General features: G+C 44.6%; 98 protein-coding genes and 4 tRNA genes (2 of these 102 cut by a window edge). 39 read left to right on the top strand and 63 right to left on the bottom strand.

The genetic code is table 11. The annotated features are described in order from the left end of the window. Nucleotides 1-794, bottom strand: partial view of a biotin synthase BioB gene (gene bioB, locus MHM87_RS11360; RefSeq protein ID WP_239259125.1) — the 5' portion only. Its footprint begins 328 nt before the window's first position; the window shows 794 of its 1,122 coding nt (coding positions 1-794); it begins with the start codon at nucleotides 792-794; its stop codon lies off the left edge, out of view. Nucleotides 795-832: 38 nt separating this feature from the next. Between bioB and bioA the strand changes: the two genes are divergently transcribed. From bioA to MHM87_RS11345, 3 genes are all read left to right on the top strand, one after another. Further along, complete coding sequence (gene bioA, locus MHM87_RS11355; RefSeq protein ID WP_239259123.1) at nucleotides 833-2,158, top strand: adenosylmethionine--8-amino-7-oxononanoate transaminase; 1,326 nt, start codon at nucleotides 833-835, stop codon at nucleotides 2,156-2,158. A gap of 172 nt (nucleotides 2,159-2,330) precedes the next feature. Further along, nucleotides 2,331-2,852, top strand: a complete 522-nt coding sequence (locus MHM87_RS11350; RefSeq protein ID WP_049585901.1) for a DUF2937 family protein — start codon at nucleotides 2,331-2,333, stop codon at nucleotides 2,850-2,852. Nucleotides 2,853-3,320: 468 nt separating this feature from the next. After that, nucleotides 3,321-3,602, top strand: a complete 282-nt coding sequence (locus MHM87_RS11345; RefSeq protein ID WP_196494329.1) for a hypothetical protein — start codon at nucleotides 3,321-3,323, stop codon at nucleotides 3,600-3,602. Between the two features lie 125 nt (nucleotides 3,603-3,727). On the opposite strand, the gene MHM87_RS11340 is transcribed toward MHM87_RS11345, so the two are convergent. Further along, nucleotides 3,728-5,002 carry a GNAT family N-acetyltransferase/peptidase C39 family protein gene (locus tag MHM87_RS11340; RefSeq protein ID WP_239259121.1) on the bottom strand — a complete coding sequence of 425 codons (1,275 nt, stop codon included), beginning with the start codon at nucleotides 5,000-5,002 and terminating at the stop codon, nucleotides 3,728-3,730. Further along, nucleotides 4,999-6,486: a RimK family protein gene (locus MHM87_RS11335; protein WP_239259119.1), complete on the bottom strand. Its 1,488-nt coding sequence runs from the start codon at nucleotides 6,484-6,486 to the stop codon at nucleotides 4,999-5,001. Before MHM87_RS11335 ends, MHM87_RS11340 begins: the two co-directional genes overlap by 4 nt. Nucleotides 6,487-6,738: 252 nt before the next feature. Between MHM87_RS11335 and MHM87_RS11330 the strand changes: the two genes are divergently transcribed. Then, entirely contained in the window at nucleotides 6,739-7,707 is a 969-nt protein-coding gene (locus MHM87_RS11330; protein WP_239259117.1) for a calcium/sodium antiporter, read from the top strand. 183 nt (nucleotides 7,708-7,890) lie between these two features. Here MHM87_RS11330 and MHM87_RS11325 read toward each other — a convergent pair whose 3' ends face one another. Next, complete coding sequence (locus MHM87_RS11325; protein ID WP_239259115.1) at nucleotides 7,891-8,379, bottom strand: hypothetical protein; 489 nt, start codon at nucleotides 8,377-8,379, stop codon at nucleotides 7,891-7,893. 325 nt (nucleotides 8,380-8,704) lie between these two features. On the opposite strand from MHM87_RS11325, the gene asnS reads away from it, so the two are divergent. Continuing rightward, nucleotides 8,705-10,102: an asparagine--tRNA ligase gene (gene asnS, locus MHM87_RS11320; protein ID WP_239259113.1), complete on the top strand. Its 1,398-nt coding sequence runs from the start codon at nucleotides 8,705-8,707 to the stop codon at nucleotides 10,100-10,102. 17 nt (nucleotides 10,103-10,119) lie between these two features. On the opposite strand, the gene MHM87_RS11315 is transcribed toward asnS, so the two are convergent. Beyond that, nucleotides 10,120-10,500: a hypothetical protein gene (locus MHM87_RS11315; protein WP_053103808.1), complete on the bottom strand. Its 381-nt coding sequence runs from the start codon at nucleotides 10,498-10,500 to the stop codon at nucleotides 10,120-10,122. Nucleotides 10,501-10,824: 324 nt separating this feature from the next. Here MHM87_RS11315 and MHM87_RS11310 point away from each other — a divergent pair, with 324 nt between their 5' ends. From MHM87_RS11310 to MHM87_RS11280, 7 genes are all read left to right on the top strand, one after another. After that, the gene (locus MHM87_RS11310; RefSeq protein ID WP_239247232.1) at nucleotides 10,825-11,967 is read left to right on the top strand and encodes a paraquat-inducible protein A; all 1,143 of its coding nucleotides are present in this window, start codon (nucleotides 10,825-10,827) and stop codon (nucleotides 11,965-11,967) included. Next, on the top strand, nucleotides 11,964-13,616 hold the full coding sequence (gene pqiB / locus MHM87_RS11305) for an intermembrane transport protein PqiB (protein WP_202940857.1): 1,653 nt from the start codon (nucleotides 11,964-11,966) through the stop codon (nucleotides 13,614-13,616). Before MHM87_RS11310 ends, pqiB begins: the two co-directional genes overlap by 4 nt. A gap of 177 nt (nucleotides 13,617-13,793) precedes the next feature. Beyond that, a complete protein-coding gene (locus MHM87_RS11300; RefSeq protein ID WP_239259111.1) occupies nucleotides 13,794-14,405 on the top strand; it encodes an ABC-type transport auxiliary lipoprotein family protein in 612 nt (203 codons plus the stop codon). Nucleotides 14,406-14,407: 2 nt separating this feature from the next. Next, nucleotides 14,408-15,523 (top strand): GGDEF domain-containing protein, encoded by a 1,116-nt coding sequence (locus MHM87_RS11295; RefSeq protein ID WP_239259109.1) that lies wholly within the window; start codon nucleotides 14,408-14,410, stop codon nucleotides 15,521-15,523. 139 nt (nucleotides 15,524-15,662) lie between these two features. Next, a complete protein-coding gene (locus tag MHM87_RS11290) occupies nucleotides 15,663-16,811 on the top strand; it encodes an efflux RND transporter periplasmic adaptor subunit (protein WP_014948891.1) in 1,149 nt (382 codons plus the stop codon). A gap of 9 nt (nucleotides 16,812-16,820) precedes the next feature. Next, on the top strand, nucleotides 16,821-20,000 hold the full coding sequence (locus tag MHM87_RS11285; protein ID WP_239259107.1) for an efflux RND transporter permease subunit: 3,180 nt from the start codon (nucleotides 16,821-16,823) through the stop codon (nucleotides 19,998-20,000). A 93-nt stretch (nucleotides 20,001-20,093) separates the two neighbouring features. After that, the gene (locus MHM87_RS11280; protein WP_239247238.1) at nucleotides 20,094-20,585 is read left to right on the top strand and encodes a GNAT family N-acetyltransferase; all 492 of its coding nucleotides are present in this window, start codon (nucleotides 20,094-20,096) and stop codon (nucleotides 20,583-20,585) included. An 87-nt stretch (nucleotides 20,586-20,672) separates the two neighbouring features. Here the strand turns inward: MHM87_RS11280 and MHM87_RS11275 are convergent, their stop codons facing one another. After that, nucleotides 20,673-22,754 carry a TonB-dependent siderophore receptor gene (locus tag MHM87_RS11275; protein WP_239259104.1) on the bottom strand — a complete coding sequence of 694 codons (2,082 nt, stop codon included), beginning with the start codon at nucleotides 22,752-22,754 and terminating at the stop codon, nucleotides 20,673-20,675. A 509-nt stretch (nucleotides 22,755-23,263) separates the two neighbouring features. Beyond that, nucleotides 23,264-23,878: a TetR/AcrR family transcriptional regulator gene (locus MHM87_RS11270; protein WP_014976048.1), complete on the bottom strand. Its 615-nt coding sequence runs from the start codon at nucleotides 23,876-23,878 to the stop codon at nucleotides 23,264-23,266. Nucleotides 23,879-24,087: 209 nt separating this feature from the next. Here MHM87_RS11270 and MHM87_RS11265 point away from each other — a divergent pair, with 209 nt between their 5' ends. Together MHM87_RS11265 and MHM87_RS11260 are read left to right on the top strand one after the other, a co-directional pair. Then, nucleotides 24,088-25,170 (top strand): efflux RND transporter periplasmic adaptor subunit, encoded by a 1,083-nt coding sequence (locus MHM87_RS11265; protein WP_168532711.1) that lies wholly within the window; start codon nucleotides 24,088-24,090, stop codon nucleotides 25,168-25,170. Nucleotides 25,171-25,173: 3 nt separating this feature from the next. Beyond that, nucleotides 25,174-28,215 (top strand): efflux RND transporter permease subunit, encoded by a 3,042-nt coding sequence (locus MHM87_RS11260; protein ID WP_239259101.1) that lies wholly within the window; start codon nucleotides 25,174-25,176, stop codon nucleotides 28,213-28,215. Nucleotides 28,216-28,318: 103 nt separating this feature from the next. Here the strand turns inward: MHM87_RS11260 and MHM87_RS11255 are convergent, their stop codons facing one another. Together MHM87_RS11255 and MHM87_RS11250 are read right to left on the bottom strand one after the other, a co-directional pair. Beyond that, the gene (locus tag MHM87_RS11255; protein ID WP_239259098.1) at nucleotides 28,319-28,738 is read right to left on the bottom strand and encodes a CBS domain-containing protein; all 420 of its coding nucleotides are present in this window, start codon (nucleotides 28,736-28,738) and stop codon (nucleotides 28,319-28,321) included. 112 nt (nucleotides 28,739-28,850) lie between these two features. Next, nucleotides 28,851-29,348: a YgjP-like metallopeptidase domain-containing protein gene (locus MHM87_RS11250; RefSeq protein ID WP_239259094.1), complete on the bottom strand. Its 498-nt coding sequence runs from the start codon at nucleotides 29,346-29,348 to the stop codon at nucleotides 28,851-28,853. Nucleotides 29,349-29,420: 72 nt separating this feature from the next. Between MHM87_RS11250 and MHM87_RS11245 the strand changes: the two genes are divergently transcribed. Next, on the top strand, nucleotides 29,421-29,582 hold the full coding sequence (locus tag MHM87_RS11245) for a diguanylate cyclase (RefSeq protein WP_343213323.1): 162 nt from the start codon (nucleotides 29,421-29,423) through the stop codon (nucleotides 29,580-29,582). Here MHM87_RS11245 and MHM87_RS11240 read toward each other — a convergent pair. Next, entirely contained in the window at nucleotides 29,559-30,125 is a 567-nt protein-coding gene (locus MHM87_RS11240; RefSeq protein ID WP_014948879.1) for a cytochrome b, read from the bottom strand. The genes MHM87_RS11245 and MHM87_RS11240 overlap by 24 nt on opposite strands. A gap of 480 nt (nucleotides 30,126-30,605) precedes the next feature. Between MHM87_RS11240 and asd the strand changes: the two genes are divergently transcribed. Beyond that, the gene (gene asd, locus MHM87_RS11235) at nucleotides 30,606-31,730 is read left to right on the top strand and encodes an aspartate-semialdehyde dehydrogenase (RefSeq protein ID WP_014948878.1); all 1,125 of its coding nucleotides are present in this window, start codon (nucleotides 30,606-30,608) and stop codon (nucleotides 31,728-31,730) included. A 118-nt stretch (nucleotides 31,731-31,848) separates the two neighbouring features. On the opposite strand, the gene MHM87_RS11230 is transcribed toward asd, so the two are convergent. Next, nucleotides 31,849-32,208, bottom strand: a complete 360-nt coding sequence (locus MHM87_RS11230) for a VOC family protein (protein WP_049585881.1) — start codon at nucleotides 32,206-32,208, stop codon at nucleotides 31,849-31,851. 125 nt (nucleotides 32,209-32,333) lie between these two features. On the opposite strand from MHM87_RS11230, the gene MHM87_RS11225 reads away from it, so the two are divergent. Further along, nucleotides 32,334-33,581, top strand: a complete 1,248-nt coding sequence (locus tag MHM87_RS11225) for a tetratricopeptide repeat protein (protein WP_239259088.1) — start codon at nucleotides 32,334-32,336, stop codon at nucleotides 33,579-33,581. Next, a complete protein-coding gene (locus MHM87_RS11220; protein WP_239259086.1) occupies nucleotides 33,575-34,858 on the top strand; it encodes an ATP-binding protein in 1,284 nt (427 codons plus the stop codon). Before MHM87_RS11225 ends, MHM87_RS11220 begins: the two co-directional genes overlap by 7 nt. Before the next feature lie 4 nt (nucleotides 34,859-34,862). Here the strand turns inward: MHM87_RS11220 and MHM87_RS11215 are convergent, their stop codons facing one another. Continuing rightward, complete coding sequence (locus tag MHM87_RS11215) at nucleotides 34,863-36,053, bottom strand: porin (RefSeq protein WP_231514262.1); 1,191 nt, start codon at nucleotides 36,051-36,053, stop codon at nucleotides 34,863-34,865. 163 nt (nucleotides 36,054-36,216) lie between these two features. After that, nucleotides 36,217-37,233, bottom strand: a complete 1,017-nt coding sequence (locus tag MHM87_RS11210) for a 2-dehydropantoate 2-reductase (protein WP_239259084.1) — start codon at nucleotides 37,231-37,233, stop codon at nucleotides 36,217-36,219. Nucleotides 37,234-37,453: 220 nt separating this feature from the next. Between MHM87_RS11210 and MHM87_RS11205 the strand changes: the two genes are divergently transcribed. Together MHM87_RS11205 and MHM87_RS11200 are read left to right on the top strand one after the other, a co-directional pair. Beyond that, a complete protein-coding gene (locus MHM87_RS11205) occupies nucleotides 37,454-38,623 on the top strand; it encodes a patatin family protein (protein WP_239259082.1) in 1,170 nt (389 codons plus the stop codon). Nucleotides 38,624-38,859: 236 nt separating this feature from the next. After that, entirely contained in the window at nucleotides 38,860-39,294 is a 435-nt protein-coding gene (locus MHM87_RS11200) for a hypothetical protein (RefSeq protein WP_239219059.1), read from the top strand. 187 nt (nucleotides 39,295-39,481) lie between these two features. On the opposite strand, the gene MHM87_RS11195 is transcribed toward MHM87_RS11200, so the two are convergent. From MHM87_RS11195 to aspS, 17 genes are all read right to left on the bottom strand, one after another. Further along, nucleotides 39,482-39,572 (bottom strand) — tRNA-Ser (locus MHM87_RS11195). A gap of 122 nt (nucleotides 39,573-39,694) precedes the next feature. Then, complete coding sequence (gene nadA / locus MHM87_RS11190) at nucleotides 39,695-40,750, bottom strand: quinolinate synthase NadA (protein ID WP_039227298.1); 1,056 nt, start codon at nucleotides 40,748-40,750, stop codon at nucleotides 39,695-39,697. A gap of 244 nt (nucleotides 40,751-40,994) precedes the next feature. After that, a tRNA-Lys gene (locus MHM87_RS11185) sits at nucleotides 40,995-41,070 on the bottom strand. A 38-nt stretch (nucleotides 41,071-41,108) separates the two neighbouring features. Beyond that, nucleotides 41,109-41,184, bottom strand: a tRNA-Lys gene (locus MHM87_RS11180). A gap of 24 nt (nucleotides 41,185-41,208) precedes the next feature. Next, a tRNA-Lys gene (locus MHM87_RS11175) sits at nucleotides 41,209-41,284 on the bottom strand. Nucleotides 41,285-41,576: 292 nt separating this feature from the next. After that, nucleotides 41,577-42,371, bottom strand: coding sequence for a tol-pal system protein YbgF (gene ybgF / locus MHM87_RS11170; protein ID WP_239259080.1), 795 nt, complete (start codon nucleotides 42,369-42,371; stop codon nucleotides 41,577-41,579). Continuing rightward, complete coding sequence (gene pal, locus MHM87_RS11165) at nucleotides 42,371-42,937, bottom strand: peptidoglycan-associated lipoprotein Pal (protein WP_014948870.1); 567 nt, start codon at nucleotides 42,935-42,937, stop codon at nucleotides 42,371-42,373. The genes ybgF and pal overlap by 1 nt, the downstream gene beginning before the upstream one ends. A 40-nt stretch (nucleotides 42,938-42,977) precedes the next feature. Further along, nucleotides 42,978-44,333, bottom strand: a complete 1,356-nt coding sequence (gene tolB, locus MHM87_RS11160) for a Tol-Pal system beta propeller repeat protein TolB (protein ID WP_014948869.1) — start codon at nucleotides 44,331-44,333, stop codon at nucleotides 42,978-42,980. A gap of 4 nt (nucleotides 44,334-44,337) precedes the next feature. Next, nucleotides 44,338-45,231, bottom strand: coding sequence for a cell envelope integrity protein TolA (tolA, locus tag MHM87_RS11155; protein ID WP_014978756.1), 894 nt, complete (start codon nucleotides 45,229-45,231; stop codon nucleotides 44,338-44,340). A gap of 7 nt (nucleotides 45,232-45,238) precedes the next feature. Further along, nucleotides 45,239-45,658: a protein TolR gene (gene tolR / locus MHM87_RS11150; RefSeq protein ID WP_014948867.1), complete on the bottom strand. Its 420-nt coding sequence runs from the start codon at nucleotides 45,656-45,658 to the stop codon at nucleotides 45,239-45,241. A 29-nt stretch (nucleotides 45,659-45,687) separates the two neighbouring features. Continuing rightward, on the bottom strand, nucleotides 45,688-46,377 hold the full coding sequence (tolQ, locus tag MHM87_RS11145; protein ID WP_014948866.1) for a protein TolQ: 690 nt from the start codon (nucleotides 46,375-46,377) through the stop codon (nucleotides 45,688-45,690). After that, on the bottom strand, nucleotides 46,367-46,765 hold the full coding sequence (ybgC, locus tag MHM87_RS11140; RefSeq protein WP_014948865.1) for a tol-pal system-associated acyl-CoA thioesterase: 399 nt from the start codon (nucleotides 46,763-46,765) through the stop codon (nucleotides 46,367-46,369). Before ybgC ends, tolQ begins: the two co-directional genes overlap by 11 nt. A gap of 586 nt (nucleotides 46,766-47,351) precedes the next feature. Beyond that, nucleotides 47,352-48,356, bottom strand: a complete 1,005-nt coding sequence (gene ruvB, locus MHM87_RS11135) for a Holliday junction branch migration DNA helicase RuvB (RefSeq protein WP_156078106.1) — start codon at nucleotides 48,354-48,356, stop codon at nucleotides 47,352-47,354. A gap of 68 nt (nucleotides 48,357-48,424) precedes the next feature. Further along, the gene (ruvA, locus tag MHM87_RS11130; RefSeq protein ID WP_014948863.1) at nucleotides 48,425-49,045 is read right to left on the bottom strand and encodes a Holliday junction branch migration protein RuvA; all 621 of its coding nucleotides are present in this window, start codon (nucleotides 49,043-49,045) and stop codon (nucleotides 48,425-48,427) included. Nucleotides 49,046-49,081: 36 nt separating this feature from the next. After that, complete coding sequence (ruvC, locus tag MHM87_RS11125) at nucleotides 49,082-49,600, bottom strand: crossover junction endodeoxyribonuclease RuvC (protein WP_014948862.1); 519 nt, start codon at nucleotides 49,598-49,600, stop codon at nucleotides 49,082-49,084. Beyond that, on the bottom strand, nucleotides 49,600-50,040 hold the full coding sequence (gene nudB, locus MHM87_RS11120; protein WP_014978753.1) for a dihydroneopterin triphosphate diphosphatase: 441 nt from the start codon (nucleotides 50,038-50,040) through the stop codon (nucleotides 49,600-49,602). Before nudB ends, ruvC begins: the two co-directional genes overlap by 1 nt. A 3-nt stretch (nucleotides 50,041-50,043) precedes the next feature. Continuing rightward, on the bottom strand, nucleotides 50,044-51,804 hold the full coding sequence (aspS, locus tag MHM87_RS11115) for an aspartate--tRNA ligase (protein ID WP_239259078.1): 1,761 nt from the start codon (nucleotides 51,802-51,804) through the stop codon (nucleotides 50,044-50,046). Between the two features lie 247 nt (nucleotides 51,805-52,051). On the opposite strand from aspS, the gene MHM87_RS11110 reads away from it, so the two are divergent. Together MHM87_RS11110 and MHM87_RS11105 are read left to right on the top strand one after the other, a co-directional pair. Beyond that, nucleotides 52,052-52,903 (top strand): DUF72 domain-containing protein, encoded by an 852-nt coding sequence (locus MHM87_RS11110; RefSeq protein WP_239259076.1) that lies wholly within the window; start codon nucleotides 52,052-52,054, stop codon nucleotides 52,901-52,903. Nucleotides 52,904-53,027: 124 nt separating this feature from the next. Continuing rightward, the gene (locus tag MHM87_RS11105) at nucleotides 53,028-53,513 is read left to right on the top strand and encodes a GAF domain-containing protein (RefSeq protein WP_239259074.1); all 486 of its coding nucleotides are present in this window, start codon (nucleotides 53,028-53,030) and stop codon (nucleotides 53,511-53,513) included. Between the two features lie 86 nt (nucleotides 53,514-53,599). Here MHM87_RS11105 and MHM87_RS11100 read toward each other — a convergent pair whose 3' ends face one another. The 8 genes from MHM87_RS11100 to MHM87_RS11065 all read right to left on the bottom strand — a co-directional run bounded on the left by MHM87_RS11100 (nucleotide 53,600) and on the right by MHM87_RS11065 (nucleotide 62,532). Beyond that, complete coding sequence (locus tag MHM87_RS11100; RefSeq protein ID WP_014948857.1) at nucleotides 53,600-54,940, bottom strand: sigma 54-interacting transcriptional regulator; 1,341 nt, start codon at nucleotides 54,938-54,940, stop codon at nucleotides 53,600-53,602. Beyond that, complete coding sequence (locus tag MHM87_RS11095; protein ID WP_014948856.1) at nucleotides 54,937-55,521, bottom strand: hypothetical protein; 585 nt, start codon at nucleotides 55,519-55,521, stop codon at nucleotides 54,937-54,939. The genes MHM87_RS11100 and MHM87_RS11095 overlap by 4 nt, the downstream gene beginning before the upstream one ends. 1 nt (nucleotide 55,522) lies before the next feature. Beyond that, complete coding sequence (locus MHM87_RS11090; RefSeq protein WP_014948855.1) at nucleotides 55,523-56,920, bottom strand: HAMP domain-containing sensor histidine kinase; 1,398 nt, start codon at nucleotides 56,918-56,920, stop codon at nucleotides 55,523-55,525. Nucleotides 56,921-56,980: 60 nt separating this feature from the next. Next, a complete protein-coding gene (locus MHM87_RS11085) occupies nucleotides 56,981-57,262 on the bottom strand; it encodes a calcium-binding protein (RefSeq protein ID WP_223866688.1) in 282 nt (93 codons plus the stop codon). 298 nt (nucleotides 57,263-57,560) lie between these two features. Continuing rightward, a complete protein-coding gene (locus MHM87_RS11080) occupies nucleotides 57,561-59,633 on the bottom strand; it encodes an EAL domain-containing protein (RefSeq protein WP_168532668.1) in 2,073 nt (690 codons plus the stop codon). Nucleotides 59,634-59,814: 181 nt separating this feature from the next. Next, nucleotides 59,815-60,255 carry a TerB family tellurite resistance protein gene (locus tag MHM87_RS11075; protein WP_014948851.1) on the bottom strand — a complete coding sequence of 147 codons (441 nt, stop codon included), beginning with the start codon at nucleotides 60,253-60,255 and terminating at the stop codon, nucleotides 59,815-59,817. Nucleotides 60,256-60,506: 251 nt separating this feature from the next. Then, nucleotides 60,507-62,183 carry a fused response regulator/phosphatase gene (locus MHM87_RS11070; protein ID WP_049585867.1) on the bottom strand — a complete coding sequence of 559 codons (1,677 nt, stop codon included), beginning with the start codon at nucleotides 62,181-62,183 and terminating at the stop codon, nucleotides 60,507-60,509. 43 nt (nucleotides 62,184-62,226) lie between these two features. Continuing rightward, nucleotides 62,227-62,532 (bottom strand): STAS domain-containing protein, encoded by a 306-nt coding sequence (locus MHM87_RS11065; protein ID WP_014948848.1) that lies wholly within the window; start codon nucleotides 62,530-62,532, stop codon nucleotides 62,227-62,229. A gap of 171 nt (nucleotides 62,533-62,703) precedes the next feature. Between MHM87_RS11065 and yciH the strand changes: the two genes are divergently transcribed. From yciH to pheA, 3 genes are all read left to right on the top strand, one after another. Beyond that, nucleotides 62,704-63,036 (top strand): stress response translation initiation inhibitor YciH, encoded by a 333-nt coding sequence (yciH, locus tag MHM87_RS11060; RefSeq protein ID WP_014948847.1) that lies wholly within the window; start codon nucleotides 62,704-62,706, stop codon nucleotides 63,034-63,036. A 63-nt stretch (nucleotides 63,037-63,099) separates the two neighbouring features. After that, nucleotides 63,100-63,900, top strand: coding sequence for a response regulator (locus MHM87_RS11055; RefSeq protein WP_014948846.1), 801 nt, complete (start codon nucleotides 63,100-63,102; stop codon nucleotides 63,898-63,900). 355 nt (nucleotides 63,901-64,255) lie between these two features. After that, the gene (pheA, locus tag MHM87_RS11050; protein ID WP_039227282.1) at nucleotides 64,256-65,437 is read left to right on the top strand and encodes a prephenate dehydratase; all 1,182 of its coding nucleotides are present in this window, start codon (nucleotides 64,256-64,258) and stop codon (nucleotides 65,435-65,437) included. Nucleotides 65,438-65,479: 42 nt separating this feature from the next. Here the strand turns inward: pheA and MHM87_RS19990 are convergent, their stop codons facing one another. The 7 genes from MHM87_RS19990 to MHM87_RS11015 form a co-directional block, all read right to left on the bottom strand. Next, complete coding sequence (locus tag MHM87_RS19990) at nucleotides 65,480-67,240, bottom strand: GGDEF domain-containing protein (RefSeq protein ID WP_239259072.1); 1,761 nt, start codon at nucleotides 67,238-67,240, stop codon at nucleotides 65,480-65,482. Between the two features lie 17 nt (nucleotides 67,241-67,257). Further along, complete coding sequence (locus MHM87_RS11040; RefSeq protein WP_239259070.1) at nucleotides 67,258-67,470, bottom strand: hypothetical protein; 213 nt, start codon at nucleotides 67,468-67,470, stop codon at nucleotides 67,258-67,260. Nucleotides 67,471-67,641: 171 nt separating this feature from the next. Then, on the bottom strand, nucleotides 67,642-68,145 hold the full coding sequence (locus tag MHM87_RS11035; protein WP_239259068.1) for a GNAT family N-acetyltransferase: 504 nt from the start codon (nucleotides 68,143-68,145) through the stop codon (nucleotides 67,642-67,644). Then, nucleotides 68,145-68,915, bottom strand: a complete 771-nt coding sequence (locus tag MHM87_RS11030; RefSeq protein WP_014948841.1) for an SAM-dependent methyltransferase — start codon at nucleotides 68,913-68,915, stop codon at nucleotides 68,145-68,147. Before MHM87_RS11030 ends, MHM87_RS11035 begins: the two co-directional genes overlap by 1 nt. 28 nt (nucleotides 68,916-68,943) lie before the next feature. Beyond that, the gene (locus MHM87_RS11025) at nucleotides 68,944-70,236 is read right to left on the bottom strand and encodes a pepsin-like aspartic protease (protein WP_239259066.1); all 1,293 of its coding nucleotides are present in this window, start codon (nucleotides 70,234-70,236) and stop codon (nucleotides 68,944-68,946) included. A gap of 45 nt (nucleotides 70,237-70,281) precedes the next feature. Continuing rightward, nucleotides 70,282-71,436 carry a bifunctional chorismate mutase/prephenate dehydrogenase gene (gene tyrA, locus MHM87_RS11020; RefSeq protein WP_239259064.1) on the bottom strand — a complete coding sequence of 385 codons (1,155 nt, stop codon included), beginning with the start codon at nucleotides 71,434-71,436 and terminating at the stop codon, nucleotides 70,282-70,284. 75 nt (nucleotides 71,437-71,511) lie between these two features. Then, nucleotides 71,512-72,600, bottom strand: a complete 1,089-nt coding sequence (locus MHM87_RS11015) for a 3-deoxy-7-phosphoheptulonate synthase (RefSeq protein WP_061094609.1) — start codon at nucleotides 72,598-72,600, stop codon at nucleotides 71,512-71,514. 429 nt (nucleotides 72,601-73,029) lie between these two features. Here MHM87_RS11015 and MHM87_RS11010 point away from each other — a divergent pair, with 429 nt between their 5' ends. Then, nucleotides 73,030-73,746, top strand: coding sequence for an enoyl-CoA hydratase/isomerase family protein (locus MHM87_RS11010; protein WP_168532676.1), 717 nt, complete (start codon nucleotides 73,030-73,032; stop codon nucleotides 73,744-73,746). Between the two features lie 97 nt (nucleotides 73,747-73,843). Here MHM87_RS11010 and MHM87_RS11005 read toward each other — a convergent pair whose 3' ends face one another. From MHM87_RS11005 to rpsP, 5 genes are all read right to left on the bottom strand, one after another. Beyond that, complete coding sequence (locus MHM87_RS11005; protein WP_014948836.1) at nucleotides 73,844-74,473, bottom strand: trimeric intracellular cation channel family protein; 630 nt, start codon at nucleotides 74,471-74,473, stop codon at nucleotides 73,844-73,846. 129 nt (nucleotides 74,474-74,602) lie between these two features. Next, entirely contained in the window at nucleotides 74,603-74,962 is a 360-nt protein-coding gene (rplS, locus tag MHM87_RS11000) for a 50S ribosomal protein L19 (RefSeq protein ID WP_024015986.1), read from the bottom strand. Between the two features lie 18 nt (nucleotides 74,963-74,980). Continuing rightward, nucleotides 74,981-75,742, bottom strand: a complete 762-nt coding sequence (trmD, locus tag MHM87_RS10995) for a tRNA (guanosine(37)-N1)-methyltransferase TrmD (RefSeq protein WP_080986369.1) — start codon at nucleotides 75,740-75,742, stop codon at nucleotides 74,981-74,983. Continuing rightward, nucleotides 75,743-76,264 carry a ribosome maturation factor RimM gene (gene rimM / locus MHM87_RS10990; RefSeq protein WP_049585864.1) on the bottom strand — a complete coding sequence of 174 codons (522 nt, stop codon included), beginning with the start codon at nucleotides 76,262-76,264 and terminating at the stop codon, nucleotides 75,743-75,745. It lies immediately after the preceding gene. A gap of 23 nt (nucleotides 76,265-76,287) precedes the next feature. Beyond that, nucleotides 76,288-76,539, bottom strand: coding sequence for a 30S ribosomal protein S16 (gene rpsP / locus MHM87_RS10985; RefSeq protein WP_014948832.1), 252 nt, complete (start codon nucleotides 76,537-76,539; stop codon nucleotides 76,288-76,290). Between the two features lie 388 nt (nucleotides 76,540-76,927). Between rpsP and MHM87_RS10980 the strand changes: the two genes are divergently transcribed. After that, on the top strand, nucleotides 76,928-77,422 hold the full coding sequence (locus MHM87_RS10980) for a hypothetical protein (RefSeq protein WP_039227272.1): 495 nt from the start codon (nucleotides 76,928-76,930) through the stop codon (nucleotides 77,420-77,422). Nucleotides 77,423-77,447: 25 nt separating this feature from the next. Here MHM87_RS10980 and MHM87_RS10975 read toward each other — a convergent pair whose 3' ends face one another. Beyond that, nucleotides 77,448-78,122: a DsbA family protein gene (locus tag MHM87_RS10975; RefSeq protein WP_168532678.1), complete on the bottom strand. Its 675-nt coding sequence runs from the start codon at nucleotides 78,120-78,122 to the stop codon at nucleotides 77,448-77,450. 191 nt (nucleotides 78,123-78,313) lie between these two features. Between MHM87_RS10975 and MHM87_RS10970 the strand changes: the two genes are divergently transcribed. From MHM87_RS10970 to MHM87_RS10960, 3 genes are all read left to right on the top strand, one after another. Continuing rightward, on the top strand, nucleotides 78,314-80,122 hold the full coding sequence (locus tag MHM87_RS10970; protein WP_131137018.1) for an ABC transporter transmembrane domain-containing protein: 1,809 nt from the start codon (nucleotides 78,314-78,316) through the stop codon (nucleotides 80,120-80,122). A gap of 131 nt (nucleotides 80,123-80,253) precedes the next feature. Next, complete coding sequence (locus tag MHM87_RS10965; RefSeq protein ID WP_014948828.1) at nucleotides 80,254-81,312, top strand: efflux RND transporter periplasmic adaptor subunit; 1,059 nt, start codon at nucleotides 80,254-80,256, stop codon at nucleotides 81,310-81,312. Then, entirely contained in the window at nucleotides 81,305-84,421 is a 3,117-nt protein-coding gene (locus tag MHM87_RS10960) for an efflux RND transporter permease subunit (protein WP_049585860.1), read from the top strand. Before MHM87_RS10965 ends, MHM87_RS10960 begins: the two co-directional genes overlap by 8 nt. A gap of 206 nt (nucleotides 84,422-84,627) precedes the next feature. Here the strand turns inward: MHM87_RS10960 and MHM87_RS10955 are convergent, their stop codons facing one another. From MHM87_RS10955 to ffh, 7 genes are all read right to left on the bottom strand, one after another. Next, entirely contained in the window at nucleotides 84,628-85,884 is a 1,257-nt protein-coding gene (locus MHM87_RS10955; protein WP_239259062.1) for an alpha/beta fold hydrolase, read from the bottom strand. 34 nt (nucleotides 85,885-85,918) lie between these two features. After that, nucleotides 85,919-86,311: a TerB family tellurite resistance protein gene (locus MHM87_RS10950; protein ID WP_039227263.1), complete on the bottom strand. Its 393-nt coding sequence runs from the start codon at nucleotides 86,309-86,311 to the stop codon at nucleotides 85,919-85,921. 468 nt (nucleotides 86,312-86,779) lie between these two features. Next, the gene (locus MHM87_RS10945) at nucleotides 86,780-87,997 is read right to left on the bottom strand and encodes a hypothetical protein (RefSeq protein ID WP_061485205.1); all 1,218 of its coding nucleotides are present in this window, start codon (nucleotides 87,995-87,997) and stop codon (nucleotides 86,780-86,782) included. Next, the gene (locus tag MHM87_RS10940; RefSeq protein ID WP_239259060.1) at nucleotides 87,994-88,629 is read right to left on the bottom strand and encodes a hypothetical protein; all 636 of its coding nucleotides are present in this window, start codon (nucleotides 88,627-88,629) and stop codon (nucleotides 87,994-87,996) included. The genes MHM87_RS10945 and MHM87_RS10940 overlap by 4 nt, the downstream gene beginning before the upstream one ends. Further along, the gene (locus MHM87_RS10935) at nucleotides 88,626-92,348 is read right to left on the bottom strand and encodes an ATP-binding protein (protein WP_239259058.1); all 3,723 of its coding nucleotides are present in this window, start codon (nucleotides 92,346-92,348) and stop codon (nucleotides 88,626-88,628) included. Before MHM87_RS10935 ends, MHM87_RS10940 begins: the two co-directional genes overlap by 4 nt. A gap of 357 nt (nucleotides 92,349-92,705) precedes the next feature. Then, a complete protein-coding gene (locus MHM87_RS10930; RefSeq protein ID WP_239259055.1) occupies nucleotides 92,706-94,772 on the bottom strand; it encodes a collagen-like protein in 2,067 nt (688 codons plus the stop codon). Between the two features lie 185 nt (nucleotides 94,773-94,957). After that, entirely contained in the window at nucleotides 94,958-96,397 is a 1,440-nt protein-coding gene (ffh, locus tag MHM87_RS10925) for a signal recognition particle protein (RefSeq protein ID WP_239259053.1), read from the bottom strand. Between the two features lie 298 nt (nucleotides 96,398-96,695). On the opposite strand from ffh, the gene ccsA reads away from it, so the two are divergent. Continuing rightward, complete coding sequence (ccsA, locus tag MHM87_RS10920; RefSeq protein ID WP_014948818.1) at nucleotides 96,696-97,487, top strand: cytochrome c biogenesis protein CcsA; 792 nt, start codon at nucleotides 96,696-96,698, stop codon at nucleotides 97,485-97,487. Between the two features lie 175 nt (nucleotides 97,488-97,662). Then, complete coding sequence (locus tag MHM87_RS10915) at nucleotides 97,663-98,958, top strand: HlyC/CorC family transporter (RefSeq protein WP_014948817.1); 1,296 nt, start codon at nucleotides 97,663-97,665, stop codon at nucleotides 98,956-98,958. Nucleotides 98,959-98,995: 37 nt separating this feature from the next. Here MHM87_RS10915 and MHM87_RS10910 read toward each other — a convergent pair whose 3' ends face one another. Both MHM87_RS10910 and sixA read right to left on the bottom strand, forming a co-directional pair. Next, on the bottom strand, nucleotides 98,996-99,190 hold the full coding sequence (locus MHM87_RS10910) for a hypothetical protein (RefSeq protein ID WP_014978722.1): 195 nt from the start codon (nucleotides 99,188-99,190) through the stop codon (nucleotides 98,996-98,998). Nucleotides 99,191-99,311: 121 nt separating this feature from the next. After that, a complete protein-coding gene (gene sixA, locus MHM87_RS10905; protein WP_014976012.1) occupies nucleotides 99,312-99,827 on the bottom strand; it encodes a phosphohistidine phosphatase SixA in 516 nt (171 codons plus the stop codon). A gap of 171 nt (nucleotides 99,828-99,998) precedes the next feature. Here sixA and MHM87_RS10900 point away from each other — a divergent pair, with 171 nt between their 5' ends. The 3 genes from MHM87_RS10900 to MHM87_RS10890 all read left to right on the top strand — a co-directional run bounded on the left by MHM87_RS10900 (nucleotide 99,999) and on the right by MHM87_RS10890 (nucleotide 107,990). Next, a complete protein-coding gene (locus tag MHM87_RS10900; protein WP_239259051.1) occupies nucleotides 99,999-102,746 on the top strand; it encodes an insulinase family protein in 2,748 nt (915 codons plus the stop codon). Between the two features lie 225 nt (nucleotides 102,747-102,971). Next, nucleotides 102,972-107,525, top strand: coding sequence for an EAL domain-containing protein (locus tag MHM87_RS10895; RefSeq protein ID WP_061485197.1), 4,554 nt, complete (start codon nucleotides 102,972-102,974; stop codon nucleotides 107,523-107,525). A 300-nt stretch (nucleotides 107,526-107,825) separates the two neighbouring features. Then, the gene (locus MHM87_RS10890) at nucleotides 107,826-107,990 is read left to right on the top strand and encodes a hypothetical protein (protein ID WP_014948812.1); all 165 of its coding nucleotides are present in this window, start codon (nucleotides 107,826-107,828) and stop codon (nucleotides 107,988-107,990) included. A 99-nt stretch (nucleotides 107,991-108,089) separates the two neighbouring features. Here the strand turns inward: MHM87_RS10890 and MHM87_RS10885 are convergent, their stop codons facing one another. The 3 genes from MHM87_RS10885 to fadI all read right to left on the bottom strand — a co-directional run bounded on the left by MHM87_RS10885 (nucleotide 108,090) and on the right by fadI (nucleotide 111,966). Continuing rightward, a complete protein-coding gene (locus tag MHM87_RS10885; RefSeq protein WP_080760023.1) occupies nucleotides 108,090-108,287 on the bottom strand; it encodes a hypothetical protein in 198 nt (65 codons plus the stop codon). 207 nt (nucleotides 108,288-108,494) lie between these two features. Next, nucleotides 108,495-110,636 (bottom strand): fatty acid oxidation complex subunit alpha FadJ, encoded by a 2,142-nt coding sequence (gene fadJ, locus MHM87_RS10880; RefSeq protein WP_101566557.1) that lies wholly within the window; start codon nucleotides 110,634-110,636, stop codon nucleotides 108,495-108,497. Nucleotides 110,637-110,655: 19 nt separating this feature from the next. Beyond that, nucleotides 110,656-111,966: an acetyl-CoA C-acyltransferase FadI gene (gene fadI, locus MHM87_RS10875; RefSeq protein WP_014948809.1), complete on the bottom strand. Its 1,311-nt coding sequence runs from the start codon at nucleotides 111,964-111,966 to the stop codon at nucleotides 110,656-110,658. A 430-nt stretch (nucleotides 111,967-112,396) separates the two neighbouring features. On the opposite strand from fadI, the gene MHM87_RS10870 reads away from it, so the two are divergent. The 4 genes in view from MHM87_RS10870 to MHM87_RS10855 are tightly spaced (at most 3 nt apart) and all read left to right on the top strand, a layout consistent with a single transcriptional unit that may run on beyond the window. Then, nucleotides 112,397-113,353, top strand: coding sequence for a MoxR family ATPase (locus tag MHM87_RS10870; RefSeq protein ID WP_014948808.1), 957 nt, complete (start codon nucleotides 112,397-112,399; stop codon nucleotides 113,351-113,353). Nucleotides 113,354-113,356: 3 nt separating this feature from the next. Beyond that, a complete protein-coding gene (locus tag MHM87_RS10865; RefSeq protein WP_101563851.1) occupies nucleotides 113,357-114,331 on the top strand; it encodes a DUF58 domain-containing protein in 975 nt (324 codons plus the stop codon). Further along, on the top strand, nucleotides 114,331-114,993 hold the full coding sequence (locus tag MHM87_RS10860; RefSeq protein WP_168462738.1) for a DUF4381 domain-containing protein: 663 nt from the start codon (nucleotides 114,331-114,333) through the stop codon (nucleotides 114,991-114,993). The genes MHM87_RS10865 and MHM87_RS10860 overlap by 1 nt, the downstream gene beginning before the upstream one ends. After that, nucleotides 114,986-115,343, top strand: partial view of a VWA domain-containing protein gene (locus tag MHM87_RS10855; RefSeq protein WP_239259049.1) — the 5' end (the start) only. It continues 719 nt past the right edge of the window; only the first 358 of its 1,077 coding nucleotides appear in the window; it begins with the start codon at nucleotides 114,986-114,988; the stop codon falls past the right edge of the window. Before MHM87_RS10860 ends, MHM87_RS10855 begins: the two co-directional genes overlap by 8 nt.

The following is a 115,343-nucleotide window of genomic DNA, read 5'->3' as shown; positions in this document are numbered from 1 at the left end:
ATCATAATACGAGCAACGGCAATAGTGCGGATAAACTCAAAATAGTCCAAGTCTTCTACACTATCGAGTGGCGTACCTTTTACTTTAACCAACATATTAATAGGTACACTTTGAGGCTGCTCAGGAAGGTTTGCTAATTGCACTAACATACTAGCCCGATCGCTCACCGTTTCTCCCATGCCAACAATTCCCCCAGAGCAAACGTTCATGCCTGCAGCACGCACGTTTTCTAAAGTATTCAATCGGTCTTGGTAAGTACGGGTAGTGATAATATCGCCGTAGTATTCCGGAGAGGTATCAAGGTTGTGATTATAATAATCAAGGCCCGCTTGCTTTAAGGCCACAGCTTGATCGCGGGTTAACATACCCAGCGTCATGCAGGTTTCTAAGCCTAAGCTTTTCACCTCTTCAACCATTTTTAAAATGTAAGGCATGTCTCTGTCGCGTGGATTTCGCCAAGCAGCCCCCATACAAAAACGGGTTGAGCCCACTTGCTTTGCTTCTTTCGCACGCTGGATGACTTTTTCAATTTCCAGTAATCGTTCTTTTTCAAGGCCCGTATCATACCGAGCACTTTGAGGGCAGTACTTACAGTCTTCAGGGCAAGCACCGGTTTTAATCGACAAAAGCGTGCTGACCTGCACTTCATTCGGATTAAAATGCTGTCTATGCACTACTTGGGCATTAAACAGTAAATCGTTAAATGGCATCGCAAACAAAGCCTCAACTTCGGCTTTGGTCCAATCGTTTCGAATAGTTGTCGTTTGCGCAGAAGGCGCACTAGCCAGCGTCATTGACTGTCCTTTACTAATTATTATTGCTGGCTTAGTCTATGCCCCAATATCGAGTTGTCAACTCTGACCAATTTAAAATCTTTACTAGTGGTTATTTTGTGAACAATATAGAATTTGATAAACAACACATTTGGCACCCCTATACCTCGGCGGTTAATCCCCTTCCCTGCTATGAAGTAGTTGGTGCAAAAGGCGCTGAACTTACCTTGGCCACAAGTGAAGTGCTAGTAGATGGCATGTCTAGCTGGTGGGCAGCTATTCACGGTTACAACCATCCTGTACTCAACGATGCTGCGCACAAGCAAATTGACGCATTTTCTCACGTTATGTTTGGCGGTATTACCCACCAGCCGGCGGTAGATTTGTGTAAATCGTTACTTAACATGGTGCCGGCAGGGTTAGAGCGTGTATTTTTAGCAGACTCTGGCTCAGTGTCTGTTGAAGTTGCGATAAAAATGGCGATTCAGTATTGGGCGTGTCAAGGACGCTCAGAGAAGTCACGCATTGTCGCGCCGCGCAATGGCTACCATGGCGACACCTTTGCCGCAATGAGTGTGTGCGATCCCGTTAACGGCATGCATAGTTTATTTGAGGGTGTACTAAGCAAGCAGATTTTTGCGCCCGCCCCTCAAACTCGCTTTGGCCAAACGTTTAGCGAAGATGACATTCTTCCGCTTGAAGAGATTTTTGAAAAGCATCACCACACGATGGCAGCCCTTATCCTAGAACCTGTTGTTCAAGGCGCGGGAGGCATGCGTATTTATCACCCCGAATACTTAAAGCGCTGCCGACAGCTTTGCGATACCTACGACGTACTTTTAATTTGCGATGAAATTGCTACTGGCTTCGGCCGTACAGGTAAGCTCTTCGCTTGTGAGCATGCAGGTATTTCGCCTGACATCATGTGTTTGGGTAAAGCGATTACGGGTGGTTATATGACACTGGCCGCGACCTTGTGTACCGAAGACGTGGCTTTAGGGGTTTGCCAAGGGGAGCCTGGCGTCTTTATGCACGGTCCAACCTACATGGGCAACCCGTTAGCCTGCGCGGTGGCCAATGCCAGTCTGTCGCTCATTAACGAAAATCATTGGCAGCAACAAGTTCCTGTCATTGAGAAACAATTACAAACCGAATTGGCAAAATGTGCAGACTTGCCGCGAGTCGCTGACGTACGGGTGTTAGGTGCTATAGGGGTAGTCGAGACGGTAAATCCCGTCAATGTTGCCGAAATTCAACGCCATTTTGTGAAACATGGCGTGTGGATACGGCCATTCGGGAAATTGGTATACATTATGCCTCCTTACATTATATCTTCCGAGCAGTTAAGTAAGCTGACCCATGCGATTTACACCGCCTTGAAATAGTGTGTGAGATTGTTACGCTAACTATCTCCTTGGGTGAAATACGAGTTTTGAACCACCAGTTGACGTCAGATGGCTCGAGGGTTGATGTTAGTTTTGTTATAGAGTGAGCATTCAACTTTAAAGCGGGTCACTAATTAGATCATTAATGCAGAGTGTTTATAGCGAGATTTGAATGATAGTACGTGTTTTAGATAAAGTTGTATTTGCAGTCTTGTTTATCATTACACTTCAAGTCCCCATCTTGGCGGATCATTATCGTCAATACCTCAATGGTTATTATGATGCACTGAGAGATGAAGTTTCTAGTTCGTCAGCGCTCGCCAAGCAGCATGGTTTTTCTTCGGTTGAAGCCATGCTTGAAAGCTTACAGAAAAACAGTGAGCCAGTTGTGCGAGAGAATGCCTCGATGAAAGCCACACGCTTCGCCCAGATCACCACTTTAGAGCAAGGCATAAGGAAGCTAGAGCACGGTCATTACTTCGAAAAGCTTGTGTTTATGGCCTCGCCTTCTCAATATGGTACGCTGAAGCGCGTGTTAGAAAATTTCAGCCCCTCTGTCCCACTCACACCTTCGTCAATTGTGTTCAGCCTTGTTACCGCTATCTTACTTAATCTGTTAATTTGGACGCCACACTTCTGCTATTGTCAGGTTAAGAATATTAAGAATAAACCCAAGCGCTACGCTTATAAATAGCACTTGGGTTTATCTTGTTAATACGTGGTTTATTATTTTTTTAGAAAGCCACTTCTACCAGTCCCACTAAACCAACACATTAGATCTTAATGAGCTGCATGGCTTTGATATTTCATGGCCCGAGATTTCAAGGCGTTATACACGGCATGCACTAAGATCACTCGGACCTTTCTCTATCCGTCAGCCGGCCTAGCTATTTTTTTCGTATAGCTTTTCCTCGTTTTCTTTTCATCTCTTTTCCTCGCTCTCTTTCTCGCTCTAGTGAGCCTCAACAGTCGCGATCCGCATTTAGGCACACTTGGCGTGTTCTAAGTCATCTACTAGTAAGAGTTGGCATCTTTGCTGCAACACTTATTATGAGTGTGTGTTGAGATGTTGCTGAATTTACACTACGTCTATCAAAGTAAACACTTAATGCCTTTGATAAACAGCAACTTAAGCACAAAAAGCTATACAGGAGATATTATTATGCCAACAGATGCACAATTATTAATCGGGAAAGTGTTGCAAATAAAAGACAAAATTATTGCAAAACGTCACTGTATTCCAAGCGACCTAAAAGCGGAATGGAACACGTTAAATGAGCAAACAGCGTGTTTTGAAACTGAGGCGCTTTATAGAAGTGCTGTGAAAGGCCAGGAAATGAATAAGCACATTGATTATTCAGGTTCGGTGAAAGAGCTTTCTCAATTAGTAAAACAACTTAAAACGCTAAATAAAAAGGTTAATGTTACGCAAGTACATCACTAATACTTGGGTAAGCACGCCAAGGTTATGGCTATGTTAAGTTTCGTTAAGTGGGTATTTATCTTTGCGAACTAATGGTATGAGGCCTCAAGCATTCTCCGTGCCTCAGGCCTAAGCAAAAATTCGTGTTACTTTTTCTTTTTAAGGAGTACCAATGTTCTTACTTTACGCGTGCCATAGCTGGCAAGCCTTAGAAAGTCTTCGCGGGCAACCGGAATGTGTTGATACTCGACAGGCTGCCCCTCACTCGCATCTGGATCGTGCAGATAATAGCAATGAGAATCGCAGCTAGTCACCGCAACCCAATGCGGAACCTTTTTCTTATCGAACGCGTATGTGCTGATTAAGCACAATACTGCCCCGCCAGCTTTTAGGGTTTGGTCGATAACATCAACTCGCCAGTCAGAGATTTCAACAGAAATGCCTTTTCTACGTGCCTCTGCCATAAACTGCGACTCAACATTTTCGACTATCGCTTTCTTGTTAGTATCTCTAACGCCATCAACAAAAAGCGGGACATCCTGATTGATGACCACTTTCGCTGCATAACCTTCGTTTACCGCGGCGAGCGCTAATCCAACCGGGTGGCAACCGCCATGACCTGACATCATAAATATCGTGGTAGCAGTACGCCACAACGATAGTTCTTTTTCTTGGGTCATTTCATAGCGATTGTTCAATGCACACATTGCCATCATTAATGCTGATGGACCGCAGGTAAAATCAGTCGTTTGTTGGTACCACGGATAAACCTCTGGCTTAACTGATTTACTCGGCACCAACACTTTTTGCATACGTAATGCGTCAGTGTGATCGTCGTAGTAATCGGTATACATACCAAACTGACTAAACCCTAATTTTTTGTATAGAGCAATGGCGCCAGCATTACCTACTGCCACTTCCAGGCGCATAAATCGCTTTCCCCGCAAAAGCGCCCGCTCCCCCAAGCTATTTATGAGCTTTTCAGCAACGCCAAGCCCTCTCGCCTCAGGCAAAACTGCAATAGAATACAGTCGAGTGAGCTGCGTTCCACGACGCAGCAGCAACAGTCCATAGCCAACAATACTATTTACACTCGGCTTATTTTTGTCGAGGTTAGAACTTGAAGTCGACGGCTCACGCTCAGCCACAATAAGCTCTGCGTGCTGTGCATCAATGTAAAATTTGAAACGGCTTTTACCTAGCCTGTCGGTTGTGAAACAAGTTTGCTCTATGTGCTGAAGCGAAGCAAGATCGTGTAATGTCGCAACGCGTAGCACTACACTCGACTGCGTAGAAGGCACACCGGCACCATTTGTCGATTTAGTATTAGATGCGCCCTCAGCTAGGCCAAATGCACGATTTGCGCTTTCCTGTGGACTTGCATTATTCACTTCAATTACTCGCTCAGCCGATGTAATCATCGCCCTCTTTGCTCCAACCTGTCAGCAAATTCCTGCATAATTAATTCGTACAGTTCTTTGCCTAAATATTTATCTTCCACACCCGAGTCAATACTAGGGTTGTCGTTCACTTCAATAACATAAACCGCATTCCCGGTTTGTTTGATGTCTACACCATATAAGCCGTCACCCACCGCTTTAGCGGCCTTGATAGCGGCTTGTAGTACTGGCTTAGGTACTTCAAACGTTGGCATTGTGGCAAATCCCCCCGAAGAGAATCGGTCTCCCTGATGGTTGTATATCTGCCAATGGTTGCGCACCATAAAGTATTGGCAAGCGTAAATAGGTTTGCCACCTAATACACCAATTCGCCAGTCGAATTCAGTGAATATATATTCCTGAACCAAAACAAGTGCCGATTCAGCCAGCATTTGTTCTAAGCGCGTTTTTAACGCTTCTTTATTTTCAGCTTTATGCACGCCGCGGGAAAACGAGCTTTCTGGGAGTTTTAAAACAAGCGGCAAACCAAAGTCAGCTATGAGTTTTTCGCATACTTCATCAGTAGCGCTCGATACAAACGTCGCTTTCGGCGCTGGCACTTTTTGATAAGCAAACGCATCTTGCAGGTACACTTTGTTACAGCAGCGCAGAATTGACTGCGTATCGTCCATAACCACAATGCCTTCTCGCTCTGCGGCACGCGCTAAACGGTAAGTATGATGGTCAATCGCCGTCGTTTCACGAATGAACAATGCATCATAGTGACCCAATTCTTCTTGCGACAGGCGACTCACCACATCTGCGCGAAAGCCCACTTTTTCAGCTGCTTTAACAAAGTTTTTAATGGCGCGTTCGTCACTAGGCGGCGTGCTCTCTTCTGGGTTAACCAAAATGGCCATGTCCCAACGAGTACGCTTGCTCGTTTTACCAGCCTTCCACTGTATTTTGGTATGTGCTTCTAATTGCTCAATGAAACGCGCTTGTTGCTTGGCATCTAAGTCTTTAAACGCTTTTGCCTGTACGCTTGCAAAGCCTTCAATTTGTACTTTACCCGTGGCTTTAGGCGACACTTTCGTATCGGTAACTGTTGGGCTTAACACTAAAACAGGGTACGGGTATTTTTCAAACGCTTGGCGCGCCAAACGCTTAAAGCGCTGATCTTTCACTTCGCCGAAAAGTACTAATATAGGCTCATCAGTAATTTCCGTATTGTCTTGAGATACCGACAAAGAGAAGACGATGCGATCGATACTTTTCTCTTCCGCCATGCGTAAATCGTTAATGGTATTTACAGAAGGCAATACAGAGTGATTACGTGCCTGAGCCAAAAGTGAACAATAGTACCCTTCGCTTAAGTAACGCGTGGTATCACAAATATTGATAACGCGTGTTTTGGGCTCGTTCAACTTTGGAAACTCAGCAAGATAATCTTGAAAAGTCAGCACGGTTAAAGCTGTGTTACAAAAAGGAGTAACATCATCAGTAACAATCAGTGTATTGTGCATGTAATTCGCTTCTAAATAGTGTGTTGTCAGTTACAATTAAGGGCGTGTTTGTTCAATTTACAAACACGATTAAAGTAGCGCTGAGTTTACGCTTTACTCATCATTTGCATAGCATTATCAGCACGGCTTTTTTTCATCGTTAAGACAACGAAAACTAATGTGCATTTGAATAGATTGAAACGACTTTTGTTTATTGGGTTTGCCTATACATTGAAGTAAGCAAACAAGATACGAATGGTTTAAGGAGTACGTATGTTATTAGCCAGCTTGGCTATTTTAATCGGATTACCGGTTTTGCTTTGGAGCGCAGGGAAGTTTGTAGGTGGTGCCGCATCGGTAGCCAATCATTTCGGTGTTTCCCCCTTGCTCATCGGTATGCTCATTATTGGGTTTGGTACATCGGCCCCCGAGATTATTGTTTCCATATTTGCTGCAATCCAGGGCAACTCTGGCATAGCGCTGGGCAACGCCTATGGCTCAAATATCGCCAATATCCTGTTAATCCTTGGCCTTACCGCAATCATTAGTCCTATTGCGGTTAAATCTGAAATCATTAAGAAAGAGCTGCCTGTTTTACTTGGCATCACCTTCTTTGCCGCATGGCAGGTGTGGGACTTAAATATCTCGAAAGACGACGCATTCTCTTTGTTGGGACTGTTTGTGCTTCTGCTTTCTTGGAGTATTTATCACGGTATGAAAGGCGACAAAGACGCACTCGCCGACGAATACGATGAAGAGATTAATAGCAACGAAGGTACAGTAAAAACCCACGTAATGTGGTTGATTGCGGGGCTTTTATTGCTAGTTGCAAGCTCGCGTATGCTGGTATGGGGCGCGGTAGAAGTCGCCACCTTCTTCGGTGTTAGCGATACTATTATCGGGTTGACGGTTATCGCAATTGGTACATCGTTACCAGAACTTGCATCATCGTTAATGGCGGTGAAGAAAGGCGAACACGATTTAGCCATTGGTAACGTGATCGGATCTAACATGTTCAACACCTTGGCAGTAGTGGGCATTGCAGGCACCATTCAGCCAATGGCTGTAGGTTCTGAGTTTTTATACCGAGACGTTATGGTGATGTTCGCATCAACCATTGCCCTATTCATTTTCTGTATTGGCATTAAGCGCCAAGGACGTTTAAACCGTCTGGAAGGCGGAGCATTTGTGCTGGCCTACGCGGCCTATACGTACTGGCTTATCCAAGCAGCTTTTATTTAAGTTATTGCCGCAAGCCTTGTAAATAATAACGCTTATTATGCATCGCTCACTTGATGGGAAGCTCACAGCAACCCCATCAAGTGACATAAAAACCGCTTGTCGAAAGCGCTACTCACAAAGCTTTGTCATTTTGCCCTTGAGTTATGTTTTTGTCGTGCACCGCATGTAGAGCGCTTTCTCTATTCACAGGCCCAGTGTGGTAGCCAGTGTGATTAGGCTTATCGCCGCAATAGCAAATAAAATGAATAGGTTTATGCCAAAACTATCGCTTTGACGACGGTTTCTTCTGGCACGCATAATTATGCTAACCAAACTCACTATCAAACATACCTGCAGCAAGATGGTCATGGCCGATAAATGACTTTCAGACCAACTGGTATCGCCTTTTATTCCCCAGTACTGCTGCACGCCACTGATAAAGTCAGGGCGCGCATAGTGAAACAGTATGAGTACGACAACCATGCCAACCCAGCCAACGATGTTTAACCCAAGCATCACCTTATAAAAAGGCGTTTTAGAACGGGGCGTTGAACGTCGCTCTGCAAGTTGCTCGTAAGTCATAGAACTTCTCTCGTTTTCGGCATCGCTAGAACGGTCAGCGTCACTTTGCGTAGCACTCGGTTCTTGTGCTTGCTGAGACACTGGCGTGTTCGAATCATTTTTATTTCCCATTTGTCACTCTGTTCTCTGGCATCCCGCTTTATGTTGGGTATACTAGCGTGCTATTGGATTGTATTTCATTGGTTATTTTTACATCACCAAGTCATGTTTCGATCTGTATTTTGCTTATATTTGGCACCAAGCGAATTGCGAAATGCCTTTTTGAAAAGCGAAAAGCTAATACAGATTCTAGTAAGTTATCGGCATGGCAATCCAAAAACATTGACTATAAAGCAAATTTTAGTGCATTTTTTCATTCACAGTTTAATGCACTATGTTGTTGAAAATGACTCAATAGTAAGCAACAACATAAAATTAGTAAGACGGAGAAATTAACATGACGCATGCGCCCGTAGTTGACGTACTTAAAGGTAAGTACGCCGTTGGCGAATCGGTAACCGTAAAGGGTTGGGTAAGAACACGCCGCGACTCTAAAGCGGGGTTATCATTTATTGCACTACACGACGGTAGTTGCTTCGATCCTGTACAAGTTATTGCGCTAAATTCTCTGTCAAATTATGCCGATATCCAGCGCTTAACAGCAGGCTGCTCATTATCGGTTACCGGTACAGTGAAAGAGTCTCAGGGCCAAGGCCAAGCCGTTGAAATTGACGCGACTGACGTTGAAGTTTTGGGTTGGGTAGAAAACCCTGATACCTACCCAATGGCCGCTAAACGTCACAGCATTGAGTACCTTCGCGAATATGCGCACCTTCGCCCACGCACTAACGTTATCGGCGCGGTAACCCGTGTTCGCAACTGTTTGTCTCAGGCGATTCACCGCTTTTTCCATGAGAAAGGTTACTTCTGGATCTCTACGCCTATTCTAACGGCAAGCGATACGGAAGGTGCAGGTGAAATGTTCCGCGTATCAACCCTTGATATGATGAACCTTCCACGCGACGACAAAGGTAATGTTGACTATTCAGAAGATTTCTTCGGCAAAGAAACCTACCTTACGGTATCAGGTCAGCTTAACGTTGAAACTTACTGTACAGCTATGTCTAAGGTGTACACCTTCGGCCCTACGTTCCGTGCAGAGAACTCAAACACATCTCGTCACCTCGCCGAGTTTTGGATGATTGAGCCTGAAGTGGCGTTTGCTGAATTGAAAGATGTAGCACAGCTTGCTGAAGACATGCTGAAGTATGTATGTAAGGCTGTGCTTGAAGAACTGCCTGCCGACATGGCGTTCTTTGCTCAGCGTATTAAGAAAGACGCCATTGAGCGTTTAGAAAAGTTAGTAAGCTCTGACTTTGTTCGCATGGACTACACTGACGCTATCGAAATTCTGCAAAACTGCGGCAAAGAATTTGAATTCCCTGTTGAATGGGGTATCGATTTATCTTCTGAGCACGAGCGCTATCTTGCAGAAGAACACGTTGGTGCGCCAATTATCATGCAAAACTACCCGAAAGATATTAAAGCATTCTACATGCGCATTAACGATGACGGTAAGACTGTTGCAGCAATGGATGTACTTGCGCCAGGTATCGGTGAAATCATCGGTGGTTCACAGCGTGAAGAACGCCTAGACGTTTTCGATGCACGCCTTGACGAAATGGGCCTATCGAAAGAAGACTACGCGTGGTACCGGGACCTTCGCCGCTACGGCACCGTACCTCACTCAGGTTTCGGTCTTGGTTTCGAGCGTCTTGTAGCATACGTAACCGGCATGCAAAACGTACGTGACGTGATCCCATTCCCACGTACACCGGGCAACGCTAGCTTCTAAGCAGTTGTTCGCTAGATTTAAAAGCCCGCATGTAGATTGCTACATGCGGGCTTTTTTACTTCTTGAACCGTTATAGTCAGTAGCGTGGTTAAGTCCTTTTCTAACTCAGAAATATCTTCTGCTTGTTCCTTAGTAAGTTGCGCTTCACCATTTTCAAGCTCATTTTCCGTTACGTTTTCTATGCTTATTAAAGGGTTAGCACTTTCACTACTAAATTCAGAGAGTAGCCCAACTTGCCCAGCTAAAACTCCCAGCTGCAGCGCCACGCCCCGTGTCCATGCTAGCCTTACCAATGTGGTAGAGGTAGCGAACCGATAGTGTTTTGGATGCCAAAACCGCGCAACGCCAAACGGCTTCAATAGCAGTAAGAAAAACAGATAGAAAATAATAAGAAGCATACCACCCCAAAAGCATGCTGGTTGCTAAAAAATAACATCGCTGAGCAAAGGTAATACTCATCCAAAAACGCAAAAAACCAACACGCCTTTTCAGGAATAAACGACTTACCTGCTTCTTAATTTTTCCATATACACTACGAATTTCGTTTGCTATTTCCATCACTTAATCGTCAATTATTGTTGTTATACTGATAAATACGACTGGCTATACTTCCCGACATGCCTGCAATAAGCTATGCTGTTGATTCTAAAAATCAACGGGTTATACCTCTAGGCTGCTATCTATCATACAACGAGCATACAAAAAGTGGCGTGCAAAAGCACATGGCTGAATCAAATACGTTATCTATAGTTTGTGAGCAATGCCATACTCAGGTACACATTCCCGCCCTAGCACACAGGCAACGTGCCGTGTGCCCAGTATGTAACCACACACTAATATCTCATCGCGATGGCGCAAGCGAAAAGTTGCTCGCTTATACTTTCAGTGCTCTGATATTTTTATTACTTTCGTTACCTTTTAACTTTCTGACATTTAAAGCTAGCGGTCAAAAGCACAGTATTGACTTGCCCACCGGCATTACCGTACTCATTGAAAACGATTATTTATCACTAGCGATAATAACCAGCTTAGCGACGCTACTGCTGCCCGGAATGGTACTCGGCGGCCTGCTATTGTTATCGTTAGCTCAATTACAAAACCGACGCCCCTTTTACTTGCCGCGGCTTTACAAACTTGTGAAAGCCCTCTTACCGTGGAGCATGGCAGAAATTTTTCTTGTTGGTACCTTGGTTAGCCTTATAAAAATTACCGAATTGGCCGACGTTTCCATAGGCCTATCATTTTACGCATTCGTTGGCTTTTCAGCGTTCACGGCTCTTTGTATATCCCAATTTGATCCCACACGCTACGCCATGTGGATGTCTCAAGGCCAACCACCACAACCTAAACCACTGTGTGAAGCACAAGCGCAAGAGAGTATTCAGCGCACGTGGGCGTTGTTGATCACCGCTTGTATCTTATATATTCCTGCTAATGTACTGCCAATTATGTATACTGAATTTTTTGGCCAAGAGACGCCCAATACCATTATTGGTGGTGTCATATCGTTGTGGGAATCGGGCTCGTATCCAGTGGCGATTATTATTTTAGTTGCCAGCGTGGTAGTGCCAGTGGCAAAAATTATCATTCTTGCTTGGCTGAATTTTTCCGTACAGCGAGAGAAAACCACTTCAAAACAATTACGTATACGTTACTACCGCATCACTGAGGCGATAGGCCGCTGGTCGATGATAGACGTTTTTGTTGTAGCAGTGCTGGTATCCCTTATTCAGATGGGGAATACCATGTCTATTTATCCGGGCCAAGCGGCACTCGCCTTTTGTGCCGTTGTATTTGTAACGATGATAGCCGCGATGACGTTTGATTCGAGGCTAATTTGGCAGCAGTGGAAGCAATTACCATGACCACAAACGATCCGAACATTAATGAAGCTAAGGTCAAACCGACCTCGTCCATTTCTCGCATTTGGATTATCCCAATTCTTGTTATCGTTATTGGTGGCTGGATGGTGTACTACCAATGGAAGAATCAGGGCCCTCTTATTACGATAGAGCTGCATTCGGCAACAGGTATTGAGGTGAACAAAACACCGATAAAAGTGCGTGACCTAGATATTGGGCAGGTAAAAAAGATAACGCTAAAGCCTGACTTAAACGGCGTACTTGTCACGGCCAGAATTGATGCTAGCGCGGCCCATCTACTCAATGAAAATGCAAAGTTTTGGGTTGTCGCCCCCCGTATAAGTTTTTCAGAGGTTTCAGGGCTTAACACCCTCTTGTCTGGCAGCTATATTGCCATGTCAGCCCGTGATAAAGGCAAAGAGCAACTCCATTTTACGGCACTTGAGCGCCCACCGGTTACGCCTCCTGGCACTCCAGGGCTGCATGTTATGTTAAAAAGTGACGACGAATTTGCCTACAAACCTGGCGATCCTGTTATTTATAAAGGGTTTAAAGTTGGCGAGTTTGAAGACGCTACCTTTAATATTGAAGAACGTGTGGTGTATTACGACGCATTTATTGAAGCGCCTTACCATAAACTCATAACCAACACGACACGTTTCTGGGATGTTAGCGGTGTTAAATTGTTGCTTGAATCGAACGGTGTAAGCGTTGAAACAGGCAGCTTGGAAACCTTATTAGCAAACGGTATCACCTTTGGGATCCCTGACGGCGTGCCAAAAGGTGAACAAGTGCTAGATAACGCCTTTTTCACAATTTATGGGGATAGCACATCCGCCTCAGATGCACGTTATAAAGTCGCCGCTGAATACTTGCTACTTATCGATGAAAGTGTGCGAGGTCTAACCGTTGGCGCACCGGTTGAATACCGTGGTATTGAAATTGGCAACGTAACTGCTATCAACTCCTTCCCTGCTTTAGATGGCAACATTTTGGAGCGAGATTATCCCATCCCCGTGCTTATTAATATTTACCCCGGTAAAGCAAGGCAGCCAGATACCAAAGAAGGCCTTAGTGCAATAAAGCAAACCATTCGAAACTGGCTAGAAAGAGATCTTCGCGCATCGCTACGCATGGGTAATGTATTAACAGGTGGTTTGTATGTAGATTTACAGCATGTACCTGATGCCGACAGTAACAGCGGCATTGAAGTGATTAACGGCTACGAAGTAATTCCAACTGTTAGTAACGAGTTCACGCAATTGACGCAAAAGGCCGACGCAATTTTAGACAAAATCAATCAGCTTCCGCTTAAGGAAATGGTGGAAAATGTGCAGTTAGCCGTTGAAGACATGCGTTTAGCTGCTGAGTCTGTGGAAACGGCAAGCAGCGACTTTGATGTACTTATCGCTGATATTGATGCGAAAGCATTAAATAGTAATCTTAATCAGGTTCTTGTTAGCCTTGATGGCCTGCTTAAAAATTACAGCGAGGGTGGTTTTAACCAGTCTGAGATAAAAGAGACCGTTGATGCGCTGCAAGAAACCATGCGCAATATTCAGCCTTTATTGTTAAAGCTAAACCAGTCTCCGAATAGTTTAATATTTTCAAAGGATGATGAAGCGGACATTCAACCTAAAGCAAAGAATTAGCGCAGCAGAGTCAAACAAATGCGCGGTTAATTTTCGAGCAAAAATGGTGTAAAAAATGAATGCTCTTTATCCTTGATAATTAGCCGATGTTAAGAAAGTAATACGCTACAGTGAATGTCAATTGACAGTAATGCCATAGCGAAACATTCAAAAACAAGGATGGAAGGAATAAATAGAATGATACAGCAGTTTAATGTTTTCCCATCTCAACCTACAGGTAAAGCGCTGTTTATCGGTGTATTTGCGCTTTTCACCTGCGTATTATCGGCGTGTAGTAGCGCGCCTCGTTCGCTGACATACTATTTACTTCACACCACGGGTGACAGTGCATATACCGTAAACAAAGCATCAACAGCTGTTGTAATAGATAAGATAACCCTACCGGAATATCTCAAACACCGTGGGCTTGTGTACCAAACCAGTGACACCAACTTGCATATCTCAACCAGTCACTTGTGGGCCGAGCCTGTAGACGAAGGGCTTACTAAGGCGCTAACCAGCGCGTTAGCATCAAAGCAAGTGTCATTGCTTCGCCCCGATCACTACGCAAGTGAAGAAGCCATTCATATGGCGTTGCACCTCAATGATTTTGTCAGCACCTATGAAGGGGAAGTTATTCTATCTGGCCAATATGTGATTACTCACGTGGAAGGCCAAACGCAAAGCTACCCATTTTTATACAAAACGCTCCTTGAAGATGATGGATTTTCTCCAAGTATCAAAGCAATGAGAAATACTATCCAACAACTTGCAGAAGATATTAGAAAAACTGTGACAAAATCTGCTTAATCATGTTCGGCTCTCTCAAGCAATACGTATTTAGTGGCGTAAGCCGTCACTACAAAGATGAAACCAACAGACGCATTATGGTGGTGAACCTTTTTGCGGCAGTGGGTATGTCTATCACGTTCTTGCTTGGCTCCAGGGCTTTTATTGACGGTGAATATTCCCTTTCCACTACCCTATTTACTGCCAGTGTAGTATTTGCTATTTCACAGCGGTTACAAGTTCGGTTTGCATCAGCCAAAGCTCGTACATGGTCTATAACACTTCTCATTATCTGTTTAATGGTACTAACTCTCCTACTGCTGATTACCGGTGGTAAAGACAATACCGGTCCCCTTTGGATTTACTTGGTGCCGCCAGTCACTATGTTTTTTGCAGGCTTTGTCAGAGGCCTCATCGCACTTATTGCCTTCACGCTAGTTAGCGCCATCGTACTTTTCGGCTTCAATGACGCTTCATTTGTAGCAAACTACACCTACGCGTTTAAAACTCGTTTACTGTATTCTTTTTTAACCGTTTCATTTCTGTCGGCGTTTTATGAGTACAGTAGACAAAAAAGTTACGACACCGCACTTTATTTAAGTGAGCAGTTTGAGCGCCAGGCCAAGCATGACCACTTAACTCAGTTATTAAACCGGCGAGGGGCGCAGCAGTGTCTAGAGCGCGAGTACGCAGGAATGCTGAGAAGCAAACGTAAATTTTCGGTCGCCCTTGCAGATATTGACCGCTTTAAAAGTATTAATGACACCTTAGGCCATGAACAAGGTGACGAGGTCCTTCGTCAGATTTCAAAAGTGTTTAGTTCTCGCCTGCGAGGACAAGATATTCTCGCACGGTGGGGTGGCGAAGAATTCATGTTCATCTTTACCGATACCGATGAAGCGGGTGCTGTAAATGCTTTGGAAAATATTCGAGATATTTTGAACAACGCACCGCTTAATATTAACGGTAGCGAGATCCATGTAACGAGTAGTTTCGGGGTGAGCGAAGTTAATCCCGATATAGATATTTCCTGCGCCGTTCGTCGAGCAGACCAAGCACTTTACTATGCCAAAGATAATGGTCGAGATTGCGTGTGTGAATTTTCGGCGCTGAGCTCCCCCTCTTTTTCAGAAAACTAAACCAATTTCCCTGTTTAAATTAGTAGGGATAACTGACTTTACACAAAATTGACTCATGTTTAGTTACATTTGCGCTGTATTCCTGAAACACTTTAGCGCTACACTATGTAAAGTATTCGCTATAAAAGTAGATTTAGCCATGAAATGGATGAAAGTTGCACTGCCTATTGGTGTTTTATTAGTAGGCTACTTAGGTATGAAAGGAATCGAAGCCTCTGCCTCTGATAATACTATTACAGAAGAAGTTGATACCCGCCCAACGGTGACTATTGAAGCTTTATCGCCAGAAGACGTGCGCGTTCAACTTACCTCGTATGGCGAAATAACGCCCCTTGAAACCACAAACCTTGCAGCTCAGGTATCGGGAGAAGTTGAGCGCTGGAACCCTAAGTTTGTGAGCGGCGGTCTGGTTCGACGTGGCGAAACCTTATTTGAAATAGAAGCTGACGCATATGAAGCGGCATTGTTGCTGGCTGAAGCTAACCTCGCTAGCGCGCAAGCACAGCTTATCCAAGAGCAAGCCCAAGCTGATGTCGCTGCCAAAGAAGCGAAAACGATGCCTAACGCACGGGTTACTGACCTTTACCTTCGCAAACCTCAAGTGATGAGTGCGCAAGCTGGCGTAAAATCAGCTGAAGCGCAGCTTAAAATCGCAAAGCGTGACTTAGACAACTGTAAGGTAAAAGCACCATACGATGCACTTATAGTATCTAGAGATATCAGCACTGGTGACTATGTAACTCAAGGCACGCCAGTCGCTGTCATTAACAACATCGAATACGCTGAAGTAACCTTCCCTGTAGCCGGCTTTGACCGTGTTTTTCTAGCAGACAACACCATTGGTAGTGAAATCGCCATCGAAGTAGATGATGTGCAGGGCGCTACTGTAAAAGGTACCATTCACCGTGATACGGGTGTGGTAGATAACACCACGCGTATGAGCTATTTCGTTGCCCGTATTGAAGATCCTTACGCCATCAATTCGTCGAAGCCTATCGTGAAGTTTGGTTCATATAGCACAATCGCATTTGAAGGAAAAACCCTTAGCGATGTGTACCGCGTACCTCAAGAGTTGGTAACCAATAGATTGTTATGGACGTTAGATGACGAAGACAGATTAAAATCGCAAAAGGTTAAAGTTGTTCGCGAAGAAAATGGCGACTTCCTTATTCAAGGCGATTTCAATGCCAAAAAAGTCGTGATGAGTTTGCCCGAATATCCTCAAAACGGTATGCCTGTTAAGGTCATTGAGACCACGACCGAAATTGTGACAGCAAAAGCGAACTAAGGAGCTGTCATGGAAAACCACAACGATACACAAACCGGCATTATTTCTTGGTTCGCCAGAAACTCGGTGGCCGCCAACCTACTGATGATTTTTATCATCATCATGGGGATAGCGAGCTATTTCACTATTCAGCGTCAGATGTTTCCAAACATCGAAATAAACTACATCACCGTTGAAGCCAACTACCCTGGAGCTTCACCTCAAGAGATTGAAGAGAGTATTTTCATTAAAGTTGAGGAAGCGGTAAAAGACATTACTGAGATTAAGCGTACGGTTTCACGTGCATTTCGCGGTGGCGGTGCAGTTACACTGGAAATTGATACCAAAGCTGAATTAACAGATGTACTTGATAAGGTGAAGCTTCGCGTTGACAGTATTGCCACCTTCCCTGCAGGCATGGAGCCGGTTAATGTTTCCCAAGTAGAGTTCCAGCAGCAAGTTATCGAAATGCCTATTGTCGGTGACTTGCCTTTATCAGAACTCAAAGTACTGGCAAAAGAGGTGGAAGATGAGCTTCTACAACTTGGCTCTATCTCTTTGGTTGAAGCCAATACGCCGGACGATGAAATTGCCATCGAAATTAAACCTGATACGCTTAGGAAGTACGGTTTAACTATTGCCGATGTCACACAGGCAATTAATAGTTACTCTGCCAACATTTCCGCAGGTCAGCTTAGAACTAATTCAGGTATCGTATCGGTACGTGTTGAAAACCAGTACTACAGCGGCGATGAGTTTAAGCAAATCCCTATTAAAATTGGCACAGGCGGCGCTAAGGTAACCTTGGGCGATGTCGCTTATATCAACGATGGATTTGTTGAAGGTGAACGCTACTTTAAATACAACGGCATGAACGCTATCTACATTGCCGTTAAAGCCACTAAAACCCAAAACACCATTCCTGTAGCCGAAACCGTAAAAGCCTATATTGATCAGAAAAACGAAAGCCTTCCTCAAGGAGTAAGCCTAGAAATTCTGGTTGATATGACCTATTACCTTAACGCTCGTTTAGACATGATGTTGTCGAACCTGGTTCAAGGCTCAATTCTAGTGGCGCTAATGTTAACCCTGTTCTTGCGCTTTAGGCTTGCCGTGTGGGTTATGGTTGGTTTACCGGTATGTTTCCTTGGTGCCATGATGCTAATGCCTTTGTTTGGTGTAAGCATAAACATCCTTTCGCTGTTCGCATTTATCATGGTACTGGGTATTGTGGTTGATGATGCGATCGTTATTGGCGAGAGTGCTTACACCGAAATTGAAAGCAAAGGTGGCGGTGTTGACAATGTAATCCGCGGTGCCAAGCGCGTAGCTACGCCCGCCACATTCGGTGTTTTAACTACTATCGCCGTGTTTGCTCCGTTTACACTAAGCAGCGGGCCTGAAGGCGCGTTCTTCTATAATATCGCTGTTGTCGTAATTTTGTGTTTAGCATTCAGTCTAGTTGAATCTAAGCTCATTCTGCCGGCCCACTTAGCCCACACTAAATTTTCCCCAGTTAAACAAAATAGCTGGCGGTCGCGTTTTAACAAGCGATTCTTTGCTTTTGTTAACGGTCCTTACAAGCGTTCTCTAGTGAAAGCGATTGAATGGCGCTGGGCTGTACTCATGATGTTCGTCGCAATGCTAATGCTAAGTATGGGGCTTATTGGTGCTAATTACGTAAGAATGGTCCCCAATCCGAAAGTACCTCATGACTTCCCAAGCGTTAAAATAGAGATGAATGAAAACGTCTCAGATTTAGCAACCATTAACGCGTTAAAAATTGTTGAGCAAACAATCTTAGACGTTGAAGAACAAATCATCGATGAGTTTGGTCAAGGCATGATAAGAGACCGTCTGGCGTTTAACGATGACAGAACTGAAGGCCGTATTTTAACGCCATTAGTTAATGAAGAAGACCGCCCTATCGACACGTTTGAGCTTGCTCGTCGCTGGCGCGAAGCCATTCCTGAAATTACCGGCATGAAATCATTTACCGTAGTTGATGACGTAAACGGTGATGGTGATGACGGCGAATTTGGTTATTTACTCTTTGGCCCTGATATCGACACCCTAAACGCAGCAGGTCTTAAGTTTATTGAAATGCTGCAGCAGCAAGAGGGCTTGTTTGACGTTAGCTCAACTATCGACCCTCCAAGCAAAGAAGTACAAATGACATTGCTTCCAGTTGCGTACGACTTGGGTCTTACTCTATCTAACATCGCTTCTCAAGTAGGTGCAGGCTTCTACGGCGGCGAGGCACAACGTGTTATTCGAAACGGTGAAGAAGTGAAAGTAATGGTGCGCTACCCAGAACTTACCCGCGAACGCTTCGCCGACTTGAAGTACTCTTTGATCACCACGCCTAATGGTCAGGAAGTTATGCTGGGTGACGTTGTGGCCTTAGAGGAGAAACCAGGTATAAGCTACATTCGCCGTGAAGGTGGATACCGTAGCGTTTACATTTGGGGCAATATCGATGAAGAAAAGATTGAGCCAAACGAAGTGGTCACTGAAATTAGAGAGAAGCTACTTCCTCAATTAAAAGAGTCGTTCCCGTCGGTTATGACTGAACTTGGTGGTGACATTGAGGAGCAGCAAGCGCAACAGAATGAGCAGATATTGTTTTTCTTAGCTGCCATGATCATGGTGTATATCCTTCTTGCTGTACCACTTAAAAGCTATGGGCAACCACTTATTATCATGTCGGTTATCCCATTTAGCTTTACAGGCGCAGTCTTCGGCCACTTTGTGCTGGGCTTAGACTTATCTATGATGTCTAACTTTGGCCTAATCGCTGCGGCAGGGGTTGTTATCAATGACTCACTAGTCATGACTGACTTTGTGAACCAGCGCCGTGCACAAGGCTACAGCATTAAAGAAGCGGTGACCGAAGCTGGTACCGCGCGCTTCCGAGCGATTACGTTAACCTCAATCACTACGTTTGTGGGCGTACTGCCCATTATGTTTGAAACAAGCCTACAGGCAGCGTTTGTTGTACCAATGGCTGCGGCACTCGGTTTTGCTGTACTTTACGCTACGCTTGTAACGCTTATATTGGTGCCGTGCTTGTACTTAATACTGCTTGATTTACGTGGTCCGTTTACGTTTATTAAGCGCAAGATTGTACGCAAAAAGCCTACTAAGGGTGACGACGGCAATAGTACTTCACACACACATGTACCTCAGCCAAGTGCATCGATGGACTAGCTTTTATCGCTGAGAAAAGCTACAAACACCTAACTGTTTTAAAATGAGCCTTTATTGGCTCATTTTTTTTGATTATTTATGATGGGAGTCACCATGAGCAACACCATTTCAATAAGACCAGCCACGCCTGAGGATATTTCACAAATTCGCCAGTTCATTCTGGAACTTGCTATTTATGAAAAAGCAGAGCATGAAGTAGAAGCAGATGAAGAAGCGCTATTAAAAACATTATTCGGAGAAGGCGCAACCGCGCATTGTGTAATGTGTGAAAGCGCTGACGCGCCTATTGGTTTCGCTGTGTATTTCTTTAATTACTCAACGTGGCAAGGACGCAATGGTCTCTACCTTGAAGATTTGTATGTTTCACCAAAATCACGTGGCCTGGGTGCAGGGAAAGCATTATTGCAACACTTAGCTAAAACAGCGGTAGAAAACGACTGCGGGCGTTTCGAATGGAGCGTTTTAGATTGGAACAAACCCGCTATCGATTTTTATGAATCGCTTGGTGCTAAACCCAAGAGTGAATGGCTAGGCTATCGAATGGATGGACAGACACTTATCGACTTTGCAAAGCAAGGCGAATAAATTACAAAGCCCTGAATACCGTTAGCTGAGATACAAAAAAGCCATTCGCTTTTACGAATGGCTTTTAATTAATGGTTGATGGTTAGTTTAGAAAGAACCAATCAATGATAGACGCGCATTAATCGGCGCACCTACTGTTACCTGATGCGTAGAGTGAGCATTAGGGAAATACAAAGTGTCAGTCAGGTTTTCAACGTTTAACTGAAGGCGCATTTTGTCGCTAAGCGTGTAGTAAGCAGACGCATCAACACGCGTATAGCTAGGTAGTACAGGCGATGAAGCACTTGTCGATACCTTACTTTCGTCCTGATATGTAGCACCAATGCCGAAGCCAAATACTTCATTCACTTCGTAGGTTGTCCACACAGACATCGTATTATCAGGCAGCTCACGAAGCTCTACGCCACTTGCGTTTTCGCCATCAAGGTTGCTGTAGTTTGCAGTAATATACCACTTGTCTGTGATATAACCTTGCAGCTGTAGCTCAAAACCAGATACATCTGAGTCAACTTCAACAAAGCTTTCAGGGTCATTCGGGTCGTTATCCAATGACGTCTGCTCGTTCTCAAAGATAGCTGCTGTAAAGCTCATGCTGTCGTTGAAGTCCCACTTAACACCAATTTCTTGGTTCGTGAACGTGTCTGGATCTAGCGCGTTTGCGTCGCCATTAATATTCGCATATTGCTCGCCGCTGCGTGGCAAGAATGACTCACTGTAGCTAGCGTATATAGAGATATTTTTCTGTGGCTTATACACTAGGCCAGCACGCGGTGACACTTCTTCGTCTTTTCTGCTGCGTGTCTCTAAAACTTCAGGGTCCGCGTTGAATACTTCAATATCGAAGCTGTCAAAACGTGCACCTAGTACAAGGTCGAAGTTGTCTGATAGTGCAATTTCATCTTGAACATAGAAAGAGTATACATCTAAGTCTACATGCGTATCGTCGTTCAAGTCAGAGAAGTCTGCTGTAACTGTTACGCCTTCAGCATTTGTACCAGTTAAACCACGGAAGCTTAACGGACGTGAAATATTAAACGTTTCTCTATCACCGTCAGTGGAATCAAACACAGGGTTGTAACGATCTTGGTTTGACTTGGTATTAATAACCTCACCACCGAAGATAACCGTGTGCCCAATGCTTCCCGTTTCAAATTCGCCAACTAGGTTAGAAGACAAGATCATGTTTTCACGCTGCGTAGTATCAACGTATCCGTCTAGCGTTACTTGCTCAGTCTCAGCGTTATAACCTGCCGCATAAAAGTTCGAGTAAACTTTGTCATAGTCACCGTAAAAAGCGTTGAAGTTACCTTTCAGGTTATCTGAGAAAGTGTGCTCAACGTTTGCACGGAACACGTCAGCGCCCAATGTTTGGTAGTTGTTATCTGGATCGCCAAACACGATTTCTTCAAACGCTTCTACTGGTTCACCGTTGGCAGTTGGCACACCGCGGTCAATAAAGCGCTCGTGGTCGATATATTCATATGACACATCAACAATTGTGTCATCGCTTAGCTCAAAGCGTGCCGTTGGGTTGAAGCCGTAACGGTCTCCGTAGAAGAAGTCGCGATGGTTGTCTAGGCTTTCGTACATGGCGTTAATGCGCAGGGCCGACTTATCGCCCGTGTCAACATTGGTGTCTAACTGTAAGTTATATGCACCAAACGTATTAGCAGATACGTTGTAGTTTACAAACTTATCGCTCGTTTTCGCTTTCTTAGATACACGATTTAAGATACCGCCCGTACCACCGCGACCGAATAGCAACGCATTTGGACCACGAAGAATTTCTACCTGTTCAACATTGTAAAGTGCACGGTAGTATTGAACGTCATCACGGTTACCATCTAAGTAGAAATCTGCAGTAGAGCGCACACCACGGAATACTACCGAGTCGCGGTGACCTTCACCTTGCGATGTATTAACACCTGGTGCGTAGTCAATAATTTGTCCAATGCTAGTAATACCGCGAGCCGTTATTTCTTCAGCCGTAATAATCGACAAGCTCTGTGGCACGTCGATAATAGGTGTAGGGCTTTTAATTGAGTTGGACTGGTTAACCGAAAGGTACTTACCTTTCACCGTTAGTCTCTCAATATCTTCCATATCAGCAGCAAAAGTTGCTGGGCTTAGAATTATCGCAGCAGCAATACTCGTAAGTTTGAATTTCAAAATTGCTCTCCAAGTGTTCTGTAAGTGTTGTGTGTTTACTTTTAAAAATCTGTAAAACCCTATTATCACGACCCGGCTTTCTGCCGAATTTTGCAATTGCAAATAATAATAGTTGTTATTTTTGGTCGGGATATTATAAAAATTTAGAACAAATGACGAGAGCAAAAGCGACAAAATTTAAAAACTCTTTATAAATTTTCTTAATTTATTAGATGAATAAGACTCAAATCGCGCCAAAATAGACTAAAGAATGAGCAGATGAATATATTTCATACGATTGTAGAGGCGCATATTGCAGGTGTCGGAGGACGAGCGACAGGGAGAACAAACAGCTAAGTGAAAAGGTATTTACTGGCTACATCATCTGAAGTGTAGTCCGTTTGAATCAAGAGGGATCTGTGAAGTTAGCGCGAAGACGGATAAGCGGAAAAAATGTTTGGGAAGTAAAAGTTCAATGGCCCTTCAATACTGAAAGAGCCTTGAACAAACTCATCGATATAGCCTGCCAACTACACAACAGCATAGCGGCTTAAAATCAAAGCCACTGTGTGTTTTGCTAAACTCTTCTTATCGTTATCGCTGAGGGAATCTTCAATTTTGAACAGCTGAGGCCAAAAGCACTGCCCTTTTACTAAGCTATCAATTTCATCGACAACCCGATCCAAGTCGTCAAACGCGAGTTTATTGTCGGCTTTGGCATCCTTTAACCAGCGGTGCATAGCCGTCTCTTGGGCTTTTAATTGCGCAACTTCATCTTTTAGCTTTTCCGGCTCGTAGAAGAAGTGGCCAATCGCAACCCGAGCTAAATCGAGGTGTGATTCACTCACCATAAACTCAATGTCTTGCAAAATAAGGTCTTCTAGCTGCTCGTCTAGCGGAAGCGTAGCATCGTACTTTTTATTAATATTTAAAATAGCCGTTTGCCACTGCTGCGTAACCAAATGCATCACCAGCTCTTCTTTTGTAGAAAAGTGATTGTACACAGTGCGCTTTGACACATTTGCCAGTTCAGCCAGCTTATCCATGCTTGTGCCGTTAACGCCAAACTCTTGGAATGCCTGTGTTGCCGCCTGAATAATGGCTTCGCGTTTGATGTCGCTACGCGTACGTGTGTTGCCTACCATATGGAAATTCTCAAAATTAGTTATCCGCTACATTAACCCGATCATTTTACACCGAACAGTTTACTTTTCAATGTGACCGCACTAAAATGCACTCGCCAGTTTACTTTAGGTAATGGCTATCTTTGCTGCCGTTGTGCATAGCATCACTACCTGAGTTTACACATCTATACTTTAATTACCCTGACTATGGATTACATACACCTATGTCCATGATGCGATTCTCTCACATTTTATTTTTAAGCGTTTTATCGGTTTCCACTTTAAGTGCATGTTCTTCCGAAGAGCCTGCCGAGCAACAAGCAAACGTTGCACCTCGTTATGTCAAACTCGCTACGGTTAGCAACATTCCAGATTTTGACGAATTCACCTTCCCTGCCGTTGTATCGGCAGTGAAAACCGTCGATTTAAGCTTTGAAGTTTCAGGCCGCCTTATCCAGACCGACTTGGTGACAGGCAGTGACATCAATAAAGGCAAGTTACTGGCCACTATTGATCGTAAACCATTCGAAAGACGCGTGGACGAGTCTACGACACGACTTGATCAGGCCAAACGAGAGCTTGATAGAATTGAGAAAATGTTCGCTCAAAAGCTAGTTGCACAGAGCTCTCTAGATACTGCAAAAACATCTTACGAACTAGCGGTTATCGACTTAAAAAATGCAGAGCAAGATTTGAGCTACACACAGCTATACGCCCCTTTTGATGCAAAGGTATCTCAACGACTTGTTGAAAATAACAGTTTTGTTGCCGCAGGTACGCCGATTGCTCGCCTGCAAGATGTGTCTAAAATATACTTCAACATTAATGTTCCTGAGCGCTTACTTACTGCCAATATTGGCCGTGGGATAAAACAAGCCAGCGCCACATTAGCCACCAATCGCAGTCAGTGGTATCCGGTGAACTATGTAGAGCACTCTACTCAACCTGATCCTGTGTCCCAAACTTATGAAGTGGTGTTTGCCATGGAGCCTCGCGAAGAACTTCCCCTAACACCGGGCGCGCGCGCAGTGGTAAAAGTCAGCCTACAAGGTAGCCTTTATCCAGAAGGCTTTATTGTGCCTGTAAGAGCACTTGTAGGTGACAAGGACTCAGGCTTTGCAGTGTGGGTATATAACGATGAAACAAGTTCAGTGGCCAAGCAAGCCGTAAACGTTAAGCATATTGAAAATGAGCTAGCGATTATTGAGGGTAAGAGCCAAGGAGAAATCACCCTTGGCCAGCAAGTGGTTGCTGCTGGAGCAACACAAATGCGTGCAGACATGAAAGTGCTTCCTTACCAAGGAGAGAAGTAATTTATGGATATCGCACGCTATTCAATTGATAAGCCCGTCAACATTTGGCTAATGGTAGTCATCCTGCTTTTAGGCGGCGTTTTGGCTATGAGTAAAATTGGTCGCTTAGAAGATCCTGCGTTTACCATCAAACAGGTAAAGGTATACACCAACTATCCTGGAGCCAGTGCTGAAAAGGTAGAACGTGAAGTCACTGAACGCTTGGAAATTGCCATTCAGCAAATGCCGCAGTTAAAGGAAGTGACGTCAGTTTCATCGCCGGGCCTTTCAGAAATTACCGTTGAAGTTAAGAGTACTTACGACAGTAACCTCTTACCACAGATATGGGATGAGTTGAGAAAGCGACTTCGCGACACCGCAAGCTCGTTGCCAACGGGGGCACAAAACCCAGTGGTATTTGATGATTTCGGTGACGTTTACGGGCTTTATTACGCGTTAAGTGCACCTGATTTCGATACTCGGGAGCTTCGAGAATTCGCCCGAATTATTCGACGTGACCTGCTTACTACAGAAGGCGTTGCCAAGGTAAATGTCACTGGCGTTCAAAAAGAACAGATAGTGGCCTATATCAACCCTTATCAACTCGCTGGCTTAGGCATTTCATTTCCTGATCTCGCCTCTCTTTTTGAAGACAACCTGCGCCCGTTCAACGGCGGCCGTATTAAAGTTGACGAAAAAAATGTGCGCCTAATTGTAGAGCGCGCGCCAGACAGACTAGAAGAAATATCTAATCTGTCAGTGGTAGTGCCTGGCACAAACCGTTCCCTTCGGGTTGCTGATATTGCCACGCTAAAGTTAGAGCCTGCCGACATACAGCCCGTTCATGTACGCTACAACGGTGAAGAAGCACTTACGCTTTCAGTATCAGCGTTGACCGACGTTAACATTGTTGATGTGGGCGAGCGCGTTAACGCAAAAGTAGAAAAGCTGCTTCAAGAACTGCCTGTCGGTATTACGCTTACGCCTATTTACGATCAGGCCTCAGTCGTCGACGAATCGGTTACTGGCTTTATTAATAACCTCGTTATGTCGGTGGCGGTTGTTACCTTAACGCTATGTTTGTTCATGGGATGGCGCTCAGGCGTTGTAGTTGGCTCTGTGCTTCTTGTCACCGTACTAGGTACTATTCTAATCATGTGGCTTATGGATATTCAGCTTCAAAGGATATCACTTGGTGCCATGGTTATCGCCATGGGTATGCTGGTAGACAACGCTATCGTAGTTGCTGAGGGGATGATGCTGCGCATGGCCACCGGCTCAACAGCCAAAGAATCAGCCAGCTTTATTGTTAAGCGAACGCAGTGGCCCTTACTTGGCGCAACCGTTATCGGTATTGCGGCTTTTTCAGGCATAGGTCTTTCAAACGATGCTACAGGCGAGTTTCTTTATTCATTGTTTGCCGTAGTGTTGGTTTCCCTCATGATAAGTTGGGTATTAGCGGTAACCTTGGTGCCCGTGCTTGGCGCATATTTTTACCGCAAAGGTATTGGGCAAACCACAGGTAACGAACTCTCTGCATCGCAACGCTGGTTTAAGCGTGCACTTTTAGGCGCACTTAAGCTTCGTTGGGTAACCATTGGTGCACTGTTTGTTATTACTATCGTGGCTTATGGAAGCTTTGGCATGGTAAAACAAGGCTTCTTCCCTCCGTCAAACGCGCCGCTGTTCTTTGTGCATTATTGGGGCCCGCAAGATAGAGATATACGTGCCACTGAAGTCATTGCAAAAGAAGCTGAAGCTCGTATTTTGGGAATGGAAAACGTCACGGCTGTAACCACCTTTATAGGGCAAGGCGCCGATCGTTTCACCCTCACTTATGCACCTAAAAGTGCTAACGAAAACTATGCGTTTTTCATGGTTCGTGCGAATGAACTTGATAATATTCCGGCTATTCAAAGCGCGCTTGCGAGTAAGCTTACCGACCTAGACTTCGACGCTAGCTTTTATATGGAGCGCATGCAGTTTGGCCCCGGCTCTGGTGCAAAACTTGAGGCCCGTTTTTCAGGCCCAGATACTGAAATACTTCGCGAACTGGCGGATGAAGCCAAAGCACTGCTTTTTGCTGACGGACAAGTGAAAGACGTTCGACATAACTGGCGTGAAAAAGGCTTTGCTATTAATACGCAATTTGACAACTACAACGCAGGGATTGCTGGCGTTTCGCATAGTGACTTTAGCCAGACTATACAGTATGCAAGTAGCGGCGTTCAGCTAGGTACGGTGCAAGACGGTGATTATGCTTACAACATTATTGCAAAGATGGGTAAGGCAGAAGATACCGAGCTTCAATCAATACGTGAATCACAAGTATGGTCTACGCAACAGCGCCAATATGTGCCTTTCACACAGGTATCTCAGGGCTTGGAGTTAATGACCGAAGAAATGCGTATTCACCGTCGCGACCGCGTTCGCACCATTACGGTAGAAGCTGAGCCGGGTGACGATGAAACTGCAGCCAAAGCGTTAGCGAGAATCCGCCCACTTATTGAAGACATAGAACTTCCAGCTGGATATTCATTAGAATGGGGTGGCGAATTTGAAAGCTCTAGCGATGCACAAAAAGCGCTGGGCGCTGGCTTGCCTGCTGGCTTCCTAGTCATGTTTATTATCTCAGTGTTGCTATTCGGTCATGCTCGTCAGCCGCTGATTATCTGGCTTGTAGTACCTATGGCTATTGTTGGTGTAGTCTCTGGTTTATTGAGTACCGATATGCCGTTTGGCTTTATGTCGCTACTCGGCTTCTTAAGCTTGTTTGGCATGCTTATTAAGAACGCTATTGTACTTATTGAAGAAATTGACCTTCAGATAGAAGAAGGCTTAGCCATTCGCCAAGCGATTGTTGACGCTACTATCAGCCGTGTACGCCCTGTTTCACTGGCGGCGGTAACGACCATATTAGGGATGGCGCCGCTGCTGTTCGACGCCTTCTTTGCCGATATGGCAGTGACCATTATGGGTGGCCTGGCCTTTGCGACGGTACTTACACTTATCGCTGTGCCCGTACTCTACAGTTTGCTGTTTAAAGTCAGCTACCGCAAAAGCTAACGCTTTAAAACTAACGGTCTCTTTACCGCAATTTATAAACGCAGGTAGAGAGACCACTCCCCTTTCAAGCGGTGTTCACTATTAATAACATACGAGTACCGACCTAACGCTTTGCCTCCACCCTACTTTGCATAAGCTTCATCACATCGCGCCACGACACCATTCCTACTGGATGCCTTTTCGTGTCGATAATAGGAATGCAGGAAATTTTGTGGGAATTAAAAAGCTCAATAGCCGAATAAACAGAGTCACTTGGGTTAAGTGTAATGACTTCACGAGTCATGATTTGGTGCGCTTTTTTATCCAATGTAGCGCGATCAAGCTTTCGTTCGCTTAGGGTATCTACAAAAGGACTAATCGATTTCATCAAGTCTCTGTCAGATATAATCCCCTGCAGCTTATTGTCATGCACCACGACCAAATGATGAAACTCCGCAGCAGCAAAGAGCTCGCGCAATGACTGTAAACTGTCATCCATGTGCACGCTAACCACCCGCGTAGACATAATTTTAGCAATGCTCATTAATACTCCTCATTAATTCCAGTGCTTCGGCTTTAATTTAGTTATAGCAAGCACATGACAATTGTACCTAACACGGGTTAAACATAGCGACACCTGATGAGGCGTTCACATGTTACGTATACGGGTTTTCTCCCATTGATAAAGCCACACAGAACAAGCGTAAATCCAGCTCTAGTTGATGATAATCTGGCTCCATATAGCAGCAAAGTTTATAGAAGGCTTTATTGTGGTCTTTTTCTTTAAAGTGCGCCAGTTCATGTACTACAAGGGCTTTTAACAAGGCCTCTGGGGCATAGAGTAAATCGTTATTAATGGCCAAGTCGTGTTTGCGCGTTTTACCCTGCATACGGTAAGTATGCGTACCTAGCGCGTTAGTTATCATATCACCTTGCTTTTTAAACGCGGCGCGCCCAAACGGTGGCGCATTTTTTAAGTATCGCTTTTTTAATTCCGTCGCGTACTGATACAGCAATTTGTCGGTGGTTATATCATGGGCCTCTGGGTATTTTTTTAGTAAATAACGTTGTAGCCGATTGCTGGAAATGAGCTGTAAGGCTTGCTCCACAATAGTTGAAGGGTAGCCGTTAAAATACCGAGCATATTCATTCACGTTTTTTCTCCTTTACGGGAAGAATTATAAAGCAAATTGGAGCCGTAGACAGACTTTGGTGCACTCACAGGTATTTATAATCGCAATGGCGGTGAAAAGCTGATTGCGAAGTTAATGAGAAAAGACCACCACTTCGCTCTCGCGTTAATTGACCTGAACGGCTTCAAAGCGGTGAACGATATTTTCGGTCATGATACGGGCGACGAAGTACTACTCCCCAATGGTTTTGCCTAGCATGCGCTTCAATGTGCCATCTTTATCAACGAAATGATGCTTAAGAGCGCCAGCAATGTGTAGCAAGAGTGCGACAATAACGGTATAACCAAGATAGAAGTGTATAGCGCCACCTGCTTTGGAAAGCTCGTAATTTATCGGTAGCGTTTTCTCAGGATCTTCAACACTATAATTTGGCGCGAAAACCTCCAGGCCAAAAACTGACAGCCCGTGCCCACCCAATACCGACGCCATCAAGCCTGAAATTGGCATTAAGAGCGTGGCGATAATCAACACCCAGTGCACAACTGACGCTAATTTGTGCTCTATTGGCTTATAGTTAGCAGCAGCGCTAGGCCAACCATTTTTCATGCGCCATACCACACGTGCTAGTGCGACAAAGAGTACAAGAAAACCAATCGCTTTGTGCCAGGGGTATAGTGCATACACACCGTTTTCCGACATGTAAATCCCAGTGGCAAGCAAGCCAATAATGGTTAATCCAACCAACCAGTGCAAAAATACCGTAGTGGTAGCAAATTTGTTATGACTATCGTACTGCATGCGTTTCTCACTTTTATTTTCATATTAAGAACTACGTTTTCCTTAAAGCGTATCTCAATATTGTATATCTCCTCACACATTGTGAGGGATTAATTCTATTTATAAAGCAATTTCTAGACCGTAAGCAGTGCATAGACACAATGAGGGGTTAATAAAGGTTCGCTCTCTACCCTGCGCTTTGATTGCTCCTTCAAGTGTTTTGTTGAAATTTTTTGCCATGAACTAGCCGTTTCTAAAATGCTTATATCAGCGATAGATTATTTATAAAAACCATCTAGCCAGCGGGATAAATAACACTTAGACTGCAAAGACAAAAATAAAAACGACAGGTATTGCGCCAGCACAATAAAGCAGCGGCGTTCGACATCATTCTACGTTCAATTGATAAACACGTTAATTCATAAGTACATGTGTTAGCGTTGAGCAAAAGGCATAGGTGGTGAAGTACTTTTCATTTTAGTAACAAGGGTTCTCAATTTAATGTCACAACAAAAAGTAGGTTTAGTGGGCTGGCGCGGTATGGTTGGCTCAGTATTAATGCAGCGCATGCAAGAAGAGCAAGATTTCGCGCACATTGAGCCCACCTTTTTCACTACCTCGCAAAAAGGTAGTGCAGCACCAGATTTTGCTGGAAAGGATGCTGGTGTTCTAGAAGATGCGCACGACATCGAAGCGCTATCTAAACAGGATATCATTATTACCTGTCAGGGCGGCGACTATACAAAAGCCGTGTACAACGATTTAAGAGCCACTGGCTGGAACGGTTATTGGATTGATGCTGCGTCAGCGCTTCGTATGAAAGACGATGCCGTAATTATTCTAGATCCAGTAAACCGTAAAGAAATTGATAGTGGCATTGAAAAAGGCATTCGTACCTACGTAGGTGGAAACTGCACGGTTTCCCTTATGCTTCTGGCACTCGGTGGCCTGTTTGAGAAAGACTTGGTTGAATGGGCTTCGCCAATGACCTATCAAGCCGCTTCAGGTTCAGGTGCACAGCACATGCGTGAGCTAATTAATCAAATGGGTGCAATTCACAGTAATGTGAAAGCTAAAGTTGAAGATCCTGCTACCGCGATTTTAGAAATTGACCAGCAAGTGTCTGAGTTTATTCGAAGCGCAGACTACCCTAGTGAACAGTTCGGTGTTCCGCTTGCGGGTAGCTTAATTCCGTACATCGATTCGCAACTACCTTCAGGTCAAAGCCGCGAAGAATGGAAAGCCCAAGCGGAAGCCAACAAGATTTTAGGTATTAAAGGCAGTGAAGTGCCGATTGACGGTATTTGTGTACGTGTTGGCGCCATGCGCTGTCATAGCCAGGCTATCACACTTAAGCTGAAGAAAGACTTGCCTCTAGCCGAAATTGAAACAATCTTGGCTAACCACAACGACTGGGTAAAAGTGATTCCTAACGATCGCGATGCGACGATGCAAGAACTTACGCCAGCGAAAGTGACCGGTACACTGTCTATACCCGTAGGCCGTATTCGCAAGCTTAACATGGGTCCTGAATATATCTCGGCATTTACTGTCGGCGATCAGCTATTGTGGGGTGCCGCAGAGCCGCTTCGCAGAATGCTGCGCATTGTGCTTGAGCAAAAGTAACGACAAGCTTATAGCTAATTAATCTGAATTTAGAGCGCCTTGCTGTGTCATTACACGCAAGGCGTTTTTTATCAGACTATAAAAGCCAGAATCACTAGACTTCGTAGACACGATAGCGCTATTTTGCCGACTCAGACCAAACAGCAAGCTCATTACCACCTGGTTCGACAAAATGAAAGCGACAGCCCCCCGGGAAGTCAAACAACGGTTTAGTAATTGCTCCACCTGCTTTTTCTACACATTCTTGCGATTCAGAAATGTTATTAGAATACAGCACCAATAAAGGCGCCCCACTTTCTGCCTTCATCACACGTTGTGCAGAAAAAATCCCTCCGTCCATGCCAGCATTGCTAAACGCACTGTATTCACTGCCATAATCGGTAAAAGACCAGCCAAACGCACTTTCAAAAAACGCTTTTGAGCGGGGAATATCTAGAGATGCAAATTCGACATAGTTGAGTTTGGTGCTTTCTTGCATGTCACTCTCCTCTTTTTAAAAAATGATGAGCTCATACTATCACCAACTTTAGACTTATTGATTAAATTCTAAACGTGCTTAATCGTTTAACATAAGACAAATAGCATTTATTCGGGTCACTTAGTTTGCAGCATTTTATTAGTTTGGCTTTATTGCTTGCCCTAACTTGGAGTATGGGAACGGTTAGTGCTCATGCATCTATCTCAGACAAGGTCAGCGAAATTAAAGTGGACGTTGAGACCTTAGTGCCTATGCCTATAGGGGCAGCAATAAAAAAGCTTGAAACTTGGTTGTTATCTGACACATTAACGCAAGATGAAAAAAGAAAAGTGGGCGCGCTTTATGTTCAGTACCAACTCTCGATACACCAACGCCCTTCCGAAAAAATCTTAAATTCGCTGATTGCGTTGCAAGACAACTCGAGTGAAGGGCTTACAATCGCTACTGGTGTAGCAAGAATGTATGGTATTTCAGCAGACTACGACAAAGCCTACGAGCACTTTAACCGCGTTGTTGCAGCGCCTGATATTCCACCAAGCGTAAAGGCCTACGCGCTTATTTACCAGGTATTAACTTACAGCGAGGGGCAGGTTTTTGCGCCTAACGCTGAGCTTATCAACACGGTAAACGATATACTAACCAAACATACGCTTACCAAGCTTCGACCGTTGTACTATGCAATTGTGGCAGACTACTATCAATCAGTCAGTGCTTATGACATTGCGCTATCTTACTATGAGAAATCGCTTGAGGGCGCCAAAGTTGAAAACCAGCGAATTTTGGTCAGTGACAACCTATACGCCATTGGTATTCTGTATAGAAATTTAGGAGACTATGGAAAGGCTATCGACTACTTTGAGCGTGCCATAGAATTCGACTCACAAATTGATATTAACTATTCTGAGTTCCTTGCCACTTATGGTATCGCCACCACCTACTATCGTTCAGGCAATCTCCAGAAAGCGCTGACACTGTCTGATATTGTTCTTGCTCATCCTCTCTCATCTTCTTTTTACAATAGCGAAATTTACCGTTTAAAAGCGGAAGCTCACCTTAGTTTAGGAGAACTGGATAAGGCGTCAAACGCGCTTAATAAAGCACGTGTACTCTACGATGAAAACCGCGAAGCCGAGCAAACGACTTGGCGCGCACAGCTGGACAAAACAGAAGCCTACATTACTGCTGCGAAAGGTGATTACGCGCTGGCATTCAAACAATTTGAGGTTTTCCATGAAGCCTATTTGAATGCAAAGAAATATGAAGACTTAGAGCTAATAAAAAGCGCCAACTTAATTGATCAGATAACCCAAGAGAAAGACAGAGCAAATCAACTTGAGAATGAGAATAAAGCATTCGAGGAAGCGCTTTGTTGAAAACAGAGGCTCAGCGCACCCAATCACTTTTTTCCACGTTGCTCGTCATACTTATTACACTCACACTAGTAACAATTGTTATCATTCTTATTTTATTGAGTAAATCAAGACAGGCTAATGCGCTTTACTTAACGGCGAAAGAAAAAGCAGAATTAAACAATCGGTTGAAGTCTGAGTTTATTTCTAATATTAGTCACGAGATTCGCACGCCTTTAAATGCCATAATTGGTTTTGGACAATCATTAGCGAGCCGCGCAGCAGACGTGCAAGCAAAGGATCTTACCAAGAAAATCGTCAATGCATCTGAAATGCTGCTTCAACTTATTAACGACCTACTCGACTTTTCGAAGATTGAAGCGGGCAAGCTAACGTTGGCTATCAGGCCTCACGACATCAATGAAAGCCTGTGTACATTAGTCGACATATTTTCAGACCAAGCGAAACGCAAAGGATTAGTGCTCCAGCTTCATATCGACAAAAACCTTAATAACGATTTGATGTTTGACGAACTTAGATTTAAGCAAATATTGGCAAACCTAATAAGCAATGCCATCAAGTTTTCTGATAAAGGAATTATAGAAATTGGATTATCCGTATCAGAGTCGAACGATAGTCATTGTGCCCTGCACTGCTGGGTAAGAGACAACGGGATTGGTATTTCGAAAGAAAACCAAGTAAAGCTGTTTACGCCTTTTACGCAAGCTGAAAGCTCCATAGCGAGAAAGTATGGCGGCACAGGCCTAGGGCTTAACATCAGTAATAATCTGCTTAAGCTAATGGGCTCTTCACTAGCGCTTGAAAGCGAATTAGAACGAGGCTCTACTTTTTCTTTTGATGTCACGTTTGCTGTTGCAGCAGATATTGATGCTCCGCTGTCTGAGACAACTCAGCAACACGTTACGCTAGAAGGCGCTCGTGTCCTCCTTGCAGAAGACAACGACATAAATGTTGAAGTAATAAAAGCGCTTCTTGATGAATTCCATTTAGATTTAACACACGTATCAAACGGACAAAAGGCCATTGATGCATTGAAAGCGTGCACTTATGATTTGGTACTAATGGATATCCAAATGCCTGAAGTTGATGGGCTTAGCGCCACACGACATATAAGAAATGTGCTTAAGTTAAAAACCCCCATTATTGCCCTGACGGCTAACGCCATGCAGCAAGATATCGACAACTGTCACGCGGCAGGAATGGATGCCCATGTGGGCAAGCCCGTAGACAAGGCTCGCCTTGTTAACACACTAGGTGAGTTTCTTGCTCACTCGGCGTGAGTAGTTAAAAACTGACGTCCCACTGCAGAGAATAGATGGTCTCGTCCCCTACTTCAGTATCGAACTGATCCAGTGAAACCCTGCTTACCTCTGCGGTTAGTTTGTTTTTGTGGCCATTAAAAAAATAGTTGAATGCTACTGTCTTTTCAAAAAAGCGTTCGTCTTGTTCACTGTCTCGGGGCGAATAGGTCCCGAAGCGTGCAGCCATTTCAAGGGGCTCTGGCCACCAGCTGATTGATTCACTCAAAAAATAACCCGCCTGCACATAATAGCCGCGCAGCGTAGTTTCTCTATTGTTGTTCGCTAAATCTACAATATCTTTTTCATGATATTCCGCTTGAGCATTAAACCCTTTATAAAAATAGGCACCATCAATCACAAACTGCTGAATGTCGTACTGACCTTCGATTTCGCCCGCACTAAAGTTGGCTAAATTACCAGCGCCAGACGATGAAAAACGTGTAAACTGGCTTTTGAACTTCGCCCCTGCTATTGCTAGCGCTGCTTTGGGGGTAGCTGTTCGTTTAATGTCACTGTTTTTAAACCCGACAGACTCACCTAAGAAATTCCACTGTAATCGCCCTGTATACATATTCTCGCCATCGTGATTGCTATAATCACCACGGCCTGAGCCATTGAATACTCCTACCCAGTAATTGAAATTGGCCGCGCCTGGGCCATCAAGATTTCCGTAAAGGGATGCCCCCATTTGCCTATCTAGCGTAAATATTCTGTTGATGATTGAACGATCCATCATTTGCTGGCCGCCACTGCTAACACTGCGCTCTCTGGAATACTCGACTTTCCACTGACCAACCTTAAACCGAAGCGCGTCATACTTTTCAAAGGATAGTGTAGCGGTGAGCGTGCGCTGATCGACAGCATCGTATTCCACACCATATTTAATCCAGGGCAAACCAATGTGACCGTCTAATTTAACCCGCGCCCTGTTAACGCCAAATTGATTACCGGCATTATGCTCAAAGTCAGCACGCTCGGTAGGCTGGCTTATACCGGGATTGGCATAGCGAAACTGAAGTCTACCGCGCACGCGTAGTGAGAAGGTATTGTTGTCGCTTTGAAATGAAAGGCCGTTGCCATTGTACTGAGAGAACGTTGCGCTAGATTCACGCTCGACATCAACCTCAGACGCTAAAACCGTCGTATGGAAAAGCGACGCACATAAAGTACTCAACAGAAGACAAGAAGAAAAATGATTTTGGAAAAGCAAAGCACACTAAATATAACGGAAGTTTGCACGCAGGATATATATCTTAGTATAAGAATCAAGTGCTCTGACATAAAAATGACACAAAACTGTAATATTTAACGTTGAAATACACCGTTAGATAGACGTTTCACTTAAGCAGTAAAGCATTTGCCGGTAAGTGAGGACTTCCTTTTTGAGCAACTTCGTGTTGTTTGATCAGGTTAACAATATACTTATTCACTGGCGTAGCTATGTGATTTTTTTCACCGAGCCTGACTATCTCGCCGTTCAAATAATCAATTTCCGTTCGTCGCCCCAGCGCTAAATCTTCAAACATTGATGAACGTGCTTCCGGATCTATTTTAAGCGTAGATGAAGCCACCACATTGAATAAAAAATTAGGTAGCTTCATAATTTTTGGCATCAGTTTGGGAATGACCTTACCGGTTCTTGCTGGTGTAATTCCTTCCGCTTTTAATACTGCTAACGCCTCGGACAACACCTTTGCCATAACCAACCTGTATTGCCTATCCCCTAGCTGAGATTTTAGCGGTATACCCGACAGTGCATTGACCGCGTTATTCAAGTTCATAATGAGTTTGCCATACTGTACAGCTTCCATATCGTTATAGACCTTAACGGGCAACGACGCGTTGTTAAGCGCTTTTATGATGTCACTACATTGGTTATTGGGGTCTTCAAGGGCAATATTACCCTCAGTACCACAGTGAAAATGGCCGATACCTTTATAAAAAACATTGAAAGGCACCATGCCTGCAATTACGCATTGTTTTATGTGCTGGCGAAGCAGGCGTGCATTACCCACTCCGTTTTGAAGACTGACTACGACTGCTGATTGCTTTGCATGCTGATTGATTATTGCAGCAGCCTGCTCGGTATCTTGGCTTTTAACGCAAAGCAAAATGACGTCAGCATGACTTAAACTATCGTTCTCAATTGAAAAAGCGATATGCTCAGGCTTTGTTAGCTGCTCACGCCCTTGCCAATCCGTTATTTTAAGACCATTAGCAGTAATATCATCATATAAACGCTGACGGCCAATGAGCGTAAGCGCATTAGCGGCACTCAATGTGGGGTCAGAGGCTAACAAGCAGCCCGCTACATAACATCCAATACTTCCCGCACCTAACACGGCAATTTTCATTATTGACTCCCAATGAAAGTTTAGCTTTCAACACTTTGTTAGACTGCGATTAAACGATCAAAATGTAAACACAAAAATCACAATGAAATAACAAAAAATGTTTCAGTATCAGTTATTTCCTATCAGTCCGATTTATTCTTTCAATTTTCTCCGGCGTCGTGATCTCCCTACAATTAGACCAAGTAGTCAATTTATAGTCATGGTCAAATAGAGGGTTATCATGTCGGGTCAACAATCTGCTCCTTCTCTCGCTTATTCAAAAGCACGCAATGCTAAAATGTCGAACAATGGCAAAGTTGCCTTGGTTGCGGAAGGTGGTGGACAGCGAGGAATTTTCACGGCAGGCGTACTCGATACATGGTTAGACGCCGGACACGACCCTTTCGATATTCTTATCGGCACATCAGCAGGCTCACAGAACTTAACGAGTTATGTGGCGCGTCAAAAAGGCTATGCAAAGCGTCTTATTCGCGGCTTAACTCGACACAAACGCTTTTTCCAAATGGGAAGAGGTTTAATGGGCAAACATATTGTCGATTTAGACTGGTACTTTGACAAAACCCAAGAAGCGAACCGTTTACTTGATCTTGATACTGCGAAGGCTAATGTTGCGGACAGAGAAATTTTATTTACCGCTACAAATTCCAGAGACAGACAGGCGTATTTTCTCGATCCAATGAAAAGTACTCACAACTGGGTCGATCTTATCAAGGCTTCGAGCGCCCTCCCCTTACTTTACAAACAGGGCGTACCGCTGCACATTGATGTCGAGACAAAAAAGGCAGCCAATACCGATTTCTTTCTAGACGGTGGTTTGGCTGCACCGTTGCCTGTTACCGAAGCGTACAAGCGCGGCGCGACGAAAATCGTAGTTATTCGCACCGTAGATAGAGGCTTTCAAGTACAGTCGCCTTGGCTACAAAAGTTAAGCGCGGTAATGTGCGCAACGGGCACGTGCCCAAAGACCATCGACTATCTGCTGCAGCACGAACAAGCGTATCAAAAAGAGCTGGCGTTTATTGAAAACCCGCCAGAAGGCGTAGAGGTTATTCAAATTTTTGCGTCTGATAAGCTTCAAAGTAAATTGTTAGGTAGTACAGACGCACAACTTCGTCATGATTATAAGCTTGGTAAGCAAGCTGGAAGTGCCTTTTTAGAAACCGAAAACAAAGTCACTGCTTACCAGCTAGAGGAAAACAGACAGCCTGTTGCTCCGCTTTTCGATGTAACTGATACCCCCAAGAGCATGCATAGTAAAGACAGCGCTAACTATAGTGTGAAATCAGAACACGCTACATTAAGTGGTAAACGTCCAATTAAGTTGCCTTTTCCAGCACGTCGAACAGGCAAGATAGAAAAAGTAGACAAAGAGAATAGGATCTCCGCGTAGCCCGTTTACTCATTTGATAAAGGGTGCTTGGCAGCAGGTGCCTTTTCTCTATTTTGCTACTCTTTCAGTAATATTTCTTTGCTATTTCGGTGCTATTTCGGTGCTTTGTTCGCCATGTTTACATCATGACTTAGCAAGCTCCTCTCCCGTTCTTGCCTCTATTAGCGGCAAACGGGTTGACATTGTCTGGCAGAATATTTATAACGCGCTCACCCACATAATCATTAAATGTAACCATGTCAGAATTATCAACACCCGTAAAACAAACTGAAGCCCATAAACTTATCGAAGGCCTATTGAAGTCGAACGACCCAACTGCTGATCTAGATAAGATTGCTGAAGAATTCAACATTGCGAACTGGGGACAGTCTAATGCTGTTTCTGCTGATTTATACTCAGCAGTTAGAGACTTGCTTGGCAAAGGCGTTGTGACTGGTAATGACCTAGTTTCTGGAAAAGACACCATGGACCCGATTGTACACAAAGTACAAGCGGAGACAGAAAAGCTTATTGCTAACCCAAGTGATGCAGACGCTGATCGCGTTCAAACGTTTGTACTTGGCTTCCTACGCACGTTCGTGAGCCAATTACTTCACCCAGGTACAAAGAAAGCGATTTACGCGAAAAAGCTTCCTGACCTAATCAAGCTTCACCAGCAGGTTGCGAAGTAATTAGCAGCGGCGCGACATCACAGATGAAAAGCCATTAGCTTTAGCATACCAGCGTCGCAACAATCGCGTTTAAAAAGAAACCCGCTTCATAGCGGGTTTCTTTTTACGTAAGCGAGAAGTGTCCGCGCATCATCCAGCGCTGATCGGTAGGCACAAAAAAACCGGCCTAAAGCCGGTTCTCAGTATTTGGCGGAGAGAGAGGGATTCGAACCCTCGATACGCTATAAACGTATACACACTTTCCAGGCGTGCGCCTTCAGCCACTCAGCCATCTCTCCAAATTTTGTATCAAGAAGATTTCAACGACGAAAACCCTTTAGCGCGCGTATAGTAGGTAAAGCCGCGCGCTTAATCAAGAACTTGCTGGAAAATATTCAGCAAGTGCTTATAAAACGTGCGCTTATAGCCCGCCCTTCGCTTTTAACTCGGCTGAGAAGTTAAGCATGCGATCGAGTGGAATGAGTGCGCCTTTACGCAATTCATCATCAACAAAGATTTCATGCCCATCAGTTTCGCCCGTTAAAGACGCCTTAATCGCTTCTAAGCCGTTCATTGCCATCCAAGGACAGTGAGCACAGCTTTTACAGGTAGCGCCGTTACCGCCCGTTGGAGCTTCTATAAACGTCTTCTCTGGAGTAAGTTGTTGCATCTTGTAAAAGATGCCTTTATCGGTAGCAACAATAAAGGTGTCGTTATCCATGGTTTGCGAGGCTTTTATTAGCTGACTGGTTGAGCCAACTGCATCTGCCATCTCTACCACACTTGCGGGTGATTCAGGGTGAACCAGAACTGCTGCGTTTGGATACAGTGCTTTCATGTCTGCTAGTTTCTGTGCAGAGAACTCATCGTGAACGATACACTCGCCCTGCCACATTAGCATGTCGGCACCCGTTTGCTTGGCAATGTACGAGCCTAAGTGTCGGTCAGGGCCCCAAATGATTTTCTTGCCCTGGCTGTCTAAGTGCTCAACGATTTCAAGCGCGATGCTTGACGTTACTACCCAGTCAGCGCGCGCTTTTACTGCCGCTGATGTATTTGCGTAAACCACTACAGTGTGGTCAGGGTGCTGATCACAGAATTCGCTAAACTCTTTTACCGGACAACCAATATCAAGCGAACACGTTGCTTCAAGTGTTGGCATTAGTACGGTTTTTTCAGGGCTAAGAATTTTTGCCGTTTCACCCATGAAGCGAACGCCAGCAACAATTAAGGTTTGTTCTTGTGCATCTCTTCCGAAGCGCGCCATTTCCAATGAGTCTGCCACGCAGCCACCAGTCTCTTCAGCGAGTGCCTGAATTTCATGGTCGGTGTAATAGTGTGCGACAAGCACAGCGTTACGGGCTTTAAGTAAAGCTTTGATCTCAGCCTTTAATTCAGCTTTACGTGCTTCTGACAATGGCTGTGGTTTTGCTGGGAACGGGTACTCTACCTGATCCACTCGAAATGCTACTGACATTAACCTACATCTCTGTTGCGACAAGGGTGCGGATTATACCCAACTGTCATAAAAATTACACACTACCTAATCAACATAAGGGTAATTAAATAGTCGTAGTTATGCTTACCTGTTCTACTACATGGGGTTAGGTAAACCAGATCAAAGTGCAAATGAGACGAGTAGCGTTTTAAAACGCAATAAGCATTGGCGTTTTGTACTGAGGAGATTATTTAAAAAAGGAATATTTGAGTTTGAGACTTGATGGTGGGTCGTGCTGGATTCGAACCAGCGACCAATTGATTAAAAGTCAACTGCTCTACCAACTGAGCTAACGACCCATCAAGTGACACACAGATAAGTTTCGCAATTCAAATGATGGTGGGTCGTGCTGGATTCGAACCAGCGACCAATTGATTAAAAGTCAACTGCTCTACCAACTGAGCTAACGACCCATCATTTGATGCTAGGAGAGAAAGTGGTGGGTCGTGCTGGATTCGAACCAGCGACCAATTGATTAAAAGTCAACTGCTCTACCAACTGAGCTAACGACCCTTTCTTTCCTGTTGTTGCCTGTGTCTTGGCAACGGCGGCATATAATACTCAGATTTTTATTCGACGCAACCCATAACGTCCTTTTATTTTCATTTTTCTGTCAAATTACGACTAAACGGTCAAAATGAAAACAAATCGCTGAGTATTTATACCAGTACTAATTGAGTTTAGTCAGGTTTCTACGAAATACAGTGAAATTTGGCGCAGAAGTTTTATGCACTCTAAATGGAATTTTTTGAAAAAAACTTTTCTCTAACTCATAAAAAAGCCTCTTTAAAAGAGGCTTTGTTCATTACAAGTTATTTAACCGAGATTCAGCGAGGCGTTTTGCCGAAGAATCAGGGTAATCATTTACAACTTGTTGGAACAGCTGACGTGCTGTTGAACTGTCTCCCGTTCGCTCAGCAATGACACCTAGTTTTAATAAGGCATCAGGACGCTTGGAAGAATCGGTAAAGCGATTAGCTACAATATTAAATTGTTCACTTGCTTCGCTCCACTGCTGCTTATTAAACAACAGTTGCCCTAACCAATAGTGCGCATTTGGTGCGTAACCACTGTTGGGAAAGCGTGAAATGAACGATTGAAACGCAGGAATGGCTTTATCGTACTCACGAGACTTAAGGATCAAATTCACCGCATTTTCGTAGGCTTCATCTTCACCTGCTTGCGGAGCTTGCGTTGGCGTAGATGCTGTTGGAGAGCTCACAGAGCCCGAATCAACACCTGCACTAGGCATGGCACTACCTTGTAGCGCGCCGCTTTGCTTAAGTGCTTCCACCCGTTTATCTATTTCAAGGTAAAGCTCACGCTGACGCTCAAGTACTTTTTGAAGTTCATTGGTATTAACTTCAACCGCACCACGCAGCTGGTCGACTTCCATTTGCATATTGTCTAGTTGCGTTTGAAGCCTGTGTTGCATTTCGGTTCGGCTCTTAACAATACGCTCTAGCACAACAATACGCTGCTCTAATTCACTGCCGCCATTGGCGCCTACCACAGGCGCTTGCGCAAATGCGGTAGAAACAGCAAGGGCGGCACATAAAGTGACGCCCATTTTTAATGTCTTATTCGTTAGAATAGTCATTAGCGGTAAACAACCACTCCGCGACGGTTTTGAGCAAATGCATACTCAGTAGAACCCATCACTGCTGGTTTTTCTTCGCCGTATGAAACTACTGTTACTTGGCTGCTGCTTACGCCAGCATTAAGTAGGTAAGTTTCAACAGACTGTGCACGACGTTCGCCTAGCGCGATGTTGTACTCAGGCGTACCACGGCTGTCAGTGTGACCTTCAATAGTCACTTTAGTGCTTGGGTTTTTCACCAAGAACGCCGCGTGCTTGTCTAGAATACGCTGGAACTCTGGCTTGATGCTTGAGCGGTCAAAGTCAAAGTAAACGGTTTGTTCGTTCTTCAGCGCTTCCATTTCTTGCTGAACCATTTCTTCCTGACGCTTCATACGCTGTGCAGCTTCTGCTTTAACGCGCTGTGCTTCTGCTTCACGTGCCTCTGCTTCTGCAGCCGCTTGTTCTTGTGCAAGGCGGTTACGCTCTGCTGCCAATTCTTCTTCGCTAGGGCCTGAAGAACATGCCATCATTGTCACTACTGGCAATGCGATAATGAAGCTCTTCATCACTTTATTCATTTGCATCCTACTAATCCTTAAATTTTATTGTTTAGTCGTTAAATTGTTAGAACAAAAATGGTGACCAACTTGGCGATTTAACTTGCCCATTGGCTGCTGGTAACCTAGCTTTAAAACGCCCATCTAAAGAAACCAGTGACAACACTTGGGTTCCCTCGTGAAGGGTGCTGTATATAATCATGCTTCCATTCGGCGCTACGCTTGGTGATTCATCTAAGTACGTCCGTGTCAGTACTTGAGGTGATCCACCATCCAAAGACTGCTTAGCAATGTGATAGTTCCCATTAGTTTGGTTTACCATAATCATTTGCTTGCCGTCTGGGGAAATCGTACCGCCAAGGTTCTGTTCACCTACAAAGGTAACTCGCCTTACTTTCCCAGAATTTAAATTTACGCTATATATCTGGGGTTTACCACCCCGTTCCGAGCTAAATATTAACCCACTGCCGTCTGGTAGCCACGCGGGCTCCGTATCAATCGCTCTATTTCGTGTTACTCGGCGAAGATTTTTTGTCGCTAAGTCCATCACATAGAGTTCAGGGTTTCCATCTTTCGATAAAACCATTGCAAGTTGCTTGCCATCTGGTGAAAACACCGGGCTACTATTTATTCCAGGGAAATCAGTAATGCGCGTACGCTCGCTGGTGTAGATATTCTGAATGAATATTTGCGGTCTACGATTTTCAAAACTAACGTAGGCAAGCTTCTCGCCATCAGGCGACCACACTGGCGACATAAGCGGCTCTGGCGAAGACAACAAGCGCGTTTCGTTCTCACCATCGTAGTCTGCAATGACTAATTGGTAAGGTTTTTCTACCGTGTCACGGTCGCGAACAATGACGTAAGCAATTTTCGTTAAAAATGCACCGCGAACACCGGTCAATTTTTCATACACAATGTCGCTAATTCGATGCGCATACTGGCGAAAATCTCGGCCGTTGATCACTGCCTGACGGGCGGCTAGTACGTGATCATTACTCGATACCAAATTGCCGTCTTTGAGTACTTTAGCTTGCCCATTGTCAACTTGCCCTTTAAGTACATCAATCAACTCATAGGATACAAGGTAACGGTCGCCTCCTTGCGGCTCAATACTTCCTACTAAAACCGTGTCCACACCTAAGGTTGCCCATGCAGTGAAAGACACTTGTTCCGCTGTCTCCGGATACTGTGGCATTTTGTCGACAGATACCGGATTAAACTTACCACTACGCATTAAGTCGGCCATCACCACTTTAGAAATATCGCCAGGCATACTGCCCTGACCTTTCCATTTAAATGGCACAACCCCGATTGGACGTGCACTATCTACGCCCTCGGTTATCACAATTTCTAAGGATGCAAACACTTTGGCACTGAATGCCATCGTAATAAGCGCTATCCATAAACCTAGTTTTTTCATACCACTATAATTCCACTTTTAAAGTAATGTCTTTTAACTGCTCGTAAACGTCTGGCGCATCAGATACCGGTAACTTTTCGGCCCTGCGAACCGCGCTTTCTGCCGCTCTACACAGCGCATCATTGCCGCCGAGTACACGAATACTCGTAACAAACCCTGTCGTTGCTAACCGAATATTCAATCGACAGGTTTTGCCTTGATAGCTGTCGTCCGAATACAAATTGCGCTTTATGGTTTGCTGAATAAGCGCGGTATAACGCTCTACTTCAGTAAGTACCTGTTTTCGCCTACGTTCTTGCTGAGCAGCTTGTTCTTTTGCAAGCTGCTCTTGCATGATCCTTTCCATTTCAGCGCGTTCAGCTGCTTCTTTTTTCTTTCGCTCAGCCTCAGCTTTCGCTTTTGCTTCGCGCTCCTTACGCTCTTGTTCCTTCTGCGCCGCTAAGCGCTCCAAGTCTTTCTGACGTTTCGCTTCAGCCGCTTCTGCTTCACGCTTCTCTTTCGCACGCTTGGCTGCTAGCTGCTGCTGGCGTTTTTTCTCTGCCGCGGCTTCTGCTTTCCTTTGCCTTTCTTGCTCTTCGGCTCTTGCTTGAGCTTCAGCTTGTGCCTGCTCCCTTTTTTGATCCGCAATCGCTTGCGCATCAATAAACGTCGCTTCTATCACAGGCGCATTCGACGGCATACTTGGCAACGGGTCAGGAGAGAAACTGACGCTAATTAGCAACAGCGCAGCAATAAAAAGATGCAAACCAATGGACTTGTACAAGCCTACTTGTTCTGGGCTTATACTGTTGGCTTGCTTGGCACTTTTGCCGTTCTTTTTATCACCACTTACACCGTTACTCGCGTTGTTTGAGTGGCTAGCGGTTGACGTGCTTTTCGACACTTCAGGTTTCGACATATCTATATTACTCAACCGGATCCGTCATTAACCCTACTGAAGGCACACCCGCCTGCTGTAATAACACCATTAGCTGTATCACTTCGTTATACGCTACTTGTCCATCGCCTTTTACCACTACGGGCGTATTGGGCTCTTTGGTCAATTGTGCTTTTACAATAGCGCCAAGCTCTTCTTCGCTAATTGGCGATTCCTGGTCTTCGCCTACATTAAGGAAGTAGCGACCTTTAACATCCACTGACGCAATAATCGGTGGTGTATCTTCTTGCTCTATCGGGTTGGCACTTGCTTTAGGCAAATCTACCTTTACCCCTTGAGAAATAAGCGGCGCCGTTACCATAAAGATAATAAGCAACACCAACATCACGTCGATGTAGGGCACTACGTTTATCTCTGATACCGGCCTGCGGCGTTTTCTTACATACATAACAAGTCCTCCGTTTGGAATGTAAACGCTTAGGCTTGTTGTTGTGCTTGCGCAGCAACGGCTTGGCGATGAAGGATTGCAGAGAACTCTTCCATGAAGTTGCCGTAGCTATTTTCTAGCTTCTCAACCTGATGGCTGAAACGGTTGTAGGCAATAACCGCAGGAATAGCGGCAAACAGGCCGATAGCAGTTGCAATAAGTGCTTCTGCAATACCCGGCGCTACCATAGCAAGGGTAGCTTGCTGCACTTCACCTAATGCGATGAAGGCATTCATGATCCCCCACACAGTTCCAAATAGACCGATGTAAGGACTAATTGAGCCCGCCGTGGCTAAAAAGGGTAGACGACTTTCTAATTCTTCGACTTGACGAGACATAGAAACGCGCATGGCACGGTATGTACCATCAACTATGCCGTTGGTAGCGGTGTTAGACTTGCGCAGGCGAACAAACTCTTTAAAGCCTGAGCAAAAGATGCTGCCCATGCCTGTGAGGTTAGTTCTGGCAGAAAGCTCTTGATAAAGACGGTTAAGGTCAGCGCCTGACCAGAACTTATCTTCAAACTGACGCATTTCGTTGCGTGCCGCCGACAACGCTTTACTGCGTTGGAAGATAAACGTCCACGACGCTATCGATACGCTTAGCAACAAAAGCATAACTAGTTGAACAATAAAACTCGCTTGTAAAAACAAGCCAATAAAAGTGAGATCAGATGACACGCGAAATTTCCCCTAACAAAGTACGTGGTAATCTTTTTGGCTTCATAACGGCCAAATCGACGCAGGCAACCTTGATATCTCCAGATACCAATGTAACGCCTTGTTCATTTTTAATAATTTGTTGAAACGTCATACTAGCGCCTTTCAATTCTACAACGCGAGTTTCAATACTCAACAGTTGATTGAACCGTGCAGGCGCATAGTTATGCATTTCAACGTGTTTGACGACGAAAGCGATGGATTGTTCCATCAGCGTGTCTTGTTCAAAACCTAGCTCGCGAAGCCACTCTGTACGGGCTCGCTCCATAAACTTTAGGTAATTCGCATAATAGACGATACCGCCTGCATCGGTATCTTCGTAATACACTCTTACCTGATGTAAATGCATAACTATTCCTTCACCCAAAAATTTAATAATCCAAAGCGGAGTTAAAATAACTAATTAGCGCGACAAAATGCAGAACAAAAACACTCCACAAGCCCCACCAAAGCTAACATTTAATAAAAAGTAAACCAATATTAAACACCCAGTTAACACATTAGTTTTTCTAATTCAAAACAACAATTTTACTCAATTGTAGTTTTTTCTGCTCTCCCTATAATGCACAGCATCAGTCGTACAGAGCGTGATGGTGCTTAGCACGGTCATGCAAGAGTTATTCTCCTGTTAGACATGAGTTCCCTGGATTTATTTCCTTCAACACTTGTTGTTTTAGCCCGCTCAATGAGCGGGCTTTTTTTTGCTTGTAATTTAGCATCTGTACAAAAAGAAATATTGGCGGCCCATGCTTAACTTGCGCTATGCAGTAATTCGCCATCCAATCTCAATGCTCTGAACTTAAAGCTTCCCCCATACGAGCATTTACTTGTAGCGTTTGAAACGGCTTCTGTATTTTCTGTGTTGCCAAAAAAAGCCCAGCAATCCTGCTAGGCCTTTAAAACGAATCTGTACCTTCTTACAAAGGGACGGTAAATTATTCAGACGGAGCGAAGCCAAAATGAAGATAAGCGCGCTGTGACACAATACGGCCTCGAGGCGTGCGCTGTAAAAAGCCCTGCTGAATAAGGAAGGGTTCAATCACGTCTTCTATGGTTTCTTTTTCCTCACCAATGGCTGCTGCCAAATTGTCTAAGCCTACTGGCCCACCATCAAACTTTTCGATAATAGCAGTAAGCAATTTACGATCCATGTAATCGAAACCTTCTTTATCAACGTCAAGCATATCCAGTGCCTTCGCTGCCGTATCGGCCCCCACCGTGCCGTCTGCTTTAATTTCTGCGTAGTCTCGAACACGGCGTAACAAACGATTGGCAATACGCGGTGTGCCACGCGAACGACGAGCCACTTCTTGCGCACCTTCCTCGTTCATGTCTAAATTCAGATAGCTCGCACTTCTTGCCACAATACTGGTAAGGTCTTTTACGTTGTAAAACTCAAGGCGTTGAACAATGCCGAAACGGTCGCGTAATGGCGACGTTAGCGAGCCTGCGCGGGTGGTAGCGCCTACCAGCGTAAAAGGAGGAAGGTCTAGCTTAATTGAACGGGCGGCAGGCCCCTCGCCTATCATAATATCAAGCTGATAGTCTTCCATGGCAGGATAAAGAATTTCCTCTACCACTGGGCTTAAGCGATGTATTTCGTCTATGAACAATACATCATTGCGCTCAAGGTTGGTAAGCAGTGCAGCCAAATCCCCAGCTTTCTCAAGCACAGGGCCTGACGTGGTTTTAATGTTTACGCCCATTTCATTTGCCACAATGTTCGCAAGCGTGGTTTTACCCAGTCCTGGCGGACCAAAAATAAGTAGATGGTCTAGCGCATCGTCGCGATTACGCGCAGCTTGAATAAAAATTTCCATTTGCTCACATACGTGAGGCTGCCCCGTATAGTCTTCCAGCATTTTAGGGCGAATGGCGCGGTCGATGACCTCGTCTTCGGTGCTGGCTTCAGGCGTAATCAGTCTGTCGGCTTCAATCATGATAGTTCTACTTTAAACGGTGACGTGAAGACAGGCAGACTAAGAACCGCTGTCTTCGTTGAGCGCCATTATATGGCCGCTTTTAATGATTCGCGAATAAGGGCTTCACTTTCCATGCCCTCTTTATATACGCTGTCGACTAGCTTGCTCGCTTGAGCAGGTTTATAGCCCAGTGCAATAAGCGCGCTTTGTGCTTCTTCCCGAGCGTCGTTTACAGCAACAATAGTGTTGGTGGATAGCAAGTCGCCACTTGGAGGTGGTACAGCAATACTCTGCGCCTTGCCAAATTTTGCTAGGCGGTCTTTAAGCTCTACCACTAAACGCTCTGCGGTTTTCTTACCTATACCCGGTAAGCTGACGAGTGCAGAAACATCTTCATTTTGTACACTTGCCAAGAACTGGCTTGCCGACATTCCAGATAAAATAGCAAGGCCTAACTTTGGGCCTACACCGTTGGCTTTGATCAATTCTCGGAAAAGCCCTCTTTCCATTTTATCAGCAAAACCAAACAGCAATTGGGCGTCTTCACGAACCACAAAATGTGTGTACACCACCACTTCTTCACCCACCGCGGGAAGCTGGTAGAAACTGGTCATAGGCATGTGAATTTCGTAGCCAACACCGGCTACATCTACAAGAATTTCTGGAGGCTGTTTCTCAGCCAACGTACCGCGAATTCGTCCAATCATGAATTATCTCTGTAAAAGCGTGAGCTTCGAGCAGTATTAGCGCAAACGACCACGAACGGTTTTTCGGGCTTGCCCTGCCATGTTTATCAGGCTCTGTTCAGTGTGTGCATGACACAAGGCAACGGCTAATGCATCGGCAGCATCGGCCTGTGGCGTGCCGCTTAAATTCAGCAGGTGTTTTACCATGTGCTGAACTTGCGTTTTATCTGCGCCACCTTTTCCAACTACCGACTGCTTAATTTGCCTTGCGCTGTATTCAGCAACAGGAAGTTGCGCTTGGGTGGCTGCCACAATGGCGGCACCTCTGGCCTGACCAAGCTTTAACGCTGAATCAGGGTTTTTCGCCATAAATACTTGCTCAATAGCAAACTGGTCGGGTTTATATTGACGAATAATATCGCCAACACCGGTAAAAATATTAGCAAGACGAGAGGGTAAATCTGCCGTTCCAACGCGAATGCATCCGCTTGCTACATACACCAGTTTACCTTGCTTGCGTGCAATTAAACCGTAGCCTGTGATCCGAGAACCTGGATCTATACCCAGTATAACCATTAAGGCACACTCGGTACAAACAAAGATACCGCTTCTTTATTAGAGGGAGACCATAAACGCGCGAGTGCTTCGTCTTTCGACACCCATTCGTACTGTAAGTGCTCTGTTAAGACAATGGGTAAATCGCTGTTTATTTGAAGGGAAAACACGTGTTCTGTGTTGTGCACAGTACCAGGAGGATAACGATGTAGCCAGCGGCTACGAATTTCATATTGGTTTTGCTTATCGTGGTCGTTGACCACAAAGCCGTGTGCTTTGGCATCGATGCCAATTTCTTCACACACTTCACGATATGCCGTTTCTAAGGGTAACTCCCCCTCTTCTAACGCGCCGGTTACCGACTGCCAAAAGGTGGGGTCGTCTTGTCGTTGCAAAAGCAGCACTCGGTAGTGTTGGTCGTACAACACTACCAGTGCAGATTCAGGCTTCTTATACGCCATAAATTACGATTGCTTTTTCACCGTTGCAATAGCGAGCTCTTCAAGCTGCTGTGGGTTCGCAGGGCTAGGCGCCGATGTTAACGGACATGCCGCTGTGGTCGTTTTAGGGAATGCCATAACATCACGAATAGACGTCGCGCCAGTCATAAGCATTACCAGACGGTCTAGACCAAACGCAAGACCTGCATGCGGCGGCGCACCAAAGCGCAGTGCGTCTAGCAAGAAGCCAAACTTGTTCTTCGCTTCTTCATCGTCAATGCCAAGAATGTTGAATACCGTAGACTGCATGTCTTCATTGTGAATACGTACAGAACCACCGCCTAATTCAACACCGTTCAATACCATATCGTAAGCGTCAGATAAGGCTTCAGCTGGGTTAGCTTTAAGTTCTTCTGGCGTTAAACCACGTGGCGCGGTAAACGGGTGGTGAATAGCGTGAAGCTGACCGTCAAACTCTTCAAACATTGGGAAGTCAACAACCCAAAGTGGCTTCCACTCGCCTTCAAGAAGCTCAAAGTCTTCACCAAGCTTAAGACGAAGTGCGCCCATCGCTTCGGTAACCACAGTGTAGCTGTCTGCACCAAACAATAGAATATCGCCACTTTGTGCGCCTGTGCGCTCTAGCATAGCGTTAGTGATGTCTTGAGTTAGGAATTTAAGGATTGGCGACTGTAGACCTTCAAGACCTGCACCAGCATCGTTAACTTTAATCCAAGCCAGACCTTTCGCGCCGTAAATACCTACAAATTTGGTGTATTCGTCAATTTGCTTGCGCGAAAGCGACGCCCCACCAGGTACGCGAATAGCTGCTACGCGACCTTTAGGGTCGTTTGCCGGGCCGCTGAATACTTTAAAGTCAACGTTAGCAAGCAATTCGGCAACGTCGGTTAACTCTAACGGGTTACGTAGGTCTGGCTTGTCGCTACCAAAGCGCGTCATGGCTTCTTTGTACGTCATGCGCGGGAAGTCGCCAAGGTCAACGTTTAGCATTTTATTGAACAAGTCACGAATCATGCGCTCGGTAATAGACATTACGCCATCGGCATCTAAGAACGTGGTCTCAATATCGATTTGGGTAAATTCTGGCTGGCGATCAGCACGTAAGTCTTCGTCGCGGAAGCACTTAACGATTTGATAGTAACGGTCCATGCCCGACATCATCAGAAGCTGTTTGAAAAGCTGTGGCGACTGCGGAAGTGCAAAGAACTCACCTTTGTGGGTGCGGCTTGGCACTAGGTAGTCACGTGCACCTTCTGGCGTTGCCTTAGTAAGAATAGGGGTTTCAATATCAAGGAAACCTTCTTCTTCTAGGAAGCGACGTACAGCACCGGTTACTTTTGCACGGAATTGTAAACGCTGGCTCATTACAGGACGGCGAAGATCTAGATAACGATAGCGAAGGCGCTGTTCTTCTGAGTTTTCTTGGTTCCAGTCCAGTGGAAGCACGTCAGACTTGTTGATCACTTCAAGGCCTGTGCCTAGGATCTCAATCTCACCTGTGCGCATGTCTTTATTTACTTGACCTTCAGGGCGCGCACGCACTTTACCCGTTAGCTTTACACAGAATTCGCTACGCAACGTGTTAGCTACCGATAGCACGTCTGGTAAATCTGGGTCGAACACCACTTGTACGATACCTTCGCGGTCGCGTAAGTCGATGAAAATTACACCGCCTAAATCGCGACGCTTATTAACCCACCCGCAAAGGGTAACTTCTTGTCCAATGTATGATGAATCGATATTCCCACAGTAATCTGTGCGCATGGTCCTTGACCCCTGATGTTTTTTCTTGCTTCGCATGCAGTGAATTGGCGTTCAAAACCGCTTACTTTTGGGCTTAAGACTTTGCCAAAAATCGCGTAAACTTGCTGGCCAATTAGCTGGCCCGCCCACAACATGCATAATGTAATGATTTAAAGGCCGCATAGTATAAACAAATGCTTGATAAAGCCCAATGACAAATATGCACAAATCAGCCATATCACAAGGAAATCTCTATATTGGATTGCCAATGTGGCAACACAGCCATTGGCCAAGCACGTGGTTTGCTAATTATCCCAAGTCTGATAATGGATTGTCGCTGTATGCTAAGGAGTGTAATACGGTTGAAGGGAATACCACATTTTACTCTCTTCCCCACCAAGACGCTGTAGCGAGATGGTGCGATTCAGTACCCAGCCACTTCAGATTTACTTTCAAGTTTCACCAGAACATTACTCATGTACATCAATTACAGCATTGTGATGAAGAGGTTGCCCAACAGCTTGCTTTATTAAGCCCGTTAAAAGAAAAGCTAGGAGTCATGATGCTGCAACTGCCCGCTTCTTTTGGGCCAGAAAAGCTATCCATTTTGGATACCTTTTTAGCGGAGTTACCTCAAGAATTAAACATAGCGGTTGAAGTGCGCCACTTGGCGTTTTTTGCAAAGGGTGACGAGGAAAAGGCGCTTAATCAACTTTTGATCCGCCACGGTGCGAACAGAATCATTATGGACACCCGAGCGCTTTTCACTGGCTCTTTAGACGCAGGGGGAACAAATAGACGTGCGATGCTAGAGGAAGTGCGAGAGAAAAAGCCTCGTGTACCAGTAAATGTTATTGCTACAGGCCATACTCCCATTGTGCGCTTTGTAGGCAATGATGTTGATGATGACAACCAACGCTGTTTGTTACCTTGGGTGAAAAAAGTGAAGATTTGGCAAAGTGAAGGAAAAGACGTTTACTTTTTTTGTCACCGCCCAGACAACAAAGATGCTCCCTGGTTAGCGCAGCAGTTTATCGATTTGTATAACAACACTACTCCATCACTCGCGCTAAATAACCTGTCTATTAAAACTCAACCAGAGCAGAATTCACTGTTTTGATGACGAGCAACTGACATTGAGCCTATCAATATTTTTTAATAGATAGCGTTTTTCTAATTCAGCGGTAAACTACTGCTCTTATCTATTTTGGTACTACACCATTATTTACCGTGAAATAACCTCAATGAACCATGAATATGAGAAAGCGCGTATTGCTGCGCTTGAATCGTTAGATATTTTAGATACTTCCCCAAGCGAACAACTTGACGAACTTACCAAAACCGTACAAGAAAAATTTAATGCTAAAACCTGCTTGGTAAGCCTTGTTGCAGAAGATCGCCAATGGTTTAAGTCTCGCCAGTGTATGGATGCTACCGAAACACCGCGTAATATCTCGTTTTGCACCTACGCGATAGCCGAAGAAGAATACTTGATTGTTCCCGACGCAAAAGCCGATAAGCTATTTGCTAATAACCCGCTGGTTACTGGCAGCCCTTTCATAAGAGCTTACGCAGGTGCTATCTTGCGCAACAAAGATGGCTATGAATTGGGTACGTTATGCCTACTGTTTGATGAACCACGTGACTTTTTAGATGTTGAGATAGAAAGCTTAAAAAACCACGCCCGCACAGTTGAAACCATTATTTTTTCAGAGCACCTTCCAGCATAACTCCAGCCCTACGCTTTTCGTATCGCAAAACAAAAACGCATCACTAAAAAGTGATGCGTTTAATAACTCTCTAAGCTCGACTATGTCTATCTGAAATCAGCTGCGTCTAGCTCGTGCTTTTTCATAAGCTTGTGCATATCAGTTCTATTTCTACCAGCAAGCTCTGCCGCGCGCGTTACGTTGCCGTCAGTCATTTTAAGAAGCTTGTGCAAGTATTGCTGTTCAAACGCGTCTCTAGCCTCTGTAAGCGTTGGCCAGCTTTGTTTAGTGGCAGACAAGGCCTGCTCTACTAAGTGAAGCGGAATCACAGGCGTTTGCGTTAACGCAACACACTGCTCGACCACATTCACAAGCTGACGTACGTTACCTGGCCAAGATGAGGTTACCAGCTGTTGCATAGCGTCATCAGAAAATTGGCTTACATTCACGCCATGACGCTGTGCGCTTTGCTGCAGCAGCGAGCGAGCCAGAAGTGGAATATCTTCACTTCGCGATTTTAGCGACGGAAGTTTTAGGTTCACCACGTTTAGACGGTAATATAAATCTTCGCGGAAGGTGCCTTCTTCCATTTCTTTGTGCAAGTCTTTGTGCGTTGCAGAAATGATACGCACATCGATATCTACGTGCTTGCTACTACCTACTGGACGAATTTGACGCTCTTGTAATGCACGCAGCAGTTTTACCTGCAGCGTCATCGGCATATCGCCAATCTCATCCAAGAACAAGGTACCGCCGTCGGCTTCTCTAAACAGACCAGGGTGAGCAGCTACAGCACCGGTAAACGCACCTTTGGCATGACCAAATAGCTCAGACTCAAGCAAGTTTTCAGGTAATGCTCCACAGTTAATAGCCACAAATGGTTTGTCGCTGCGGTTACTGGCTTTATGAATGGCATTAGCAAGTAACTCTTTACCTGTACCGCTCGCGCCGCTAATAAGCACAGACACTTCACGCTGAGCTATGCGGAACGCCTGGTCTAGTACATTTAGCATTTCTGGAGAACGGGTAATGATGTCCTTTGCCCAATCCCCAGGCTGAGCAGCTTGAGACTGGCTAAGTGCTTTTTGCAGCAGCGCGCGTAATTCATCGTGATCGACAGGTTTAGGCAAAAACCCAAATACACCACGCTGAGTGGCTGCTACCGCATCAGCAATGGTGCCGTGAGCCGTCATCAGAATTACAGGAATATCTTTTCTAATTCCCATAATCTCTTCAAACAAACTCAGACCATCTAAGCCCGGCATACGCAAGTCACTCAATACTACATCGTAGTTGTCGTTTTGAAGCTTTCTTAACGCTGATTGACCGTCTTCCACTGCGGTCACCTCATAACCTTCGCCTTCCAGACGAATGGTTAATAAGCGCAATAAGCTCTTATCGTCATCTACCAACAATAAGTTAGGGTTGCTACTCGCCTTTTCGCTCACTGTTGTGTACTCCTGTTTTTATCCATCAGTGTTGCTTCAATCTGCAACAATTCTTCTAGTTTTTTGCGCAGGTTAACTGCTTCAATTTCAAGTGCTTTTACTTTCTCGCCACGAGAAGTATTTTCTTGCTCCAACACCACCATGGCAGATTCAAGCTGCATAATCTGATTGTTGTGCGACGCAGCAATAACAGTCACCACTTCTTGCGCAGTGGGTGTAAATGTTCCAGCAATATCATTTAAGGCAAGCTGCGCGCGCAACCTGTCTTGATAAGGTGTATCTGTTGGTAGTGTTAAAACGTAGGCGTGAAGCGTGTCAGATGCTGTATCACCTAACGCTTTTAATGCTTGCTTACGCTCTAACCAAGGTTGGTTGGCCGCGTCAATCCACGCGTTAAGCCAATAGGTTGCATCGCAATTGTGCTCGAACCCCTGTGGAGGCTCAACAAATAAACAAAGGCCACGTTCTATTTTAGCTACAGGCGTCACCTTTTCTGGCTCACCTGCGTTGTCGTTGTTTCTGGTTAAACTCTGACATCCTGTCAGCACCAGTAAGGCGACAATTAAACCACTTATTCTCATTTTATTTTTCCTGTTGCCCAATGGTCACTCTAAAGCAAACATCGGCATAGTCTACATCTACAACACGCACATCACCATGCATCAGTCGAGCGCAATCGGCAACAATTGATAACCCTAAACCCGTCCCAATGACATTGTCGTTTCTCGGCTCGGTTCCTCGGATAAAAGGTTCAAATAAAGTATGTACTGACTCTGGAGCAATACGCTTACCGCGATTGGCAACATCCAGTACAAGATTATCGTTTTCGTTATAAAGGCTAATATTTATCGGTCTTCCCACTGCGCCATGCGCGACTGCATTGGACACCAAGTTATCAAGTATTCTTCTAAACAGCTCCTCGTCTATACGCACCTCGGACGCAGTTATCTTTACTTCCACTTCTCTATCCTGAATGGCGAGCGCGTAATCTTCTAAACAAGCAGAAACTAACTTACTAACGTCACTTTGTACCATTTTTGGCTGAGCTTGTTGCAACAGCAGGTTGTAGTCGAGCAACTTTTCCACCAGCGTGTTGAGCCTTTGCGTGCTAGCTGTAAGTAGCGAAAGTACTTCGCGTTGACTGTTATTCAACTCGCCCACCACGTTTTCAGACAACAAGCTGCAGCCTTCTTTAATGCTGGCAAGCGGAGTTTTGAGCTCGTGAGCAGCGTGTCGCAGCAAGGCGGTTCTAATATGCTCCAACTGCTGTAGTCGATCATAAAGCCAATGTAAATCTTTCTCTACATCAATCAGTTCTTTTGGCGCTTGTCTTGAAAGGGGTGGAAGCTGACCATCGCTGTGGGCCATGATCCTTATAATCTTTTTTAAGTTGTTAACGGGGTTCACAATAAGTTGACTCCCCATCAGTATTAGCAATAACGAAACGCTTACAAGCATAGCTGTAGACCAAGCTTGTTTTGCTTGCATGGCATTTAAGTCATCTTGCTGGACTTTGACACGTTCAGTAATAGCGGCTTCTACATCGTCGCGAAGCTGGTCGACGCTATCGCCCACCGATGCAAGGTAAGCATTGAGTAAAAGCTGGTCTTCAATCGCTCGATATTCGGCTAATTGATTTAGCTGTTCAGAAAGTCGTGTGCAGGTAGTTGGTACCGAGAGAGCCTGACATAGATTGTCAGCGGCCACGGCAAATTGATCGATGGCGTTATCAGAAAGAGAGGCCACCCTATCATTTCTCAACACAGCAAATTGGCGAATACTGCGCTCTACGTCAACGACCGCGTTATCGAGTCTTTGCATGTCGCTAACAACATCGACAACAAACCGTGTTTCAAGTGTTGTCATTTGACCCACTTTGGCTAAGTCGCTTTGACTTTGCCAAAGTAAGGCTATAAGAGGGATAAGGGCCAGTACAAAACTACCTAGCGTCAACTGCCTTAGTGAACCAAGTTGTACCAAGCGTTCACCAAACGAAACCTTGTTTATCAGAACCTTACCCTCTTAAATATATTATTTTATCTACTCACTTGCTGTGAGCTTTTCATTGCCTGGCGTCAACTTGCTTTTTGCCAATTCGGCTTCGGAAAGTTTGCCATCTTCGTTGTCATCAATCAGCCCAAAATTACGCAGTAGACCTGTGTGTCGAACGGCTTCTTTAAGTGATATCAGACCATCTTTATCTGTGTCTAATTCCTGCATCAACGAACGCGCTGGACTTGCGTACGCGTCCGCTACTGAAATGGCTTGTACTGCAGCAACAGCACAAAGTGCTAAGAAAACTTTTTCGAGACGTTTCATCATGAATCCTCCGCTAAACGCTTTTAAAATCCTTCTCAATCCGCTTTGATACCAGCCCTGTGTTATCAGGTTATGCTGCTATTAAAGCTCATGGATACTACCACTAGTCTTCAATTAACCACTATCATAATTGCATTCAAACTGCTTATGCGATTTTCAGACCAAAAAGAAAAAGCACATTAAAAACAGCAGTATATGCAAATAAGTGAACTATCAACCACTCAGCATACAGGTTAAATGTTGCAAAAAAGAAACACCACTTTGAAACACTGTATGTCAAAGTGGTTTTATCGATACCTTGCTATACAGAGAAACTACTATCGCTGTAATGGGAGGGAGAGCAAGTGAGCTCCGATAAGGGGATGGGCTTGCTAAACATAAATCCTTGCACATTGTCACATCCATGCTCTCTAAGATAATTCCACTGTTCAAGGTTTTCTATGCCCTCAGCACATACCGAGAGTGACAGTCTTTTCGCCAAATCAATAATTGCCCCAGTCACAAGACGGCTTCGTTCTGAAGTTTGAATTTCCATTACAAACTGTCGGTCAACTTTTAGCGTGTCGATATTGATTTGCGTCAGGTAACTTAACGAGGAGTAACCCGTTCCAAAATCATCTAGAGCTATGGCGCACCCCATATTTCCGATGCGTCTGAAGAACTTGTTTGAAAGAGTAAAGTTTTCTAGATACGCACTTTCTGTCACTTCAAATTCAATGTTTTCTGGGTTGATGTCATAGAGCTTGAAAGTATTGTAGATGTAGTCAAACAGCTGCGAGCTTCGCAAATCATGTCCAGATAAATTGATTGAGGCTCTAAACGGAGACGTGGCCCATTGTTTTAAATCTGGCATATCAATACAAACGCGCTTAATTACCCAACGGGTAATTGCAGTGATCTTACCGCCCTGCTCAGCAATGGGGATAAACTCGTTCGGCATGACCAAGCCAAATTCAGGATGTTGCCAACGAATAAGCGCTTCTACGCCTATTACATTCCCTTCGTTGTTAACTTTAACCTGGTAATAAACAACAAACTCATCGTTGCTGATTCCTTGCTCAATACCGTTAGCTAAGTGGAGTTTACGCTTATGCGACTCAACCATATCAGGTGTAAACAGTGTGTAGCTGCCCCGCCCTCGCGCTTTTGAACGATACATTGCAAGGTCTGCATTGCTCATCAGCTCGCTTAGGTCGTAGCCCGCATCGGAAGCCGTAGCAATTCCAACGCTTAAACCTACCGTTAGTGATAAGCCACGCAGTTCAAAAGGCTCATCAAATGCGGTAATAAGTCGCGTTGCCAAGCTTTGCGCTTGGTCAGTAGTCACATCTCTATCGGGCAGTACTAAGAACTCATCCCCTCCCAGTCGCGCGAATAAATCGCCGTCGCGCAGCAAACACTGAACTCTGTCAGCAACCTCTATGAGAATGAGGTCTCCGGTTTCATGTCCTAAAGAATCATTGATGCCCTTAAACCCATCTAAATCAAAAAACAGGAGCAGTAAGTCTTCATCATTTCTTTTGGCTCTGGCTAGCTCAAGTCTTAAGTTATCGAGAACAAACTGTCGATTGGGAAGACCGGTTAAACTATCGAAGTTTGCCAGACGAGACATGGTTTCTTGTTGATCAACCAATGTTTGCTTTTGCTCAAAGTTGATAAATAACTCAACTTCAATGGTATCCAATAAACTATTAATGTTATTCGATAACTGTCCAATTTCATTAGATGTATTAAGTGAACTGCGCAGCGCATAATCTTTTGACTCAAATACTTCTTGAGTAAACTGCCTCAGCGACCCAATAGGAGAAATCAAACGGTATAAAATAAAGACACAAGTGCCAGTGCAAAGCAGCCAAACCGCGATAACGATAGGCACTTGCTTAATGAGCTGGCGGGCTGAACTTGCCGCCATGGTGTCTTCAATATCCACATAAAGAACAACATGTCCAAGTGGGTATAGGCTACTACCTACAATTTGATGGGCAGTGATAACATTGTCGTATTGCGTAACACCAAATGGAATTTCTGCAGGATCAAGTGGAACAGATTGATTGGAAAGCTGGCTTAAGGAATCAGGTTGAATAGTGGAAATGACTTGATAGTCGTTGTCATATAGCGTGGCGGAAATAAGATTATCGTGTTCTTTTATCGGTTGAAAAAGAGAGGAAAATAATGCGTTATCACCGGGACTTCGCTCCATGACAACCAATAACTGCAGCGACAAAGCGTTACTTAACGTCGCGGTATTGCCTTTAACCACATCCACCACAGAAGCGTTGTGTTCTAATTTATTAACAATTACCACAGAGAGCGCCAGCACCGACATAGTCAATGCAATGACAAGCCCAATTGGGATTTTCAACGTTCTAAACACTCAACTACCCTTACTTCAGTACTGCAAGCTGTTGTAAGCAAGTGATGCCGTAGGCTCTGAAACAGCACTGTCACCGCTAAGCTTTTATTATTATTTGTTCACAATAGTAAGGTACAGGTCGCTAAATTTGAATCCATTTTTTTAGCTAATACAAAAAAGACTAACTGAGTGATGATGAACGCTATGTTCTTTCAACTACTTCAAGTTTAGTTTTAATGTATTGGCTATGGGGAACGTACAATAAATCAGCTATTTGACGAATAGTACTCTCTTCAAGAGGCGCTAAAGATTCATCCGCGTATGCAATAGCCCAGAGGCTCTTTATCACATCTCTTTTCTCATCAGCGCTGCAGTGTTTATTTAGTACTTGAGTAAAACGCACTAAGTCAATTGAATCGTCAGCCGTCTCTTGCCCTCTTTCAAGCAACAACGACATCGCTTCCTCATCTATGTTTACATGCTTTCTGAGCTGTTTCTCGTATTCACTTCTCTCGCTATCCGTTACTTCATTATCAGCGTTTACAATTTCACTAAGTAATGCAGCAGTCGCCAATTCAACGGTATACGTTGGCTCTGTGCGCTTATGCGTGTCTTCGAAAAGTTTAAGAAATGATTTCAGCATGGGGCCCTACTTCTTGTGTCACCGCAGAAACGCCCGCGGTTAATGAAATTTGAGTATCGATAAAACTTTTACTCGGTAAAAGCTAAATTCGATTAATTGCTGGATTAGATGGACAGATTTACAGCGATGACTAAGCAAGCAAGTCTATGTAAACTGTACTCAGCGACTAGAGCTGTAAAGTGAGAGTTTAAAAGCCCTCAGAGAAACATGAATATGAACATTTTGCTCGTAAAGATACTTTCTAAAGGCGCCTAAATTTTAGTATCAAGTAAGCAAATCACTTTACTCCCGCCATTTTCGAACCACACTCGTTCGCACAGCGCGTGAAGCAAAGGGAGCCCACGCCCAAAGCTTTCGTCATGAACGGAATGACGCCGGCCTACCGTACTTGCCTTATTCCACTCAAAGCCTTCACCACTATCTTCAACCGCTATCAGCACCTTACCTTTAAGGGGTAAAGACTCTATCCTAATATTAATTCGCCCGTGACTAAGCGCTTTTAGTGAAGCCTCGCGGTTTTCGTAATATTGATGGAACCCTGTACTATCAGCTTTGAGTTTTGAGTCGAGTTTCAAGATCCCATGCTCTAACGCATTATTAAACAGTTCCGACAACACAGTATAAATTATCGAACGCACCGCTTGAATGCCCTCACATTGCCCCGCAAGCTGTAGCACGCGTTGAAGAATGTCAGGCTGTTTCAAATGTTGTGCGTCAAGCGCAACTTCATGCACCGATGGCAATCCAAAATCCATCTTTGGTGATACGGGCGTTTTAATGGGTTGAGAGGTAAACACGACTAGCGTGACATCATCGTGAAATGAAGAGGCTGCGCAATGCTCTTTCGCCTTAAGAAAAAGTGAATTGGATTCTATTTTCCCATGCGTCTGCATTTGCTCTTTTACTATTCTTACCAAGCCTTCCTCAAGAAGCATTTCTCCCTCTTGATTAGTACTCTCAATTAGCCCGTCGCTACAAATTACAAGCTGTTCATTGCATCCTAATTGAATGGTATCGCAATCGGTGTTGAGTTCATGCTCGTCTAGGATCCCTAATGCCATGTGACGTGAGGGAATGCAGCGCAATGCTAAATCAGTTTTGGCAGGAACAATGACAGCCGGCATTCCACCCTGCCATAAGTTGATTCTATTGCCCCCCGCGTTAATTTCGCCCACCACTGCGGCCATAAACATGTCACTTGGTAGAAACTTAATTAAAATTCGATTTAATTCTGAAATAATCTCAGAAATAGATACCCCTTGCTGGCTGAGTTCTTGAAAGGCTCGGGTTACAGGCAACGCACCAATTGCTGACGCCAAACCATGACCTGTAAAATCTCCCACCACAAAATAAATACCACCACTAGGGCTTGATTCGCATAGAAAGAGATCGCCATTAAAGGTTTCAGCTGGCTTTAGGAAGCAGTCGAAATGGGCCATTACCTCGGGTCGATTGACAATAGCGTGGCTAAAAATATGTTCCACAATGGCGTGCTCTCTCGCCACTCTTTGATTGAATAAACGAAGTGCTTTATTTTGCTGTTCTATGTGTTCACTCAAAGCACGTATTTTTAAGTGGGCTCGAATTTTGGCAATTAGAATGTGTCGGTCGAAGGGCTTTGTGGCAAAGTCGTTCCCACCAACTTCCAGACACCTCACTAAGCTTTCTTTATCTTCTAAAGCGGTGATAAAAAGAATAGGTAGATACGGCCCTTTCGCAAGCTTGCGTATTTTGGGTGCAACGTCAAAACCACTGAGCCCAGGCATCACAACATCCAACAAAACCAAGTCGGGTTTTTCGTGCGTAAATTTTTTGATAGCTTCAACACCATCCACCGCTTCGATACACTCTTTATAACCTGCGTTATAAAGCATGTTAGTAAGCAATGTACGGTTGATAGCCTCGTCGTCAACAATGAGGATCTTCACGTATGTCTCTTCGATAAAATGTTAATTTAGCGACTTGCTTTTCTTACTTAATGTCGAACTTTTTATCGAATCGAGATATTTTCAGGATTTTAGCAACCTGAGGACGGGCATTTTCGATACTGTAGGTTAATTCTCTTTCAGCGAGTGTCTTTTGCATGTTTAACAACATACCTAAGGCAGAGCTATCCATGTATTCAGTACGCGATAAATCTACGGTGATGTGAGAGACATCGGCGCCCAGTTCGCCATAGGCGTTTCTGAAGTCTTCTACCTTACTAAAGTCAAACTTAGTGCCTACATCTACCACTAGTACTTTCCCTTGATTTTGATAGCTCGACGTTATTTCCATATTCGCTCCTTAAAAATGTAAGCAGAAATGCTTCATCACATGCTTTTAACTTTGCTATTCTTATACTAGTTGAACTTTTACACATCGCCATGAAAGTCATCTTAAACTTTCGTATGGTAATGCTTTTTTTATCGCCATTTAGATGGAAAGACGCAATTTATTGAGGTATGTATGCAAGACTGGCAAGACGCCCTTTTGGTCTATAGTACTGAAAGTGGCAAAATAAAGCCTGAGCCAAAAGAGCAAGCGCGTTCGGTGTCTTCTGACGGCGTTGTTCGTATTCACAGGGAAACTAAAGGTCGCAAAGGAAAGGGGGTGTCTCTGATTAAGGGATTAGACCTCGCGTCTGATGAGCTGAAAAAACTAGGCTCTGAGCTAAAGAAAAAATGTGGTTGCGGCGGCGCAGTGAAAGACGGTGTCATTGAAGTACAAACTGATGACAGGGAAAAGCTCCGCACACTACTTACCGATAAAGGGTATAAAGTTAAGCTTGCTGGGGGCTAATATAACGCTAGCCAGCTAGCGAGCTCTCACTTTTTCATAAACATATAACAAAAAGAGTCTGAAATGGAAAAGCTGTCAATTTCTGATCTACACATTATTTTAGTTGAGCCTTCTGACACACAAAGAAAGATCATCACCACTTTGTTGTTAAAAGAACACGTAAAGGAAATTGACCCCGTCAGTACCCTTTCCGAAGCTCGTTCAGCGGTAAAAGCGCACGGTGCTGACCTAATCGTAAGCGCGATGTACTACGAAGATGGAACCGCACTAGAACTACTTAAATTCATTAAAGAAGACGACGCATTTAAAACAATCCCCTTCATGTTGGTTTCCAGTGAAAATCGTTTAAGCAAACTAGAAGAATTTAAGCAGGCAGGTGTTGCGGCAATTCTTCCTAAACCATTTGAACCCCTTCATTTGTCTCGTGCGTTAAACGCAAGCTTAGATTTAATCAATCACGATGAACTAGAATTAGAACTATTTGACGTACACGATGTTCGCGTACTTCTTGTTGATGACAGTAAATTAGCGCGTAATCATATTCGACGCGTATTAGAAGGCATGGGGCTTCAACGCATAAAAGAAGCTGAGAATGGCGCAATGGCGCTAACTTATATAAAAGATGAACCTTTTGACCTCGTGGTTACCGACTACAATATGCCCGAAATGGATGGCAGGGAACTATCGGAATTTATCCGCTTTAATCCAGAAACCACACATATACCGATTATCATGGTAACGTCAGAGTCGGCTGACAGTGCACATATGGCTAATATTCAGCAAACAGGTGTGAACGCGCTATGCGATAAGCCTTTTGAGCCCAACGAAGTAAGACAAATGCTTTCAGCACTATTAGGTAACTAAGCGCAAAAATATTAAACGGCGTTCTCAAATTACCCACCGGCAGGTGTATATTTACGGCACCTGCCAACGCTTCATGCCCTAACCGTTTGGCTTTTTATAAAGCCAACAGCGCATTTTAATTACTTTTTCAAGTCCTCCACATTAAAAACAACTATTCAATTTGTAAAAATCGGTTGACACACATAGGCGTTCAACATACATTCAAACCTATGAAACAGAATACTATGCACGTAGCACTTTTCTTTTTTGCGTTTATATCCTTTAACTAGGGAGGCGCGGCTACATGCATGAAAACCTCCCAACTGGGAGGTTTTTTTTTAGCAGAATTTTCTTATACGATACGCACGGGAATGATATGTCAGACAATGCATTAGATACTGTTAGAGAGCGGATTACCGCTTTAGACAGTGAATTACTTACTTTACTCTCAGAACGCAGAAAGTTAACCAACGAAGTGGCTGAGACGAAAATAAAGCATCACATTCCTGTGAGAGATCAAAAGCGAGAAGAACAGCTATTGGTGCGCCTAATAAAAGAAGGCCAAAACATCGGCTTAGACCCTCATTATGTGACACAAATTTTCCACGTTATTATTGAAGACTCTGTTTTAAACCAGCAGGCTATGCTTGCTGAACGCGCTAACCCTGGCAGTACATTGCCCTTAAACCGAGTGGCATTCTTGGGCGACAAGGGCTCTTACTCTTATCTAGCAACGCAAAAGTACTTCTCTCGTCGCCCCGGCGAATTGCTGGAAATTGGCTGTCAGAGCTTTGCTGAAATTATTCACAAAGTTGAAAGTACAGAAGCCGATTACGCGGTATTGCCTATTGAGAACACGACGTCTGGCAGTATCAATGAAGTGTATGACCAACTACAGCATACCCAACTTAGTATTATTGGTGAACTCACCCACCCTATCCGCCATACATTGTTAGTGGGAACCAACACCAGTATCGATAAAATAAAAACGCTTTACGCTCACCCTCAAGTGTTCACTCAGTGTAGCCATTTCTTAGCAGAACTAGGGAACGTAGAAGTGAAAACCATGGACAGCACCTCGTCTGCCATGTTGACAGTTAGTGAGCTTAAACGCGATGACGTAGCCGCAATAGGCAGCGAAGCGGGTGGTAACTTGTACGGCCTAATGGCAATAAAGAGTAACTTAGCAAACCAAAAAGAAAACCATAGCCGTTTTATCGTTGTTGCGCGCAACCCAGTAGTGGTTCCACTTCAAGTTCCTGCTAAAACAACACTTGTTATGTCTACCATCCAAAAGCCAGGTGCACTTGTAGAGGCCTTGTTGGTGCTACGAGAGAACAGCATCAATATGACGAAGCTTGAATCGCGTCCTATTCCAGGTAATCCATGGGAAGAGATGTTCTACATTGATGTAGAAGGCAATGTAGAAGATGGCCCTGTACAAAATGCCCTTGATGCATTGCGTGGTATTACCCGCTACATCAAAGTATTGGGCTGCTATCCAAGCGAAGAAATTAGCCCGACCAAAGTGGCCGCGGCGAGTGCGCTGGCTGATTAAGCCAGCACACGCCCCATTGTTTACTTTCTTTCGTTGTAATGTTTAGGCAGGCTGAAAGGCTTGCCCAACATTACCAACGTCACTTTCACCATTAACCTGGAAGACAGAAACTCTGTTGCGGCCATGCTTTTTACTGCCATACAAAGCTTCATCGGCATTGGCATACAGCGCCTCGAATTGATACTTTGATGACGCAGTGCTGGAGATACCAAAGCTTGCTGAAATATCGAAGATAAAACCGCTTTCAGCTGTATCAATTTGACGGATACTATTGCGCATACATTCCGCTATTTCTTTTGCTTTTTTCTCATTACACCCTGGTAATAGTAGGCCGAACTCCTCACCACCTAAGCGCCCGAAAACATCTTCTTTTCTGCAGTGTTTCCTCACCGCGTTAACTACTGCCTTTAATACCCAATCGCCTGTTGGATGACCGTAGCTATCGTTAACTGACTTAAAGTGATCAAGGTCAAAAATTACAAAAGATAATACGTCCTGCTGCTCTGACATTCGATCAAGCGCTTTCGATGCCAACTCAGTAAAATAGTGACGGTTCGCCACTTTTGTTAACGAGTCAGTTTGCGCCTTTTCCCTAAGTGCTGCATGTAACTTACGATTTATTATTGCCCACATAAGGACAAGTATCGTGGTGGAAGCAAGCAATGTTATCAACAGCCTGTGATTTTGCTTTTCTTCTCGGGAAAGGGCTGCTTGTGCTTTCAGTAGGCTATTCTCTTTGTCCAGTAGCTGAATTTCGATATTCTTCTCGAGGTTATCGAACTTAGCCTGTTGAATCGCCATTTGCTTAACGTTGTACTCATCAAGGTACGCTTTATCAGCCTCAGCGTATTGAATAAATGCATCTAATGCTTGTGCATTATCCCCTTTCTCTATTGCCGACTGGTACAGTATATAATATGCCGTTTTTCTGGGTTTTGAATATCCCATGCCTTTTGCAAGCTCCGCGCCTTTAAGCGCACTCTCCTGTGCGTTATGAAAGAGCTTATTGGCAAAATAGGCTTGTGCTAGCGCTGTATAGTACTCTGACGTTAATCGTGGATAGTTAGTACTTTCAACATCTGCTTGGATAGCAAGTAAGGCGTCTAACGCCCCTGCGATACTGTCTGGCGATGCTAACATCAGTTGAGCAAGCCATAATTTTGCTAGATTCAGAGCGATTGGCTCTTTACTCGCATTACATACCTCAATGGTTGTATTTAGCGTTTCTCGGTCAAGTCGTCCTAAATTGTGCAGCGACTCACTACGCAGATTGTGAGCCAGACACGCATTGCGGGAAGAAAGCTCTTGTCCAATTACGCGAGCACTGTACTGCAAACTCTGCTCAAACTCCTCCAACTGATTATAAAAAAGCGCAATCGTCAAAATTGAAAGGTGCTTATCTTTATCTTTCGCTAACGAAAGTAGAGGAACAATATCAGGAATTTGCTGAAGTGCTTTGGGAAAATCCCGAACTAACGCGTAGTTGTTGAGAATTGAATTTTTGGCTCGTAGTTGTAACGATTTATCTGAAGCACTTTGAAAAACACTTTCATAAAGTGGAACTGCCTCTATGAGTTTTCCTGAATACGATAAACTATAAGCATTGAGATAGTTAAAGTATTGGACTTGGGCCGGTGAGAAGGAGGCTGATTTATTACTGAGAGCCGATAATGACGTACGAAACGCCTCCACGTCTTGACTGCGAAGTGCATCAGCGCGCACTAACTGCTGATCAATTTCGTCAGCAGAAAGCGGAAATATGAAAAAGGGGCAAAGTAACGCCCCTATTAAAAACCTAACCACAATTTAAACTATCAAGGTTAGTGAAGTGACACTTGGTTATTTTCTTCACTCTCTTGTGTATCACCAGGCGCGTCTTGCTCTTCATCTTCTGGCATCAAAAGACACCACATTTTTTCTTTCTCTTGAGAAAGTTCGTCTGCGTGGTCAGCTTTAAATTGTGCAATTACATCAGTGTCACGTTGCTTAGATGCATCTTGTGCAATAGCGAGAAGTTCTTTTAGCGCTTTCATTAGTTTGTTCTACTTTATAGTTATTAATGTTTAATAGGTTAGCAACTATTTGATGAGTTGTTAATCAAATATATAGCATTTTAGACATATTATACCAGTTACTATTTGCAACAATTACCTTTGAAAACAGAAATACTTACTGGTTTATTAGGTATGAAGTTACCAAATATTTTAGCGATTAAAGGTATATGTGACCAAGTTGGTTTTACTTGGCTGAAAACAGTTGTCATCTGACTGTTTGAAGTTCAATTGGGTGACTAAACGCTTTGTAGCGAGGTGACGCTTTTCAAATTGGGCAACAATTTGGTGAAGATTGAGATTTTCCAAGCCAAATTCGACTAGCGCGCCCATCGCTTCTCGTGCCGCGCCTTTTCCGTTCATTGAAGGCGCTAATATAATTCCAATCTCTGCAGTGTCTTGTAAAACGCTTTTACAAAGCATCTGAATTCCACAAAATGCTTGCGTTTGATTACACGTTATCGACCAGACCTTCTGTGCTGGCCAAGGCCTTTTGTTTGCTTCAATGAAAGTACTAGCGACTACTTCACTCTCCTTCTCAGAAAGGGGCTCACCTATTAATCGCATAACTTTTCTATTTTGGTACAAGCTTGCTGCTTCCTCTTTCCACTGCTGGCAAAGTAAAGCGCTGGTAAAACGAGGCGTAGCGAACTGCACTAGTTAGTACCTTTGGAATAATCGACATCATCTATCACTGGTTTACTAACTGGTGGTATGACAAGTGTAGAGTGCTGGTTAATTTCGTGATTATGCAGTTCACCAATAGCAATAGTCGTAGCTCTGAACTCATCGATGGGCAAGGTTGCAGCTTCATATAAAATAGCGCTGTCATTCGCTTGGTAAATAGATAACAGTTTATCAGTAAGCTTTTTTCGTTGAAGAGAGCTGGAGGTAAAAACGGCACTTGAGAAATCTCCTGCAACCCCAACCTGCCATAAAACTAAATACGCAGCCGTATCTACTTCTCGTTTATATAGTAGAAACTGGTTTGCCTCGTAGTGTTGGCAACCTAGAGCACCTGGGTCTATGCCCAAATCGGCGTATAGGCACGATTCAGCTGAGATCCCCGGCAACATGTAAGCATCAAACCCTCGACTTTTAGCGATTGCGATAGCGTCATGAGGCACCTTTGCAAAAACCCCAGGGTGCCCATAAAAAGCGCCAACTACTTTTTCGCCTTTCTCCACACGCTCTAGCATTGCGCTAGTCATTTGAGCATAGGTATCGTGGCGATCTTTGCCTTCACCATAGAAAGTTTGTAGGTTTACTGTGTTTTTGTTCAAAGAGGTGATCCATGCCTCCATGTAGTGCTCAGCTACACATACGAAAACGACGTCGGCTTGCTCAATATGACTTTGACAAATAGGCGATAAATGCGCTCCAACCATCATCCCGGTTCCTACACATACTAGGCTGCCTTGTTGCATGTAACTGTTCCTTTCTTATTATTAGGTTTTAGCTGTTTTTATCAAAAACATGTTTAAGCGCGTCAACCGTATCACTCAATGTCACTTTTCGTGCAAACGATACAACACCATTAGTGCCCTGTCCTCTGTCAAAAATTGTATAGTATTGAGAGATCAGCGGAAGACCGAGGATGCTTTGATTCGGCCAGTGTTTTAATGAGAATATTTTAAAGGAAGCTTGGTTAAATGTGGGGGCGTGCTCCTGCCAGTAGGCTTCAGGCGGTAGCGAAAGTAAAATATCTTCACCCTCATCGCCTTCAAGAACAAACGTTAGTTCAGGCCATTGTGCCAAATCTAGCTTTTCCAAGTCTATTCCTTGCTCCTCTAAAGAGAAAGCAGCGAAGGGCTCAAGCAATGTTTTCGCGTTATCAACACGGCAAAAAATCTGCTCGATCACTTCGTTATACAAAGATTCTGGCAAACCAATCACCGTTGCTCCTGAATCTACTATCGCATTTGAACACCAGCGTGCTTCGTCCGATTTATCCAAAGCCGGCGCTTTAATGCCTTCGTTTTCTCCACATTTTACGGCTTTTAACGTGACGTTATAATACTTATCGTGGAGTACCTTCACAGACATAATAGGAGGAGCATATAAGTCTCGATGAAAAATAGGCTCACCTATTACAAAAAGGCCATGATTTTTTCTATGTGCAAGCGCAGCGCGAACACAATTTCCATCTACGTTATAGACGCTTGAGCGATGTAGCCAAAAAGCGAATTTATCGGCGTTAATTTGACGCTGCTCTAACTCAGAAAAGTAGCTAGGGAGTGTGGTCGCAACGTAATCAGCTGTCTTTAGGTTAATAATTGCTGACTCGTTAGGCTCGGCCAACGCTTTTTCAAAAATCGCTTGCTCGCTCATTTCACACGTAATTTTGTCAGTGCAACGATAGGCGTGATTTAGCGGTTGATAAGCTAACCCTATAATTCCGTCAGCTTTTTTAAAACAAGATTCTTTTGTCTCTTGCGATTCTTTCGCTATTGCTACATAAGTTTGCGGCAACGAAATGCTGTGACCGAAAATGCCCAGGCGCACCGTGGTCTTAACAACAGGGCCATGCCAACTTCCTGCAGCATATTTAATTGATTGAGAGTAGTAGGTGAACCTCACATCACCATCACGTTCAACATGATAATGAATGTCGCCTAGCACTAAGGTTGAGCTTCCCGTATCTAAAATAAGATGAACGGTCTGCTGATGCGCGCCTATATGTGCTCTCACACAATAGCCGCCATCAGCGAAAGTATTGGTTATTGGCAAACGAAGAGAGCGAGTCACGTTGACTACCTTAAATTAGCTATCGCTATAAACAGTCGGTCAAAACTACTTGTCTCTTAAAAGCTGACCATCATCCGCTTTTAACAACATCTGTTTGCTGTCTACTAAACACTTCTTCGCATAATCTCCGAACCACGCGCCGACCTTCATGAACTGTTCTACAAAGCCTTTTTTGTCGCCATTCTCAAGTAATGACAATGCAATCCCAAAACGTTCGTAAAAGCGACGTAGAAGTGCAAAGTTATCAGGGTTATTGAAAATAATATCGGCATAAAGTTGTGGTGACTGAGCGAATAACCTGCCTACCATTGCGAGTTCTAAACGATAAATAGGTGAGCTAAACATGGTGAGTGATTCCAGATTAGGATCTTCACCTTTTAAGTGTTGCCCGTACACAAACGTGTTGAAGTGACGCATTACCTGAATATAAGCCATGGCTAGGTCATGTTCTTGTGCGCTGGAGTCGTGAATGGTAGCACCCCAAATTCGCATTTGCTCAATGAGCCAACTGTATTTCTCACTGCCACGTCCGTCGCACACTACCACTACCTGTTTAATCATGCCAGGCGCGTCAGGACCAAACATGGGGTGCAGTCCAACAACCGGACCATTGTGTGCGGCAAGCATCGCCTCAAGTGGCTTAGCTTTAATACTGGTTATATCTGCAAGCACGCAATCCTCTGGCAGCATAGTAAGCTTGCTAATCACGGCTTCGGTTAGATTAATAGGCACTGCAACAACAACCAGTGAAGCACAGCTTAATAACGAGGTTGCTCTACCACTTTCCCAGTCGTCTTTTTCAACAACTGAAACGTTGTAATTACTTCGTTCGAACAAGCTCACAAACACACGGCCAAGTGCCCCTGCTCCACCAATTACAACAACGTTGTCGACATCAGGTTTCACACAGCGATATTTGTTGTTTTGCGTATGATAAGACTCTCGCATTACTCGACGTAATAAGTCTTCGGTGAGATCGGGCGACACCCCAAGTGCTTCTGCCTGAGCACGGCGGGAGGCGATCAACGCTTTTTCACGCTCTGGTACATAAACGGGCATACCAGCTTCAGCCTTAATTTGACCGACCTGGGTTGTAATTTGATTGCGTTTTGCGAGTAATTCGACAAGCTGGGTATCCAGCTCGTCGATACCTTCACGCAGCGTATCTAACTTTTTTAAGTGCTGCGATAAATCGGCCATTATGTCTTATCCTTGAATCAAATGGCACGGGGCTTAGTGGCAAATTTTTCTTGCCACTTTAGGCGTTGCTTGGATTTATGCCACCGTGCGCTTATTTTGGCGTAAGGGTAACACAGTTATCAACTTATCTCTGGTTTGAGATATTAAGTTCTCTGTGGTTTCCCAATCAATACATCCGTCAGTAATTGAAACACCATACTCAAGTTCTTCTGGCTTTTTACCTTCAGCTTTTTGATTACCGGGTTTCAAGTGACTTTCCAACATAACGCCAATGATAGACTGATTGCCTTCTAGAATTTGATTGACCACGTTCTGAGCAACCAATGGCTGGCGGCGATAATCTTTCGATGAGTTTGCATGGCTGCAATCTACTACTAAGCCCGCTGTTAAACCAGCATCCTGCAACTCAATCTCGCACTCTGATACGCAAACCGAGTCGTAGTTAGGCTGCTTTCCACCGCGCAAAATAATGTGGCCATCTGGATTACCGCTGGTCCCGATAATACTTACCTGGCCTTGCTTATTGATTCCCATAAAGCGGTGACCCGATGCCGCCGATTTAAGGGCGTTTATGGCAATATCTAGGCTTCCATCTGTACCATTTTTGAATCCTACAGGCATAGACAGGCCGCTGGCCATTTCACGGTGGGTTTGCGATTCAGAGGTACGCGCACCGATAGCAGCCCAGCTAAATAGCTCAGCAAGATATTGTGGACTAATTGGATCCAGTGCTTCTGTTGCAACAGGCAGCTCTAATTCTGCAAGCCAAATTAACAACTCTCTTGCCTTACGAAGACCGGTTTCAATATCAAATGTACCGTCGATATGCGGGTCGTTAATTAAACCTTTCCAACCTGTTGTGGTACGCGGCTTTTCGAAGTACACACGCATAACGATAAATAGTGTGTCTTTGCATGATTCATGAAGCTCTTTAAGCTTAAGTGCGTACTCTTTCGCGGCTTCAACGTCGTGTATAGAACATGGTCCACACACGACAAGCAATCTATGGTCGCGACGATGAATGATATCTGAAACAATCTTTCTAGACTCAGAGATAGCCGCTAACGCTTTGTCTGACACAGGCAATCTAGCACTAAGCGCTTCAGGGGTTATAAGTACATCTTCGGTACTTACGTGAACATTATTTACGGTGTCCTTGATCATGGGAGCTCTCTTACTCTCTTAACTACAAATAAAAAACGGAAAATTAAACGCCAAAAGAGTGTGCAATCTGCATGTAAACTTTATTGTACAACCAGCTTTTTCTATATTTCTTTAACGTCATTGACTTTTTAGCAACTCAAGCGTAATAGCGCAAGTAATAACGAATAATACTTTAATCTAGGGTAGATTCGAAGCGAATGAGCATGACTGAATGGCAATAGCGCATAGGGATAGCACAATTTTTAATCGACAGTGAGGCTTGTTCCGAATTTCCTCATTAGTCAAACGCTTTATAGTGACATCCCGCCCTTACGTTTTCAAATGCTCCACGAATTTAATGGCGTAATTGACCAACATAAATAAGCTAAATTTCTCATTTATTGTCAGGATTTTGTATCATTGCGACAACGGAATAATAATGAGAACACAATGCAAAATTTAGCCCTAACCTACACTGGCGACGTCGCCATTCTAACCATGCAAAATGGAGAGAACCGCCACAATCCTCTCTTCGCAAAGGAGATGCTTTCAGCGTTAAATACCATCAAAAGTAATGAAAACTGCAAAGCGCTAGTGATCACATCGAACGACGAGAAATGCTTTAGTTTAGGCATAGATACAGATTGGTTGATGCCGGCAATGAAAACTGGCCGTACTGAAGAAATAAAGCAATTCATGCACGATATGGACGAGGTATTTAAAACCCTTCTTCTCTTCCCTCTTCCCGTTATTGCTGCAATCAACGGACACGCCTTCGGAAACGGAGCAATTTTGGCGTGCGCTTGTGACTTCAGATTTATGCGCGCAGACAAAGGCTTCTTCTGTTTCCCTGAAGTAGATTTATCAATCCCCTTTCTGCCCGGTATGATTGAGTTTGTTAAAAAAGCGATGCCGTATTACAGATTTAATGAAATGAAGCTTTCCGGAAGGCGTGTATCTGGTAAAGAATTAGAGCAAGATCACGTGGTAGAAAAGGCGTACGATACACAAGAAAGCTTGATGGAAGGTGCGCTGAATTACGCTAAGACCTTTGATAAAAAGCGTGGCATTTTTGGCGAACACAAAAAGCGTCTACATAAACATATCATCCACACTATCGATAACGAGAATAAACCGTTAATAGAATCGCTTTCACTCATGGCATAACAATAATAGGTGCTATGGTGGAGCGTCACTTAAGACGCTTCACCGATATTTGCTAATAAGTCTTTTCATGGGCATATCGATGTTGGGCTCTACACTGTTAGTTAGGCCTTGGTGTTCTCTTCCTAAAAAGATCGACTTTAACCCCCCAGTGCAACGATGCAATTCTCATTAAAACTGTTACAGAGATAGAACCTAAAATGCACCAAATGTAAGGGATGTCTAGGGCAAACAAGGCGGCGTAAGTGAGACCACCGGCAAAACATGCACTCGCGTAAACATCTCCACGCATAACGTAAGGTACTTCTCTGCAAACCACATCGCGCATCAAGCCCCCGAAGATACCGGTTGTCATACCCATCGTTAGGGCGACAATCATTCCGGTTCCACTAATAAGTGCTTTCTCGATGCCTATGACATTAAAAATAGCAAGCCCTATGGTGTCGATAAGTATAAAGTAAAAATTGGAAGGAGAAGGCATATAGCGAATGAATAAGACTGTCGCGAATATAGCTGAATAGGTTGCTAGTAGATACTCTGAGGTTTCTACCCAGAAAATAGGTTTTCCTAATAGGAGGTCTCTTAAAGTACCTCCGCCAAGGGCTGTCATCACGCCGACAACGACGATGCCAAACCCATTGATACTTTTGTCATGCCCCAGTAATGCGCCCGATACAGCAAAAAATGCGACGCCAACAACGCCTAACACGATAAAGTATTCTGTACTCATCCATCTCTCTATTAAGAAACCTTAATGTTTGTATTAAAAAACAGGTTGAATGGATCGAATTTCAGGCACAAAAAAGCCCGCTTAAAGCGGGCTTTTTCGAAGTTAACAATAACGCAAGGATTAGTAATCTTAGTTAAGCTTCTCTTTGATACGTGCAGATTTACCTGAACGCTCACGTAGATAGTAAAGCTTAGCACGACGAACCGCACCGCGACGTTTCACTTCAATTGAAGAAACTGCCGGGCTGTGTGTTTGGAACACACGCTCAACGCCTTCGCCGCTAGAAATTTTACGCACGGTAAAAGACGAGTGCAGACCACGGTTACGTTTAGCGATAACAACACCTTCATAAGCCTGAAGACGCTCTTTGTCACCTTCGGTAACGCGAACTTTAACAACTACTGTGTCACCTGGACCAAACGCAGGAACATCAGTCTTTAGCTGTGCTTCTTCGATTTTTTTGATGATATCTTGACTGACTTTGCTCATCATATCCTCTCGTCCTAGTTAACTGTCATCTTGCTGCAGTTGCGCTTGGAATAATTCAAGCAAACGCTGCTGCTCCTCAGTCAGAGCTAGGTGATTTAACAATTCAGGGCGACGCTGCCAGGTTCTACCTAATGATTGCATCAATCGCCACTGCCTAATTTTTTCATGGTTCCCACTTAACAACACATCAGGTACCTTTTGACCATCGAGTATTTCGGGCCGCGTATAGTGCGGACAATCCAAAAGACCGTCAGTGAAAGAATCTTCAACTGCTGAGGCTTTATGCCCCAACACGCCAGGAACTAATCGAGCAACCGCGTCCATAAGGACCATTGCTGGCAGTTCACCGCCGCTTAGCACGTAATCACCAATAGAGACTTCTTCATCTACATGGCTTTCGATTACTCGCTCGTCGATGCCTTCATATCGGCCGCAAATTAAAATTGTGCGGTCAATGTTAGCAAGGCGCTGTACGCCTGCTTGGTCAAGGGGTTTCCCTTGTGGTGATAAGTAGATCACCTTACTTTTTTCGCCACCAACTTTCTTGGCAGCTTGTATTGCGTCGGTTAGCGGTTTTACCATCATCAGCATACCGGGTCCGCCTCCGTAGGGGCGATCGTCTACTGTACGATGGCGATCATGTGTAAAGTCACGGGGGTTGAAGGTGTCAACCGATAACGTTCCAGACTTAACTGCTCGACCTATAACACCCTGTTGGGTAAAAGGGGCAAACATATCTGGAAACAGGCTAACAACGCCGAACCACTTTTCCGGTGTCACTTAAAACCCCGGGTCCCAGTCAACTTTAATGATCTTCGCTTCCTTATCCACCTCTTGTACGACTTCGTCGAACACAAAAGGTAATAGTCTTTCTTTTTGACCAAAAGCATCGCCTACATTCGCTTTAACGTGAATCACGTCGTTAGCACCTGTATTAAACACTTCTTTCACCACACCCAAGTCGTAACCTTGCGTTGTTACTACTTTCATGCCGGTGAGCTCACGCCAATAAACCCCTTCGTCGCCTAAATCAGGCAGCTGTGAAGCATTTATGTTGATATCCAAGTTTTTGATGCGCTCAGCATCATCTCGACTATCAACGCCCACAATTTTTGCAACGAGGCTTTTACCGTGCGGTCGCCACTGGTCAATTTGGTATTCCTTTTCATCGCCAAGAAACCATGGCGCGTAATCAAAAATACCTTCTGGCGTTTCTGTATAGCTGTTGATTTTGACCCAACCTTTAACACCGTACGGTGCGCCAATTTTGCCAACAATCACTTTGTCAGACGCTAGACTCATCTATACCACCAGTTAATAACAGCTTACGCTGCAGATTTTTTCGCTTCTTTTACCAAGCTAGAAACGCGATCTGATAAGCTCGCGCCTACACCAACCCAGTATTCAACACGCTCTAGATCTACGCGAAGACGCTCCGCTTGACCTTGTGCAGTTGGGTTGAAGAAACCGATGTTTTCAATGAAACGACCGTTTCTTGCACGACGGCTATCAGCCACCACTAGTTGATAAAATGGACGCTTTTTCGCGCCACCACGCTGTAAACGAATAGTAACCATAAATGCCTCAAACTCGTTGTAGCGTTACCGTTAACTTAAGCCTTCAACCAACGTCTAAAAATTAGACACCAATTAGAAGGCCGCCGAATTATACGGATATCACCACTCAATGCAAGTAAAAACCTGATTTATCCTTTGTTTAGTTCAATATCGCTCCCGTAAGTAGGTGATGGCCTAAGAACGCAAATACACATGCATGATCTTTCGTAAGTTTCTTTAAAATAACATCTGGTGGTGTATTGTTAACGTAGCACTAGAATTTAGTGTGGATAAAAAACTTAAGCCATATGCAGTTTAAAGGATGGCAGTTAACTGGATTTTAGTTTTTCTCTGGCGCATTTGTTAATCAAAGGCTTCAGTAAATGGATCACGAAGAAGGATTATTCGAATGAAATTATCATCACTCATACTCGCTACATCAATTGCTCCACTTTTCGCGTGTTCATCCGCTACAGATATGGTCACACAACAAGCAGAAGTCCAACCCAATGAAGCTCGTATAGACTTTTTCGCTAACCGCGGAGAAGCCTTTGACAATAAGCGAGAGTACGTAAAGTTGATGTGTTTTAACCAACGCCCTAACGGTGCGTTAGTTCTTCGGGATGTTGAGCCGGGAGAGCATGTTCTATTTGTTCAAGCCAGTGTCGTAAACACTGACCTGCCTGATGGTACCACTCGCGAGGCGATAGTTAGGCTAGATGTAAACTTAGAAGGCGGCAAGCGTTACTCGCTCAACCAATCTCGTGACCATCACGATATGAAAGTATGGCTCCAAGAAACGGATTCTGGCGTCCCTGTTTCTGAAATCGTTACAACCCGTGTTGAATACCCAAAATCGGTGGGAGATTTACGCCTTGAACAATGCAAGGAAGGCACAGTTTAAAAGTACTCGCTTCTTTCAATAACGATTATAGATGACGCAGGGTTACACTTGCGTCGTTATAGTCGTAGGGAACGTTTTGCCACTGTGGCTTTTTAAGCGCTTGTGATTTTGTCTCTTCTGCCTCGGCAAATTTGTTTGATTTGAGTATTAAGCTGGGAAAGCCTTGGGCGCCTATACTACGCGCCATATGCATTTCTTCGTTTAATTTCTCAATTGTACTTTCACTGTTAAGTGCTATTTCAAAGCGCTCGACATCAAGCCCTATTTCTTCAGCAAATGCTATCAAGGTATCAAAATCCGACGGGTTTTTCGCATTCAGGTAATACCCTTCTTGAATTGCCTTGATCATTGCCTTCTCTAATGCTTTTGCTTCATCGCTATCTCTAGCCTGCGCTTTTGCTGCAAGAACTGCTCGACACGAAGGGTAGGTCGAACGACGAGGCTGACACTTTGTCCAAAAATCATAGTTGAATTGTGTTCCAGGCACACGATCTTGAATAGTTTGCCAATAGCCTGCAATAGTAAGTTTCATTTGTTCCGGCATAGGTAAATCACTATCCGGTGCGAGCCCGCCAAGCAAGTAGACAACCTCAATGTCGTTGGGTAACTCACGCTGTATTTGCTCCCAAGTAGGAACGAATGCCCAACACCAACTGCACATTGGATCATGAACATAATACAAAGTACGTGCTTCACTCATCGTTATTTTCCCGTTTTAACTATTTTGCTTTGCTTCTGCGACGTTAACTTTCATCCCAGCGTAAATACTGCCGCTGTAATCGCATTGCCTACGTCCAATGTACATGCTTTGCCGTATAATCCAAATAATGAATTTTAATAAGCGTAGCGAAATCAACGCTATGAATTAGTTATGCGCATGAAGAGGTAATTTTGACAACACCACTCGCTAGTGTATCAACCAAACAAGTCTTACAGTGGATTGGCTCACATTTACTTCGCTACAAAGCGCGCGTTGTAGGTGCAGTTATAGCACTTTTCACGGCCGCAGTTGCATGGCTTTTACTTGGGCAAGGCATTAAGTACGCTATCGACAGCGGCTTCATAGAAAACGCAGCGGATACGTTAAACAAAGCCACAGTATTAGTGCTAGCCATTACTATCGTGGCCTGTTTAGCAACATATGCGCGCTTTTACTTAATGACTTGGCTTGGCGAGCGGGTTAGTGCTGATATCAGAAACCAGGTATATGCGCACTTGCTGTCTCTTCCGCCTTCATTTTTTGCGGAACTTAGAACTGGCGAGGTCATTTCTCGATTTACTAGCGACACTACAATTATCCAGACTGTAGTGGGAATGAGTTTGTCGATGACCCTTCGCTCGGTCGTGACTTTCGTTGGTGCACTGGCACTTATGACGTTTTCTAGTCCCCTTCTTACCTTCTGTGTAATTGTTGCAGTACCCGCTGTGCTGGTTCCTATCAAAGTACTGGCGCCTCAAGTGCGCCGTTATGCCAAAGAAAGCCAAGACAAAGTGGCAGACTTGGGTGCACGCATTGATGAAAGTCTCCATGAAATTATGACCGTACAGGCCTATACCGCTGAAAATGCCGAACGACTGCATTTCTCTAAGAAGGTAGAGCTTGCCATGGACGTAGCTAAAAAGCGTATTCACTATCGCTCACTACTTATTGGCTGCATCATGTGTATCAGTATGACGGCCATCATCTTTATTGCTTGGGTGGGGGCAAGACAAGTATTAGACGGCACTATGACCGTAGGTGAACTCTCCGCTTTCCTTTTCTATGCCGTAATGGCTGGCGGCAGTGTGGCCACAATCAGCGAAGTCATTGGTGAAGTACAGCGAGGAGTTGGTGCAAGTGAGCGTTTGTACGAGCTATTTACCACTGAGCCTTCTATTCGATCTTTGAATGGTGACACAGCTGAAGCCTCTGCTTCTTCAACGTACTCAGCATTAAAAGGAGCAAGCGCTAAACCGATAATCTCCAAAGCGGCACCAAAAATAGAATTGGAAAATGTCAGCTTTGCTTACCCCAACAGCAAACCTTTGTTTGATAATTTAAACATTAACATTCAAGCAGGAGAACGTCTTGCTCTGGTAGGAGCAAGTGGCGCAGGCAAAACAACACTATTTCAATTATTAATGCGCTTCTACGACCCAAGTGCCGGACAAATACTGTTCAATGGTGCGCCAATCAACAAAATGCCTGTAGACGTTCTGCGCCAACATATTGCGATAGTTACCCAAGAGCCCGTGGTCTTTGCTGATACCGTGTTGGAAAACATTCGCTACGGCAGCCCACATGCAAGTGACGACGCCGTGATAAATGCAGCGAAGCAGGCATTTGCCCACGAATTTATAGATAACCTAGATGAGCGCTACAACACACAGTTAGGCGAACGAGGCGTAAAACTTTCTGGCGGTCAAAAACAACGTATTGCTATTGCTCGCGCTATTTTGGCCGACCGCCCAATTTTACTCCTCGATGAAGCGACGAGTGCGCTTGATGCGATGAGTGAGCGTATGGTTCAACAAGCGATAGATAGATTAATGGTAGGCAAAACCAGCATTGTGATTGCTCACCGACTTGCGACAGTGCAGCACGCCGATCGCATATTAGTTATGGATAAAGGTCAGGTCGTAGGAAGCGGCGACCATGCATCGTTAATGAAAAGCGATACCCTGTACAGGGAATACGCCGAACTGCAATTGCTTAGCTGAACCGCCTGTGGTGCTATACGGTACAAACAACGAGGTCGACCAATCGACTACAAAACATACGTTTTGGTAATACAAAAATAAAGGGCCAGCAGCTTTTTCTGCACAGGTTCCAATAACGCTACGGGTTTAAAATGAAAAATTCATTCTATGGTGCAATGAAGACATGGACAGGTCTTTGCGCTCTTTTTTTAATGATGGTGCCAACTGCAAATGCGCAGTTTATGGGAGACAGGCAAGCAAAGCTTGTAGTAACCAAGCCCATTGAATTTATGAACGAAACGCGAAAAGTGGAAGCAGTAGGTAGTGCTGAAGCCGTTCGTTCAATTGTGTTGTATCCTGCCGTCGCTGATGAAGTAACAGAAATTAACTTTGTCCCTGGGCAAACAGTAGAAAAAGGAAAGGTGCTTGTTCGTCTTGATGATAGACGTCAGCAAACGGCATTAAAACGCGCCAAACTCACTTTGGAAGACGCACAGCGCACCGTAGAACGATTAGCATCAAGCTATAAGCAAGGCGCTGTGCCGGTCAGTGAATTGGACTTAGCACGCACTCAACGTGACCTTGCAGAAGTTGCATTGGAAGAAGCTCAAGCCGATTTACAAGACAGACACATCGTTGCGCCTTTTGACGGTGTTGTGGGCATAACTGACGTTGAAGTAGGCGATCGCATTAACGAGCAGACTGTGATCACTACACTGGATAACAGAAGCAAACTCTTTATTAACTTCAGAGCGCCTGAAGCAGCATTGCCCGTTTTACTGAATGCGCCAAACGTAACGCTTGAGCCATGGAGTGACAGAGAGAAACTAGTAAGAGCCGAAATAGCTCAGGTTGATTCTCGTATCAATGAGGCAGATAGAACGCTTCGCGCTAGAGCATTACTCGACAACTCTTCTGATCAATTTCGCCCTGGCATGAGCTTTCGGGTTAATTTAAGCATTGAAGGCGATCGCTTTGCTGCCATTCCAGAAGCCGCACTTTTGTGGGGAGCTACTGGCGCTTACATATGGCTTGCCGAAGACGGTAAGGCTAAACGTGTTGACGTGAGTGTTCATCAGCGTCTTAGAGGAACTATCCTTGTTTCGGGCGACATTGAAGAAGGTGACACACTAATTTCTGAAGGTGTACAACGCTTACGTACCGGACAAGAGATTACTACCGAACTGGCCGGAGGGCCTCAAGGTGAGTGATCCAAACCTATCTTCGTCAGTTAGCGACTTACCATCGCTATCTATTCGACGCCCGGTTCTTATTGTTGTACTAAATCTACTTATTGCTATCGCTGGGTTTGCTGCATTGAGCGGTCTTGAAGTGCGCGAACTGCCCGATGTAGATACACCTCAGGTAACCGTTACAGCAGAATTTCCCGGCGCATCTCCTGAAACAGTAGATGCCGAAGTAACTGGTCGCCTTGAAGGTGCGGTTGCACGTGTGAGTGGCGTCAAAGACATCTATGCGCAAAGTGAAGAAAACTCGGCCCGTGTTCGGGTTGAGTTTCGCCCCGGCGTTAACTTGGAAGACGCGGCTAACGAAGTACGTGAGTCGGTCAGTCGAATTCAGCGACAGCTTCCGGAAGATGTCGAACAAGTATCGATCATTCGGGCCGACAGCGACGCTCAGGCGGTTGTAAGCCTTGCTATTTCAAGTGATACCTTGGACATGGAGACGCTCACCGAACGCGTTGACACCGATGTCGCGCCATTGTTTTTAAGCATTCCTGGCGTTGCCGACGTTATGTTAGATGGAGAAAGAGAGCGTGTGCTGCGCGTTTCTGTGGATCCTCTACGATTAACCAGTTTTGGCCTATCGATGAGTGACATTGCTAATGCACTATCGCTTGCGCCTTTTGATGTACCCGCTGGCAGTATTCAATCTGCCGAACAAGCGTTAATCGTGCGAGCTGATGCAACTTCGGTATCGGCAGAAGATGTGGGTAACATTGTTGTAAGCGGTGACATTCGCATTAATGATGTTGCCAGTGTGTACTTCGGCCCTGCCGACACCACCAGCGTAGTTCGTTTGGATGGAACGCCAGTCATAGGCGTTGGCGTAATACGTCAAGCAAGCTCTAATACTATTGAGATTTCAGATGAAGTGCTGGCCATGGTCGCAGACCTCGACAAGCGTTTTACTGATATGCATATCGTAGTAACGTCCGATGATGCAGAGTTTATCCGCGACTCGGTTAAAGAAGTGGTCGTCTCACTCAGCTTGACCGTGGCGTTAGTCGTGGTCACACTCTTAGTGTTTATTGGTTCATGGCGTGCCACCATCGTCCCTGCCCTGTCGATACCCGTTTCGCTAGCGGGTGCACTGGCTATTATTTGGGGCATGGGCTTTTCCATTAATATTCTTACCCTCCTCGCTCTTGTATTGGCCACGGGTATGATAGTAGACGACGCTATTGTGGTTTCTGAAAATATACAGCGTCGTAGAAGTATGGGTCTAGGTGCCCGTGCGGCTGCCGTGGTGGGCACACGAGAAGTATTCTTCGCAGTGGTAGCAACAACCGCTGTACTCGCCTCAGTATTTATTCCCATCGCATTCCTTCCTTCTACTGCAGGGCTTTTATTCAGGGAGTTTGGAGGCGTATTAGCTGGCGCTGTTATAATCTCATCTTTCGTCGCCCTTTCCTTGGTTCCTGCACTTACCGCCCGACTGAAGGTGAAAGAAGCGAAAGAAAGCGGTTTGTTTAGCAAGACCTTTGGCCGTTTTGGCAACGCTTGTTTGCGCCTGTATCAGGCGTCATTATTAAAAGCGCTCAAATATGGCTGGGTAGTTGGTGTGTTAAGCTTAGCAGCAGGCGGTGGCGCTTATATTTTATCGCAAAATATCGATAATGAATTACTGCCAAGCGAAGACAGAGGCACAATTCGTATTTTTGCACGAGGTCCAGACGGTGCTGGCCTAAACTTTATGGACAGACAAGCTGAAAAGATGGAAGAACTGCTGCTTCCCTATGTGGATAACGGCACCATAGATTCCATTTACACGGTAGTCGGTTCGTGGGATCCCAACATCGTCTTTATCACAGCGCCTTTGAAGCATTGGGATGACCGAGACAAATCTCTGCAAGAAGTAGTAAATGAAATACGCCCTAAGCTTCAGCAAATTCCTGGTGCGCCAGGCAGTGCCTTTGGCGGCAATAGTTTGAACCTTCGCGGTCAAAGCGGCGGGCTTGAAATAGCTTTAACTGGCGACACTTATGAAAACATTTTCGAAGCTTCACAAGCGTTCTCTCGTCAGATTGAAGATGCACTACCTGAACTAGGTAGACCGAGAATAAGCTACGACCCTACCCAACCTCAGATGAGAGTAAATATTGACAGACGCCGTGCTGAAGAACTGGGCGTGCCGCTTACCGATATAGCAAGTACCCTGCGCGCCGCAGTGAACGGCGATGATATCGCAGATTTGAATGTGGGCGACCAATCTATCCCTATCATGCTGCAAACTAATAATCGCAGTACATTAGATCCATCTGAGCTTACTAGCTTATATGTGAAAAGTACCGACGGAAACTTGGTGCCTCTTTCTAGCGTAGCTTTCATCAGTGAAGAAGGTGTTGCCGCTGAATTAGAGCGTCAGGCACAGCGCCGCGCAATTAAGCTGGAAATGGAATTGCCCGAAGACGTAGCGCTTAGTAATGTAGTAGAGAATATTCGCAATCTAGCAGCAGAATCATTACCGAACGGTATCGGACTTGTGTTTCTTGGCGAAGCACAAACTTACGAAGAAACGTCTAAGCAAGTAGCGCTTACCTATGTGTTGGCTTTTGTTATTGTACTGCTTGTATTGGCTGCACAATTTGAAAGTGTGAACAGTGCGGTTGTGGTTATGCTTACCGTTCCTTTTGGTATTGCAGCCGCGGTCTATGCCCTGTTTTTAACCGGCACCAGCATTAATATTTACTCGCAAATTGGCTTGGTAATGTTGATAGGTCTTCTCGCCAAAAACGCGATTCTTTTGATTGAATTTGCCGACCAGCTTCGCGATAAGGGTTATGATATTTACGATGCTATTGTTGAGGCTGGTAGAGTGCGTTTACGCCCTATTATGATGACGCTGGTTTCAACTATCCTAGGTGGCCTGCCGCTCATTCTGTCCACAGGCGCTGGCGCAGAAGCTCGTAATGCTATTGGCTGGGTCGTATTTGGTGGATTGGGTATTGCCGTAGTATTTACCCTTTACCTGACACCGGTTTTGTATCTTGCACTTGCCCGGTTTACCAAGCCACGTGCAGACGAAAGCGCTAAGCTTGAGAAGGAAATGGAAGAAGCCAACGCACAGCATTCCTAGGATTTTCCCGTTTAAGTAGGCGCTATGCCTATTTAAGCGGCATTTAAACGGCGACTGTGCGCTAGGTTTGCTTTGAGAAATAAGAGAGACGCCCAAGCTACGTGTGTTGTAACAACAAGTGTTACTACCCGCGTTAAGGCTTGGGCGTTTTTTTATTAAAAAACGGCTGATGTTAGAGCTTTCAAATGGATTAAGAACCTACTGCCCTAGTAGGTTTTACAGAACGCTTTGACTTTGGCTTTACCTGTAAAGGCGAGTAGTTGATCGACCATCCTATCAAAGTAAGGGTTGTAGGTTAGCCTTGCATACACCTTGTCTTTCTTATTAGTTGCTAACTCTTCATCAGCGTTATCGGGCTCAAATCCCCACGGCCCATACCACACTTCTTCGCCGGCTTTGCAGCGCGCTTCAGCGTCACTACATTGACCGTTATCACATATGCGAAAGTCACTCGCAGTACCATATAGCGGGTTCTTATCTGAAAAAAGTGTACTCATATGAGAGGCTGCGCTAATACGCTGCTCCGGGACCTTCATGGTTTGCATGATGAGTGTATTTTCAGGTACATCGGGTTCGTCCTCACCCTGCCACAATAAACACTTGTGTGGATGAGTAAAATTATCTCTAAACTGTTCAGCTACTTTTGATGTGTCAACCACACTGTCTTTTTCTGCCACCACCATAAGCACAGGTAAATTCAACGCACGCTTTTCTTTTTCCGATTTAGAGAATAAATCTTGAAGCACATTTACGCTTTCTTGATAGGCAGCGAACCCTGGCATTGCAGTGGAGTTATAGCGGCTTGGGTTATCTTCTTCTTCAACATTAGGCCAGGGAAATAATGAGTCAATATAAGGCGCTAACCGGGACACAAAGAAGCGTGATTTAAAGGCTGGTGAAAAATGCATTAGCCCTTTTATATCAAGCTCTTCAGCCATCGAAAAACTCGCTATTGTGGTTAAATTAGCGCCTGTCGAAAAGCCACCAATGTAGAGGTTGTCTACTTCTTCGGAAAATAGTCGTATGTGATGATTAGTTTCTGTCTGCCACTGCTGATAGCTAACATTTAACATGTCTCCGGGTTTCGAGCCGTGTCCCGGCAACAAGATGGTTCTAACGTGAATGCCCTCACTGCACATGGCGTTGGCGACATCACGAAAAAAGTAAGGTGAATCGCCTAATCCATGAACTAACAAGACGCCAATATTGCGGTATTGTGTGCCGCATTCAAATGGCATATTCATGGACATTTCTTGTGCTTTGTCGTCAGAAATAAATGCCCTATGTTCAAGCAAGTAACGTTCAACTTCATTTAGGTAATTATCGAAAGGCTGCACACCAACCGGGAAGGCCTGTGCACTGGCGCTGAACTGAGAACTGTGCGACGAATGGCAGCCGCTCAATAAGAACAGCGCGAGAGAAGCAGCACATGCGTGTGCTGCTTTAACGGTAAAATTTGGCATTGTTAACGTTTAGGTTTATGGCAATAAAAAGCGATTATTGCAGTGTATCTTTACCCGAAACTAATGCTTTGGCGAGTAATTTATGGGTAAGTAATGATAGAAGTTCGGTTTCTTCCTCGCTTCGCTCGCCATCAACGCCCGTGATCGCCATTGCAACCTCTAACGTTTTCTCGGCATCAAACGATAGGTCGTGCTTCAAACTGCGTAAAAACGTCATGGCATCGCCGGTGTCAATGGCCTTTCGCGTTTGGTATATCGTGTCGTTTAGAAATGCTTCGCGACAGATTGGGCTTTGCCAGTCTAAAGACTCAACCATTGCATTCAGGTAGTCTTGTTCCGACAGTGTGACCATTCCGTCGACTTGATAAAGTAATACTGAAAGCTTGATAAGGGCTTGGTTAAAACTTTGTTCTTCTGATAATTGCATAACACTCTTCCTCTTCGTACTGTACGCGGCAGTACCACAACATGCTCTGCGTCCTAGCAGTAGCGATAATTTTTTTGTGTCTACACCGAGCTATTTAACACCCAAAGCATCAATAACGCGTCGTTGTTGAACTACGATAGGACCTATAAACCTTTAACTTGGTTCCAAGGTTTAACAGGGCTAATAATGTAGACCGCTGAATTGACGATAGTGTTACGCCGCGATGAAGCTTTTAGTTCACAATGTTAAATAAGTGTAAACACCTATTGCATTATAGGTGTTTTTTGACAGGTTCCAAGTGTCACACATCGCAAAAATTGGCGTGAAAAAGAAAAGAACGAAGTTAATCAACATTGTTAACTTACGTTTAAGTTTGAACCGTTGACGTTGTATGAAAGCCTGGCACACCCTTAATAAACGTGGGCCAGACTTACTTTTACAGGCGATGGGTAAAATTAAGAAATGACGTTAACGCAAGCCCAATGTAATATCGTTAATATAGAAATTACCCGTATAGACTTTATCGTTATTACCGTGGGATTCTAATGCAAAAAACTGCTTATCTTCATCGTTTAGGGCTTGATACCCCCCGATCACCTGATAAATCCACACTTCAGGGTCAAAGTCTAAAGCCTGTTCTTCAAAGTAATCCAGCGCCGTTTTAGGCTGACCAGAATCGATGACTTCACAGAAATACGCTTCTACCGCTTGCTGCAATGGATCTTTTTCAAGCGACAAAGTTGATTGCTCAGTCACATCAATATCGACTGGCTTCGTGTCTTCGTGCTTAGTCTGACGTTTGTGTACGTGGGTTAACGACGCCACAATATTTTGATAATCGGCTTCATGCTCAACGTTGTTCACGTCTGGTGCTGCGTTAGCAATAATCGTGTCCGATTGATTAAACAACACAGGTACGTTAGTCAGGTTGGCGTAGTTGCCAGGCGCAAAATCAGGCTGCTGCTCCATGTGTAGCAAGAAGCCTTTAAGCAAGCGTGTACGGCCTTGGAACTCTCTAAACCGGCCTAACAAGTCTAATAAGCGTGCTTGTACTACTGATAACTCCTGTGCGGCCTTGGCAAAGCGCTGCTGTAGCGACACCACCAGCAAGTGACGAAGTTCACGGTTAGAACCCGCCAGTTCACTTAACTCATCGAAGCGGAAACACTCAAGCTGGGCAAGTAAATCGGTTACCTGTCCTTGCGCTAGCTCATTTTCGCGAATTTTAGCTTCAACCGAAGACACGTAGCCAAACTCATTGTTAATACGGCCAAACATGACACGTACGCTATTACTCAATGATTCTGAAAGTTGATAGACATGCTCGGTTAAATCGCCCATGTGGGCTGCCGCTTCATTGTACTTGTTGTAATGAAGGGCTTCTTTATAGTGCTCGGTTAGGGTTTTAAGGCTTGCCAGCGACGCACCAATATTAGCGTTGATAGTTCGGTTGCGTTCGTCTTGTAAGCTCCCCTCTAAAAGGGTTCTCACCGCGCTTTTCAAACGCAGTTCGCTTTGCGCTTCCGGACGCCACAATACGCCTAGTTGAACAAGCTGGTCTAATACCTTAGGGCTGTGATCGCGCTCTTTTACCGAACCATTAATGTACGCCTGCATGATAAGGTCGCTGTGACGACCCAATGCGTTTAATAGTTTAGTCCCTGCCTGAATTAACACCTGGCTCATATCAAGCTACCTTGCGAAATAGCGGCCTCCGCCTGCTCAGATAAACTCAGCGCTTCAGTTTCATCAATGAAACGTAGCATTTCGTAAAGGTGTTCAATTTTGCCAGTGCCCAGATAAATCTGTTTATCTGGGTTTGGCTTAATCAGATAACCCATTTCAGTTAAGCGTTTAAACACCTGCTTTAGCTGACCATCCAAATTCACACTGGTAGAACCAAACATGCGATAGCGCGATATTTTCTCTAACTGCTCAGCATAGGCGGGCGTATCTTCAATGGTAGTTTGCAACTCGTTTAATCGAATAGCGCTACCCATGGTAATGGGCATATCAGATTCATTAGCTTGCTGAACTAGCAATAACCACTCTACCAGAGGCACTAGGTTAGATGCTGTATCTTGGAACTGCTGTGTGAGCACTTTGCGCTCGTTCTCACCAATGGTGAGGAAGCTGGCAAAGAATACGTCACCCTCAGCGGTGGTCGATAATGTACGATTTAATAACGCTAAATGAGGTTCTAACTGCGCAGCGCTGTCTCTTGATTTAAGATAACGCCATGCCTCTTCATCGGTCACCTGACATATAAACGCGCCTTGTAAAAGTGCACTCAGTACACGGCCTTGTTCTGTCATCATGCTGATGTCTCCTCACCTGCTACTTCACTGTTCTTTTCTGCTTCTTTTTTCTGTTTAATGCGCGCCCCTATAGAGCTTGCTTTTGGCTGAACCACCTGCAGTTGGCGGGTTACCTTATCTATCAAGTAGCGGTTTTCGAACAACGTCAATACTTCTGACTCTGGGTTAGGGAATGCGCCGACTACACTAATGTTATTATTTTGACACGCTTCAAAGATTTTCTTCACGTTGTTTTGGTGAAGTGTACCTAGTTCATCGATCGGCCAATGCACTGTGGCGTCAGCATCGCCGCGCAGAAGACGGGTGAATGCGAGTAAGAATTTACACAAAATTAGGTAGGCCATACCGTGGCTTGATGACTCGTTAAGCTGGCGGTCGGTACGAATAACAAGGTCACTTTTACCCTCACGTAGGTGTAGCTCGATATCAAGTAGCTTGCTAATGCCGCCCGTAAGCGCTGCACGGCCAAGAATATCAAGAACCCGACGCATACTTTGACCGTACTCTTCCTCTGGTAACTCGTTAGCCCCCTCTTCCATCCAGTGCTCATAGAGCTTTCTGAATTGCTCAAGTTCGGGCCAGAATTCAAGTTCACTAATACGTGAGCGAATTTTAACAGCCGAGTCTGATACACCATCAAGAGAAAGGTCGCCGTCGACCTCTTGGGTAATACGGCGACTTTGCGACACAATGCGTTTGTCGATATCGGCAAGTACAAAGTAGTATTGCGAAAGATCGGCACCAAAGATACGGCCTTGCTCACGCAAGCCCTGTAGCTTCTGCGGAACAATCACGTTTAGAAGCTGTGCTAAATGCGACACCATACGGCGGTGATCAAAGCTCTTCACGCCGTGGGCGTTTAGCGTTGCACACTCTTCACGGGCGCGCTCCCACGTATCCGACAAACCTGTGCCCGCTTGCGCGGCAATAAGCTGGTCGAACCGCTCTACATAGGCGCGAATATCGCTTAGTAAGTTTTCGCGCTCTTGAAGCTGGCTTTGCACTTCTGAAATACGCTGACCAATACTTACATCGTCGTGCTTAATTTCAGCCGTTTCATCACCTGCCTGAAGCGTAAGCTTGGCAAGAGATTTACTTAAGGTTTTAACCTGTTCTAGGTGCTCACTGGCAGTTTTAAGCGTAGTTTCGAGCTGCCCGTGCAGCTCTTGAAGCTGTTCGCGGTTAGCTTTATAGGTTGCTTGTTTGCTGGCTAAATTACGCTCAGATTCGCCCAATAACTTACGCGACTTAGACAAGCCTTCCTGCCATACCACTTTTTGCTTGGTAAACACGTTAGTGTACCAACGCTCGTAGTCGGCTACTTTATGACGGTGGGTTTCAGTGCGCGTAATGTCTTCTTTAAGCTTATTGATTTGCTTTTTAAGCTGACCTATTTCATCAACATCCACACCGCGATTGCTCAATTCGCTTTCTAGCCAATCCTGCATATCTTTGCGGTCTTGGGCAGCATTGTCTTTCGCCTTACGCATGTCGCTATCAAGCTGAGATATACGTGCTTCACTGTCAGCGATAAGCTGCTGCCAATGGAATTTGTGTTCGGTTTCCGCTTCGCGCTGCTGATCTTTGATTTCGTCACGACTAAGCTCAAACTGAGCCTTCGCTTGCGTTTGCGACTGTTGATTCGCTTCAAGCTTAGTTTTGGCTTTTTGCTTACGTGCAGAAAGCGCCTGCTGATATTCGCTAAGTACCGTATCGCGGTCTTGCTGTGCGCGTTTACGGCTGGCTTCGGCACTCTTAACAGCGTTGTCTTTTTGGGTAACCACAAGCTCGGCGTTGCGCACATCTTCGTTCGCTTTCGCCAAGCGCTGTTCGCATTCGTTTTGCGCAGCAAGGGCAGCGGCTTGACGAATTTCAGCTTCTTGCAGTTGCTGCTTAAGCGCTTGCTCGGTAAAGGCATAGTCTGGGGTATCAAGTTCAGTAAGTGCTAACTTAACGCCCATAAAGGTATGGCTGTCGCCTTGTGCATCCTTTGCCATAGCAGGCGCTAAATCAGTGCGCTCTAGTAGCTCAGGGCGAACAACTTTACCTAAGGATAACTCCCAATTATCGACATTGGCGCGCAAGAACTCAAGTAGCGAGCCTTCTCCAGGGTAAAGAAGTGCATTAATTTTGTTAACCGCTTTTTCTTCTTGTTGAAAGGCGTTGCGCGCTTTATCTAACGCATTTGAACATTCTTTGCGAAACTCAACTGATTTACTGTGCGCCTGCTGCGCTTGTCGCAGCTCACCGCGCGCTGCATCTTCATTGATAGATGCTTCTTTGATGGCCGCATCAAGAATATCTAGCTGAGATTGTTCAAACTCGTTGTAGCCTGCGTTACTTAGTGAAGCTTTTAGTTCAGCTTCAGCAACTTTTAGCTCATTCAAACTATTTTGGTAATCGTTCTGAAGCGCGCTTAGCTGGCTATTGTAGTCGCTCTGAATGCGACTTAATGCTTCACGCTCGCTCTGCTGCTGCTCAGCTTTATTCTCTGCGGCTTCTTGGCGTGCGGCTGACATTTCTTCTAGAGTAATTGACAGCTTTTCACCTAGCTCAGCCAAGCGCTTATTGTAGGCCGACTCAATATCTTGGTGTTTTTCAGTAAGCAGTACATAGCGACTATCGGCCATGGCTTTTTCATTTTGCCACTGCGCTAGATTTGCCACATCTTCTTTAAGCTGCTCAATATTTTCGTCTTGCCACTTATCGAATTCACGCTCTACCGTATCAAGTTCACTGGTGAACTTCTCAACATCGGCGCGAGCAGATGAAATAACCTGGTTTAGATGATCGCGGGTATCACCCCACTCGTTGTCCGTTTGTTTGCGCTGGAAGCTATTCTCATCCAGTTCATTCTTTGTTGTTTCAACGCGCGCAGCCAAGTAGGTCTTATCAAGCTCGAAACTATGCTTTAGGTTAGCAAGCACTTGCTCTGTTGTGGTTAGCGCCATGTCAGCTTGTTCGAGTTTAGAAAATTCAGGGCGAATTTTGTCGAACTGTTTAATTAAGTGACATTCTTTAATCCAGTCATCGACGCGGTGGCGGCTTAGGCCTGAAGTAGGTGGCGTAACACCGTCCTCTTCTAAAATGGCGGCAATCATGGCCTTGATAGTTTCCATCTTGCCTTCTTTAGAGTGAACCGCTTTAGCCAACTTCTCAATGTGGCGCATGTGTTTCGACGGTTCGCAAAGGCTAAAGATTTTGGCGTAGCCTAATAGCTCACGGGCATTGTTACTCTGGTTAAGCACCCCGTGGTCGTTTTGAATGATTGCACGGAAGTCTTTCGTATTAAGTAAGCTCGTAACCAATATGTTGTTACGCTTCATGGCGCGTGCAAGCTCGGCGCTGCTTACACTAGCGTGTTTGCCGTTCTTTTGCTCTATCAAATAATCACTGATTTCAAATGGCTTGCCGATTAAACGATAATTGACGCCGGTTCCATTTGAGCTTAACACTGCTTGGCACAGGTCACCTTCGGCACGCGTGTATTCATAAATAATAAAGCTAGATAAACGAGGCAAATACCAGCGTTCAAAGCTGTCACGGGTTGCCGGTACCACGCGACTTGGGTACTCGCCGTAAAACACGGGAATAAGTCGTTGAAGCGTGGTTTTACCCGACGCATTGGTACCACAAATATTGGTGTGTCCATCAAGCTTTAGCTCGACCACGCCTGGTAAATGCGTGTCGATAAGAATAATACGTTTTAAGCCTGCCATAGTGTTCCTGTATCAATAACTCTGCCGCGTGAACGCTCACACAGCACAAAACTGTACCTGCTTTGATAGGGTAAAAGTTGCATACCTGAAAGAAAGCGAGCACATGCGCACGATGTAGCCCGTCAGTGTATTATGAATTCACGAATTTGCACAGATGCGCGGTGATTTGTTGGTTATAAAGCATGCTATTGTTTAAAAGTTAAGTTGGCAAAGCTTTTGAATATCCCAATAACGCCACATGAATATAAAGCGGCACGTACTGATTAGGTACGTGCCGCCTTAGCGAAAGCATTGAGCTTTCATAGAACAGCGATGAAATGAACTGAACTGTTTCTATAAAGCTGTCTATCAGCTGTTTTACTTCACTGACAATACATTTACCGACTCTGGTGCGGGATACATCATGCTAAAGCTGGGCGTAATATCACCCGAGACTGCATTTAGAATATTATCAAAGCGCAGGATCATGCCATTTGATTTTTCAGCAACATATACATGGCCATTGCTGAGCATCAAGTCTACCGGATTACCCAACATTGAGTTCGGTCCTGCAATATTGACGGATACATTCGTTATGCCATCGGCACTGCCTGCGCCAGGAATCACGTACAATTTACCGTCAGTAGCATCCGCTGCGCTGCCTACATCAGAAATGACCAAACTATCGCTTTGGCTATCATAGTCTATGCCATGGATGTTGGTTGGCGCGGCAAATGCTGTCCCACCACTTGCAGGGACAATCAGCCTGTCTTCACCCGTAACTACGGTTTCACCGCTTTCCATTTTGCGCATCACTTCTTCAAACACGGCAACCGAACCGTTAGTTAACGCCAGATACGCGCTATCAGTCGATGGGTCGTAATCCACATCCCAAGGACGCGCCCCGTTGGCAGCTTCAAGTGTTAATAGAGGCGCAACATTGCCTGATGCACAAGGCGAAAATACGCGAACGGCAGGAGTAGCTTCGTTAACATCTGCCACAAATACCACACCTGCTTCTGAGGCAATGTCTAACCCTTTAGGTGCAATCAAGCCTGTATCGCTACCCGCAATCATGTGGTCGAAACTATCGTTATACATCATACCGTCTCGCATGGTTTTGAGACGATTAATCACGAGTAAACCACCCGTTGAGGTTTCAACATCATCGAAAGTAATGACGCCATCACCGCTAGCCGTGAAAGCGGCACTCTCAATGCTCATACCAGCGTCAAAAGTGCTTAGCTCACTGGAAAGTACAGCGCTGTATTGCGCTACTTGCCCCGTGGTTGCACCTTCGCTTGCAGGGTTACTTGATACCGAAAGGCCCATAATAGGCATGGTAGTTATGCCATCGTCCGATGCGTCTTTCATCTCGTTCAGCTGAGTTAACTCGGCCAACGACTCTGGTTTTACTGAAGGCGTTGATAGCGTTGGTGCAACGTCGCCACTAGCACCGTTGAATATGTTTGAGAACACCAAAATGGCGTCATTGGATTTTTCCGCCACGCGAAGATCAGAACCGGTTAAAACAATGTCTACTGGATTACCAAGCTGGGTCGATGCGCCGCCAATCACTCTACTTGGTACAACAGCCCCGTCAGCCGTAGAGACATTTTCTAAAACAAAAATTTGACCATCATCAGCAATTGCAGCATCGCCAACGTCTGACAATACCATACGATTAGACATAGGCTCGTAAGCGATACCGTGCAGATTAATCGATATTTGATTTCCGTCTGCATCTGAAGGCACCACTGAACGCATAACTGTGGGCGCAAAATCAGAACCAGCGACATTATCGTAAACCGCGAGTGTCCCATCGGTCAGTGCAACAAACAATCTATCGCTTTGTTCGTCATAGGCCACATCCCATGGTTTTGCTGAGGTCATTATTTCTGCAATCGGTGCAACATTGCCTGCTGCTTGGCCACCGAATACGCTAACCTTTTGACCGTTAAAGTCAGCCACCATAACTAAACCTGCATTTTCAGCAAAGGCAATACCTTTCGGATTAACAAGGCCCGTAGTTGCGCCCGTTATCTCATGCCCTGTACTCATCATGTAGTCGGCTTGAGCTTCAAAATTACAAAGCGTTCTTAATAACGGTAAATCACTGTCGCCAGCTTGTACCAAGCTTCCGCTTTGCGTGAATACAATCCCCTCATTGGCTCCTGTGGTTACCGTGGATAAGACGTTCGCGTTTTGGTCAATCGAGGTAACCGTATTGCGGTTGTCATCGCCATTGTTTGCGACCAAGAAAGTCGCTGACGCAAAGCCTGGGGTTCCATCCTGACCGGGTGCACCATCTTGGCCAGGCGCGCCATCAGTCCCATCGACACCATTTGTTCCGTCGTCACCGTCGCAGGCACTTAGCGCGAGAACCATTGCCGTCGCCAACAGTGACAGTTTTAATTTTTGCTGTGATGTTTTATTGAATTCCATCTTCATCTCCGTACTTGTTGATTCGTGAAGAGACGTCACTTAAACGCGCGATGCGATAAGTACTGCTCACGTCCTGTTCAACAAGCCAAACGATTGATGAGTGATACTGGATGCAAAAAATAAAAAAAACCTCAATCCATTGCTGAGATTGAGGTTTTTTAGCGTTATAAAATTATGCGATAGCCTTAACGTGGTGGGAAGCCACCGCCTCCGCCAAACCCGCCAGGACCGCCGAATCCACCTGGGCCACCTGGACCACCAGGGCCTCCAAAACCACCACCCGGAGGCATCATGCCTTTCATCTGGCGCATCATCTTCTTCATGCCGCCGCCAGACATCTTTTTCATCATTTTCTGCATTTGCGTAAACTGTTTAAGCAAACGGTTTACGTCTTGAATTTGCGTACCTGAGCCTGCCGCAATACGGCGCTTACGCGACCCTTTAATCATATCTGGACGTGCACGTTCAGCCGGGGTCATTGAATTAATGATGGCTTCCATTTGGTTGAACTGCTTGTCGTTTGCCTGATCTTTAATTTTGTCAGACATACCGCCCATGCCAGGAAGCTTATCAAGCATTCCCATCATGCCGCCCATGTTCTTCATTTGCTCAAGCTGATCTTTAAAGTCTTGCAGGTCGAAGCCTTTTCCTTTCTGTACCTTCTTGGCCAGCTTTTCCGCTTTCGACTTATCGACTTTACGCTCAACCTCTTCGATAAGGCTAAGTACGTCGCCCATGCCCAAGATACGAGACGCAATACGCTCAGGGTGGAAAGGCTCAAGTGCATCAACCTTTTCGCCCATACCGATAAACTTGATAGGTTTACCCGTGATGTGACGAACCGACAGTGCAGCACCACCTCGTGCATCACCATCTGCTTTGGTCAGTATTACACCGGTTAGCGGTAGCGCGTCGTTAAACGCCTTTGCCGTATTCGCAGCATCCTGACCAGTCATGGCATCAACCACGAACAGAGTTTCAATTGGCTTAACGGCAGCGTGAAGCTCTTTAATTTCGTCCATCATGTCGTTGTCGACATGCAAACGACCTGCTGTATCCACTAGTAGTACATCGAAGAAATTCTTCTTCGCTTCAACAATGGCATCGTTAACGATATCAATGGGCTTTTGTAAAATCGTTGACGGGTGAAAAGCTACATTCACTTCACCGGCAAGGGTTTCAAGCTGCTTGATAGCGGCCGGGCGATAAACGTCGGCACTCACTACCATCACTTTCTTTCTCTCGCGCTCAGTTAGGTATTTCGCAAGTTTACCTACAGACGTAGTTTTACCCGCACCTTGTAAGCCCGCCATAAGCACAACAGCCGGAGGTTGAGTTGCGAGGTTAAGCTTTTCGTTCGCTTCCCCCATCACCGACTCTAGTTCAGACTGAACGATTTTAATAAATACTTGGCCAGGCTTGAGGCTTTTGGTTACTTCGGTACCAACTGCACGCTCTTTTACCTGTGCAACAAACGCTTTTACTACGGGTAGCGCAACGTCGGCTTCAAGTAGCGCCATACGCACTTCGCGTAGCGTTTCTTTAATATTGTCTTCAGTAAGACGCCCTTTACCGCTGACATTTCGTAATGTCTGGCCTAAGCGTTCTGATAAATTCTCAAACATAGTATGAAACTTCTTTTTATTTCAGACGTAATGCCCGCATTGTAACGTAAAAGCGAACGGTAACGTACCCACAATTGCGGTTAAATTTTTAAACTTTTGCGTCAAGAGTTGTCGAAATTTGATGTACGAATTTCGAAGTCGATATGGAGTAAAAATTGTCCTTCCATGATCCTATACCCACACTAAAAGTGGGTGTGAAACAAACAAAATCAAGGAGATGGTTGAATTTACTTGCAAGTTGCAGTATCAATACCGACTCAGTCGGTGAAGACGTCACCTACCTATTACAGGACGCATCATGAACACCCTTTTCGCCATTTCTGCTGCTTTACTCTACGCATTAGCTGCGGCAGTACTTATTGGCAAATTCGTACACCAAGACGGCCCGAATAAGCGATTAGGGCTATCCATCGCTAGTGTTGGGGCAATTGCACATATCGCTTTTCTCACCAACGTTATTATTGTCGCGCCTGGGCAAGACATGAGTGTAACCAACGTACTTTCATTAGTGTCGTGGATAATCACAGTATCCATGCTTATATTTGCCCGCGCCATTCCTAATCTTATTTTACTTCCTGTTGTTTTCGGCTTTGCAAGTCTTACGGTACTCGCCTCACAGTTTATTCCCGTGTCGTACATCATGCACATAGAGCTGCAGCCGGGCTTAGTTATCCATATTAGTTTGTCATTGTTTGCTTACTGCACTTTGGTCATTGCATTCTTATACGCACTGCAAATGTCCTACATTACCTACCGTTTGAAGCAAAAAGGTGCTGCGCTACTACATTCATCACTACCGCCTTTAATGCTTGTAGAAAACATTTTGTTCAAGCTGTTGCTTGCGGGAACTTGTTTACTAACCGTCTCACTAATTAGCGGGTTTGTTTTCTTAGAAGATATGTTTAACAAAACTTACGCGCATAAAACGGTGCTATCAGCGGCCGCTCTCGTTGTTTTTCTCATTCTTTTAATAGGCCAGAAACTTCGAGGTTGGCGCGGGCGACAAGTTATTGTGATGACAGTCTTGGGTGTGACGCTACTGTCCCTTGCCTATTTTGGTAGCAAACTAGTTCGCGAATTTCTTCTTTAAAACTCCCTGTATTTATTGCTGAGCTCGCTGCCGAGCTTGCTTTTCAGGCGGCTCGGCGGCGCTTGTCACTTTTTGGTGTTATCTAGTTAATTAGGGGCATATCAACAATTTTCCCTTGAAACTCGCACCTCAAATCAATACATTTGAAGCCTAAGTTAAGACAGGAACCCATTAATTGGACGACATATCAACGAGTACGCTGTTTATCGCGCTCGGCGTACTCATATTACTATCTGCGTATTTCTCTAGTTCAGAAACTGGCATGATGTCGATTAATCGTTATCGACTCAAGCATTTGCAAGGAGAAGGCAACCGCTCAGCTATACGTGTTGCTAAACTTCTAGAACGACCTGATCGCCTTATCGGCCTTATTCTCATCGGAAACAACTTAGTTAATATTGCAGCATCCTCGCTTGCAACCATACTTTGTATTCGTTTATTCGGTGACTATTGGGGGCTGTTTGCTGCTACCTTTGGCTTAACGCTGGTCCTACTTATTTTTGCAGAAGTAACGCCGAAAACACTAGCTGCGCTGTATCCAGAAAAAGTGGCATTTCCGAGCTCCATTATTCTGCTTCCACTACTTACCTTGCTGTACCCTTTTGTGGCAGCGATTAACGGTATCACAAACGGCATTCTAGCTTTGCTAAGAATTAGTCCTGCAAGTGGAAGTGACGACTCGTTAAGTCGAGAAGAGTTAAGAACCGTGGTTTTTGAAGCTGGTGCCATGATCCCTAAGCGACACCAAGATATGTTGGTGAGTATTTTGGACTTAGAAAGCGTAACGGCCGAAGATATCATGGTGCCACGTGCTGAAATTTTTGCTATCGACATTAACGACGATTGGAAGAAAATTCAAAAAGCGTTAACCCATGCTCAACATACCCGTGTTTTATTATACCGAGACAGTGTCGACGATGCGGTAGGCTTTGTGCATGTGCGTGACGCCCTGCGCCTTCTATCAAAAGACCAGTTTACTAAATCAAGCTTGCTTCGCGCAGTTCGTGAGATTTACTACACGCCTGAATCTACCCCGCTGCACACGCTGATGTATAAGTTTCAAGCCGAAAAAGAGCGCATTGCTCTGGTTGTTGATGAGTATGGCGACATTATGGGTCTAGTCACTCTTGAAGATATTCTTGAAGAGATTATCGGTGACTTTACCACCAGTATGGTTCCAGACCACAGTAAGGAAGCACACGTACAACAGGATGGTTCAGTATTGGTTGATGGTAGTGCCAACGTCCGAGAATTGAACAGAGAAATGGATTGGAACCTGCCTACGGAAGGCCCTAAAACCCTTAATGGTTTATTACTTGAGTATCTTGAAGATATTCCTGAGAACAAAGTAAGCGTGCGTTTGGCGGGTTATCCGTTAGAAATTGTAGACATTTCAGAAAGCATGATAAAAACCGTCAGAATCATGCCGGAATACTATGTTGCACCTAAAGAGTCGAATAACGACCACTAAACGTTTTGGTGGTTAACCTGCCTTTCGGCCTTATCAGCTAACCTTTTGATTCGTCAGCTAGACGCTGTGCTCTATTTGCCAGCGCTCTAGCTTTCGCAGCAGCGACCTTATCTGACAATTCAGATAATTTGGCAATAATATCCTGCGTCTCCTTATCTTCACGTAAATCAGCCTCCGCCATATGCGATTGCAATGAACGTTTAAGGAGCTCAGGAATAGATTTGCTGTCCATTTCCCAACCCTTCAATAGAATAAACTTTGACACTCTCAAAGAGTCTATCGACCATGTGGGAATATACTTAACGATTAATTGTTCAATTTCCGAAATTAATCGCTAAGAAGGAGCAAGGCGTTTACAGTCCTTGATAATGCGTTACCAGCGTGCCTTTGTGCTCTTTTAAAGAATACTTGATAACAGCAATTGAGGCCGTAGAAAACAAACTTGTGGTGTAAGACTGGCACAGTTCATCAACGAGATAGCTAACTAGCGGCATGTGACTAACAACAAGAAGTTTTTTGATTGGTTTTTTGGAATTGACCGCGGCGTGAAGAAGTCCATCAATATAATCACTCACCAGTCTTGGCGAGCCTTCCGGAACAATATCTTCATTATTTTCAACTTTGTTCGCAATGATATCAAGCGATACCATATCATGGGTCTGTTTGGCTCGACGATAAGGGCTCACAAGCGCTAAGTCCACAATGCCTTTCTGGCAATACTGGTCTTTTAACCATAAAGCTGCTGTTTTGGCTTGCTCTCTACCTAATGGTGTAAGTTGCCTGCTTTTATCATCGAGTCTGGGCGCTTCTGCTTCACCGTGACGCATAATGAAAAGATAAATGTCGTCGTTGCTACTTTGACCTGACATAACATTGCGCATAGTATTAATGAAAGTATGCTAACGATATCAGAGAGCTGATACTACGCCTAGCGCTAAACCGCGAATAGTGAGAATTTTCGTACATTATTTAACGTTTTGTGAAGTTTCTCTTTATAGACGCTCCAGCAGTAAGGTGCTCTTGACCAAAAACGAGACAATGTGAACAACACCATAAATTTAGAAAACGCACATCACGTTACTTTACCTAATGGGTTGCGTGCCATGTTATGTCACACGCCAGAAGCGAGTGAATCTTTTGTTTCAATGGCGGTAAGAGCCGGACACTTTTATGACCCAAACGATTGCCAAGGGTTAGCCCATCTTCTTGAACACATGCTTTTTATGGGTAGCCGTCATTTGCCCAAACCCAATGCTATTAATGGATTCATTGAGCAACACGGCGGCACAATCAATGCGTGGACAGGTACCGAGTACACAAATTACCATTTCAATTGCAGCGGTGACGCTATTGCGCAAACATTGCCTGCATTTGCAGATATGCTTAGGCAACCCTTATTTGAAGAAGACGCGCTAACCAACGAAATAAAGAACATTCATGCTGAATTTGAGTTTAAGAAAAAAGACGACCTTCGCCGCCTTTATCAAATTCATAAAGAGACATGTAATCCAGAGCATCCTTTTGCAAAATTTTCTGTAGGCAATTGCGATACCTTTTCTCAACACGAATGTACAGAGCTTAAACGTCGCCTGAAGTCACTGCACCAATCGTATTACTGTGCGCTTAATATGCGCTTGTGCATAGCCAGTCCTATGCCAATACGTCAACTCGAGGCGTTAGTGAATCAGTGTTTTGGGACATTGCCAAGTGGACAGTTAGCCTCTGACGACTGGCCTTCGCTTTACACAGAAAATGAACTGGGCATTCAAATCAACATTCATCCGCTGCAATCTGCTAGACGTATGATAGTGACATTTGCCCTCCCCGCTTTACAGAACGACTACAAAACCAAACCGCTGAACTACATCAGCCATTTGATTGGTGACGAAGGTGAAGGAAGCCTACTTGCCTATTTAAAAGAAAAAGATTGGGCGTTAAACCTGATAGCGGGCTCTGGCATAGAAGGCGATAAATTTAAAGATTTTAACGTGAGCTTTCAGCTTACCCAGGAAGGCCTTAAACACAAAGCGCAGGTGTTAGAGGCACTATTTAGCTACATCGAATTAATTAGAGAAGCATCGACTGAAGAGTGGCGCTTTCACGAAAAATCGCAGCTAAATGCGCTGGCCTTAGAGTACGAAGAAAATGTGAAGCCGCTTGGGATCATAACTGAGTATGCACAGCATCAATTTATATTTGAACCTGACGAATTGAATAGACTTCGCTCTACTATTGGTAGTTATGACAGAAGCATAATTGAGCATGCACTATCTTTTTTCACGCCCAAGAACCTTCGTTTAAAGGTTATATCAAAAGATGTTAAAACCACTCAGGTTTGCGCATTTTATGAGGCTGAATATAGCGTTGAAGACGTCGACGATGCGCTAATACATTCACTTGAAAGCGCAAAGAAAATTCCAGAATTGCGCCTTCCACCACCCAATCCTTATTTGGCGAGTGAATACACGCTTATCCTCCCTGAAACGGGATTTAACGTTCCAAATAGGTTGGTAGATAATGGTGGCTATCGATTTTGGTTCGCTCAGGACCAGCAATTCCATAGCCCCAAAGGCGATATTTATATCTCTTTCGACGCCGCTCAGTTTTCAGACTCTTTGACCTCTGTTGCGGCCAAGCGAATTTGGCTCGGCGCACTTAACGATCATCTCCAAGCTAAATACTACCGAGCTGAAATAGCAGGACTTCACTATCGAATTTATGGACATCAAGCTGGGTTCACACTACACACCCGTGGTTTTACGAATCAGCAGACATTGTTAGCAAGTCAACTTCTTGACGCCGTTCTCGGTTTTATTCCTGACGAAAGAGCCTTTGAACATCACAAAGCACTTCAAATTCAAAGCCTTCATAATTCACTGTTAAATAAGCCGACTAACCGTTTATTCTCTCGCTTAAGTGTTCTTATTCAACGCAACACGCAAGCGCCAGTTGAATTGTTAGACGTGATAGAAAACATCTCTTATAACGAGATGCTAGGCTGTCGCAGTGCAGCCTTTGAGCATTATTTTGTAGAGGCATTTATGCATGGCAACTGGGCAAGCGAAGAAGCAAAGGCATTTTCGACGTCGCTTCATAGCCATTGCAAAAATGCAGGGGGAGCTCCCCTTTCTCGTGCCGTATCTAAGCTGCCTGTGGGCGGAACTCTTTATCACGAAGTGTTGTGTAATCACGATGACTCAGCGGTCGTACTTTATTTACAAGCACCTTCTCCTTGCCTCACCGACACCGCATTATGTATGGTTCTTGAACAGATGCTGGCAGCACCGTTCTTCAATTCGTTAAGAACAGAACAGCAATTGGGATACATAGTCGGTACAGGCTATGTGCCACATAATCAACACCCCGGAATGGCATTTTATATACAAAGCCCGCAATGCAGTCCAAAGCAGTTGCTAGATGCAATGACCGCCTTTTTGTTCCAGCAACTCAATGAAATAGAGTTCTATCGTTTTTATTGGCCGACTATCCAACAAAACCTTATTAAGCAGTTAGAAGAGAGAGACCTTACTCTTTCGATGAAGTCACAGCGTTTATGGGTAAGTTTGGGTACGCAAGATTTAGAGTTTAATAGAAATGCAAAGCTTGCTGAAAGGATCAAAGGCTTGAGTTTCGAAGAGATTCAAGACTTCGCGCATCAACTCGCTAAACGAGAGCGCTGCGGGGAATTGGTGCTGTTCTCTCGAGGAAAATTTGAGAGTATTCCCACCCAGGAAAAACGAACGATTAACAGTATTTCTGAATTCAAAAAAGAAATTCCTTACTACTAAAGCTGCATTGTAGGCACGTGCCACGGTCGTTAAGATTTTAACCAATCTGCCGATACCCAGTGGTATTCGCAGACAAGGTTGGTTAATAAGTAAACCATCATTCTTGTTATTACTAAAAAGTCCTTGTAGAGGCTTAGTTAATTCGGCATATTTATTATTCTGGCTGTTAGGGATGCCGCCAGTGACATAAAAAAATAATAAATGGCGTATGCCAAAGGTGTGTAGGTGCGCTCAACCCTAATTTATTCAATTTCTCTTCTTTTGTTGGCTTTGTCAGGAATTCTTTTTTCTTCTGCAAAGGCGATAGAGGTTTCTGATCTTCATTTTACAGAGCTAAATAAGCAGCATGGTCTATCGGATACCGCAGTATTAGACATTGTGGAAGACGACATGGGGTTCATTTGGCTTGCAACGTCAAACGGCCTCAACCGATACTCTGGTTATGATGTAAAACAATACCATCCCTCAGATGTAGACCCGAATTCGTTACCTTCAGGGTACATTCAATCCTTGTTTGTGGATTCGGAGGGGCAATTATGGGTAGGCACACACTCTGGACTAGCGCTTTATCAGCCTGAAACCGACAGTTTCAAAGTTTTCAATAAAGAAAACTCGGTAATAAAAACTGATTTAATAACAGCGATTACAGAGTCCAAAAATGGCGATATTCTCTTCGCGGATCGCAAATTCTTGTATAGATACTCCAAACAACGATCGCAAATAAGTGTTCTGACTCAGGTTTTCAATGAAGAAAGCTTCATTAAAGTTATCTTCGAAGAAGCCAATCGTATCTGGGTGGGCTCAAATAAGTTTGGCGCAAAACTTATAGATACGGAGACCTTAGAGGTTCATGACGTAAAAAAAGTGAATCCTTGGGGTGTTTCACTTGATATTCGAGCGCTCCATGACATATCAGTGATTAACGGCAACTATTGGTTGGCGACTAATAATGGACTTATAGTAATTGCGTCAAATGGGAAAATTCTAAAGAAAATTGAAAGTAAAGATTTAGGTGTTGAAGAAGAGGTAAATTCATTTTCAATATCGGTTGTTGATGACGATATTTGGATTGGTACTTTTATAGGGTTGTTTTTGCTTTCTGACGGCGCAGCAGTTCCAGTAACTGAAGCTTATAACCCTGAAGTTATACATTTAAACGCCGAAACGTACAACACAACAGGAATCCCACCAGAAATCATAATTAAGGTTATAGAAGATAGAACGGGTGTTGTTTGGGCTGCAACCTTTCATCGGGGAGCTTTTAAATATCACCCCGATTTTGCCAGTGTTCACTTCCAACCCGTGTTTAATTCGGAACGGCATACTGAAGACAATTATTCAACTATTTGGGGCTTCGCAGAAAACAGCTCAAACGAACTGTTTCTTGTTTCTCAGCAAAAAGGCGTGGGGAAAATTTCGAAAGAAACCGGTAATGTATCGTTTTTCAATTTGCCTCAAGATATAGATGTCAATAGCTCATTCTGGGACATTGAGATAGATAACAACAACAATATTTGGCTTGCTTCGTCGGTAGGATTGATTGTACTTGCAGAAACAGATAATGGACTAGTAACACTACGAAAATACTTCGAAGGTTCATTCATTGATCACATCTTTAAAAGTGAATCTGCAATATGGTTCCAACTTCCTAATGAAGATGTTCATTCAATAGATTTTGATGATGTGCCTAATGAGAGTGAGCCGGCAACTCCTCAAAAAAACCTTTCTCAAGAATACGGAAAAATGTTTGCTATCTATGCCGATGACAAAAAGAGGGTTTGGTTTAGAGCTGGAGAAAAACTAATTGTTTATTCAGTTGAAAAGCAGCAAATCACAAAGGTATTGGATTCAACCAATGGCATTAACTCTCTTGTATATGGAATTCACCAAACAAGTGATGGGCTTTGGCTAACTACTCGTTCCGACGGTGTCATCCAACTAGACGAAGAAAGCCTTGTTTTGGTCAAAAAACAAAAGCGAGATAACCAAAGTGGATTTATCACGTCTACAACATCTATAAACAACAATATTTGGTACTCTGACGCTAAGGGTGTCCACAAAGTGCTTCTTCCTTCACTCAGAGAAGCTGAGAGTATACCAAATCAGCAACTAGACTTTAACTCACTGGGTGAAGGCGCTGTAATTGCTACTAGAAACAACATTATTTACTTTGGTGGCAACAAAGGCTTTATAAGAATATCCAAAAACGCAAACTCTGATGCTGAAGGCATCCTACAAACCCTAGCTCCTCAGTTATATCAGATCAACATCTTTGGTTCAGTCGCTAAATCCAAAAGAAACTCAATGGAAGGAGATGATTCAACTCATTCGTTCTCTTCCAAGGAAATAATAACCTACGTAAGTCAGTTAACGCTTAAGCACGATGAAACCAGGTTCAGTATTTCATTCGGCTCAGTAAACCCTGTTTACCCTAATCAAGTTACTTACCGTTATAAGCTCTCTAATTTTGAAAATGATTGGATATATGTTGACGATGAAAGGTCTGCACAATTCAACAATATATCCTTTGGAAGCTACACTTTTTCAGTTCAAGCAAAAGAGCCCGGGAAATCATGGTCTGAAAGTAAAAACTTGCAGATAATTATTGAACGTCCTCCATGGCTCCATACCGTCGCTTTGGTATTTTATTGTTTAATAGCTTTCGCGATATTTGCGTTCATCGTTCGCCAATATCAAATAAGAAAAGCCAATCAGCTTGCCATCAAAGAGTCGGAAGAACGCCTTAAACTGACGCTATGGAGTTCAGGTGATGAGTTGTGGGACTGGGACGTATACAGAGGCCAAGTTTACCGTGCAAATACGTGGGGTACTCTTGATTTTCCTCAAGATGATATACGCACTACAGGCGCTTACGATGCAAACATACACCCTAACGACGTAAGCCGTGTTAAAACTGCTCTAAGAGACCATCTTGAAGGTAATAGCGACTTCTACGAGCTCGCATACCGCGCAAAGACATTTAAGAACCAGTGGATTTGGATACTTGACCGCGGAAAAGTGGTTGAAAGAGACCACAATTCTCAGCCGGTAAGAATGACTGGTACGCTTAAGAATATTCATCACTTAAAAGAAGCTGAAGAGCAGCTGAATCTATTTAAGCGTTCAATTGAGAATATTTCTGAAGGTGTATTCATAACTAATACCCAATTTAAATTCATAAGTGTAAACAATGCATATTGCGGTTACACCGGCGAAACCCGTGATCAAGCATTAGCAAGCTATATGCATTTCCATCTATATCCAGACGCGTTTACCGAAGAAATTAAGAAAACGCTAAAAGCGAAAGGTAACTGGTCAGGTGAAGTAGAAAGTGTGCGAGTGAACGGTGAGCGCTATGAAATGGAATTAAACATAGACGCCGTCCATGACGATGACGGAAAAATAAGCCATTTTGTAGGCGTATTTAGTGATATCACGTCAAGAAAAAGTACTGAAAAAGAGCTATTGAAACTAGCTAATACTGACCCGCTTACGGAGCTTCCGAATCGTTCGTTCTTCCAAGCTAGCCACCAGAACTTGGTGCGGAAAGGAGCACAACATACCCTGCTCTGTTTGGATATGGATAACTTTAAGAAAATAAATGATTCTTTAGGCCACCAAACGGGCGATATATTAATTAAACAAATAGCAAAGCGCTTACAAAGAATTACGGGTAAGAGTGCGACTTGCTATCGTTTAGGTGGTGATGAATTTAGCGTGTTAATGGAAGACAATGCCGATATCCACACGGTAACGCATTACGCACAGAACCTATTAGACACTTTATCTCGCCCCTTTATCATTAATAAGCAAGAGTTTGTATTGGGTGCCAGTATTGGAATCGCATTCTTCCCTGACGACGGCACTTCTCCCCAAGAAATGCTGAAAAACGCAGACACAGCCATGTATTTCGCTAAAAACAATGGCGGTAACAGCTATCAGTTCTTTAGCGGAGAGATGAATCAAAACGCCGTTAGGCAACTGCAAATTGAAAACCTCATAAGACAAGGTATTAAAGATGACTTGTTTACGGTTTACTACCAGCCGAAAGTAGATATAGCCTCAGGTAAGCTAGTTAGCATGGAAGCTTTGGTGCGCTTTGAGCACCCCCAAAAGGGCATAGTAAGCCCTGGGCAATTTATCCCTCTGGCAGAGCAAACAGGCCAGATTATAGAAATTGGTGAACAAGTGCTAAGAAAGGCTTGTGCAGATACCAAACGCTGGGTAAACCAAGGTTTGTTTAGTGGTCGTGTAGCTGTGAATATATCTGCGAAGCAGTTCGAATTACCTGACTTAGACGACAGAATAAACAAGATTTTAAGCGATATCGGTTTGTCACCACTACATTTAGAGTGCGAAATAACTGAAGGTACGCTAATGGAAAGTCCTGAAAACGGCCTTCAAATGATGACTCGCCTTCGCGAAAGAGGTATTCACCTAGCGCTAGACGATTTCGGTACAGGTTACTCGTCCCTAGCCTACTTAAAGCGATTCCCGCTAAACACGCTAAAAATTGACAAAGCATTTATTGACGATATTGCTAAAAGTAATGTAGACCGTCATATGGCGGCTGCCATTATAAATATCGCCCACAATTTAGGCTTAAAAGTTGTAGCTGAGGGCGTTGAAGAAGAAGCTCAGCTAGATATTTTACGTCGCTACGATTGCGAAATGTTGCAAGGCTTTCTTTACAGCCGCCCATTAAATGCAGAGCGCTTCGAGAAGCTTCTCACCGAGAATCAAAAGCTTCATACGCTGCTTGGCCACTCTAACTTTTAATAGCCCTTACCTTTTACTTGCGTATAGGGCGCGTGCTTTCCCCTGCCTAATGCCACTCATTGCAGCTTTAGGCAAAGTCATGCCTATTCAACCTTAGTTTATTAGACTTTAGTGCCATTAAAATGGCGCTTATGAACGTCGATAAATCCCTGCACCAAAAACAAACCATAAATCATTGAATATAAAGGGATTTTTTAAAAATATCATTTCTGGCACGCATTTAGCTAAGTATTAAGTACCGATGACAAATATAAAAAATCGGTTTTGTTTGTTCGTTCAAAATAATCAGAGGAAATTAACATGTTAAAAGAGTACGCAGTTGCACTAGTACTTTCTACCGCTACCCCAGTTGCTGCCGACAAGCAAGAAGGCGCTAAACAAGCTCCTGAGTCGCAAAAAGAAACCATCTCTCAACCAGAGTATGTTAAGCCACAATCTGGTGGTGGCTACGGCGTTGGCTTCTAATCTGAAGCACAGTATTTCAAAAAAAGAGAGCGACGCTCTCTTTTTTTATACCTGTATTTTACGCCACACTTACTTATTTCAGCAGACCGCTAGGAAAGACTACGCAGAAATATAAAGGTTATTAAACCCTACTGCATTTCGCCAATGTATATGGCGAGAGATGGAAAACATAGGCAGTAAGACTGGACCTAACACAAAACCCGCTATCGCCCACTTTTTCGCGCTCATTCCCCATTTAAACGCTTCTACATAAAAATATAAAGAAAAGATAACGCTTAATACTACGAGTGAAATCACACTGCCTCCGCCTATTTGACCTAATTACGTGGGGTTACTTTTCCCCATCAATTATTCAATTTAACTTACTGATAATTGACGCCAACAATTTGACACGTTCATTTTTTAACCGCAGGAATTCTACCCAAAATAGAACAATAAACCAGCAAAAATACCCATTAGACATAAAAAAACCGGGCAACGCCCGGCTTTTAACATTTTATAAACTTAGCTGTAAAACTTTTGATCGTTTTCTGCCATTTTTACTAACACTTCAGCAGGTGCAAATTTATCACCTACAGCAGTAGCATAATGGTTTAAACGAGCAACAACGTGTTTAATTCCCAGTGTATCCATATAGCGGAACGGGCCGCCTAAGAATGGAGGGAAACCAATACCGAAGATAGCGCCAATGTCGCCGTCGCGGGCATTACGGATAACGCCTTCGTCTAAACAGCGCGCTGCTTCATTAAGCATCATTAATACACAGCGTTCAGCAACTTCTTTTTCGCTTAGTTTTGCAGAAGGCGATAGCCCAAGTAATTCGTAGATTGATTCATCCACTTCTTTTCCTGGTTTTTTGCCTTCATAAGAATAAAACCCTTTTTGGTTTTTCTTACCCTTTCTGCCGTCTGCAAGTACTTTATCGAAAGCACTTGGCGCAGTGAAGCGTTCGCCGAATGCCTCTACAAGAAATGGGATGATCTTAGTACCAACGTCAATGCCCACTTCATCAAGTAGTTTTACAGGACCTACAGGGAAACCGAACTTAACCAACGATTTATCAATATGCTCAATAGGCTCACCGTCAAGAATAAGGTTTGCCGCTTCATTCATGTAAGGTGCCAAAATACGGTTTACGTAGAAACCCGCACCGTCTTTAACAACAACCGGTGTTTTGCCTTGCTTTTTAGCAAATTCAACCGTCGATGAAATGACTTGGTCAGACGTTCTATCGTGAGCAATTACTTCGGCCAAAGGCATTTTGTCTACTGGCGAGAAGTAATGCAGACCAATCACGTTTTCAGGACGTGCTGCCTTAGCTGCAATTTGTGTAATAGGAATAGACGATGTATTGGACGCGAAGATCGTGCTTTCTTTGCAGTTCTCTTCAATATCCGCCACCATCTTTTGCTTAAGGTCGAGGTCTTCAAAAACCGCCTCAACCACGATATCAGCATCTTGATAGCCGCTGTAATCAAGTGTACCAGTGAGTAGCGCTAACTGCTTCTGCATTTCGCTGTTACGCATGAAACGCTTCTTCACCTTTTTGTTTAAGATGTCATAGCTGTACTTCATTGCATTGGCGATACCTTCCGCACGTACGTCTTTAATACGCACAGGTACACCTGCTTTGGTCGACGTTACATAGGCGATACCACCGCCCATTAAACCACCGCCAAGCACACCGACTTTCTTCATTTTTTCAGGTTTAACACCTTCAACGCCGTTTTCTTTCTTCATTTCTGTCGTAGCGAAGAAAATCTGACGTAACTGGAAAGATTCCGGCGTCATAACAAGCTTACCAAAGGCTTCAGCTTCGGCTTTAAGCCCCGCTTTCATCCCTTCGTTCATGCCCGTTTCAATTACATCAATAATGTAGCCTGGCGCTGGATAATTACCTTTCGTTTTGGCAAATGTCGCTTCGCGCGCTTTTTTGAACATCATGTTACGGCCCGGGCCGGTTTTCTCTAACACTTTGTCCATCACACTCTTTTGCGGCGCTTCCCTTTCTGGTTTGCGTTTAAGCGCAAACTGTTCAGCTACCTTTAGCAAAACACTGTGAGGTACCACATCATCGACAATACCGTACTTTTTAGCTTGCTTAGCGCGTGCTGGAGACCCAGTAAGCATCATTTTCATCGCTTGCTGAATGCCAATTAGGCGAGGAAGGCGCTGAGTACCACCACTGCCTGGCAACAAGCCAAGCTGCACTTCCGGTAGACCTACCTGAGTACTAGGTGAATCGGTACATACACGGTAATGACACGCTAATGCTAGCTCTAAACCACCGCCTAACGCTGGGCCGTGAATAGCCGCAACGAAGGTAGCCTTCATGTTCTCAATTCTATCGAAAATGGCTTGACCGCCAGCGGCTATGGTTGTGGCATCTTCCGCGGTTTTACACGCTGCTAGCATGGTGATATCGGCACCTGCTACGAATGAGCTTGGCTTGCCGCTTGTTAACACCACACCTTTGATGCTGCTGTCGCGTTCAATATCATCAAGCATGGCAGATATCTCATCGCCAAACTCAGCTTTAAGCGTATTCATGCTCTCGCCAGGTACGTCCATGCTAAGAATAGCAACGCCATTATCTTGCTTAGTTAACGTAAATGCGCCTGATGTTGGCTGAACTTCATTTGTCATTTCTTGTTCCTGACTCATATTATTCTGTCTCCACAATCATTGCGGCACCAAGACCACCCGCAGCACATGCAGTAAGAAGACCTGTACCACCGCCACGGCGATTTAGTTCGTTAAGCATTTGCGTAATCATACGTGTACCGGTAGCGGCAAACGGGTGACCATAGGCAATTGAACTACCCATCACATTGAACTTGTCCATGTCAATTTCGCCCGTCGCTTTGTCGCGGCCTAGTTTCTCTTTGGCAAACTTGTCACTTGCAAACATTTTAACGTTTGCCAAGGTTTGCGCTGCGAACGCTTCGTGCATTTCAATTAGCGTTAAGTCGTTTAGGGTCATGCCTGCGCGGTCTAGCGCAATAGGTGTCGCGTACGACGGTCCCATTAACATGTCTTCCCAAACATCAATTGCCGAAAACGCGTAGCTCTTAATGTAACCAAGCGGCGTATAACCTAGCTCTTTCGCTCGGCTTTCTGTCATCATAAGCACTGCAGAAGCGCCATCGGTAAGCGGTGTAGCGTTTGCAGCTGTTACCGAGCCATACTTTTTATCGAAAACTGGGCGCAGTTTCGCATAGCCTTCAAGCTTAGAATCGAAACGTACGTTGTTATCGCGCTCAAGCGCACCTTTATACGGTTCTGCGTAAGCTGTCATCACTTCGCTAGACAGCTTGCCTGCTTCCCAGCTTTCAGCAGCTAAGCTGTGCGAGCGGTGTGCGAGCTTGTCTTGTTCTTCACGAGAAATTTGATGCGTTTTCGCCATTTGCTCTGCCGTTTGTCCCATCGACAGACCTGTTGAGTACTCTGCTACCGCAGGAGGAACAGGCGCTAGGTCTTTTAAGCTTAAACGCTTGAAGATGTTTAGCTTTTGGCCAAGGGTCTTGGTTTTCTGTAAATCAACCAGCGCACGCGCAAGATTCTTAGAGACCCCAATAGGTGATACCGACGTTGAATCAGCACCGCCAGCAATGCCTACCTGTACTGTACCAGCCATCATGCTTTCTGCGATGTTTACCGTTGACTGGAAGCTCGTCGCACATGCACGAGATACGCTGTAAGCGTCGGTATGAATATTCATGCCCGTGCCAAGCACGATTTCGCGCGCAATGTTTGGCGCTTCAGGCATTTGTACTACTTGACCGTATACAACCTGGTCAACCCATTCTTTTTGAACACCATGGCGAACGAGAAGTTCGTTTACGACCATTTTACCTAGATCAACAGCCGGAACACCGTGGAAATATGTAGCCATTTTCGCAAACGGAGTACGCAACCCCGCGACAATGGCGATGCGATCACCCTCTCGGGTAGTAACTGATTGTTTTGTTGCCATAATGCACCTAAATTTATGACCAGCTTCACCTTTAGCTCATTACCAATGAAGTGGTCTGACCTGTAATAAACCCGATTTTTACAAACAATGAATAAAATAGCAAATAATGCAGGATTAAGGGCAATATAAATGAAACTAAAATTTGCCCTGTTTACAAATTTTGACCGTTTTATGCTATCGAAATTTAAAAAGCTTGCTTTGCATCCAACCGCATATCGCATTTTTATTACTGTTTGACGACTTGAAGAAAGATAGAATGAACCTTATATGGAAATGAAAGTCTGTTTTGTGTCATTGTGACGGGCTAGAGCTATCTAAATTAATATGTAATTTACTTTTTAGCTAAGCGATCACTTTATAAGATATTTAATAAATCTATCGTTCAAATGACACTTCCTGATAACGAGAACTCAAACGGAAATTTTGCATTATGGCAGCAGCGCAATTTCAACAGTTACACGCTTATTTAGACCAACAGATTATCGGTCAGCATGCGTTAACCAAAAGCCTTCTAATCGCTCTTTTGGCCGACGGCCACCTTCTGGTAGAAGGTCCTCCAGGGCTTGCAAAAACACGCGCAATCAATGCACTTGCTAATGGTATTGACGGCGACTTTCATCGCGTACAATTTACCCCAGACCTTTTGCCTGCCGACTTAACCGGTACAGACATATATCGTCCCGAAACCGGCGAGTTTGTTTTTCAGAAAGGGCCGCTGTTTCATAACTTAGTGCTAGCCGACGAAATCAACCGCGCACCAGCAAAAGTGCAATCGGCTTTGCTTGAGGCCATGGCGGAACGTCAAATTACGGTAGGCAGTAAAACCTACCCTCTTCCTCCGCTATTTTTAGTAATGGCAACGCAAAACCCGCTAGAACAGGAAGGAACTTATCCACTACCTGAAGCACAGCTAGACCGATTCTTAATGCACGTGGACATCGATTATCCTGGCGCCGAGACAGAATTAGAGATATTGCGTTTAACGCGAGGTGAAGCCCTCTCAGAACCGCCTGTTACGCCACCAACGCTAACTCAAGACGATATTTTTACGTCGCGTAAAGAAGCGTTGTCTTTGTATATGGCGCCTGAGTTAGAACAGTATTTAGTTCAATTGATTATGGCCACACGTCAGCCTGCAAATTTTGACGCGGAATTAGGCCAGTGGATAGCGATGGGAACAAGCCCTCGAGCAACCATCAGTCTAGATCGCTGTGCACGCGCTCACGCATGGCTTAGCGGCAGAGATTTTGTTGGACCTGATGATATTCAAGCTGTGGTTCACAACGTGCTTCGCCACCGAATTATTCTGTCATATCAAGCCGAGGCTGAAGGCGTAACGATTAACGACGTACTTGATAAGATTGTTGCAACTGTCGCAGTCCCTTAAGTTATGGTGAATGTACAAGCGCAGCTAGACAAGCTGCAAAGTAATGGCGTCTCGTTGTCTACAGCAGAATTATTACGCTACCAGCAGTTAGCTAAGTTGTTTAGTTTGGCGCCTAAACGTATGCCACAAGCTAAACTTGCTGGAAGTTATCTCACCAAGCACAAAGGCCGAGGCATGGAGTTTGATGAGGCCCGGCATTATCAGCCCGGTGATGATATTCGCGCTATCGATTGGCGCGTTACTGCGCGCACGGGTAAAACTCACACTAAAGTGTATCGGGAAGAGCGAGAGCGCCCGGTTTTTCTATTCTGTGACTACCTACCTTCAATGGCATTTGGCACGCAGCTGCTTACTAAAGCGGTGCAAGCCGCGCATGTATCTTCATTAATAAGCTGGTCTGCTGCCGCTCGTGGCGATAAAGTTGGCGCACTGGTATTTAATCAGCAACAGCACAAAGAAATTAAACCACTAACTCGCAAAAAGGCCGTGTTGCACGTGTGTCATGAACTTTTGGCATTGCACGAACAGAGCGCGCAATCTGAGCCGGACAAAGACAAAGACGAACAAGCTTTTGCCGATGCGTGTGCTAGGGCAAGACGACTAGCAAGGCCGGGGAGCCTGGTTTATCTCGTGTCAGACTTTCAGCATTTAAGTACCCAAGCGATTCAACACTTGAGTCACTTAACACGACACTGTGAAGTAAGGGCTATCGTAATTAACGATCCAATAGAACACGCCTTGCCACAAACCAGTTCATTACAAACCGTCAGCGTTTCTGATGGCCGAAACCAACAACGCTGGGTGTTAGGCGACAATACCGAGCAACAGCAATATCAAAAATGGCGCAGTGAACACAACAGCGCGATTTATAGCACCTTGCGCAAAAACAATATCGCTCGATTCAGTGTTTCAGCGGGCCTTCCTTTAGACGAACAGCTTCAAAGTATGCAACAAGAACAAAGGTTGGAGCTTAATTAATGCAAAGCAGTATTTTTTCAACCCATTTTTTATCAAACTTTCTATCTAGTTACACAAAATCAGCTGCTCAATCGATGCCGCCGGCAAATCAAATGCCAGTGCCCCCTCAGCAGCAAGACCCACTTGCTCAACTGCGCGATATACACGTACCTACAGAGGTTAACATTTGGCCATTAGATTGGGGTTGGTGGGTCGCAATCGCAGTATGTTTACTTGCCCTATTTTGCCTATATAAAGCGATCACTGTTCACATACGTCACAATAAGGCACGTAAGCAAGCTTTAGCCTTACTTGAATCGATTTCAGCACAACAAAGCAATTGGCCCGTGGCGTTAAACTCAATTCTAAAACGCACGGCTATGAGCTATTACCCAACTCAGCAAGTAGCTGGGTTATACGGTAAACAGTGGCAAGCGTTCTTAACCTCTGCCTTGAAAAGTAGTGATAGCAAACTTGAAAGTGATTTAGGTTTGTTAGTAAGCAATGTTTATCAAGCCACCCCCACCCCTAGTGATTTTGAAACCTGCAAGGGGGCAGTAAAAAACTGGCTTTCAAAAGCCAAACTGCCAAAAAACAAGGGGGCTTACGGCGATGTGAATGATGGCGGTCTAAACGATGGCAGCCCTCATGATAAACAAGCCAAGGAGCCGCATCATGCTTAATTTTGCTTGGTGGTGGGTCTTTTTTGTACTCCCCTTGCCTATTATCGTACGCCTGCTTTCTAAAAAAGCACAAGACATGCCTATGGCTGCATTGCGGGTTCCTAATTTGCGACCTGGCGATGTGTCAGAGCAAACCCAGTTGAAACAAACCAAAATACCGCTGTTGGTAAGTAGCTTGATATGGCTGCTGCTAGTGACGGCTGCCGCGCGCCCTCAATGGTTAGGAGAGCCTGTCAGCATACCGAACGAAGGTCGAGAAATGATGTTAGCGGTGGATTTGTCTGGCAGTATGAAGATAGATGACATGCAGCTAAATGGCCGACAAGTTAACCGTTTAACCATGACTAAGT

It is taken from the genome of Alteromonas sp. Cnat3-28 (genome assembly GCF_022348265.1).
In the GTDB taxonomy this organism is placed as follows: Bacteria; Pseudomonadota; Gammaproteobacteria; order Enterobacterales; family Alteromonadaceae; genus Alteromonas; species Alteromonas macleodii.
Note: the sequence above shows the minus strand (reverse complement) of the source record. Positions and strands in the feature narration are given on the sequence as shown.

Bases quoted from the DNA above. Each gene is read 5' to 3' on its own strand.
- bioA (WP_239259123.1), top strand. From the start codon at position 833: ATGCCCCAATATCGAGTTGTCAACTCTGACCAATTTAAAATCTTTACT.
- MHM87_RS11350 (WP_049585901.1), top strand. From the start codon at position 2,331: ATGATAGTACGTGTTTTAGATAAAGTTGTATTTGCAGTCTTGTTTATC.
- MHM87_RS11345 (WP_196494329.1), top strand. From the start codon at position 3,321: ATGCCAACAGATGCACAATTATTAATCGGGAAAGTGTTGCAAATAAAA.
- MHM87_RS11340 (WP_239259121.1), bottom strand. From the start codon at position 5,002: ATGATTACATCGGCTGAGCGAGTAATTGAAGTGAATAATGCAAGTCCA.
- MHM87_RS11335 (WP_239259119.1), bottom strand. From the start codon at position 6,486: ATGCACAATACACTGATTGTTACTGATGATGTTACTCCTTTTTGTAAC.
- MHM87_RS11330 (WP_239259117.1), top strand. From the start codon at position 6,739: ATGTTATTAGCCAGCTTGGCTATTTTAATCGGATTACCGGTTTTGCTT.
- MHM87_RS11325 (WP_239259115.1), bottom strand. From the start codon at position 8,379: ATGGGAAATAAAAATGATTCGAACACGCCAGTGTCTCAGCAAGCACAA.
- asnS (WP_239259113.1), top strand. From the start codon at position 8,705: ATGACGCATGCGCCCGTAGTTGACGTACTTAAAGGTAAGTACGCCGTT.
- MHM87_RS11315 (WP_053103808.1), bottom strand. From the start codon at position 10,500: ATGCTTCTTATTATTTTCTATCTGTTTTTCTTACTGCTATTGAAGCCG.
- MHM87_RS11310 (WP_239247232.1), top strand. From the start codon at position 10,825: ATGGCTGAATCAAATACGTTATCTATAGTTTGTGAGCAATGCCATACT.
- pqiB (WP_202940857.1), top strand. From the start codon at position 11,964: ATGACCACAAACGATCCGAACATTAATGAAGCTAAGGTCAAACCGACC.
- MHM87_RS11300 (WP_239259111.1), top strand. From the start codon at position 13,794: ATGATACAGCAGTTTAATGTTTTCCCATCTCAACCTACAGGTAAAGCG.
- MHM87_RS11295 (WP_239259109.1), top strand. From the start codon at position 14,408: ATGTTCGGCTCTCTCAAGCAATACGTATTTAGTGGCGTAAGCCGTCAC.
- MHM87_RS11290 (WP_014948891.1), top strand. From the start codon at position 15,663: ATGAAATGGATGAAAGTTGCACTGCCTATTGGTGTTTTATTAGTAGGC.
- MHM87_RS11285 (WP_239259107.1), top strand. From the start codon at position 16,821: ATGGAAAACCACAACGATACACAAACCGGCATTATTTCTTGGTTCGCC.
- MHM87_RS11280 (WP_239247238.1), top strand. From the start codon at position 20,094: ATGAGCAACACCATTTCAATAAGACCAGCCACGCCTGAGGATATTTCA.
- MHM87_RS11270 (WP_014976048.1), bottom strand. From the start codon at position 23,878: ATGGTAGGCAACACACGTACGCGTAGCGACATCAAACGCGAAGCCATT.
- MHM87_RS11265 (WP_168532711.1), top strand. From the start codon at position 24,088: ATGATGCGATTCTCTCACATTTTATTTTTAAGCGTTTTATCGGTTTCC.
- MHM87_RS11260 (WP_239259101.1), top strand. From the start codon at position 25,174: ATGGATATCGCACGCTATTCAATTGATAAGCCCGTCAACATTTGGCTA.
- MHM87_RS11255 (WP_239259098.1), bottom strand. From the start codon at position 28,738: ATGAGCATTGCTAAAATTATGTCTACGCGGGTGGTTAGCGTGCACATG.
- MHM87_RS11240 (WP_014948879.1), bottom strand. From the start codon at position 30,125: ATGCAGTACGATAGTCATAACAAATTTGCTACCACTACGGTATTTTTG.
- asd (WP_014948878.1), top strand. From the start codon at position 30,606: ATGTCACAACAAAAAGTAGGTTTAGTGGGCTGGCGCGGTATGGTTGGC.
- MHM87_RS11230 (WP_049585881.1), bottom strand. From the start codon at position 32,208: ATGCAAGAAAGCACCAAACTCAACTATGTCGAATTTGCATCTCTAGAT.
- MHM87_RS11210 (WP_239259084.1), bottom strand. From the start codon at position 37,233: ATGAAAATTGCCGTGTTAGGTGCGGGAAGTATTGGATGTTATGTAGCG.
- MHM87_RS11205 (WP_239259082.1), top strand. From the start codon at position 37,454: ATGTCGGGTCAACAATCTGCTCCTTCTCTCGCTTATTCAAAAGCACGC.
- MHM87_RS11200 (WP_239219059.1), top strand. From the start codon at position 38,860: ATGTCAGAATTATCAACACCCGTAAAACAAACTGAAGCCCATAAACTT.
- nadA (WP_039227298.1), bottom strand. From the start codon at position 40,750: ATGTCAGTAGCATTTCGAGTGGATCAGGTAGAGTACCCGTTCCCAGCA.
- ybgF (WP_239259080.1), bottom strand. From the start codon at position 42,371: ATGACTATTCTAACGAATAAGACATTAAAAATGGGCGTCACTTTATGT.
- pal (WP_014948870.1), bottom strand. From the start codon at position 42,937: ATGCAAATGAATAAAGTGATGAAGAGCTTCATTATCGCATTGCCAGTA.
- tolB (WP_014948869.1), bottom strand. From the start codon at position 44,333: ATGAAAAAACTAGGTTTATGGATAGCGCTTATTACGATGGCATTCAGT.
- tolA (WP_014978756.1), bottom strand. From the start codon at position 45,231: ATGTCGAAACCTGAAGTGTCGAAAAGCACGTCAACCGCTAGCCACTCA.
- tolR (WP_014948867.1), bottom strand. From the start codon at position 45,658: ATGTATGTAAGAAAACGCCGCAGGCCGGTATCAGAGATAAACGTAGTG.
- ybgC (WP_014948865.1), bottom strand. From the start codon at position 46,765: ATGCATTTACATCAGGTAAGAGTGTATTACGAAGATACCGATGCAGGC.
- ruvB (WP_156078106.1), bottom strand. From the start codon at position 48,356: ATGATTGAAGCCGACAGACTGATTACGCCTGAAGCCAGCACCGAAGAC.
- ruvA (WP_014948863.1), bottom strand. From the start codon at position 49,045: ATGATTGGACGAATTCGCGGTACGTTGGCTGAGAAACAGCCTCCAGAA.
- ruvC (WP_014948862.1), bottom strand. From the start codon at position 49,600: ATGGTTATACTGGGTATAGATCCAGGTTCTCGGATCACAGGCTACGGT.
- nudB (WP_014978753.1), bottom strand. From the start codon at position 50,040: ATGGCGTATAAGAAGCCTGAATCTGCACTGGTAGTGTTGTACGACCAA.
- aspS (WP_239259078.1), bottom strand. From the start codon at position 51,804: ATGCGCACAGATTACTGTGGGAATATCGATTCATCATACATTGGACAA.
- MHM87_RS11110 (WP_239259076.1), top strand. From the start codon at position 52,052: ATGTGGCAACACAGCCATTGGCCAAGCACGTGGTTTGCTAATTATCCC.
- MHM87_RS11105 (WP_239259074.1), top strand. From the start codon at position 53,028: ATGAACCATGAATATGAGAAAGCGCGTATTGCTGCGCTTGAATCGTTA.
- MHM87_RS11095 (WP_014948856.1), bottom strand. From the start codon at position 55,521: ATGAGAATAAGTGGTTTAATTGTCGCCTTACTGGTGCTGACAGGATGT.
- MHM87_RS11085 (WP_223866688.1), bottom strand. From the start codon at position 57,262: ATGATGAAACGTCTCGAAAAAGTTTTCTTAGCACTTTGTGCTGTTGCT.
- MHM87_RS11075 (WP_014948851.1), bottom strand. From the start codon at position 60,255: ATGCTGAAATCATTTCTTAAACTTTTCGAAGACACGCATAAGCGCACA.
- MHM87_RS11065 (WP_014948848.1), bottom strand. From the start codon at position 62,532: ATGGAAATAACGTCGAGCTATCAAAATCAAGGGAAAGTACTAGTGGTA.
- yciH (WP_014948847.1), top strand. From the start codon at position 62,704: ATGCAAGACTGGCAAGACGCCCTTTTGGTCTATAGTACTGAAAGTGGC.
- MHM87_RS11055 (WP_014948846.1), top strand. From the start codon at position 63,100: ATGGAAAAGCTGTCAATTTCTGATCTACACATTATTTTAGTTGAGCCT.
- pheA (WP_039227282.1), top strand. From the start codon at position 64,256: ATGTCAGACAATGCATTAGATACTGTTAGAGAGCGGATTACCGCTTTA.
- MHM87_RS11040 (WP_239259070.1), bottom strand. From the start codon at position 67,470: ATGAAAGCGCTAAAAGAACTTCTCGCTATTGCACAAGATGCATCTAAG.
- MHM87_RS11030 (WP_014948841.1), bottom strand. From the start codon at position 68,915: ATGCAACAAGGCAGCCTAGTATGTGTAGGAACCGGGATGATGGTTGGA.
- tyrA (WP_239259064.1), bottom strand. From the start codon at position 71,436: ATGGCCGATTTATCGCAGCACTTAAAAAAGTTAGATACGCTGCGTGAA.
- MHM87_RS11015 (WP_061094609.1), bottom strand. From the start codon at position 72,600: ATGATCAAGGACACCGTAAATAATGTTCACGTAAGTACCGAAGATGTA.
- MHM87_RS11010 (WP_168532676.1), top strand. From the start codon at position 73,030: ATGCAAAATTTAGCCCTAACCTACACTGGCGACGTCGCCATTCTAACC.
- MHM87_RS11005 (WP_014948836.1), bottom strand. From the start codon at position 74,473: ATGAGTACAGAATACTTTATCGTGTTAGGCGTTGTTGGCGTCGCATTT.
- rplS (WP_024015986.1), bottom strand. From the start codon at position 74,962: ATGAGCAAAGTCAGTCAAGATATCATCAAAAAAATCGAAGAAGCACAG.
- rimM (WP_049585864.1), bottom strand. From the start codon at position 76,264: ATGAGTCTAGCGTCTGACAAAGTGATTGTTGGCAAAATTGGCGCACCG.
- rpsP (WP_014948832.1), bottom strand. From the start codon at position 76,539: ATGGTTACTATTCGTTTACAGCGTGGTGGCGCGAAAAAGCGTCCATTT.
- MHM87_RS10980 (WP_039227272.1), top strand. From the start codon at position 76,928: ATGAAATTATCATCACTCATACTCGCTACATCAATTGCTCCACTTTTC.
- MHM87_RS10975 (WP_168532678.1), bottom strand. From the start codon at position 78,122: ATGAGTGAAGCACGTACTTTGTATTATGTTCATGATCCAATGTGCAGT.
- MHM87_RS10965 (WP_014948828.1), top strand. From the start codon at position 80,254: ATGAAAAATTCATTCTATGGTGCAATGAAGACATGGACAGGTCTTTGC.
- MHM87_RS10955 (WP_239259062.1), bottom strand. From the start codon at position 85,884: ATGCCAAATTTTACCGTTAAAGCAGCACACGCATGTGCTGCTTCTCTC.
- MHM87_RS10950 (WP_039227263.1), bottom strand. From the start codon at position 86,311: ATGCAATTATCAGAAGAACAAAGTTTTAACCAAGCCCTTATCAAGCTT.
- MHM87_RS10945 (WP_061485205.1), bottom strand. From the start codon at position 87,997: ATGAGCCAGGTGTTAATTCAGGCAGGGACTAAACTATTAAACGCATTG.
- MHM87_RS10940 (WP_239259060.1), bottom strand. From the start codon at position 88,629: ATGATGACAGAACAAGGCCGTGTACTGAGTGCACTTTTACAAGGCGCG.
- MHM87_RS10935 (WP_239259058.1), bottom strand. From the start codon at position 92,348: ATGGCAGGCTTAAAACGTATTATTCTTATCGACACGCATTTACCAGGC.
- MHM87_RS10930 (WP_239259055.1), bottom strand. From the start codon at position 94,772: ATGGAATTCAATAAAACATCACAGCAAAAATTAAAACTGTCACTGTTG.
- ffh (WP_239259053.1), bottom strand. From the start codon at position 96,397: ATGTTTGAGAATTTATCAGAACGCTTAGGCCAGACATTACGAAATGTC.
- ccsA (WP_014948818.1), top strand. From the start codon at position 96,696: ATGAACACCCTTTTCGCCATTTCTGCTGCTTTACTCTACGCATTAGCT.
- MHM87_RS10910 (WP_014978722.1), bottom strand. From the start codon at position 99,190: ATGGACAGCAAATCTATTCCTGAGCTCCTTAAACGTTCATTGCAATCG.
- sixA (WP_014976012.1), bottom strand. From the start codon at position 99,827: ATGTCAGGTCAAAGTAGCAACGACGACATTTATCTTTTCATTATGCGT.
- MHM87_RS10890 (WP_014948812.1), top strand. From the start codon at position 107,826: ATGTTAAAAGAGTACGCAGTTGCACTAGTACTTTCTACCGCTACCCCA.
- fadJ (WP_101566557.1), bottom strand. From the start codon at position 110,636: ATGACAAATGAAGTTCAGCCAACATCAGGCGCATTTACGTTAACTAAG.
- fadI (WP_014948809.1), bottom strand. From the start codon at position 111,966: ATGGCAACAAAACAATCAGTTACTACCCGAGAGGGTGATCGCATCGCC.
- MHM87_RS10870 (WP_014948808.1), top strand. From the start codon at position 112,397: ATGGCAGCAGCGCAATTTCAACAGTTACACGCTTATTTAGACCAACAG.
- MHM87_RS10865 (WP_101563851.1), top strand. From the start codon at position 113,357: ATGGTGAATGTACAAGCGCAGCTAGACAAGCTGCAAAGTAATGGCGTC.
- MHM87_RS10860 (WP_168462738.1), top strand. From the start codon at position 114,331: ATGCAAAGCAGTATTTTTTCAACCCATTTTTTATCAAACTTTCTATCT.